The organism is Streptomyces sp. NPDC025651, from assembly GCF_055558735.1.
Genome location: NZ_JBVHLZ010000008.1, coordinates 1 through 115,343, shown reverse-complemented (window position 1 = coordinate 115,343; position 115,343 = coordinate 1). Strand labels below are relative to the sequence as shown.

The window sequence follows — 115,343 nt, the reverse complement described above, 5'->3', positions numbered from 1 at the left end:
TCTGCTGCGCGGCACGGACGACGTGCTGCGCGAGCGGCTGCCGCGGCTGCGGGCCCAGCGGGACGCGCTCGCGGCCTCGCTCGCCCGCCATCTGCCCGAGTGGCGCTGGCAGTTGCCGCCGGGCGGGCTCTCGCTCTGGGTGGACCTGGGGCGCCCGATCGCGTCTGCGCTGGCGGGGGCCGCGCTGGGGCACGGGGTGCGGATCGAAGGGGGTTCGCGGTTCGGGGCGGATCCCGGGACGCATGAGCACCGGCTACGGATTCCCTACGTCCTGCCTGCGGCGCTCCTGGAGGAGGCGGTGGTGCGGCTCGCGGCGGCGCTGGCAGGGGATTTGCGGGGCGGCGGGGACGAGGCGGGGCGGCGGCACTGGGTGGCGTAGAGGGCTTTCGGGTCCGCGGGAGTCCGGGGGCCGGGAGCGGCTTGTCGCGCCCACGCGACGGAGCCGCGCATGTCACAGCCCCGCGCCCCCCGACGGGGGCTTGACCGCCCCGAGCCGATCAGCGCCCCGCCTCCCCGAACATCTCGACCGCGCCCCTCACCCCCGCCAGGCCGGGGGCCAGCGCACTCACCGACCCGATCGCGCCCGCCACGAGCAGCAGGGACCTGCGCATCCTGGGGATCTCGGGAGCGCCTCCGTACGCCATCTCGGCCAGCGCGGCCAGTTCGTCCTCGGCGATGCCGCGGTCCGTGAACTCGACAGGATGCGCGGCGAGTTCACGGCGCAGCCGGGACACCGCGGTGCGCAGTTCCGCCACCCGTGGATCCTCGTCGCCGCCGGTCACTGGCCTCTGCCCCACACTCCGCAACATGGTTCTCCCCCTCGCACGCCGTCGTGCGCACGTTCTCGTACATGTTCGTTGTTCTTGTGCGTGTTCGTTCCGGGGACCCGTGAGGTGCTGGTCAGGCACCGGGGTCGCGGGCAAGTAAACCGTTTCTGCCGAGCGATGCGCCACTTTCCGGCCGTGATCGCGGCCGGAACACGGTGCCCCAGTTGGGTGTATCCAGGAGTCATGACGACAGAACCGATGAACGCGCAGGCCGGCGGGGCGGGCGAGGCGGCGGGGCTGCTGCTCGCCGCGGGGGGCGGGCGGCGGCTCGGCGGGCGGCCGAAGGCGCTCCTGGAGCACCGGGGCAGGCCGCTGGTGGAGCACGCGGTACGGGTGCTGCGCGAGGCCGGGTGCACGCGGGTGCACGTGGTGCTCGGCGCGTCCGCGGAGGCGGTGCGCGCACGGGCGTCGCTGCCCGGCTGCGTCCTGGTCGACAACCCGGACTGGGCGGACGGCATGGGTTCGTCGCTGCGGGTGGGCCTCGCCTCGCTGCGGGACACGGGGGCGGGCGCCGCGCTGGTCTCGCTGGTCGACCAGCCGGGGATCGGGGCGGCGGCGACGGCGCGGGTGCGGGCGGCCTACCGCACGCCCTCCACGCTCGCCGCGGCGGCGTACGAAGGGCTGCGGGGCCACCCGGTCCTGTTCGGCCGCGACCACTGGGCGGGGATCGAGGCGAGTGCGGTCGGGGACCGGGGGGCACGCGCCTACTTGAAGGAGCACGCGGACGCGATCACGCTCGTCGAGTGCGGGGACGTCGCGGAGCCGTACGACATCGACACGGTGGAGGACCTGGGCCGCCTGACGCCCGGAACCCCCGCCTCCGGAACACCCGGCGGTCCGGCGCACATGGAGTGACCGGGATGGCACTCAGCGCCATGTTCTGTCGACGAAGAGAATCTCGACGTCAACAAACCATTGAACTTCCACCATGAGGAAACTAGTATCCACTGACCAGAAGGCCCGTTACCTCGGACGGGGCCTCGCGGCCGTACCTCGGCTCCAGTGGCACCGAGTGCCACCGCGTCTGCCCGGCGGCTCGCCCGGCACCGTCCGCGCAGTCCTGAAGGAAGTGACAGCTCATGTCCGCACTAGCGCCGTCGCCGCTGGCCATCGTCGACGCAGAGCCCCTGCCCCGGCAGGAAGAGGTGCTCACCGACGCGGCCCTGGCCTTCGTGGCCGAGCTGCACCGGCTGTTCACGCCGCGGCGTGACGAGCTCCTCGCCCGGCGCACCGAGCGCCGTGCCGAGATCGCCCGCACCTCCACGCTGGACTTCCTGCCGGAGACCGCCGCGGTCCGCGAGGACGACTCCTGGAAGGTCGCGCCGGCCCCGGCCGCGCTGAACGACCGCCGCGTGGAGATCACGGGCCCGACCGACCGCAAGATGACCATCAACGCCCTCAACTCGGGCGCCAAGGTCTGGCTCGCGGACTTCGAGGACGCCTCGGCTCCCACCTGGGAGAACGTGATCCTGGGCCAGCTCAACCTCACCGACGCCTACGAGCGCCGCATCGACTTCACCGACGAGCGCACCGGCAAGTCGTACGCCCTCAAGGGCGCCGACGAGCTCGCGACCGTCGTCATGCGGCCGCGCGGCTGGCACCTGGACGAGCGCCACCTCCAGGTCGAGGGGCGCCCGGTCCCCGGCGCGCTCGTCGACTTCGGCCTGTACTTCTTCCACAACGCCAAGCGCCTGATCGAGCTCGGCAAGGGCCCGTACTTCTACCTCCCGAAGACGGAGTCGTACCTGGAGGCGCGCCTGTGGAACGACATCTTCGTCTTCGCGCAGGACTACCTCGGCATCCCGCAGGGCACGGTCCGCGCGACCGTCCTGATCGAGACGATCACCGCCGCGTACCAGATGGAGGAGATCCTCTACGAGCTGCGCGACCACGCCTCCGGCCTGAACGCGGGCCGCTGGGACTACCTCTTCTCCATCGTCAAGAACTTCCGTGACGGCGGCTCGAAGTTCGTCCTGCCGGACCGCAACCTGGTCACGATGACCGCCCCGTTCATGCGGGCGTACACCGAACTCCTCGTCCGCACCTGCCACAAGCGCGGCGCGCACGCGATCGGCGGCATGGCGGCGTTCATCCCGTCCCGCAAGGACGCGGAGGTCAACAAGGTCGCGTTCGAGAAGGTCAAGAACGACAAGGACCGCGAGGCCGGCGACGGCTTCGACGGGTCGTGGGTGGCGCACCCGGACCTGGTCCCGATCGCCATGAAGTCCTTCGACGCGGTCCTCGGCGACAAGCCCAACCAGAAGGACCGCCTGCGCGAGGACGTGAACGTCGCCGCGGCGGACCTGATCGCCATCGACTCCCTCGACGCGAAGCCCACGTACGACGGCCTGGTCAACGCCGTCCAGGTCGGCATCCGTTACATCGAGGCGTGGCTGCGGGGCCTGGGCGCCGTCGCCATCTTCAACCTCATGGAGGACGCGGCCACCGCGGAGATCTCCCGCTCCCAGATCTGGCAGTGGATCAACGCGGGTGTCGAATTCGAGCACGCCGGAAATACGGTGACGGCCACGGCCGACCTGGCCCGCAAGGTCGCCGCCGAGGAACTGGCCGCGATCCGCGCCGAGATCGGCGACGAGGCGTTCACGGCGGGCAAGTGGCAGCAGGCTCACGACCTCCTCCTCCAGGTCTCCCTGGACGCGGATTACGCGGACTTCCTGACGCTCCCGGCGTACGAACAGCTCCGCTGACGCTCGCCCGCCCTCTCCCCGACCGAGCCCCCGGCACCGCACAGCGCCGGGGGCTCGGTCATGTCCGGGAGTGACCAAACTGCGCAATAAGCGGCCTTGTTGGAGAAATCGCCCGATACGCGAACGATATCCAGACGATGCGACGACAGGCACAACCGTGCGTCACGTCACAAGTGGGGTACCTCTTTCAGACCCTCTGTCGTGACAAGTCCGTTTGTTGCGAGTGGAAGCCGGAGGTGGGTCTGTCCTACTCCTCCGGGGCGATCGACGGACGGACCGGCACCACGAACAACCAGGCTTGCCCGACCCTTCATCACGCCCTTGACAATCCCATCCCGACAGCACCAGGAGGGTGCTCAGCCGAGGTGCGCCGACCAGTCCTGTTCCGCCGACGGCTTTCCGTGCAGGTCGGGTACCCGCTTCAGCCAGGACGGGCGGCCCTTCTCCGTGGCTGCCGCGCGCTTCGCGTCCGCTGCCGCCAGTTCGCCTCTCGTCGGGAAGTCCGTCGGGAGCCACGTCGCCGAGCAGCGGGCGCGGGCCAGGAGGTAGGTGACGTAGGCCTCGCGGACCTCCGCAGGGGACGTGAAGCCGGGCTCGTCGGCCAGCCAGGGGTCCGGGACCAAGTCGACGATCTCGCGGAGGACCGACTCCGTGACGCGCGGGGCCAGTTCGGCGTCGGCCGCCCTCGTGTCCGGGCCGTAGCCGCCCAGGGCGTGGTGGCGGAAGTCGTACGCCTTGTCGGGCTCCGACGTGCCCCAGCGGTGGTGGAAAACCAGGGCCGCGCCGTGGTCGATCAGCCACAGCTTCGGCGGGCGGGTGCCGAAGGTGGGCCAGATCATCAGGTTCGAGCTGTGCACCGTGCGGTCGACGTTCGCCGTGAGGGCGTCGAGCCAGACGACCTTGCCTGCCTCCAGCGGGTCCACGTCGATGGCGTCCGGCGTGAAGTCCTTCGCGCCCGGCAGCAGGTCCATGCCGAGGTTGAGGCCCGCGCTCGCGTGCAGCAGGTCCTGGACCTCCTGGTGCGGCTCGTCGACGGCGACCGCCGGGTCGAAGTGGACCAGGACCAGTTCGGGGAAGCGCAGGCCGAGGTGGCGGGCGAGTTCGCCGACGATGATCTCGGCCACCAGCGCCTTGCGGCCCTGGGCGGAACCGGTGAACTTGACCACGTACGTACCCAGGTCGTCGGCCTCGACGACCCCGGGGACCGAGCCACCGGTCCGCAGAGGTTCGACGTAGCGGCTCGCGGTGACCTCTCTCAGCTTTCTCATGAGGTGAACACTCTAGATCAACGCCCGTGGATACCCGCTGGGCGCCGTGGCGCGCAGGTCAGGCACCGGGCTTGCGGGTCATGCACCAGGTTCGCGGACCGTCAGGCACCTCGACGTCGGCGGTGACGGTGAAGCCGAGGCGCTCGTAGAAGGGGAGGTTGCGCGGGTCGGAGGTCTCCAGGAAAGCCTGCACCCCGGCGCGCTCGGCCGCCTCGACCCCGGGGCGCACGACGGCGCTGCCCAGGCCCTTGCCCTGGTGGTCGGGCGAGACGCCGACGGTGGCGAGGAACCACGCGGGCTCCGTGGGGCGGTGCGGCGCGAGGAGGCCCTCCATCTGCTGCTGCGCGGCCAGCCGGGAACCGCTCAACTCGGCCACGCGCGGGCCGATTTCAGCGAAGACCGCGCCCGCGTCGACGCTCTCCGGCGTGGTCCAGACGGCCACCGCGGCGCCGTCGTCCGCGACCCAGACCTTGCCGGTGCCGAGGCCGATCCGCGTGAGGAACAGCTCCTGGAGCTCGGTGACCCGCTCGATGTGGCGGTCCGGGTCGACCGTGTGGCGGGTGGCGGGGTAGTCGGCGAACGCGGCGGCGAGGGTGCGTACGGCCCGGGGGACGTCGTCACGGGTGGCGGGACGCACGGACGGCTTGCGCTCAGTCATGGAAGGTCGTCTCCTCGTGGTGTCGCGGTCGCGCCGGAGGCGCGCAGCAGTCGGGCGGGGCCGACGACGGGCAGCTGCACATCAGGAGTTCAGTTCGCTCCAACGATCAGCACATTACCTCGCCTTTACCCGCCGTGGCGCTGCAGGCCCCCCCTCACGTCGCCAGCAGCGCCTTCGCCAGAACCCCCTCGCCCGCAAGGTCGATCCGGCCCGAGCGAACCCCTTCGCCCACCGTCAACTCCCCCTTGCTCACCGCCACACACGTCTCCGCGTCCAGCGCGAGACGCACCTCGGGGGCCTCCGGGGCCGGGCCCTCGCCGTAGGACTCCCCCTCTCCCCCCACGCGTACGTGGAACTCCCCCTCGGCCAGGCGGACCTGGACCACCCCCTCGGCTCCGGCCCCCGCCAGCGAACGCAGCAGCGGCAGCGCGAACCAGTGCGCGCGGACCGCGTCCGTGGGCCTGCGCTCGTCGAGGGCGGGGGCACCCCAGGCGGCGAGCGCCTTGAGGACGGGCAGCAAGTCCCGTCCCCTGTCGGTGAGTTCATAGACGTACGCGGCCGAGGGCGGGGGCAGGCGGCGGCGCGTGGACAGGCCCTGCTGCTCCATGTCCTTCAGACGCGAGGCCAGGACGTCCGTGCTGACGCCCGGCAGGTCCGCGTGCAGGTCGGTGTAGCGGCGGGGCCCCGCGAGCAGCTCCCGGACGATCAGGAGGGTCCAGCGGTCACCCACGGCGTCGAGGCCTCGGGCGGCGGCGCAGTACTGGTCGTAGCTTCGGCGGGACCGGGCGTTCGGCCGGGGCTGCTGAGGTGGCATGCGGCATAGTCTATGCAAGTTGTTGGACTTTCCAAGCGGGTGCTTGGTAAAACCAAGTCACACACGTCACGGGAGGCGCACCGCATGGAGTTCCGGCAGTCGAGCAAGCTCAGCGAGGTCTGTTACGAGATCCGGGGCCCCGTCATCGAGCACGCCAACGCCCTGGAGGAGGCGGGCCACAGCGTCCTGCGCCTCAACACCGGCAACCCCGCGCTCTTCGGCTTCGAGGCGCCCGAGGAGATCGTCCAGGACATGATCCGGATGCTCCCCACCGCGCACGGCTACACGGACTCGCGCGGCGTCCTCTCCGCCCGGCGCGCGGTCGCCCAGCGCTATCAGGCGCTCGGCCTGGACGACGTCTTCGTGGACGACGTCTTCCTCGGCAACGGCGTCTCCGAACTGGTCACCATGGCGGTGCAGGCCCTCCTGGAGGACGGGGACGAAGTCCTCGTCCCCGCGCCCGACTTCCCGCTGTGGACCGCCGTGACGACCCTCTCCGGAGGCAAGGCCGTCCACTACGTGTGCGACGAGTCGGCGGACTGGTACCCCGACCTCGACGACATGGCCTCGAAGATCACTGACCGGACCAAGGCCGTCGTGATCATCAACCCCAACAACCCCACGGGCGCGGTCTATCCGAAGGAGATCCTGGAGGGCATCCTCGACCTCGCCCGGCGGCACGGCCTGATGGTCTTCGCCGACGAGATCTACGACCAGATCCTGTACGACGACGCCGTGCACCACAGCGTCGCCGCCCTCGCGCCCGACCTCGTCGTCCTCACCTTCTGCGGTCTGTCGAAGACGTATCGGGTGGCCGGGTTCCGGTCCGGCTGGATGGTCGTCACCGGCCCGCGGCAGCACGCGAAGAACTACCTGGAGGGGCTCACCATGCTCGCCTCCATGCGCCTGTGCCCCAACGCCCCCGCGCAGTACGCCATCCAGGCCGCGCTCGGCGGACGCCAGTCCATCCGTGAACTCACCGCGCCCGGCGGGCGGTTGCACGAACAGCGCGACAAGGCCTGGGAGAAGCTCAACGAGATCCCCGGCGTCAGCTGCGTGAAGCCGAAGGGCGCGCTGTACGCGTTCCCGCGGCTCGACCCGAAGGTCCATCCGATCCACGACGACGAGAAGTTCGTGCTCGACCTCCTCCTCCAGGAGAAGATCCAGGTCGTCCAGGGAACCGGCTTCAACTGGGCCCGCCCCGACCACTTCCGCATCCTCACACTCCCCCACGCCGACGACCTGGACGCGGCCATCAGCCGCATCGGCCGCTTCCTGAGCGGCTACCGTCAGTGACGCCCACCCCCGTCACACCGACCCCCAGGAGCACCGTGCCGCACTGCACCACCTGCGCCGCGCCCGTCCACACGCAGTTCGCCTCACCCGAACTCGTCGGGCCCATCGTGTACGAGGACTTCGACCGGGCCGCCGACCCCGCCTGGCGCACCTCGGGCGCGGCGACGCTCGAGGACTACGCGCGCTGGTGCGGGCACCTGTGCGGCCTGACCTGCTTCCGCATGGCGCTCGGCCCGTCCTCGCCCTCCCTGTTCCACCTGCGCGACGGCGCGCTGAAGTACGGCGCGTACACGGAGGAGGGCGGGGTCATCCGGGGAATGATTTACGCCCCCTTCGCCGCCTACGCCCGCGAGGAGCACGGCGTCGACGCCACCGTCCACCGGCACCTCTCCGTCGAGGAGATCGGCGCGCTCCTCGACGAGGGACGGCAGGTCATCGCCTCCGTGCACTTCGAGATCCGCCGCCCGCACCGCCCTTCCCCGGGCCGCGGCGGCCACTTGGTCCTGCTCACCGCGCGCACCGCGGACGGGCGTCTGCACTTCCACAACCCGTCGGGCATCGACACGGCGACCAGGACCGCGGCGCTGACCACCGACGAGTTCGAGCCGTTCTTCGCCGGGCGCGGAGTGTCACTGCGCTGACAGAGGGTCACCCTTGGTGCCAGGATGGCCCGATGATGCGTGGAGGCAAGGTCGCCGTCGTGGGCGGCAGCATCGCCGGGTGTGCCGCGGCACTGGCCGCGCACCGCGGGGGTGCGGACGAGATCACCGTGTACGAGCGCGCCGCGGGCGACCTGGCGGACCGCGGCGTGGGGCTCGCCGTGCACAACTCCCGTTACGCGGAGCTGGAGTCGGCCGGGTACATGGACGCGGGCATGCCGTGGGTGCAGATAGTGCGCCGGCGGTGGTACGTGCGGGACGACGCCGCGGCCTCGCCCGTCGGGCGGGAGATCGGCACGACGCCGTTCCCCTTCCGTACGTACAACTGGGGTCCCCTGTGGCGGGAGTTGAGGAGCCGCGTCCCCGGGACCGTCGCCTTCCGCTCCGGTACACCCGTGGAGGCGCTGCGACCGGGCCCCGGCGGCGTGCGGGTCGAAACGGCGGGCGGCAGCGAGCACGTCGACCTCGTCATCGGCGCGGACGGCTACCGGTCGGTGGCCCGGTCGGCGGCGTTCGGCGACGTCCGGCCCGCCTACGCCGGATACCTCGCCTGGCGCGGCGCGTTCCCCGAGGCCCGGCTGAGCGATCCGCAGCTGTGGGCCGAGGAGGACTGCGTGTACGTCGTCTTCCCCGGCGGCCACGTCATCGTCTACCGCATCCCCGACGGCGCGGGCGGCCACCGCGTCAACTGGGTCCTCTACACCGCGCCGCCCGCCGACCTCGACCTCGGGCTCGGTCTCGACCTGCGGCTCACCGGGCCCACCAGCCTGCCGCCCGGCGGGCTCACCCGGACGCTCTCCGCCCACCTCGCGTACGTCGCCGACGACCTCCTGCCGCCCTACTGGGGCGCCCTGCTCCGCGAGACGGCGCCGGCCGAGCTCTTCCTGCAGCCCATGTACGACTTCACCGCGCCCCGCTGCACCGCGGAGCGCGTCCTGCTCGTCGGCGACGCGGCGGCGGTGGCGCGGCCGCACACCGGCGCGGGCGCGGTCAAGGCGCTGCAGGACGCCACGGTCCTGGAGTCCGCGCTCGCCACGGCCGACACCTGGGCGGACGCCCTGGACACGTACGACACCGACCGCACCCTCTCCGGCCGCTCGATGGTGGATCTGGGGCGGCGGCTCGGCAGCGCGCTCGTTCAGGCGACGCCCGACTGGGGGGCCATGGACCAGGAGGCGCTGGAGGCGTGGTGGAAGAGGGCGGACGGCAGCGGGGCGTTCGGGGGGCGGGAGCTGAGGAGGGGCTGACGCGACGCCCACGCGCGGGGCGTGATGCGTAGTCAAACGGTGTCCCTGTGTGCCGTTCTGACCTCGTTTTGGGGATGTACGCGAAGATCAATAGGATCCGGCGATGATCACAAGACAACGGCCGGCGGCCTGGGTCATCGCCCTGCTCGCCGCCCTGACCGCCGGGCTCGTCACGGCAGGCCCCGCCGCGGCCGCCGATGACGACGACGAACCGGCACAGCCCTCCCCCAAGGTCGAGCTGGTCCTCGACGTCAGCGGTTCCATGCGGGCCCGCGACATCGACGGCAAGTCCCGTATGGCCGCGGCGAAGCAGGCCTTCAACGAGGTCCTCGACGCGACCCCGGACGAGGTCGCGCTCGGCATACGCACCCTCGGCGCCAACTACCGCGGCGACGACCGCAGGACGGGCTGCAAGGACACCGAGCTGCTCTACCCCGTGGAGAAGCTCGACCAGGCGGCCCGCACCGACGCGAAGACCGCCGTGGCGACCCTCGCGCCGACCGGCTGGACCCCGATCGGCCCGACGCTGCTCAAGGCCGCCGACGACCTCACCGACGACACCGCCGAGCGCAGCCGCCGCATCGTGCTGATCTCGGACGGCGAGGACACCTGCCAGCCGCTCGACCCGTGCGTGGTCGCCCGCGACATCTCCGCCAAGGGCATCCACCTCACCATCGACACGCTCGGCCTGGTGCCCGACGCCAAGACCCGCGACCAGCTCAGCTGCATCGCGGAGGCCACCGGCGGCACGTACACCTCGATCCGGCACACCGACGAACTGTCCGGCCGTGTCAAGCAGTTGGTGGACCGCGCGGCCGACCCGGTCGTCACGCCCGTCGAGGCGAAGGGCGCCGCGCAGTGCAGCGCCGCGCCGAAGCTGGAGTCCGGCCTCTACACCGACCGCGAGAAGTTCGGCGAGCACCGCTGGTACCGCGTGGACGTCCCCGCGGGCAAGGAGCTGCGCGCCTCGGTGAGCGTGTCCGCGGACCGGGCGGTGAACCAGGACTACGGCGTGCTGCTGCGCGCCGAGACGCCGAACGGCCGGGAGATCGTGCGCGGCCAGGAGTCCGGCGACGGGCGCACCGACGTGATCTCGACGGGCCTGCGCCACCCGACTCCGGAGGCGGACGACGAGGAGGACGAGGACACCGCGGAGACGGTCTGTCTGCGCGTCAGCAACTCCTTCTCCGCGCCCGCTTCGGTGAAGACGACGCCCGGTCTGCCGGTCGAGCTGACCGTGGATCTGGTGGACTCCGCCGACCAGGCGTCCGACGTCGCCTCCTTCGGGCTCGGCCACGGCTGGTGGCTCCTTGGCCTGCTCGTGCTCGTCGGCTTCCTCGCCGGTCTGGTCTGGGGCTGGCTGTCGCGCTGGCGCCTCGCGGTCTGGAGGACCAACTGATGGCTATGACACGCATGTTGAGGCGGGCAGCCGTGCTGGCCGGTACGGCTCTGCTGGCCTTCTCCGGCGCCGCTTCCGGTGTCGCGTCCGCCGATGACGACAAGAGCGCCGAGGCGACGGAGGCGGGCACGTCGTTCCGTACCGCCACGCCGATCCGCATCGACCAGGAGGCCACGGCGGAGGCGTCCACGGGTGACTACCTGTACTGGGCGTTCCCGGTGGACGCCGGGCAGCGGGCCACCGTGCACGCCACGGTGAAGCTGCCGGAGGCCGCGGCCCGGCACGCCGCGTCCACCTGGCAGGTCGACGTGTACGACGGGCTGCGGCGCCGCCAGGCCTGCCGCCTCGGGACGCCGACGAAGACGGCCGCTCAGGACGACGCGTCGGTCTCGCTGTCCTGCTCGCTGCGCACGGTGCGGGGCTGGTCGGAGCAGTGGGCGAACGACCCGCTGCCGGGCACGTACTACCTGCGGCTCACGGTCACCGACCTCAAGAAGGACGACCTGGGCCTTCCGGTGCGGGCCGAGGCGAAGGTCACCGCGACCGACGCGGGCGGCGCGCAGGCGGTGGACGGGGCGCTCGCGGAGCCGCTGGTGCCGGGCATCGGCTCGGACAAGCAGCGGCCCGCCACCGTCACCGAGCCGGAGGACGGCTGGACGTCCGGCTGGTGGTCCTCGCGCTGGCTGTGGACCGGGGCCGGCGGCGTCCTCGCGGCGCTCGCGGGCGTCGGCGGATACGCCCTGACGCGCGGCTCGGGCCGTCCGGCGCGCGTGCCGCAGGGCATGTAGCGGCACACGGCTCGGGGCGTGGCAGTCTCGGGGGCGGCGGGCGAGGGTGCCCGCCGCCCCCGAACCGCATCACCCCGAGCTGCAACACCCCGAACCGCTTCCCCCCGAACCGCTTCAAGAAGGGCGCGACCATGGGCGATCTGCTTCTCGTCCGGCACGGCGAGACCGAGTGGGCCCTGAACGGGCGGCACACCAGCTGGACGGACGTCCCGCTCACGGACCACGGCAGGGAGCAGGCACGCGCGCTCGCGCCGCTCGTCGGCGGCTTCAGGATCGGCGCGGCGTTCACCAGCCCGCGGCGGCGGGCTCGGGAGACGGCGGAGCTCGCCGGGTTCGGGCACGCGCGGGTCGACCCGGATCTGAGCGAGTGGGACTACGGCGCGTACGAGGGCGTCACGACCGTCGAGATCCACCGCGCCCGCCCCGGCTGGTACCTCTTCACGGACGGCGTGGCCCCCGGCCCGCCGGAGCACCCCGGGGAGACCCCGGACCAGGTGGGCGAGCGGGCGGACCGGATGCTGGCCAAGGTGGACGCCGCCCTCGCGGACAACGAGGGCAGCGTGGTCCTCTTCGCCCACAGCCACTTCCTCCGCGTCCTGACGGCCCGCCGCCTGGGCCTGCCGACGTCGGGCGGATCCCTGTTCCTGCTGGCCATGGGGACGGTGAGCCGTCTGAGCACGGAACACGGCCGTCCGGTGGTGGCGAGCTGGAACCTGCGGCCGTAGGCCTTCGGCCAGGGCTTCAACCGGCTTTGCGGGAACCCCCGTTCGACAGCCGCGCTCTTGATCATCAAGACTGGCCGCATGCGATACGGCGTCAATCTCCTCAACTTCGGTTCCGGCACCACCCCCGACTCCCTCGTGCGGCAGGCCACCGACGCGCGTGACCTCGGCTTCGAGTTCGCGATGATCTCCGATCACATCGCGGTGACCCCCGACGTCCACGAGGTCTATCCGGCGCCGTTCTACGACCAGTTTGTGCTCGCCGCCCACCTCGCGGGGCGCGTGCCGGGACTGCGGCTCGGCACCACGATCACCGTCATCCCCTACCGGCACCCCCTGCAGACCGCGCGCCTTGCCGCCAACATCGACCAGTTGAACCCCGAGGGCTTCATCCTCGGCGCGGGCGTCGGCTGGTCCGCCGCCGAGTACGAGGTGCTGGGCGTGCCCTTCCGCGAGCGCGGGGCGATCACCGACGAGTACCTCACCGCGATCCGCGCCGCGTGGCGCGAGGACCCGGCCTCCTTCCAGGGCGCGTACGTCTCGTACGAAGGCGTCCGCACCGCACCGGCCCCCGCGAGCAGCCCGCTGCCCGTCTGGGTCGGCGGCAACTCCCCCGCCGCGCAGCGCCGCGCGGCCCGTCTCGGCGAGGGCTGGCACCCGTTCATGCCGAGCCGGGCCCTGCTGGGCGAGGCGCTCCCCCGCATCGCCGCCGAGGCCGAGACCGCGGGCCGCCCCGCGCCCGGCCTCGTGCCGCGCCTGCAGATCCGCGTCGGGCAGCAGCAGGACGCACCGGAGCGCCCGCTCGGGCACGGCAGCGTCGACCAGATCCGCGGCGACCTGGAGACGCTCGCCGAACTGGGCGCCACGGACGTGCTCCTGGACACCTACCCCGGCAGCCCCGAGGAGCGGGAGGGCGCGGACGACGACCGGCGTGTGCTCGAACTCCTGATGTCAGTGGCGCAGGGCACCATCGGAACCAGCAGCTGAGTCCGGCCGGACGCGGCTGAGGGGACCGACCGGGGAAGGGGTGTGTGCGCGGTGAAGCCTCCCACTGCCGCCCAGCGACGGATCATCGAGGCCGCGGACCCGGAGACCGGGCGCCTGACCGGCACCGAGGCCCAGCTCACGGCCCTGGTGCGGGCCCGCCTCGCCTTCCGCCACCCGCGCCCTCCGCACGCGTATTTCTTGACGCCGGCCGGTCATCGCGTACGGGACGAGGGTGCCGTACGAGAGAAAGGTGCTGTACGGGACGAGGGTGCCGCACGAGACGAAGACGCTGTACGGGATGGGGGTGCCGCACAGGAAGAACCCGCGGCACCCGGCGTCTTCGCCGCGCGCACCGGCACCGAGAAGGCCGTCGCGAGCGACGGCCCCTCCCGCGCGCGGGAGGTCCGCAGCGCATGGGAGGGCCTGGTCGAGCTGCGCCGCATGACGAACACGGACGGCGCCCGCGACCGCCCCTGCGCCTGGGAGCGCACGCACCTGGTGCAGGCGGCGGCGCTGGCCCTGGAGGCCGCGGGCTGCCGACCCGCCCACCCCGACCACCCCGGCTACCAGGTCACCGGCACCCCGCAGCCGGAGGCCGTCGCCGTGCGCGAGCCGTCCCCGGAGGGCCTGCGCGCCTGCGCGGCGGCGCTGGAGCGGGCGGGCTGGCAGGTCAGCGAGCACGGCGAACGGCGGGGCGGCGCCCGCTATGTGCTGGCGTCACCGAGACGAACCTGAACCGACCACCAAGCCACAACTGAAGGGAACACCGTGACCGAGCCGTTCTCCGTGAACGTCGTCGTCCGTGGGTACGAGACGGACTCCCAAGGCCACCTCAACCAAGCCGTCTACCTGCAGTACGCCGAGCACGCCCGCTGGTCCATGCTCCGCGCGGCCGGCATCGCGCAGACCGACCTCCTGGACAAGGGCGTCGGCCCGGTGGTCCTGGAGAACACCATCCGCTACCTCCGCGAGCTGCGCGCGGGCGACGAGACGGAGGTGAGCTGCGCGTTCGTGTGGGGCGAGCGCAAGACCTTCACCATCGAGCAGACGGTCACGAAGGCGGACGGCACGGCGGCCGCGACGATCACTTCTCTGGGAGGGCTGCTCGACCTCAAGGAGCGGCGCCTGGTGGCGGATCCGCGCGAGTACTTCCGCGCGCTGGCGACCGCCCCCGAGGTGCTCGGCCTGTAGTCCGTCTCCTCACCCCCTCCATTCAGCCGTGTACATGACATCGTTACCCAACCGACCCACGACGTTCACACGGTCATCCGTACATCCGTGCCACTCTCCCGGTGGTTGATTGCTCAACCCGCGTAGACCGCACGCTCCTTGGCGGGCGCGCGGCGCGTGAAGCCTCCGGGAAAGGACACACCCCACATGCCCGTCCCGCGCGTACGCCGCTGGAAACCCCTGGCCCTGACCGCCGCCGCGGTCCTCGTCGGCATCACCGTGCCGGCCACCGCCACGGCCACCACCTCCCCCACACCCGCCCCGGCCCCCACGGCCGTCGGCGCCTACGACGACACGTACTACAAGGACGCGCTCGGCAAGACAGGCCCCGAGCTGAAGTCCGCGCTGCACACGATCATCAGCGACCAGACCAAGCTCTCGTACGACCAGGTCTGGGACGCCCTCAAGACCACCGACGAGGACCCGGCCAACAGCTCGAACGTGATCCTGCTGTACTCCGGCACCTCGCGGGCCAAGAGCAGCAGCGGCGGCGACCAGGGCGACTGGAACCGCGAGCACGTCTGGGCCAAGTCCCACGGCGACTTCGGCACGGCGACGGGCCCCGGCACCGACATCCACCACCTGCGCCCCGAGGACGTCACGGTCAACAGCATCCGTGGCAACAAGGACTTCGACAACGGCGGCGGCGCGGTCGAGGGAGCCCCCGGCAACCTCACCGACGGCGACTCCTTCGAGCCCCGCGACGAGGTCAAGGGCGATGTGGCCCGCATGATCCTCTACATGGGCGTGCGCTACGACGGCGAGAGCGGCTTCCCCGACCTGGAGCCCAACGACCAGGTCGACAACGGCAGCGCCCCCGCCATCGGCCGCCTCTCGGTCCTGAAGCAGTGGAGCGACGAGGACCCGCCGGACACCTTCGAGAAAAACCGCAACCAGGTCATATTCGACAAGTTCCAGCACAACAGGAACCCGTTCATCGACCACCCGGAGTGGGTGGAAGAGGTCTACTGACGTCCGGCGATGCGTGCAGGAGCCACGCCCGTGCGATCTGCGCGGGCGTGGCTTCGTGGCGGTCCGCGACCCGGCCGGGTGCCGTGAGGTCGTGGGCGGCGCTCGGCGCGGCGTGGTGTTTCCAAGCCGGTCCGCGGGGGCGCGAGTTGGATATCGGGTGCTGGGGTGGGGCAGGCAACTGACGTCGGCGAGGGACCGTCTAGATTGATGCCCGATCTGATTGATCATCGAACTACCCGCGTTGCCCACCGAACCACCCGCGCCGCACACGCGTGCTCAGTACGTTTCAGGAGGCCCTCGTGTCAGATCTCCACCCGCAGCCCGACGCGCAACTCGAAGCCCAGCTCGGCCCCATCGACGCCGAGGAGGCGGCCGAGGCCGCGGCGATACGGGCGCGGATCGACACCAGTACGCCGCACTCGGCGCGCTTCTGGAACTACTTCGTGGGCGGCAAGGACAACTACGAGAAGGACCGCGAACTCGGGGACCACATCAAGGAGATCTTCCCGGGCCTGGTCGACGTGGCGCGCACCAGCCGCCACTTCCTGGGCCGCGCGGTGCGCCACCTGGTCACCGAGCAGGGCGTGCGGCAGTTCCTCGACATCGGCACGGGCCTGCCGACGGCGGACAACACCCACGAGGTCGCCCAGCGCGCGGCCGCGGACTCCCGCATCGTCTACGTGGACAACGACCCGCTGGTCCTCGCCCACGCCCGCGCCCTGCTGACCAGCACGGCCGAGGGCGAGACGGCGTACATCGACGCCGACCTCTACGAGCCGGAGGCGATCCTCGCCGAGGCCGGCAAGACGCTGGACCTGACGCGCCCCGTCGCCCTGATGATCCTGAACACGCTCGGCCACGTCGCCGACTACGCCCGGGCCAGGGACCTCGTCTCGCGCCTCATGGCCGGTCTGCCGTCCGGCAGTTACCTCGTCATCAGCGACTCGACGTCCACGAGCGAGGGCATGATCGCGGCGTCGAACGAGTACAACAAGAGCGGCGCGATCCCCTACTACGTACGCAGTGTCGAGGAGATCGGCGGCTTCTTCGACGGCCTCGACCTGGTGGAACCGGGCGTCGCGCAGGTCACGCAGTGGCGCGCGGAGACGGCGGACCCGACGCCGGTGGACGCGTACGGGGCGGTGGGCCGCAAGGCGTGACCTGACGCACCCCGATTCGGCAGGGTCCGGCGTCTCCGGGGCCTGCCGAATCTCCGGCGACGCAGCCATGCGAGTGCCGAGCTCACGCAGCGACAGGAGGCGGTGGGCGTCCTGCAGGAGAACGCGGTCCGTCCATGTCTCCCCTCCGGTACGAGCGCAAGGGCAGCCGCCGACCACTGCGGCCACCGACTGCCCGACCATGACGCTCCAGCATGAGGGCGCCGTTCGGGACAGATGTCCGTAAGTATCAGGGCTTGGTCACCGGCGCCTGCAGTTCCGTCACCCACTCGTCCCGGTTCGGCGGACACTCCAGGCTGACCTCCCGCGGGTATCCGGTCGACCGGTAGCCGTTGCCATCGATCCAGCGGGCCAGGGCCTGGGCCTGAGGCAGCACCGTGTCCATCGAGCCGTGGTGCACGATCGTCGCCGCCTGGTCGACGGGCGGCAGGTCGAGCACCTGGAAGGCGCCGTCCTGGAGGGAGGCCGCGACCTCGACCGCAGCGTGGACGCTGATCCGGCCGCCGCCCTCCGGGGCGTCCTCGTAGTAGGCGACCCCAGGGCCCACAGGCGTGACGCCCGCCACCTCCAAGCGCCGGAACAGCTCCTCGTAAAGCGAACCGATGACCGGGCCGATGTCCTCGGGTTCAAAGCTCGCGGCGACCGCGGTCAGCTCCGCCACGCGGATCGCCGGAAGGCTCTTGATGACGACGTCGTTCGTGGGCATGTGCCCCTCGCTCTCGATCGACCGGAGCCTCGCCTCGACCTGGACCAGGCGCGCGGCGGCCGCCACCATGTCGGCCTCCAGCTCGGCCCGCCGAAGCCGCAGCATGGCGCGCAGTTCCTCGGTGCTGACCTCCTCGTCCAGGATCTGCCGGACCTGCTGGAGGGTGAGACCGAGATCCTTGAGCGCGATGACCCGGTTCAGACGGGTGAGCTGGGCGGCCGTGTAGGAGCGGTAGCCGGTGGCGGGGTCGACATGGGCGGGACGCAGAAGGCCGGTTGCGTCGTAGTGACGCAGCATCCGGACCGAAACGCGGCCGTGCCGGGCGAAGTCTCCGATGGTGAACATGATGTCTCCGAGTTCAGCGCCTGACACGGTGTGAGGGTCAACGAACAACTCGCCCGGCACACAGCAACCACGCCGACGGTAGCTCAGGCACCGGTCAGCCGCCCTTGCGCCTGCCGAAGTACCCCATCGCCGTCCTGCGCGGGAACCACCGCCCCGGTAGTCGTCGGCCACACGATCGTGGGCAGGACCGGTGCAACGGACGGACAGGGCCAGGCCCGCCATCTCCACCTCAGCGCAACCAGCGCGCCCAGCGCCCGACTTGCGCACGCCCGGGGACGGGGTTGAAGTCGGGGCCGGTGTTGCGCACGATGGTTGATCGACGTCGTGATCGTCTGCTTCACAATGGGGAGTCAGAAGTGACCACAACATCTCTATGGGCACAGTCCTCCGACGTGACCTACATGAGCGAGAGAGGGCGCGCCCAGCACCCTTCGCACGCGACGGTGACGGATCGCCTCGCCGCCCAGTACGGCTCCACCCCCTTCGAGCTGCTCGACTGCGGGGTGATATCCGGGGTCACCTACACCAACCTGAAGCAGGCCGGCCTCCGGGCCGACTACACCGGAATCGACATCGGCGAGGCCGCCGTCACCCACTGCCGCGAACTCCACCCGGAGGCGCGGTGGCAGCAGATGAACGTCACCGACCTCGCCTTCCCCGACGGCTCGTTCGACGTGGTGAACTGCCGCCACCTCCTGGAGCACCTGCCGTACTACGAGACGGCGGTACGCGAACTCTTCCGCGTCACCCGCCGCCACGTGGCGATCTCCCTGTTCCAGGCGCCGAGGGAGCCCGAGGTGCTGCTGCGCCGCGAGACGGCCAACGGCTACATCTGGCTCAACCGCTACGCCCCCGGCCCGTTCGAGGCACTCCTCGACGCCCTGTCGGAGTCGGTCGACGCCGTCGACGTCACCAGCACCCACACATCGGACCGCATCTACTTCTGCACCAAACGCTCCACGTAGCGGCGGTCGCCCCCGACGTCCACGTGGGCCCACACCGTCTTGCCGACCTCCCTCCCCTCACCCCCCCACTCGGCCGCCAGGGCCGCCACGATCACGAGCCCCCGGCACGCGGCCGTGGGTGACGGCGTTGATGGCGAGTTCGGCGACGATCGTCTCCGCGGCGTCCGAGAGTTCGGTGTCGTACGCGATGCCCCAGCCGTCCAGGTGATACCTGGCCAGCCTCCTCACCAGGCGGGCGCCTCGGGGTGTGGCGCCGAGTCGTTCGGTGATTTCCCGCACGGGGGTGGCGGGTTGGGCTTGGGTCGGCATACGGCAACCGTGGCCGTGCGCGGAGCGGTTCACCAGCCTCGAAACTCGTACGCTCCGTAAGCGTACGAGTGCGAGCGGTGGACAGTACGGGTAACCCAACGTGACCATGGGCGAGTTGGCGGGGAACGGTAGGCGAGCGTCAGGGGATACCCGTGATGTCGTCGAGTACGCAGGGCAATAACGAGCCCGAACCGACCGATGGGCTCAAGGCTTTCGGCGCGGCTCTGAAGAGCTTCCGCAAACGCGCCGGGTACACGCAGGAGTCCCTGGCCCCCAAGATCGGCTGCTCCACCCACTTCCTCGCCTCGATCGAGCAGGGCAGACGCTTCCCGCCGACGCGGTTCGTCGACCAGTGCGAGGCGGCGCTGGACGCGTTCGGGACGTTGCGGCTTGCGGTCAATCAGCTGTCGCGGCAGCGGGGGTTGGCGTCGTGGTTCCGACGGTGGGCTCAGCTTGAACAGGAGGCGGAAGATCGAGGCACAGTTGGAGGCGCGCGTCGAGCGCCGGAACATCGAGTTGCAGATCATGCCGGTGGCGCGAGCGAATCATGCGGGGATGGACGGCCCTATGCGGCTGCTGGAAACGCCTGAACACAAGTGGTTCGCCTACTCCGAGGGACGAGAGAGCGGGCAGCTGATCGCCGATCCGAAAGTCGTCAGCACCATCCGGACGCGGCATGCCAGGATGCGCACGCGGGCTCTACCCATGGAAGACTCCATGAGTCTGTTGGAGCGGAGGCGAGGAGCGTGCTGAGCACCCCCGAACTGTCCTGGTTCAAGAGCAGCTACAGCGGCGGCTCCGGCGACGACTGCGGAGAAGTCGCCCCCTGCCCCACCACCATCCACATCCGCGACTCCAAGAACCCCCAAGGCCCCCGGCTCGCCCTCGCGCCCCGCGCCTGGGCGGAGTTCATCACGTACGCCGTGCGAGGCTAGGCGCAACCCACCGGCTACCCCTCCGGATCGAAGGTGTCGGGCGGCAGGCGTCGGGCGAGGACGTCGCGGGCGAGGTCGGGCAGGGCGTGGCCGTGGGTGGCGGCGTGGGCGCGCAGGCGGAGGAGCGCCTGGCCCATGGGGATGCCGAGTGCGTTGGCGAGGAACCCGGTGGCCTGGTGGACCTCGGCGCGGTGCAGCCGCAGGGCGCTGGCCGGTCCGGTGTGGTCGGCCGGGCTGGTCAGTTCGGTGTACAGCAGGCACACGAGAGCACGGCCCAGGCGGTTCAGGTCGTGGAGTTGAGCGGGGGTGAGAGGGCCGGGGGTGGTGCGGTAGCCGGTGAGGACGCCGATGACGGCGGCGCCCAGGCTCAGGGGCGCGGCGACGAGGGCGCGGACCGGGGTGCGCGTGGCGGCGGGCAGGAAGAGGGGCCAGCGGGCCGGGGCGGCGGCGGGCAGGTCCGGTTCGGTCAGGGTGTGGCCGTGCCGTACGGCTTCGAGGGCGGGACCGTCGCCCAGGGTGTACTGCAGGGTGTCCAGTTCGGGGCCCAGTCCCGTGGCCGGGTCGCACCACAGCAGTTCGAGCTGACCGCCGAAGGCGAGCACGTTCAGGGTGAGGGCGTCGAGACCGAGCAGGCGGGCGACGCCCGGCGGCACAGCGGTGTCCGGGCCGGGACCGCCGTTGCGGGTGGCCAGGAGCGCACGGGCCAGGAACGCGCCCAGGACGTCCGTGGGTGGCGGGGCGTCGCCCGAAGCGGCGTCCCGTTCCTCGCGTGGCATGTCACACCACCGTGTCGAACTCGGCCGGGACGGATCCTTGTGCGATCTGGGCGGCCAGCTCGGTGAGCTTCTGCCGCCGGGAGCGGGCGGTGGCGCGCAGCCGGGCGAACGCCTCTTCCACGTCGACTCCCAGGCGGGAGGCGAGGACACCCTTGGCCTGTTCGATCACGATGCGGGACTCCAAGGCGGTCTCCAGCTGGCCGATGATCTCGTCCTTGGCAAGCAGGGTCTGCCGGTGCTGCAGACAGACACCGGCAGCATCCGCGAGGATCTGGGCCAGGCACAAGTCCTCACGCGTGGGCACACGGTGGGCGCTGAACAGGTTCAGGGCACCGACCGGGTACTGGAAGGCGCACATGGGCACGGCGGCGACGCTGGTGATGCCGGCGGCCAGCGCGCGTGGGGTGAAGCGCGGCCAGCGTCGGCAGCTGATGCGGTCGGCGCACAGCAGGACAGGGAGCAGGACGTTGCCGGTGCGGACGCTGTCCACACAAGGGCCTTCGTCCAGTTCGAGCTGGTCTTCTTCGAGGCGCCGGCACGCCTCGTCGGAGGCGGTGACGTAGTCGACCCGTCCGGACTCGTCGAGGACGGTGACCCCGGCCGAGCGCACACCCAGCAGCTTGACCGCGTATGTCGTCAGATCGTGCAGCAGTTCAAGGACGTCGAAACCGTTCGTGCGCGAGGCCAGGTCGAGCACGGCCTCGGCGGCGAGGACGTCATGTCGCATGGCAGACATCGGAAGTCCGTTCCGTCGCCTCCCGGCTGCGCGGCAGCGAGCGAGGACCGGGCTCGCGGGAGAACGCGCTGGAAGGCGCGCCGAAGTAGGGCCGACTGCAGAGAGCCGTGTGGTGCCCGCTGACGGAACGTTCCGGTCGTCGCCTCGATTCGTGCCTGCCCGCCCAAGTCGCCGCTGTGGCCAGCTCCACCCCGCCTGGACGACTCACGGTACGTACCCAAGCCTAGCCCCGGGACGGCAGGATTCCTGCCCCGGAGCCGGAAGTTCAGCCATTCCCGCACACGGCACGGGAAGGGCACTCAGCGCTGCCGCTCCACCAGTTCCGCCGCCTCCTCGTCCGTCGCGACGGACGGCGGAGAACCCTCCAGCGGCTGCCGCGCCGTCTCCTTCATCGCGGCCACGGCGATGATGCCGACCAGACCGGCGAGCATCGTGTAGAAGGCGGGCATCAGGTCGTTGCCGGTGGCGCCGATCAGCGCGGCCACGACCAGCGGCGTCGTACCGCCGAAGAGCGAGACCGAGATGTTGAAGCCGATGGAGAGCGAGCCGTAGCGGACGTCCGTGGGGAAGAGCGCGGGAAGGGACGAGGACATGACGCCGAGGTAGCAGACCAGGGCGAGGCCGAGGATCAGCAGGCCCGTGAAGACCGCCACCGTGCCGCCCTGCTTGATCAGGAGGAAGGCGGGCAGGGCCAGGACGAAGAAGGCGACCGAGCCCGCCATCAGGACCGGCTTGCGGCCGATGCGGTCGGAGAGGCGGCCGACGGAGTTGATGAGCGCCATCAGGATCAGCATGACGATCACGATGGACATCAGGCCGCCGGTCTCGCCGAAGCCGAGCTGGGTGAGGTACGTCGGCATGTACGAAAGCAGCATGTAGTCGGTGATGTTGAAGGCCGCCACCAGGGCGATGCAGAGCAGCATCGCGCGCCACTGGCCGAAGAAGGACTCCCGGAAGGACTTCTTGTCGCGCTCGGCGGCCGGGCCGCCACCCGCTTCCTCCATCTTCTGGAAGGCGGGCGACTCGTCGAGCTTCATGCGGAGGTAGAGGCCGATGAGGCCGAGGGGCGCCGCCACCAGGAACGGGACGCGCCAGCCCCAGGACCGCATCGCGTCGTCGCTGAGCCAGACCGTCAGGGTGGTGACAAGGACCGCGGCGACCGTGTAGCCGATCAGGGTGCCGAACTCCAGGAAGGAGCCCCAGAAACCGCGGCGCTTGTCCGGCGCGTACTCGGCGATGAAGGTCGCCGCGCCGCCGTACTCGCCGCCGGTGGAGAAGCCCTGCACCATGCGGCAGAGGACGAGCAGGACCGGCGCCCAGAAGCCGATCGAGGCGTAGCTCGGGATGAGGCCGATCGCCAGCGTCGCCGTCGACATCATGATCATGGTGAGCGCGAGGATCTTCTTGCGGCCGACCTTGTCGCCGAGCGGGCCGAAGAACATGCCGCCGATGGGGCGGACCAGGAAGGCGGCGGCGAAGGTGGCCAGCGAGGAGAGGGTCTGCGCGGTGTCGTTGCCCGACGGGAAGAACTCCTTGCCGATGATCACGGCGAGGTAGGCGTAGACACCGAAGTCGTACCACTCCATGGCGTTGCCCAGGGCGGTCGCCTTCACCGCCCGCTTGACCTGTGCCTCCTCGGTGACCGTGATGTCCGAGCGGCGCAGGCGCGGGTTCTTGCGGCGGTGGATCGCGCGGAACAGCGCGCGGTGCCTGGCCACGGCCTCCGGCGCGGGCGGTGCCGGTGTTTCGGGGGCTTCGGGCGCGCTCACGGGGCAGTCACTCTCTCTGTCGTACTCCTGGCCGGACGTCGATCAACATTGCCAACCCGGAGGACGGGAAAGTGCCCGCCATTGGTCCTCACGCCGGTGGCCCCAAGTCCCCTGTGACGGGGGACTTGGGGCCCGATTCGCTACAAAAACCGATGGTCAGCGGGCGTACAGCTGGCCCTTCGGCACGATCTGCTGTTCCTGTCCCGGGCTCGACCACAGCAGCTTCAGGTGGGCCTCGCCCGTCTGCTCCGCGTACTCCACCTTGATCGAGTGCCGCTTGCCGGCGGTGAGCGCGACCTGCGCCTTGTCGGTCTTCGGCTCGTGCGGGGTCCAGGAGTCGATCACGAGCTTGCCGTCGATCCAGACGCGGGCCATGTCGTCGGAGACGGTCGTCAGCGTGTACGTCTCCGAGCGGCGCGCCTCGACGGAGCCGGTCCAGCGGACGCCGAAGTCGTCGGACGGGATCGAGGCGGCCGGGGAGCCGGTGAACTTCCAGGCGTGGTTGAGGGTGGGGTCGGTGCGGGTGACCTTCGGGGCGCCTTCGAGCTTCGCGTTGTCGAAGATCTCCTGCTTGAGGCCCTTGCCGCGGCCGGGGCGCGCGGTGGGGCCCGGGTCGACCCGCAGCTCGACGACCGTGGCCGTGTCGTTCGTGGCGGCGCCGGACGGCTTGATGTCGTAGCCGTCGCCCGCCTTGGTGACGGTCAGCTTCTGGTCGCTGCCGAGGACGCGGGCCGCGGTGACCTCGAAGTCGGTGCGGGCCTTGAGGTGCAGGGAGCCGCCCGCGGCGGGCCACCGCGTGACGGCCGCGTACAGCTTGTCGCCCTTGCGGCTCACGTGGCCCCAGGCCGGCTCCTCGACGAGGCCGCCGTAGCGGGCACCGAAGACGGCTTCGCCCTGGCCCGCCGTGCGCAGCCAGTCGCCCATCTGCTTGAGGCGGTCGAGGGAGGGCTGCGGGATACGGCCGCGGGCGTCGGGGCCGACGTTCAGGAGGTAGTTGCCGCTGCGGGACGTGGTGGCGAGGAGGTTGCGGGTCAGGGTCTGGGCCGACTTCCAGTCATGGTCGTGACGGGCGTACCCCCAGTGGTCGTTGAGGGTCATGCAGGATTCCCAGAGCTGGCCGTCGACGGGGGCGTTTGGGATCTCCTGCTCGGGGGTGCCGTAGTCGCCGTCGACGACGCGGCGCTTGCCGACGCGGTTGTTGATGACCAGGTCGGGGTTCAGGCCGCGGAGGTAGGACTCCAGGCGCTCGCCGTCCTCGGCCGTCCACGGGTTGTGCGGGTTGTCGGTGTCCCACTCGCCGTCGAACCAGAGGAGCGCCGGGTCGTAGGTGTCGACCAGCTCCTTGAGCTGGGCGTACATCCGCTTCTCGTACCGGGGGAAGGTGGCCGGGTCCGGGAAGTCCTTGTCGTGCCAGTCCCAGATCGAGTAGTAGAAGCCGAGCTTGATGCCCGCGTCGTCGGCCGCCTTCCTCAGCTCGGCCATGATGTCGCGGTTCTTGTCGAAGGACGAATGGTCGCGCAGGTTCCAGTCGTTGACCTTCGTCGGCCACATCGCGTAGCCCTCGTGGTGCTTGGACGTGATGACGATGTAGCGCATCCCGGCGTCCTCGGCCGCCTTGACGACGGCCTCGGCGTCGAAGTCCGCGGGGTCGAAGGACTGGGCCTGCTTCTCGTACGCGTCCATGGGGATGTCGCACTGCCGCTTGATCCACTCGGCGTCGCGGCAGACGGTGCCGTCGGGGCGCTGGTACTCGCCCTCCAGGTTCGTGTACGCGCCGAAGTGGATGAACATCCCGAAGCGGTCCTGGCGGAACCAGTTGGTGCGGTCGGCGGTGAAGGGGTCGTCCGCGGCGTGGTCGGTGCCGGGGCCCGCCTTCTGCCGCCGCGGGGACTGCGCGGCCTCGTCGGGGGCGGCCGTGGCGTTCGGCATGGCGGTGCCCGCGAGGGTCGCGGCGAGGAGCAGGGCGATTCCAGTGGCTCTGTGGCGCATGGGGCGGCTCCCGGGGTTCCCTGGTTTGGGGGGTCGCTCGGGAACGTAGGGATGAATACATCGGATGTCAATGGGGTGAGTTGTTACCTGACCTCCCCTCAACTGCCGTTCATTGGGGCCCAATTACAAGCGGTGGCAGCAATCGACCCGATGACTGAGGTGACTCGCCCCGTCAGGGGCGCGGGGAACTGCGCGACAAGCCACATCCAACCCGCACCCGTGTTAGAGACGGCCCGCCCCCAGGGCAAGACACACCTCGGCACCCGCACCCCCTCCCGACCGACGGAGCCCGCATGCCACTCCCCCGCAGAACCCTCCTCACCGGCTTCGCCGCCACGGCAGGCGTCGCCGCCGTGGCCTGTTCCGGCACCCCTGCCGACGGCACCCCCGCCTCTCCCCACACCCCCGCCCCTCGCCGCACCGCCGCCGCGGACGCGGCCCGCCGCCTCCTCCCCCGCCACTGGGACCAGATCACCTTCCGCACCACCCCGAAGGGACATCACGCCGAGGACTCCTTCCGCGTCACCGGCCGGCGCGGCCGCATCACCGTCGCCGCGACGAACCCCGCCACCCAACTCACCGGCCTGCGCCACTACTTGAAGCACGTCACGCACGCCAACATCACCTGGGCGGGCAGCCGCACCGACCACCTCCCCGACCGCCTCCCCGCCCCCGCAGCGCCCCTCACCGGTGAGGCCAACACCCCGCACCGCTTCGCCCTCAACGACACGAACGACGGCTACACCGGGGCCTATGCCGACTGGGACCACTGGGAGCGCGAGATCGACGTACTCGCGCTGCACGGCTACAACGAAGTCCTCGTCTACGCGGGCGCGGACGCCGTCTACCACCGCGCCTTCCAGGAGTTCGGGTACACCGACGAGGAGCTGCGGGCCTGGATCCCCGCCCCCGCCCACCAGCCGTGGTGGCTCCTGCAGAACATGTCGGCCTTCCCGCACCCCGTCTCCCGGCAGCTGCTCGACGCCCGCGCCCGCCTCGGCCGCCGCATCTGCGACCGGCTGCGCGAGCTCGGCATGACGCCGGTCCTGCCGGGCTACTTCGGGACCGTGCCACCCGAGTTCGAGAAGAGGAACCCGGGCGCCGCAACCGTCCGGCAGGGCGACTGGGTCGGCTTCGCGCGACCGGACTGGCTGGATCCGCGCACCGACCGATTCGCGCGCGTGGCCGCCGCGTTCTACCGCGCGCAGGACGAGCTGTACGGCCCGTCCACGATGTACAAGATGGACCTCCTGCACGAGGGCGGAAAGCCCGGCGACGTGCCTGTCGGTGACGCCGCCAAGGGCGTCGAGAAGGCCCTGCGGACCGCGCACCCGGACGCCACCTGGGTGATCCTCGGCTGGCAGCACAATCCGCCGAAGGCCATCACCGACGCCGTCGACAAGCGGCGGATGCTCGTCGTCGACGGCCTCTCCGACCGCTTCCCGAACGTCACCGACCGCGAGGCCGACTGGGGCTCGACGCCCTACACCTTCGGCTCGATCTGGAACTTCGGCGGCCACACCACGCTCGGCGCCAACACTCCTGACTGGGCAGCCCTGTTCGAGAAGTGGCGCACCAGAGAAGGCAGCACGCTCAGCGGGATATCCCTCATGCCCGAAGCCGCCGACAACAACCCGGCCGCCTTCGAGCTGTTCTCCGAACTGGCGTGGCGCACAGGTGACGTGGACCTCGCATCATGGTTCCGGGAGTGGTCCACGTCCCGGTACGGGGCCGCCGACCCGCACGCCGGGGCCGCCTGGGACATCCTGCGCCGCACCGCGTACGGCACGACCCGCGCCGACGAGTGGGCCGAGGGCGCCGACGGCCTGTTCGGCGCGCGGCCCGATCTCGCGGCGAAGTCGGCGGCGGCCTGGTCCCCGGAGAAGATGCGGTACGAGCCCGCCGAGTTCGAGCCGGCGCTGGGCGAACTCCTGGCGGTGCGGCGGGACATGCGGAACTCCTCCGCGTACCGCCGCGACCTGCTCGACGTCGCCCGCCAGGCCCTGTCCAACCGCAGCCGCGTCCTGCTGCCGCGCATCAAGGAGGCGTACGACGCCAAGGACGCCGCCCGCTTCGACCGGCTCACCCGCGACTGGCTGGAGCTGACGGACCTGCTCGACCGCCTGGTCGCCACCGACTCCCGCCATCTGCTGGGGCGTTGGGTCGCCGACGCGCGGGCGTGGGGCGCGGACCCGGAGGAACGGGACCGGCTCGCGTACGACCAGCTGTCGTTGCTGACGGTGTGGGGCACGCGGTCCGGCGCGGACGCGGGCCTGCGAGATTACGCGAACCGGGAGTGGGCGGGGCTGGTCGGAGGCCTCTACCGGTTGCGGTGGTCCCGGTATTTCGAGGAGCTCCGCGCCGCACTCGCGGAGGGCCGAACCCCCGGGAAGATCGACTGGTTCGCGCTGGAGGACGAGTGGATCCGCGACCCGGGCCGCCTTGCGGTACGCCCGTCGGGGGACGTGTACAGGCTGGCCGCACAAGTGCGGGACCGTCTTTCAACTCCGTGAGCAGGAAGCCCCGTCAAGGGGCTCGGGGCTGTGACATTTGCGGCTCCGCCGCGCGGGCGCGGCAAGCCACCTCCAATCCGCAGCCCCGGAACAGAGCTGCGCCCCCGACCCGAAAGGTCGGGCCAGGGGGCGCGGCCCCTCAGCTCACCGCCGCGGGCACTTCTTCCACGCCAAGTGGTAGACCGTGCTGATGTCGCCGTCCGTGGAGTCCATCGTCATGAAGCTGGACTTCGCGGGGTCCGAGGTCCCCGCGTCCACCCGCAGCTCCGTGTTGATGTTGAAGTTCCGCTTCACCCCACACGGCGCCCACACCAGCTGGGCCCAGTCCGTCGTGTCGGTGGCCTGCCAGTTGTCGTTGTAGGCGCCCTTGAACTCGTGGCTGATCGCGGCGGTCTGGGGCGAGCCCTGGAAGTAGTACGACGCCTTCTCCGTGCCCTTGGCGCCCGGCTGGAGCGAGGCGTAGCCGCGGTAGTCCGCGCTGGCGATGGCGTAGGTGAAGCCCTGCGGGACGTGCACGACGAGGTTGAGCTGACAGTTCCTGCGGAACGCGGTGGGGTCCGCGCCGCCGCCCGTCCTGGCGAGGTAGTCGCTGTAGGTGACCGTGAAGGCGGTGTTGTCCCCGGAGACGGCGACGGCCGCGGTACCGAGGGGGCAGCCCGAGCCGTTCACCGTGGCGACCTCGATCACGATCTTGTCCGGGGGAGGTTCGAGGATCCCGGTGGTGTTCTGAGCGGGGATGGTCGATCCGAACAGCGCCGCGACGGCGCCGCTCAGCAGCAGTGCACCAGCCATGATTCTCCGTTCCATTTCTGAGGAGGGGGGTTGGAGAAGTGCCTGTGGTGCGTGGAGCACAGTGCGGGTGCCTGGAGCGGATTGCGTGAGCGAGGGGGATCGTATGGACCAATGGGCCCCCGGGCCAGAGCGATGTCCGGCCATTCGGCGCGACCGGACGCCTCCGAATCACCGCGTCTTGACGGGTATACGTCACACCCAATCTCTGGTAGGAAACCTTCCTAACAGTACGCGGAACCATGAACTCCCCCTTCTGGAGGCCCTCGTGGAGACCCCCCACATACGCCCGCGCACCACACTCACCTCCCGCCGCACCCTCCTCGCCTTCATCGGCGCGGCGGCCGCTGCGGGCCCACTGCTCGCCACGCGGACGGCCACCGCGTCCCCGACCTCGCCCGGGGTGACGGCCGGTGGACTCGACGACCCCGCGAAGAAGGAGATCGCCATGCAGATCGTCTGCAGCGCGGAGAACTCCTCGCTGGAGTGGAAGAAGCAGTATCGATACTGCGAGGACATCGGCGACGGCCGCGGCTACACCGCGGGCATCATCGGCTTCTGCTCCGGCACCGGCGACATGCTCGACCTGGTCGAGCTGTACACCCGGCGCAAGCCGAACAACATTCTCGCCAAGTACCTCCCCGCGCTGCGCGAGGTCGACGGCACCGACTCGCACGACGGCCTCGACCCGACGTTCAAGCCCGACTGGGAACGGGCCGCCGAGGACCGGGAGTTCCAGAAGGCGCAGAACGACGAGCGCGACCGCGTCTACTTCAACCCCTCGGTCAAGCAGGGCAAGGCGGACGGCCTCGGCGTCCTCGGCCAGTTCTGTTACTACGACGCGATCGTCATGCACGGCGACGGGAGCGACGCGACCAGCTTCCGCAACATCCGGGGGCGCGCGCTGCGTTCGGCCAGGCCGCCGGCGCAGGGCGGTGACGAGGTGACGTACCTGAACGCCTTCCTCGACGCGCGCGTCTGGGCGATGAAGCAGGAGGAGGCGCACGAGGACACCAGCCGGGTCGACACCGCGCAGCGGGTCTTCCTGAAGAAGCGGAACCTCAACCTGGACCCGCCGCTGGACTGGAAGGTGTACGGGGACCCGTACCACATCGGGTGACCACAGACCGGGCAGCGCGCGGGGCACCTCGGTGCCCCGCGCGCTCGCGTGACCTCTTGCCACTCACAGGTTGAAACGGATACGGTCCCGGCCAACTCCCTTCTACGCGCGTCAACCTGCGTCAACCGGCACCGAGGTGAGAGACCGATGTTCCTCCGCATGACCGTCCTGACCGCCGTCACCGCCACACTCGTCACCGCGGGCGCGGCCACGGCTCCCGCCGCGGGCGGCGGCTGGCAGCAGGCGGGTGAGGACATGACCACCGGCATCAGCGGTCTCGCTCTCACCGGCCGCGCGGGTGGCGCCGCCCACGCCCTCGTCGTACGCGACAACAAGAAGCCGGGCCAGAACCGCGTCGCCGACCTCACCTACCGGCCGGGCCGTTCCGCGGTCGTCGAGCCGCTCGCCTGGTCCGGCGGCGGCGAACCGATCGACCTGGAGGCCGTCGAGGCGGTGCCGGGCACCTCCGACGAGTACGTGGCGCTCGCCAGCCGCGGCCTCGTCTACCGCCTCAAGGTGACGGGCTCCGAGGCCCAGGTCCTCGACACCTCGCCGCTGCCCGGCATCGCGGACGGCGACGACTACGAGAGCCTCGCGCTGACCTCGCGGCACGGCCGGATGGCGGCGGTCTGGGCGGACCGGGGCGCGGGCGAGGACCGCCCGGCGACGCTGCGCGCGGCGCCGTTCTCCTTCAACAAGTACGGCGAGGCCGACTTCGGCCCGGTCCGGACGGCCCGCTTCCGTACGCCCTACCCGACCGGCGCCGTCCGGCACGCCTCCGACATATCGGTCACGGACTCGGGCCGCCTGCTGATCGGCGCGGCATCGGACGCGGGCGACGACGGGCCCTTCGACTCGGCGGTCGTGGACGCGGGCAGGCTGTCGGTGGCGCGCTCGGGCGAGGTGCGGCTCTCGGTCGCCAAGTCCCCCGCGGTCCTGCGGAAGTTCAAGGGGCACAAGATAGAGGCGGTCGAGTGCGTGCCGGGCACGCGCACGGCCCTGCTCGGCACGGACGACGAGAACGCGGGCGGGTCCGTCAACTCCGCGGCGGTGTGCGGGAAGTAGCGCCGTTGCCCGACCGCCGCCCCGGTGCGCACTTCGATGCCGGTGCTACCGTCTCGCCATGTCCAAGGCCGAGATCGACGCACTGACCGCCGAGTTCCTCGGCTCCCTCGACAACCGGGGCGGCGGGGCCGCCGACGTGGGCCGCATCCGCCGCCTCATGGTGCCGGGCGGCATTCTCGTCGTCACGGGCCCGAAGTACACGGCGTACACGGTGGAGGAGTTCATCGGGCCCCGCGAAGAACTGCTCTCCGGCGGGCAGGTCGTCGAGTTCCACGAGTGGGAGATCTCCGAACGGACCGAGATCGTGGGCGACATCGCGACGCGGTTCGGCGAGTACGGCAAGTCGGGCATCGCGAACGGCGAGCCCTTCGAGGCCCGCGGCGTCCACACCTTCCAGTTCGTCCGCACCCCCGAGGGCTGGCGGATCGCGGCGTTCTCCTGGTACGACCACCCCTGACCGCACCGCCGGTGAGGTACGCACTTTTTAGTGCGTACTTGTGGCCCGTCACTCACTGATCAAGGCTGAGGAGGCCTCCCCCTCCCCCTTGAACAGGAGTATCCGTGAGCACCCCTGCCCCCGTCCCTGCCACCACCCCTGCCCCCGTCACCGTCATCGGCCTCGGCGACATGGGCCACGCGCTGGCCGCGGCGCTCCTCGACGCCGGGCACCCCACGACCGTCTGGAACCGCAGCGCGGGAAAGGCCGACGACCTGGTGGAGCGAGGTGCCGTGCAGGCCGTGAGCGTCGAAGAGGCGGTTCTCGCGAGCCCGTTGACCGTGGTCTGCCTGCTCGACTACGACGTCGTGCGCACCCTCATGGCGCCCGCCGCCGACGCGGTGCGGGGCCGCACGCTGGTCAACCTCACCAACGGCACGCCGGCCCAGGCCCGCGAGGCGGAGGCCTGGGCCGTCGGCCTCGGCGCCGACTATCTGGACGGCGGGATCATGGCCATCCCCTCGACCGTCGCGACCCCGCAGGCGTTCGTCCTCTACAGCGGCGAGGAACGGCACTTCGCGGCACACCGGGAGGCGCTCGAGGCGCTGGGTGCGGCCACGTATCTGGGCAGGGACGCGGGGATCGCCTCGCTGTACGACCTCGCGCTGCTGAGCGCGATGGACATGATGTTCGCCGGCTTCTTCCACTCGGTCGCCATGGCCACCTCGCACAAGGAGGGCAGCGCGACCGGGTTCACCGAGCTGCTCGTGCCCTGGCTGACGAACATGGCTCAGGTGATGCCCGCGTTCGCCGCCGACGTGGACGCGGAGCGCGTTTCGGGCGCCGAACCGGCCCTGGCTCAGGGCCTGGACGTCGTGCTGGCCGCGTCACGCAACATGCTCGGCGCCGCACGGGACGCGGGCGTGCGAGCCGATTTCTTCGAGCGGTCGGTGGCGGAGCTGGAGGGGCGGATCGCCGAGGGTCAGACGGCCTATACGGGTCCGGCCGCGGTGCGCGCCCTGCGGGTCGCCCCGTCCTGAGCCACGTTCAGTCCCTGCCCTGGTCAGGCGAGATGTCCGCGATTCCTCCCGGAATTGTCCGTGATCGGTAACAGAGGGATCCCCCGCCCCTCCTGTCCCGTCCTGTCAGGTGGCCGCACGGCGGCCGGAGTTCGGCGAGGCACTGAGGGAATGGGGCGGACATGGCACGGCACGGTGGCGGGCGGGGCTGGTACGGCAAGATGCTCGGGGCGGCGCTCGGCGTGACGATGTTCGCCACCGGTGCCTCGGTGTGGACGGCGCAGGCCGGTACCGAGGACGAGGCGGCACCGGCGGCGAAGGCGCCGACCAGTGCCGTCAAGCCGGTCTCGAAGACCATCGCGCACGCCTCGGACGCCGGAGAGCGCGGCATCAACATCACCATCGACGACGGCCCCGACCCCAAGTGGACGCCTCAGGTGCTGGACCTGCTGCGGCAGTACGAGGTGAAGGCCACGTTCTGCATGGTGGGGACGCAGGCGCAGGCCCACCCGGACCTCGTGAGGAAGGTCGTCGCGGCCGGGCACCGCCTGTGCGACCACTCGGTGTCGCACAACACCGCGATGGACAAGGACACCCAGGCCTACCAGTCGAAGCAGATACTCGACGCCGAGCGCATGATCACCAAGGCGTCCGGGGGCGTGCGGCCGATGTACTACCGGGCGCCCGGCGGCGCCTTCACCCCGTACAGCCGGGGGCTCGCCGCGGACCGGGGCATGCGCCCGCTGGGCTGGAACGTGGACAGCAAGGACTTCGAGCGCCCCGGCACGGAGGCGATGGTCGCCACCGTCAAGCGGGAACTGTCCAACGGCCCGACCATCCTCTTCCACGACGCGGGCGGCGACCGCACCCAGACGGTCGAGGCCCTGCGCCAACTCCTGCCCTGGTTCAAGGAGCAGGGCTACACCTTCGGGTTCCCGGTGCGCTGACTCACTGCTCCACCCCTACGTACGTGAGGTTGCAGCTGCCGATCTCGCCCATGGCACCGAGGTACGGGTAGGTGAACCCCAGCGTCTTCACGCCCGCGGACGTGTAGTTGAGCTCGATGGTCTGGGTGGAGTGCGACGGCATGTCCGCGACGCGCCAGGTCGGGGTCTGGCCGTTGTCCTCGATGGAGAACTCGCCGCGGGTGAACCCGTGCAGGAAGTCCGTGTTGTTGATGAACGTGACGCGGTCGACGTGGGCCCGCGGCCCGTCCCAGTTCCCCTCGAAGGTCGCCTGGAGCGCGTCGTTCGGGATGTCGATGGCCAGTTCTTCGTTGTCACAGCTGTCGCCCCAGTGGACGTTCACCATGTGCTGGTTGTACGCCTTCGCGATGAAGGCGCCCTCGGCGTGCGCGGTGCCGCTGGTGAGCACCAGCAGGGCCGCGGCCGCCGCGGCACTCAGGGTGAGCGTCTTCTTGCGGGTCATGTCGGTCTCGCCTTCTGCTGCGGGGGCTTGAGTGGGGGGCTCGGACTTCTGCGAACTACACGGAGAACAGCTGGAAGTTGCGGATGTCGAAGTAACCGGTGGACCACGCCGTCGAGTACTCGCCGTAGGGCACGATGTTGGTCCCCTGCCGGGTGCAGCTCCCCGGCCCGCAGACGACCACGCTCGCGTAGAAGCCGCTGCCCGGACCGCGGTAGCAGCGGATCGTGAACCGGTGCCCGTCCTCGGTCACCGTCGGCGGGTTGCACTGGATGGAGTCCCTCGCGGGCGGCGCCCCGCTCGCGGCCCCCGAAGTCCCCAGTACGGCACAGACGGCCAGCGCCGCAGCACCCGCCGCCCGTTGTGCCCTGATGAACGTCACCTGTGGGTCCTCCCGTCGTCAGGGCGGCATCTGGTCCGCCCGCCACCCGATGAACACTCTCCGTGACAGAGTAATTACGTCTTGTGCTCGCGTGAGGGGAGTGAAGAGCGCGCATGACGGGCGCGAAGGGGCGGGGCCTCGGTCGTCGATCGCCTGGTACGCCGTCGGCCAGAAGTCCCGGTGCAGGCGCGACGGGCCCCGGGGGTCAGTGCGTGGTGGCCGGCTCCGGCTCCGCCGAGGGCTCCCCCGGGGCCGAACCCGCCGTGGCGCCCAGGTGGTTGAAGACCAGGTTCAGGGCCACCGCGAGGATGCAGCCCGTGGAGATGCCGGAGCCGAGGACGATCTGTGCCCAGTCGGGAAACGCGTCGTAGAAGCCGTCCGAGAGGGCGGGGGCCAGGCCCGCGCCGAGGGTGACGACCACGATGAGGGCGTTGTCGCCGCGGTGCAGGTCGGCCTGGAGCAGGGTCTGGATGCCGCTGACCGCGATGGAGCCGAAGAGGAAGAGGCTGACGGCGGCGAGCACCGGCATGGGGACCACGGAGATCAGCGCCGCCGCTGCCGGGCTGAGGCCGATCAGGACGAGGATCGCGCCGCTGAGCGCGACGACGAAGCGGCTGCGCACCTTGGAGATCACGACCAGGCCGATGTTCTGCGCGAACGCGCTGGCGTGGAAGGCGTTGAAGAGGGGGCTGAGCGCGGAGCCGAGGGCGTCGGCGCGCAGTCCGCGGGCGATGGTCCTCTCGTCGACGTCCTTCTCGACGATCTTCCCGAGGGCGATCATGTCGGCGGTCGACTCGGTGAGGATCACCAGCATCACGACGCACATCGAGATGATGGCCGGGAGGTTGAACTCCGGTGCGCCGAAGTGGAGCGGGGAGGGGATGCCGACCGGGTCCGCGCCGTCCAGCTTCGAGAAGTCGGCGAGGCCCATGGGTATCGCCAGCAGCGTGCCGAAGATCATCGCGAAGAGCATGCTGATCTGCTTGAGGAAGCCGCGGGTGAACCGCTGGAGCAGCAGCATGACCAGGACGGTGGCGCCCGCGAGGCCGATGCTCCTCGGCTCGGGCGTGCCGGTCGTGGAGTCGTCGACGATCCAGTCGTACGCGACGGGGATGAGCGAGACGCCGATCAGGGTGATGACCGATCCGGTGACGACCGGCGGGAAGAAGCGGACCAGACGCGAGAAGTACGAACTGACCAGGAATCCGAAGAGACTTGAGACGATGATCGCGCCGAAGACGATCGGCATGCCCGCCTCGACGCCGCCCTGCGTCGCGATGATCGTCAGCATCACGCCGACGCCCGCGAACGAGACGCCGTTGACGAAGGGGAGGCGGGAACCGATGAAGTTGCCGATGCCCAGGGTCTGGAGCAGGGTCGCGATGCCCGCCATCAGGAGGCTGCCGCCCATGAGTACGGCGGTGTCGCCCGGCGACATCTTCGCCGCGACGGCCACCACGAGCGGGACGGAGACCGCTCCCGCGTACATGGAGGCGACGTGCTGGAGACTCGCGACGAGCATGCGGCCGGGCGGCAGGACCTCGTCGACGGGGTGGACCTCGGGGGCGCCCGCTCCGTCGCCGGAGGGCTTCACTTCAGAACTCATGGGTGGCGCTTCTTCCGTTGCGTGACGCCGGAAGTCGGCCTCGTCCGGTGGGAGTTCACGAGACACGGGAGGAGGCCGACAGTGAACCGACTGGAAAGTAACTTCCGCCATACGGTTGGCGGCGCCACGACGTTACGTCAGTGCACCCCGGCTGCGGAAGACCCCGCATGGGGAGAGCTGGTGCGCTGTTCGGCGATGGCCGTACCGCCCTCCATCGGCGCCGTGACGTCGTCGTCCTCGCGCCCCTTGCCGATGTGGTTGAAGACCAGGTTCAGGAGCACGGCCGCCACGCAGCCCGTCGAGATGCCCGAGTCGAGGATGATCTTCGCGGTCTCCGGGAAGGCGTGGTAAAACTCCGGCGCCGCGATCGGGATCAGGCCGACGGCCAGCGAAACGGCCACGATCAGAACGTTGTTGTCGCGCTCCAGGTTCGCCTTCACCAGCGTCTGGATGCCACTGGCCGCGACCGAACCGAAGAGCACCACGCCCGCGCCGCCGAGCACCGGACGCGGCACGACGGCGATCAGCGAGGCGGCCATCGGGCACAGGCCCATCAGGACCAGGAAGCCGCCGCCCGCCGCGACGACGTACCGGCTGCGGATCTTCGTCATCGCGACCAGGCCGATGTTCTGCGCGAAGGCGCTGCACATGAAGCCGTTGAAGAGCGGGCTGACCGCCGAGCCGAGGCAGTCGGCGCGCAGGCCCGCGGCGATGGTCTTCTCGTCGGCGGGACGGTCCACGATCTCGCCGAGGGCGAGCATGTCGGCCGTCGACTCCGTCATCGAGACGACCATGACGACGCAGAGCGAGACGATCGCGGCGGCCGCGAACTGCGGGGCGCCGAAGTGGAACGGCGTCGGGAAGCCGACGACGTCCGCCTCGCCGACCGGGCTGAAGTCCGTGACGCCGAACGGGATCGCGACGAGCGTGCCGATGACCAGGCCGAGCAGGACCGCGATCTGCTTCACGAAGCCGGTGGTGAACCGGCGGAGCAGCAGCACGATGACGAGGGTGATGCCCGCAAGGGCGAGGTTCTTCGTCGAGCCGTAGTCGTCGGCGTCGGGGGCGGGACCCTGGGCCCAGCCGAAGGCGACCGGCATCAGCGAGATGCCGATGAGGGTGATGACGGTGCCGGTGACCACCGGCGGGAAGAACCGCACCATCTTCGAGAAGAACGGGGCGGCGACGAAGCCGAGGATGCCCGCGACGATCACCGCGCCGAAGATGATCGGCAGCGCGTCGTCCTTGTCCTTGGTCGAGTCGACGACCGCGAGCATGGGCGCGACACCGGCGAAGGTCACGCCGTTGACGAAGGGCAGGCGGGCGCCGATCTTCCAGATGCCGAGGGTCTGGAGGAAGGTCGCGAGACCCGCGGTGAACAGACAGGCGCCGGTCAGGAACGTGAGCTCCTTGGCGGACAGGCCGACGGCCGCGCCGACGATCAGGGGCGGGGCGACGACACCCGCGTACATGGCGGCCACGTGCTGCAGGCCGGTGGTCGCCATCTTCAGGGGTGGGAGTTTCTCGTCGACCGGGTGTACGGCCCGTATGGAGCCCTCTTCGGCGTCGGGTTCCGGGGTGTTGCCTTGCTTGGTGAACCTGGGCTTGGTGGCCACTGTGGCTCCTCCGGTTGTTTTCCAGTGCCGGCCCGCGGCGGGCACTTTTCGCTTCTGGGAGGTGGTGCGTGGTGCAAGGGCTTGCTCGATGTGAAGTTGTGGGTACTGCGCCCAGGTAGTACTGACCGCCCCGGGAACGCGAGGCTTTGGGCCGCGTTCCGGGGCGGCACTTGAGCAGCCCGCTCGGCTGCTCAAGTCCGGTCGAGGGCCGTCCCCCCCGACCGGAGTTCTTGGGGTCAGCTCTCGGCGGCGATCCGCGCGAGACGCTGCGCCTGATCCCGCGTGGAGCGGGCGATGGCGTCCTCGTCGGCGTGCAGCAGACGGCCGTTCTCGACGACCGGCCTGCCGTTGACGAGGGAGAGGGTGACCGGGGCCGCCGCGCCGAAGACGATCGCGGTCACCGGGTCGGCGATCGAGGCGTGCCCGATGCCGTCGATCTTCCACAGGACCAGGTCGGCGAGCTTGCCCGCCTCCAGGGAGCCGATCTGTGTGGCGCGGCCCAGGACCTGGGCTCCGCCGTACGTCCCCAGGCGCAGCGCCTGACGGGCGTTCAGGGCGGCCTCGCGGTGCGCACCGAGGCGGTTGATCAGCAGGGCGTTGCGCAGCTCGGTGTGGAGCTCGCCGGACTCGTTCGACGCGGTGCCGTCGACGCCGAGGCCGACGGGGACGCCCGCCCTGAGCATGTCGGGGACGCGGGCGATGCCGGCCGCGAGACGCGCGTTGGAGGACGGGCAGTGGGCGACTCCCGTACCGGTACGGGCGAACGCGGCGATGTCGGAGTCGTTCATGTGGACGCAGTGCGCCATCCACACGTCCTCGCCGAGCCAGCCGGTCGACTCGAAGTACTCGGTCGGGCCCTTGCCGAAGAGCTCGTGGCAGAACTTCTCCTCCTCGACCGTCTCGCTGCCGTGGGTGTGCAGACGCACTCCCAGGCGGCGGGCCAACTCGGCGCCCTGCCGCATGAGTTCGGTGGAGACGGAGAACGGCGAGCAGGGTGCCACGGCGACCTGCGTCATCGCGTCGAAGGAGGCGTCGTGGTGCTTCTTGACGGTCTCCTCGGTCGCGGCGAGCGCGCCCTCCAGGGTCTCCACGGCGAAGTCCGGCGGCAGGCCGCCGTCCTTCTCGCTGCGGTCCATGGAGCCGCGGGCCAGGGTGAAGCGGACGCCCATCTCGGAGGCGGCGCGGATGATCGACCCGGAGAGGTCGCCCGAGCCCTTCGGGAAGACGTAGTGGTGGTCCATGGCGGTGGTGACACCGCCGCGGGCCATCATCCCCAAGGAGCCCTGCGCCGCCGCGTACGTCATCTGCTCGTCGATGCGCGCCCACGTCGGGTACAGCGCCACCAGCCAGTTGAACAGGTTGTGGTCGGTGGCGAGGCCCCTGGTGATCCACTGGTAGAAGTGGTGGTGCGTGTTGACCAGGCCCGGTGTGGCGAGGTGGCCGGTGCCGTCGACGCGGCGCACCACGTTCTCCAGACCCTCGGGCGCCTTGCCCGCGCCGATGGACTCGATCCTGTTGCCCGCGACGACGATGTACCCCGATGCGTACTCGGTGTCGTCGGCGTCGACCGTCGCGACGGCGACGTTCTCGATGACGATGCGGTCTGCCGAAGAAGGTGCCATGGTGCTTCCTTCATTTCGTGAGTGGCGATTGGGCACGGCAGGACCCTAGGAGGATTTGAGTGCCGCAGCCGCGTCGACGCTGCTGCGGGTGCCGAGATGGTGGAAGAAGAGGTTGAGCAGGACCGCGACGAGCGCGCCGGCGCTGATGCCGGAGCCGAGCACGGTCTGTGCCCACGCGGGAAACTCCGCGTAGAAGGTGGGCGCGGCGAGCGGGATGATGCCCGCCCCGAGCGACACGGCCACCAGGATGATGTTGGAGCTGTCGTCCAGGCCCGCCTCGGAGAGCGTGCGGATGCCGCTGACGGCGATGGAGCCGAAGAGGACGATGCCCGCGCCGCCGAGCACCGGCATGGGGACCACGTTGACGACCGCGCCGAGCACCGGGAAGGCGCCGAGCACGAGGAGCGCTCCGCCCGCGACGGCGACGACGTAGCGGCTGCGTACGCGGGTCAGCGAGACCACGCCGACGTTCTGCGCGAAGGCCGAGGTCGGGAAGCCGCCGAAGACGGGTCCGACGAGGGTGGCGATGCCGTCCGTACGCAGACCGCGGGTGATGGTCTTTCCGTCCGTCTTGCGCTCGCAGATCTCGCCGAGGGCGAGCATGCCGGCCGCCGACTCGGTCATCAGGACCAGCATCACGATGCAGAGCGAGAGGATCGCGGCGGGCTGGAAGGTGGGCGCGCCGGAGGCGAACGGGGTGGGCAGCGCGGCGAGCGGCGCGGACTGCACCGAGGTGAAGTCGGCCATCCCGAACGGGATCGCGGCGAGCGTGCCGATGAACATGCCTGCCAGCAGGGCGACTTGCTTGAGGAAGCCGCGGCCGAAGCGCTGGAAGAGCAGGATCACCACGAGCGTGAAGGCGGCGAGCGCGAGGTACTTCATGTCGCCGAACGTGGGGTCGGTGTCGTCGCCGCCCTGCGCCCACTTCACGGGCACGGGCATCAGCGTGACGCCGATGAGCGTGATGACGACCCCGGTGACCAGCGGCGGGAAGAAGCGGAGCAGCTTGCCGAAGAAGGGGCCGATGACGAGACAGAAGACACCCGCGACCATCACCGCGCCGTAGATGGCGGGGAGTTGCTCACCCTTGGCGTTGGTCTCGGCGATGGCGAGGATGGGCGCGATGCCCGCCGAGGAGGCGGCGTTCACGAACGGCAGGCGGTTGCCGACGAAACCCTTGACGCCGAGGGTCTGCAGGATGGTGGCGAGACCGGCGATGAGCAGCCCGGCGGCGATGAGCCGGGTCTGGGCCACGGTGTCGAGACCGCAGGCCTGGCCGATGATGAGCGGAGGGGTGACCACACCCGCGTACATGGCGGCGATGTGCTGGAGCGCGGCGGGGACGAGCCGCGAGGGGTGGAGCTTCTCATCCACCGGGTGGCAGACGGGAGTTGACTCACCGTCGGCTGTGTCCGATGGGGTGGAACATGGACCTTCTGCAGGGTCCTTAGCAGGCTGTGCCATTGCGGATGTTCCCTCCGGTGTGGCGCGCCCCCGCCCACTGCGGCGAGGCGGGGGCGCGCATCCCGCGTCAGAGGTTGGTCATGTCGACCGGGATCTTCGGCTCGACGCCGTCCCGCAGGATGGTGGCCTCGATGAGGCCGTAGGGGCGGTCGGCGGCGTAGTAGACGGCTCCGTCCTTGGCCTCGTTCTCGAGACCGAAGGCGGAGAGGTCCTGACGGAAGTGGTGCTTGTTGGGCGCGGAGAAGCGGATCTCGTCGATCTCGCTGCGGTTGTTGATGACCCGCGAACCCATCTGGTACAGCGTCTGCTGGAGCGACAGCGAGTAGGTCTCCACGAAGGCGTGCAGGATGTGCTTCTTGGCCTGCTCGTACGAGCGCTCCCAACTCGGCATGCGCTGCTCGTCGTTGGTCCAGTTGTGCCGCCACCAGGTGGACAGGGAGGTGGCGAGGATGCGGTCGTAGTCCTCCTGCAGGGTCGTGTACTTGTCCTTGATGTAGCCCCAGAACTCGGAGTTCGTGGAGTTCATCACGGTCAAGTCCTTGAGCCCGGACAGGACTTCGAAGTTCTCGCCGTCGTAGGTGATCTGGGCGAGCCGCGTCTCCTGGCCCTTGCGGACGAAGGAGTGCTTGACCTCGTCGGCGCCGATGAACTTGGAGTTGCTGTCGGAGCCGCCGATGCGCTCCCAGGCGTACTCCTCGATGCGGATGCGCGCGCGGTGGATCGAGGGCTGGCTGTCCACGAAGTGCCGGGCGAGGTGGATGCCGTACTGCTCGGCGGACTCGATGCCGTACTCCTTGGCGAACGCGAAGCAGGTGTTCTTCGTCGTGTCCGTCGGAAGGCAGTTGGCGTTCGAGCCGTTGTAGTGGACGTCGTCCAGGTCGCCGGAGAGGGCGACCGAGACGTTCAGGTCCTTGATGTGGTGGGTGTCGCCGTCCCGCGTGATCTTTACGACCCGGTTCTCAGCCTTGCCGTACTGGTTCTGTCCCAGAATGGTGGGCATGTCTGCTAGCTCCCTCGGTAAACGGAGTAGCCGAACGGGTTGAGCAGCAGCGGTACGTGGTAGTGCTCGCCCGGCGTGACGGCGAACGTGATCGCCACCTCCGGGAAGAACGCTCCGGCCGGACCACTGTCCCGATTCGCGGGGGCGTCCTGCTGCGCCTCGGCTTGCTTGTTCTGCTGGTTCTGCTTGGCCAGGAAGTACGCCTCGGTCTCGAAGTCGAGACGTACGTGCGTGGTCCCCTCCGGCAGGGCCGGGAGGTCCTTGCAGCGCCCGTCCGCGTCGGTCGCGCTGCCGCCGAGCGCCTTCCACTCCTCGCCCGAGCCGCTGCGGGCGGACAGGGAGATGGCGACGCCCTCGGCGGGGCGTCCGACGCTGGTGTCCAGGATGTGGGTGGACACCGATGCCGTGGTGGCGGTGCTCATGCGTCGTCTCCTTCTTCCACGAGGCGGGTCAGCCGGATGCGGTTGATCTTGCCCAGTTCGGTACGGACGATCTCCCGCTCCTCCTCCGCCCCGTTCTCGATCCGGACCTTGAGCTGCCCGAGCATGAACTCGGCGGTGGCACCGGTCGCGCAGATCAGGAAGACGTGTCCGAACTTCTCCTGGTAGGCCAGGTTCAGTTCGAGCAGTTCGGCCTTGAGCTCCTCGGAGGCGCCGGCCATCCCGCGCTGTTCGCGGGCGGACGTCGGGTCTCCCGGCTTCGGGCGGCCGATCGGCGGGTGCCCCGCCATCGCTTCGGCGAGGTCCTGTGCGGTGAGCTCGGCCATGGCGGCGTCGCTCGCGGCGAAGAGGGCTTCGGCGGTGGCGTACGGGCGCTGGGAGAGCAGCTTGCTCCCCCAGACCGAAGAGGCACAGACCTCGTGGAGGGCGGCGGTGGCCGCGGCCTCCTCCAAGGCGTTGAACCGGGTCAGACCCGGTGTCGTACTCGAAGTCACGGGAGCCTCCGTGGCCTTGTGCTGGACGGGCTGCGGAACAGCTAAGACCTTCAACAACACCGCGTCAACAGTTTGTTGAAATAACTTGAACAAAGAAGCCGCCACCCGGCAATACGGGTGACGGCTCGGCTGCACAGAGTGATTCGGGACCGGCTTCGAGGCGCGGACCTAGTCCCCCTTCGCGGCATTCTCCCTGTTCAGGTAGTTGTACACGGTGAAGCGGCTGACGCCCAGGGCGGTCGCCACCGTCTCGACGCCGTGCCGCACGGAGAAGGCGCCGCGCGCCTCCAGTATCCGCACGACCTCCTGTTTCGCCCTGCGGTCGAGCTCCGAGAGCGGGCACCCCCGCTTGCGCTCCAGGGCGAGCAGGATGTGGTCCAGCGAGTCGGCGAGCTGCGGCAGGCGCACGGCCACCACGTCCTGGCCCTCCCAGGCCAGGACCACGTCGTCGGCCCCCGCCTGGTCCGGCGGCATCATCTCGCCGCCCATGGCGTCCACCAGCGGCTTGACCGCGGTGACGAACGGGTCGTCCCCGAAACTGGTCATCTATCCCCCTCCCCCGGCTCCCCCGACTTCCCCGGTTCGCGCGCTTCCCCCGGTTCGCCGATCACGTTGACCTGAAGCGAGACGCGGGTGGCCCCGGCGCCCAGGGACCGGCGCAGCATCGCGTCGACCGCGGTCAGCACCGCGTCGACATCACCCTCCGCCGTATTGCCGAACGGCCCTACGTCCACCGCGTCCAGCGGGGCCCCCTCGATGACCTCACGGGCCGCGAGCGCATGCGCCGGGGCCTCGTCGAGGTCGAAGGGTTCGGTCGTGAACTCCACTCTCAATCGCACGCGGCCAACCTAGCGCCGCCGGTCGAAATTTCGGCAGTCCCCTCTTGACAGCTTCCGCAGATCGGAGGCAGTCTTCCACCAGACAGAAATGAACTTCCGCAATACGGAAGGAGCGCGGAAGCCCCATGGGATACTCCGACCAGCGCTTCAATGTGAACCTGTCGATCCTCTTCACCGAGCTCCCGCTCCTGGAGCGCCCCGCGGCCGCCGCGAAGGCCGGCTTCACCGCGGTCGAGCTGTGGTGGCCCTGGGTCGACGCCCCCACCCCCGAGCAGTCCGAGCTCGACGCCCTGAAGAAGGCGATCGAGGACGCGGGCGTCCAGCTCGTGGGCCTGAACTTCTACGCCGGACAGCTGCCGGGCCCCGACCGCGGCGCCCTGTCGGTCCCCGGCGAGGAGAGCGAGAAGTTCCGCGCGAACCTCTCGGTGGCGGCGGACTTCGCGCAGTCGCTCGGCTGCAAGGCGCTGAACGCCCTGTACGGCAACCGGGTCGAGGGTGTGGACCCGGCGGTCCAGGACGAACTCGCCCTGGAGAACCTGGTGCTGGCCGCCCGCGAGGCCGACCGCGTCGGCGCGATCCTGCTGATCGAGGCGCTGAACAAGCCGGAGTCGCCGCTCTGCCCGATCGTGAGCGCGCCCAAGGCGATCGAGATCGTGGACAAGGTGAACGCGGCCACCGGACTCGGCAACGCCACGTTCCTCATGGACCTGTACCACCTGTCCATGAACGGTGAGGACCTGCCGTCGGTCATCGAGCAGTACGCCGCCAGGACCGGCCACGTGCAGATCGCGGACAACCCCGGCCGCGGCGCCCCCGGGACGGGGTCGCTCCCGCTGGAGGCCCTGCTCGACCAGCTCAAGAAGGCCGGCTACGAGGGGTGGGTCGGCCTGGAGTACAAGGCCGCCGACGCCGCGGCCTCCTTCGACTGGCTGCCCGCCGGGGCCCGCGCCGCGCGCTGAGCGCCAACTCATCGACGTACCACACGCTTCAGAGCCGTAAGAGAGGCACCCTCATGAGCAACCTTCCCAAGATCGCGTGGATCGGACTCGGCATCATGGGCTCCCCCATGTCCGAGAACCTGATCAAGGCGGGTTACTCCGTCACCGGCTTCACCCTGGAGCAGGACAAGCTGGACCGGCTCTCCGCCGCCGGCGGCACCGCGGCGAAGTCCATCGCCGAGGCCGTCGCGGACGCCGACGTCGTCGTCACGATGGTGCCCGCCTCGCCGCAGGTCGAGGCCATCGCGTACGGTGCCGACGGCATCCTGGAGAACGCGAAGTCCGGCGCCCTGCTCATCGACATGTCGTCGATCACCCCGCAGACCTCGGTGGACCTGGCCAAGGCCGCCAAGGACAAGGGGATCCGCGTCCTGGACGCCCCGGTGTCCGGCGGCGAGGCCGGTGCCATCGAGGCCGTGCTCTCCATCATGGTCGGCGGCGAGCAGGCCGACTTCGACGAGGCCAAGCCGCTCTTCGACGCTCTGGGCAAGACCATCGTGCTGTGCGGTCCGCACGGCTCGGGCCAGACGGTGAAGGCCGCCAACCAGCTGATCGTCGCCGTCAACATCCAGGCGTGCGCCGAGGCCGTGGTCTTCCTGGAGAAGTCCGGTGTGGACCTGCAGGCCGCGCTCGACGTCCTGAACGGTGGACTCGCGGGCTCGACCGTGCTGACCCGCAAGAAGGACAACTTCCTGAACCGGGACTTCAAGCCCGGCTTCCGGATCGACCTGCACCACAAGGACATGGGCATCGTCACCGACGCCGCCCGCAACGTCGGCGCCGCGCTGCCCGTCGGTGCCGTGATCGCCCAGCTGGTCGCCTCGCTGCGCGCCCAGGGCGACGGCGGCCTCGACCACTCGGCGCTGCTCCGTGCCGTCGAGCGCCTCTCCGGCGCCCAGCTCTAAGGCCTCTTCAGCCCTCGGAGCACCCAGACTTCCGGGCCGTGGCGGCGCTGACACCTGTCCTGTCGCGCCCAGGCGCCGCCGCGGCCCGGAACCACATCATCAACTTCAACAAACTGTTGACGTAGCTGTTCGGGGCTCCTTAGTCTCCGAACACCTCAGCAGTCACAGCACGGAAGGTCACGATGTCGAAGCGCGTGCTTACGACCGAGTCCGGCGCCCCCGTCGCCGACAACCAGAACTCCGCCACCGCCGGCGTCGGTGGCCCGCTCCTGCTCCAGGACCAGCACCTCCTGGAGAAGCTCGCCCGCTTCAACCGTGAGCGCATCCCGGAGCGTGTGGTGCACGCCCGCGGTTCCGGTGCGTACGGCTACTTCGAGGTGACCGACGACGTCACCGGCTTCACCCACGCCGACTTCCTCAGCGAGATCGGCAAGCGCACCGAGGTCTTCCTGCGCTTCTCGACCGTGGCGGACAACCTCGGCGGCGCGGACGCGGTCCGCGACCCGCGCGGTTTCGCCCTGAAGTTCTACACCGAAGAGGGCAACTACGACCTCGTCGGCAACAACACCCCGGTCTTCTTCATCAAGGACCCGCTGAAGTTCCCCGACTTCATCCACTCCCAGAAGCGCGACCCCTTCACGGGCAAGCAGGAGCCGGACAACGTCTGGGACTTCTGGGCGCACGCCCCCGAGGCGACGCACCAGATCACCTGGCTGATGGGCGACCGCGGCATCCCCGCGTCGTACCGCCACATGAACGGCTACGGCTCGCACACCTACCAGTGGACGAACGCGCAGGGCGAGGCCTTCTTCGTCAAGTACCACTTCAAGACGAACCAGGGCATCCGCTCCCTCTCCGCCGAGCAGGGCGCCGAGCTCGCGGGCAAGGACCCCAACTCGCACCAGACGGACCTGCTGCAGGCCATCGAGCGCGGCGTGAACCCGTCCTGGACGCTGCACGTGCAGATCATGCCTGCGGCCGAGGCGGCGGACTACCGCTTCAACCCCTTCGACCTCACCAAGGTGTGGCCGCACAAGGACTACCCGCTGCAGCGCGTGGGCCGCCTGGTCCTGGACCGCAACCCCGACAACGTGTTCGCGGAGGTGGAGCAGGCCGCCTTCTCCCCGAACAACTTCGTCCCCGGCATCGGTCCGTCCCCCGACAAGATGCTCCAGGGCCGCCTGTTCGCCTACGCGGACGCGCACCGCTACCGCCTGGGCGTCAACCACACCCAGCTCGCGGTGAACGCCCCGAAGGCGACGAAGGCCGACAACTACGGCCGCGACGGCTTCATGGCGTCCAACGCGTACGGCCGGGACCGCAAGAACTACGAGCCCAACTCGTACGACGGCCCCGCCGAGACCGGCAACCCGCTGTCGGCCCCGCTCGCCATCAACGGCCACACGGGTACGCACGCGGCTCCCGCCCACACCAAGGACGACGACTTCTTCCAGGCGGGCGAGCTGTACCGCCTGATGTCGGAGGACGAGAAGTCGCGTCTGGTGGCGAACATCGCCGGCGGCCTGTCCCAGGTCTCCCGCGACGACGTCATCGAGAAGAACCTCGCCCACTTCCACGCCGCCGACGCCGACTACGGCAAGCGCGTCGAGGAGGCCGTCCGCGCCCTGCGCGAGGACTGAGCGAGTCGTAACTCCCAGGCTGCGCCGGTGAGTTGACGGGAGGTCGACTCACCGGTGCTGAGCCCGCACCGCCACGGACCCGGATGAGGGGTGGTCCCGTGGAAACGCGGGCAGTCCGCCGAGGCGGACAGGCACGGGTCCGCGGCGGTTCCGCGAGCCAGTGCGGTGGTCAAGGTCCGATCCGGCTCTCCTCTCGACCTGAGGGAGGAAGGCCGGCGGTTCCATCGCGACCGCCGCGGTCCCAGCCGAACCCCCTCCCCTCGCCACGGAGGGCCCACGGACTCCGTCCGGCCGCGCGTATGCATGTTCCGCCAGTCGCGCGCAGTCGGGCGGCAACAACTCCACAGGCCCCAGGGCCGGTTGAGCCAGAGCGGCGAGTACGGAACGGTCTCCGTGCTCGCCGCTCTCTTGTGCGTGGCGGCCCGCTTGTGTACGGAAGTCGTCCATGAACCAGCACCGCCCAGGCGACCTGTACCGACGCTGGCCCGCCCGTGACGTCCCGAACATCGTCATACTGCGGCTGGCCGGACTGCGCATGTCCCCTCCGGGGGCCGCCGTTGGGTCCGCCGCCGCACCCTCGCCTTCGCCCTCGCCTGCCTCGGCCCGGCCCTGCTCGCCGCGGTGGCGATCGCCACGGGCCTCACCCACAAGCGTGACGTCCTCTCGCACTTCGGCTGGACCGCGTTCTTCGTCGGCCTCGACGTCATCGCCGTCGCCGTGCACTGGTGGGTGTGCCGCCTCTTCCTCGGCGTGGCCGAGGACCTGGACGCCATGCTGACTCCCGCCGGGCGAACGGCCGTTCACTCCTGGATCGACGCCAAGACGTCCCGGGGGCGGCAGGTGCGGGCCATGGTGATCGGCGGGGTGCTGATCGCGGGCGGCCTGCTCGCCGCCGACACGCTCGCCGCCGACGGCGCCAGGGGCGGCGACGCCGACTCCTTCTTCGTGGCGGTCACGTCGTACGCCACGGTCGCCTGGAGCGGCGTCCTGTACGGCTCCAGCGGCTACTGGCTGCTCACCGGGGGCCGCCTGGCCACCGTCGTGTCCCGCCGGGGCAACGTGAAGCTGCTGTGGTCCGCGCCCGCCAGGACGCCCGGCATGGAGAAGATGTCCGCGGCGTACCGCCTGGCCTCGCTGATGGTCTCCCTGGGCACGGCCGCCGGACTCGTCCCGGTGCTCAGCTGGGCCTATTCGGGGCCGCAGGCCGCCAGCGTCTCGGTGGTCAAGTGGTCCGTCATCGCCTCGACCCTCGTCATGGCGGCCGTGTTCTCGCTGCAGCCCCAGTTGCATCTGTCCATGGCGATCAGCGAGGCCAAGTCCGAGAGCCTGCGCAAGATCTCGGCGCTGCTCCCCGACGACGTACCGACGCGCCAGGCGCCGGTCGACGAACAGACCGCCCGCAACATCGAGTTGCTCTCCATGGTGGCGGGCAGCCCCAACTCCACGATCACGGGCCAGACGGTGGCCGCGGTGATCCTGGCCCTGATGGGCGCGACCGTGCCGACGCTGGTGCAGGTGATCTTCTAGCGCGCGGGCGACGGCGTCCGTACGCACGCCGAAGGGGCGGTCCACCCCCCTCGGGTGGACCGCCCCTTCGGTGTTCGCTCGTGCGTCAGACCTTCAGCGGGCGGATCGCCGTCGGCGCGTGACCCGGCTCCGTGGCGATCTCCTCGAACTCCTTGACCGCGCTGATGTCGGCCGTGGGGCTCATCGAGATGTTCGTGACGCGCTCCAGGATCGCCTCGACGACCACCGGGACGCGGTGCTCGGCGGCGAGCTTCCTGGCCTGCTCGAAGGCGGGCAGGAGGTCGTCGGGCTCGGTGACGCGGATCGCCTTGCAGCCGAGGCCCTCGGCGACCTTGACGTGGTCGACGCCGTAGACGCCCAGCTCCGGGGAGTTCTGGTTCTCGAACTCCAGGTTGACCTGGAAGTTGATGTCCAGGCCGATCTGCGCCTGGCGGATCAGGCCCAGGTAGGCGTTGTTCACCAGGACGTGGACGTACGGGATGCGGTGCTGCGCGCCGACCGCCAGCTCCTCGATCATGAACTGGAAGTCGTAGTCGCCGGAGAGGGCGACGACCGGGGTCTCCGGGTCGGCCTTGGAGACGCCGAGCGCGGCCGGGATGGTCCAGCCGAGCGGGCCCGCCTGGCCGCAGTTGATCCAGTGCCGCGGCTTGTAGACGTGCAGCATCTGGGCGCCCGCGATCTGCGAGAGGCCGATCGTGGTGACGTAGCGCGTCTCGGGGCCGAAGGCCTTGTTCATCTCCTCGTACACGCGCTGCGGCTTCATCGGGACGTTGTCGAAGTGCGTGCGGCGCTGGAGGGTCTCCTTGCGCACCAGGTGCGACGCGACCCACTCGGAGCGGTCGGGCAGCCTGCCCGCGGCCTTCAGCTCCTTCGCCACCTCGACGAAGAGTTCGAGGGCGGCCTTGGCGTCCGAGGCGATGCCGTAGTCCGGCGCGAAGATCTTGCCGATCTGCGTCGGCTCGATGTCGACGTGCACGAACGTGCGGCCCTTGGTGTACACGTCCAGGTTGTAGCCGGTGTGGCGGTTGGCCCAGCGGTTGCCGATGCCGAGGACGAAGTCCGACTCCAGGAACGTGGCGTTGCCGTAGCGGTGGCCGGTCTGCTGGCCGACCATGCCGGCGTTCAGGTCGTGGTCGTCGGGGATGGTGCCCCAGCCCATCAGGGTCGGCACGACCGGGGTGTTGGTGATCTCCGCGAACTCGACCAGGAGGTCGCAGGCGTCGGCGTTGATGATGCCGCCGCCCGCGATGATCAGCGGCCGCTCGGACTCCAGGAGGAAGCCGATCGCCTTCTCGATCTGGGCGCGGGTCGCGGCCGGCTTGTAGACCGGCAGCGGCTCGTAGGTCTCCGGGTCGAACTCGATCTCCGTCTGCTGGACGTCGATCGGCAGGTCGATGAGGACGGGGCCCGGGCGGCCCGAGCGCATCAGGTGGAAGGCCTGCTGGAAGATGCCGGGGACCTGCGCGGCCTCCAGGACCGTGACCGCCATCTTCGTGACCGGCTTGGCGATCGTCGCGATGTCGACGGCCTGGAAGTCCTCCTTGTGGAGCAGGTGCGTCGGCGCCTGGCCCGTGATGCAGAGGATCGGGATCGAGTCGCCGGTCGCCGAGTACAGACCCGTGATCATGTCGGTGCCCGCCGGACCCGACGTACCGATGCAGACACCGATGTTGCCCGGGTTGGCCCGGGTGTAGCCCTCGGCCATGTGCGAGGCGCCCTCGACATGGCGGGCGAGGGTGTGGTCGATGCCACCGCCCTCCTTGAGCGCCTTGTAGAAGGGGTTGATCGCGGCGCCCGGAACTCCGAACGCGTTGACGACGCCTTCGCGCTTGAGGATCTCAACTGCCGCGCGGGCAGCGGTCATACGAGCCATGGGGTTCTCCTGCTTCGACAACGGCTTCGACAGCTTCGGCGGCCCTGCGGCCGACGAGTACGGCTGGCGGTTTCGGCTCCCGTCGCGCCCCGCGGTGAGCTTCAGTTTCCGCATTGTGGAAATCATGTTCTGCTATATGGAAGCAATGTAGAGGCGCCCCGCGGAGACCGTCAAGAGACATCCGGGATCCGGGCGAGGTGGGGGCGCTCGTCGGCCCTTTACGGCAACTTGCCGCCACCGGGCACACCTTGGGTGGAGGATGGGAGCGGACGGCGCGAGGGGGCGACGGCACCCCGGCGAGCGAGGCGCGACGACGGTACGGCGTACGGCAGGCGGTGGTGACGGTGGCGGACAGGGACGTGCCGATTCGGTGCCCGGACTGCCGACGCGAGCATCGGTACGCTCCCGCGCCCACCCCCTGCTCCTGCGGCGCGCAGGTGGCCCCGCCGGTGGCCCGGGGCGCACCCCCGGTCCCGATCACCGACCAGACCTGGACGGACCAGTGGGTCACCCTCCGCTGCTGGTCCTGCGGCCACCAGGGGCAGTGGCCCCGCCCCGAGCTGGACTGCCCGTGCGGGGCGGTCCTGCGGATACCGGTGGCGGGAGCGCCCGAAGAGCCCCGAGGCCCCGGCCCCGACACCCCGCCCGACGCCTCGTCCGCGGGCCCCTCCCACATATCCCTCCCCCGCACCGCCCCGCGCCCCCGGCCCGCCTTCCGGCCGGTGACCATCCGGGACGCCCGGGACGCCGTGACCGTCGCCGCGCTCTATCTGCGGTGGCTCGGCTATCTGAATACGCGGAGTGCGGCGGGGCGGCCGCCTTCGGGGACGCGCATCGCCGCGCGCGGCCTGCTCGCCCAGGTCGAGCCCGCGCTGCGGCCCACCACGCTGCGCGACGTCGAGTGCCTGTGGCTGACCGCCATGACCGAGGCCGGCGACACCCCCGTCACCTGCGCCTTCTTCTCCCTCTCCGGCTACACCGCCGAGGCCCGCGCCTGCGCGGACACGCTGGACATGCCGCTGTTCACCATGGACCTCACGGGCACGCCCCAGCCGGTCAACAGCGCGGCCGACGAACTGGTCGCCACCGGGGCGTGACGCCTCGCGGACACCGCGGTTCCAGGGCCCCGCACACCAGGTTCCGGCCCAGGCATACTCACCCCATGCAGCCGACCCCGCAGCCCGCGCCCCCACCCCGCATCCGCCCCGCCACCGCGTCCGAACTCCCCGCGCTCCAGGACATCGAGCGCGCCGCGGGCGAGGCCTTCCGCGCCCTCGGCATGGCCGCGATCGCGGACGACGAGCCGCCCGCGGTCGACGAACTGGAACGGTTCCGCCGGGCGGGCCGGGCATGGGTCGCCGTGGACGCGGACGACGCGCCCCTCGCGTACCTCATCAGCGAGCCCGTCGAGGACGCCGACGCCGAACACATCGAGCAGGTCACCGTGGGTCCCCGCGCCGCCCGCCGCGGCGTCGGCCGCGCCCTGATCGAACACCTCGCCGCGTTTGCCCGCGCCGAGGGCAGGACCGCGCTCACCCTGACCACGTTCGCCGAGGTTCCCTGGAACGCGCCCTACTACGCCCGCATCGGCTTCCGTCCGCTGGCCGAGGACGAACTCACCCCGGAGCTCGCGAAGATCCGCGCGCACGAGGCGGAGCTCGGCCTCGACCGGTGGCCCCGCCTCTGCATGCGCCGCCCCCTCACGGCGGACGCCACCCCTCTCGCCGCGGGCGTCACACGCTGAACCGCTCCCTGAGCTCGATCTTGCGCACCTTCCCCGAGACCGTCATGGGGAAGGACTCCAGGATCCGCAGGGCGGCCGGCACCTTGTAGTGGGCCAACCGCCCTTTGCAGTAGGCCTGGAGCTCCTCCAGCGTCAGGGCGTCACCGGGCTCCCGCAGGATCACGCAGGCGAGCGGCACCTCTCCGTACCGCTCGTGGGGGACGCCCACCACCTGGACGTCCGCGATCCTGGGGTGGCCGTAGAGGAACTCCTCGATCTCCCGGGGGTAGATGTTCTCGCCGCCGCGGATGATCATGTCCTTGATGCGGCCGACGATCTGGACGTAGCCGTCCTCGCGCATGACCGCCAGGTCGCCCGTGTGCATCCAGCGCCCGGCGTCGATGACCTCGGAGGTGCGCTCGGGCTCGTCCCAGTAGCCGAGCATCACGCCGTAGCCGCGGGTGCACAGCTCGCCGGAGGAGCCGCGCGGCAGCGTCACGCCGCTCACCGGGTCGACGACCTTCACCTCGACGTGCGGCAGGACCCGGCCGACCGTCCCGGTGCGGCGCTCCAGGTCGTCCTCGCGGCGCGTCTGCGTGGAGACGGGCGAGGTCTCGGTCATGCCGTAGCAGATGGAGACCTCCCCCATGTTCATCTCGGCGACGACCCGCTTCATGACCTCGACCGGGCAGGGCGAGCCCGCCATGATGCCGGTGCGCAGCGAACTGAGGTCGTACGTCGCGAAGTCGGCGAGGCTCAGCTCCGCGATGAACATCGTCGGTACGCCGTAGAGCGAGGTGCAGCGCTCGTGCTCGACGGCGTACAGCGTGGCGGCGGGGTCGAAGGACGGCGCGGGGATGACGATGCACGCGCCGTGCGAGGTGGCCCCGAGGTTGCCCATCACCATGCCGAAGCAGTGGTAAAAGGGCACGGGCAGGCAGATCCTGTCCTGCTCGGTGTAGCCGACCGTGCGCCCCACCCAGTAGCCGTTGTTGAGGATGTTGTGGTGGGAGAGCGTGGCGCCCTTGGGGAATCCCGTGGTGCCCGAGGTGTACTGGATGTTCACCGGGTCGTCGCAGCTCAACCGCGCCTCGCGGGCGGCGAGTTCGGCGTCGGTCACGGAGGCCGCGGCGTCCAGGAGCGCGTCCCAGGAGCCGTCCTCGATGTAGTGGACGGCGCGCAGCTCGGGGCAGCGGGGCCGCACCTCGTCGACGAGCGCGCGGTAGTCGCTGCTCTTGTGGGACTGCGAGGCGACGAGCACGGAGATGCCCGCCTGGTTCAGGACGAACTCCAACTCGTGCGCGCGGTAGGCCGGGTTGATGTTCACCATGATCGCGCCGATGCGGGCGGTGGCGTACTGCACGAGCACCCACTCGGCGCAGTTGACCGCCCAGATGCCGACGCGGTCCCCCTTGGCGACGCCCGACCCCAGGAAGCCGCGCGCCAACCGGGCGACGGCGGCGCCGAATTCGGCGTACGTCCAGCGGGTTCCCGCGGCGACGTCCACCAGCGCGTCCCGGTCGGGCCAGGCCGCCACGGCGCGGTCGAGGTTCCGACCGATGGTGTCGCCCAGCAGGGGCGTACCACTGGTCCCGTGCGCATAGGACAGTTCACTCACCGGAAGCCTCCTCGCGGTCCTTCGCGTACGCCTGCGGCCCTGCGCGTACGCCGTGGGCGCGGCGGGCCGCACCGGGGGAGATCAAGTGTGGCCCGCGGATCCTGCCGCGTCGACCCTTGTGATCAGCCGTTGTGATCACTCTCCGGGACGAACCCGCGTGCGAGCCGACCGACCAATATCGTGCGCTTTGCCCCATTTACGAACTATGCCGTGCGGTAAACTTCTTTACCAAGCGCTTACGTTCGTCCCAGCGGCGAGGCGCTCAATTCTTGGGAGTGGTGGGCCGACTGACCGGCCGCCACGACAACGGGGGGTGACATGGTTCGGATGGTCCACGTCCTGAGCCTGCCCTCCAGCGGTGCGATCCACAACACCGCTCGCGACAGCGTGCCCGATATCAGCGGCACCGCCAGCCTGTCCTGACTTCCCCACTGCCCTCACGCCCGGCAGGGGCACCACCATGCCGTCGCAGGCCGTACCGCCGCGCCGCCATGCCGTCGCGCGCCCCGCCGCAGCCGCCCGAGAAGGCACTGACGCCGTCACCTACCCGGAGGACCGACGCCCGTGCACGACACGACCGCCCTGCTCATCGAACTCGGAGCCATCATCCTCGCCCTGGGCCTGCTCGGGCGCGTCGCCGGACGCGTCGGCTTCTCGCCCATACCCCTCTATCTGCTCGCTGGACTCGCCTTCGGCCACGGCGGCCTCCTCCCCCTTCAGGCCAGCGAGGAGTTCGTCGCCACCGGCGCCGAGATCGGCGTCATCCTGCTGCTCCTGCTGCTCGGCCTGGAGTACAGCGCCTCCGAGCTCGTCACCAACCTCAAGGCCCAATACCCCTCCGGCGCCGTCGACTTCGTCCTCAACGCCGCCCCCGGCGCCGCCGCGGCGCTGCTCCTGGGCTGGGGCCCCGTCGCCGCGGTCGCCCTCGCCGGCGTCACCTGGATCTCGTCGTCCGGTGTCATCGCCAAGGTCCTCGGCGACCTCGGCCGCCTCGGCAACCGCGAGACGCCCGTCGTCCTCGGCGTCCTGGTCATCGAGGACCTCGCCATGGCCGTCTACCTGCCCATCCTCACCGCCCTGCTCGCCGGGGTGAGCCTGGCGGGCGGCGCCCTCACGCTGGTGATCGCGCTCGGCACCGTGGGCGCCGTCCTGTTCGTGGCGCTGCGTCACGGGCGTCTGATCAGCCGGGCCGTCTCCTGCGACAGCGCCGAGATGCTGCTGCTCGTCGTCCTCGGCCTCGCCCTCCTCGTCGCGGGCGTCGCGCAGGAGCTTCAAGTCTCCGCCGCCGTCGGCGCGTTCCTCGTCGGCATCGCCCTGTCGGGGGAGACCGCCGAGGGCGCGACCACCCTGCTCTCCCCGCTCCGCGACCTCTTCGCCGCCGTCTTCTTCGTCTTCTTCGGCCTGTCCACCGACCCCGCCGCCATCCCGCCCGTCCTCGTCCCCGCCCTGCTCCTGGCCGTCGTCACGGCGCTCACCAAGGTCGCCACCGGCTGGTACGCCGCGCGCCGCGCGGGGATCCACGGCGGCGGCCGCTGGCGGGCCGGGGGCACCCTCGTCGCCCGCGGCGAGTTCTCCATCGTCATCGCGGGGCTCGCCGTCGGCGTCGAACCCCGCATCGGCCCGCTGGCCACCGCGTACGTCCTGATCCTGGTCGTCGCCGGACCGCTGACCGCCCGCTTCGCCGAGCCGCTGGCCCGGCTGCTCACCCGCCGCCGCGAGGCCCCGGAGCCGCCGGTTCCCGCACCCGCCGCCGCACCGGCCGAGCGGATCGGAGCCGAGCGGACCGAGACCGTCACCGTGGACGCCTGAGCGCCTGCGCCTCCCTCCCAGAAAAGGGGTACGTGATCGTGCACGACGCACCCGCCACGTTCGTCGACGGCTACCCGCAGATCCTGGCCGAGGCGACCGCCACCGGCCGCCGCCTCAGCCGCGACGAGCTCCTCTCCCGCCGCACCCTCGGCGCCCAGGCCGCCGCCAAGGGACACGGATGGCGTGTCCTGGTCCGGGAACACATCACCGCCACCCGGGCGGGCTGGCCCCGCGCGGCCGAGCCCGACAGCGTCCTCACCGTCTTCGAGCAGGCCATGGACGCCTTCGCGGACGGCTACGAACGGGCTCAGCGACTCGTCGTACGCCAAGAGGAGGCCGCCCGGCGGGAGTTCATCGACGACCTCCTGCACGGGGGCGGCGACCCGGGCCGTCTCTCGGCCCGCGCCGAGCGCTTCGGTCTGCGCCTCTCCCGCGCCCACGCGGTCGCCGTGGCGGAGGGCCCGGCCACGTACGACGAGACCGACCCGGTCCCCTGCCAGGTGGAAGCCGCCCTGTTCGGCCGCTTCGAGAACCGCCGCATCCTGTTCACCACCAAGGACGGGCGGATGGTGTGCATCGCCCCGGGCGACCAGGACGAGGTGCTGACCTTCTTCGCCAAGCAGGCCTACGCGGCGACCGACGGCGGGCAGGTCGCCGTCGGCCGCCCCCGCACCGGCGCCGTCGGCATCGGCCACAGCTACGAAGAGGCCCTCAACGCTCTTGACGTCGGCCGGCGCATGGGCTTCGACGACCCCGTGCTGCGCGCCGCCGACCTGCTGGTCTTCCCCGTCCTCGCCCGTGACCGGCAGGCCCTGGTCGACCTCGTGCGCGACACGCTCAGCCCTCTGGAGCAGGCGCGCGGCGGGGCGCGGCCGCTGCTCGACACCCTCGCCGCGTACTTCGACTCCGGCTGCGTGGCCTCGGAGGCGGCCCGCCGACTCTCCCTGAGCGTCCGGGCGCTGACGTACCGTCTGGCACGCGTCCACACGCTGACCGGCACCGATCCCACCAACCCGGCGCACCGCTACACCCTGCAGACCGCGGTGATCGGGGCGCGGCTGCTCGACTGGCCCGGCAGGCCCCTGTGACGCCCGGCGGTCCAGGGCTCAGAACTGCCGGTCCGGCCAGTCCAGCAGGCGGGCGCCGATCACCGCGGTCTGGAGCGTGTAACGGTGCACGGGGTCGGCCGGGTTGGCGCCCGTGAGCTTGTGGATGCGCTCCAGGCGGTAGGTGAGGGCGCGCACGCTCAGCGACAGGCGGCGGGCGGCTTCCGCCGCGACGCAGCCCGCGTCGAAGAAGGCGGCGAGTGTCTCGATGAGTGGCTGCGCGCCGCCGCGTGCGCGCTCCAGAGGGCCGAGGGTGCCCCGCACCAGATCGGCCATGGCCTGCCGGTCACGGGTCAGCACGGGGTAGACGAGCAGGTCCGCGGCGCGCAGCACCGGGTCGTCGAGCTCCAGGCGCTCCGCGAGGTCCAGGGTGTTCAGGGCCTCTTCGTAGGACTGCACGACGCCGCCGGGGCCCGGCTGCGGGCGGCCGATGGCGACCCGGCCGCCGTCGGTCGCCGCGTACGCGTACTTCGCGAAGAAGGCCAGGACCTCGTCCTGGTCGCCGGGGGCCACACAGACCAGACGGCCGTCCTTGGTGGTCAGCAGAGTGCTCCGGTCGCCGAACCGCCCGACCAGGGCCCGCTCGACCTCGCGCGGCACGGCGTCGCCCTCGTCGTACCTGTCGGGCCCCTCGGCCACGGAGACCGCGTGCGCGTGGGAGAGGCGCAGCCCGAAGCGTTCCGCCCGCTGGGCGAGCAGGCCCAGGTCGCTGCGGCCGTACAACAGGTCGTCGATGAACTCCCGCCGGGCGGCGACCTCTTGGCGCACGGCGACACGCTGCGCCCGCTCGTACCCCTCGGCGAAGGCGTCCACGGCCTGCTCCGCGACGGCGAGGACGCTGTCCGCGGGGGCGTTCCCGCACGGCCACGCGGCGCGGGTCGCCGCCAGGTGTGCGGCGACCAGCTGCCGCAGGCCGAACCCCTCCTCCGCGGCGCGCTCGCCCAGCGCGCGCCGCGCGTCCAGCTCGTCGCGGGTCAGCCGGCGCCCGGTGGCGGAGGCGGCGGCCAGCAGGTCGGTGTACCCGTCGAGGTGGTCCCCGGGGACGCCGTGGTCTCCCCTGTCGGTCGCGCCGTGCCGACCGGGCCCCGCGGTCACGGGCGTCGACTGGCGTGCCGCGCCGACGGGTTGGCGAAGGCGTGGCGCGGGTCGGTGGCGCGGGTGATGGCGGTCTCGACCGAGGCCACGCGGTCGGCGAGGAGGCCGAGGGCGGCGACGGCGCGGTCCATGGGGTCTCCCCTGTTCGAGCGGAGTCGGGAGCTCGGGGAGAGGTCCTCTTCGGGGCCGCCGAGCGTGCGGGACCTGACGTGGGCCGCCTTGATCCCGGCCCAGCGGTCGGCCTGTTCGGGGGTGAGCGTGCCGCGCAGCTCCGCGAGTTTCAGGAGGTTGGCCTCGGCTCCGTCGGTGAGGGTCTGGGCCTCGCCGGTGTAGTGGTCCTCGATCACGGCGGCGAGCTCGGCGTCGTTCATGACGGGGTCGATCCGCGCGACGATCTTGTTCATGTCGCGGTACGAGCCCTGGAGCCGGAAGGCCGGTTCGGTGCGGGTCTCCCGCGACCGGCCCGCGGAGGCGATGTAGGCGGAGTTGACCGCGAGGACCGTGGCGCGCGCGGTGAGCAGATGGCCCAACACGGCGACGACGCGCTCCAGTTCGGCCGGGGCGTAGGGGTGGACGAGCCCGTCGGGACGCGCGGTGGGGTCGTTCTGCGCGAGGCGGATCAGCAGGTCCAGGTCGGCGCGGTCGCGCCCGGCGAGCGGGGCGAGGACCGGGTGCGCGGTCAGCGCGTTCTCGACGAAGCTGACGGCGAAGGCGTCCTCCTTGCCGGTCAGGACGTCGCCGAGGTTCCACACGTCGGCGCGGTTGGCGAGCATGTCGGGGACGCGGAAGCGGGCGCCGGACTCGGTGTAGGGGTTGCCCGCCATGCAGACCGCGAAGCGCTTGCCCCGCAGGTCGTAGGTGCGGGACGTGCCGTTCCAGACCCCCTCCATGCGGCGCTGGGCGTCGCACAGGGAGATGAACTTCTGCAGCAGCTCGGGCGAGGTGTGCTGGATGTCGTCCAGGTGGAGGAGGACGTTGTTGCCCGCCTCCAGCGCGAAGTTGACCTTGTCGATCTCCTGGCGGGCCGTGGCGTTCGGGGCCTCGGCCGGGTCGAGCGAGGTGACGCCGTGGCCGAGGGCGGGGCCGTTGACCTTGACGAGGACCAGGCCGAGGCGGTCCGCGACGTACTCCATGAGGGTCGTCTTGCCGTAGCCGGGCGGGGAGACGAGCAGCAGGAGGCCGCCCGCCGTGCCGAGTTGCCGGTCGAGGCTGTCGCCGATGAGGGGCAGGTAGACCTCGTCGATGAGGCGGTTGCGGACGAAGGAGGACATGACTCTCGGCCGGTACTCGTCCAGGCGCAGGCGGGACCGCTCGGCGGCGACGAGTTCGGCGCGGCGGGCCTGGTAGGCGCGGAAGCCCGGGACGGCCGTCGCCCTGAAGTCGCGTGTGCGGGCGAGGAGTTCGTCCAGGCGGACCGTGAGGCGGCGGCCCTCGACGCGCGGGTGGGTGCCGAGGAGCCCGTCGACGGTCTCGGTGAGCGCGGCCGCGCTGTCGTAGCGCTCCAGGCCGGGGCAGAGCTCGACGGCGACCGCCTCGGCCAGGAGGCCGTCGGCGCCCTCGCCGGTCGCGGCCGCGTACGAGGAAAGCCACCCCTCGACCAGCTGGCGCCGCGCGGCGAGGTCCGTGATCCCTGCGAGGTCCTCCTCGTACGCCGAAGCGCCCGCGGCACGGCGGAACGCGGCGAGGAACGTACGGGCGGACTCCGAGGTGACGAATCCGGCGGGCCCGGTGGTGAGTTCGTCGAAGAGGTACGCGGCGGCCGACTCGCCCGTCCGCGCGGCGAGTTCGGCGCAGAGGTCGTCGATGGCGGGCGCGGGGCCGAAGGTGTCGCGGGCGCGGGCCAGCGACACCGCGCGCCGCGTCCACAGCTCGCGCTCGTGCGGGTCGGTGGCGTGGGCCCAGAACAGCTGGGCGGCCGCGCGCGCCTCGGGGGTGTGCCGCAGCAGGCCCGCGCCGGTGTGCAGGCGCAGGAGCGCGCCGAGGACGAGCGTCGCGTCGTGGTCGTGGACGCCGCGTTCGTACCCTTCGTCGTACGCCGCCTCGGCCGCCGCGCGCACGAGCGCGGGCACGTCGGCGGCGTCCAGGAGCGTTCGGGGCCCGTGCTCGGCGAGCAGGCGGGCGGCGAGGTGTTCGGCGCGGTAGACGTCCGCGGTCTCGGAGGGCAGGAGCTGGTTCCAGTAGGGGCGCAGCTCGGCGAAGGCCGGGTCGGTGACCGGCGCGCGGTAGTCGGTGCCGGTCAGCGCGAAGACCATGCCCTCGCCGTCCGCGGCCGGGACGAGCGTGAGGTCCAGAGGCCGGGTGTTGACCGCGAAGCGGTGGCGGCCCAGGCGGATGGTGTCGCCGCCGTCCGCGTACAGCTCGGTGCGGTCGCGCAGCGAGCGTGCGGCCTCCTGCCGGGCGGCGTCGAGGCGGCCCTCCAGCTCCTCCGCCCTCACCTGGTCGTCGAGTCCGCGCAGTTCGTCGATGGTGCGGCGGATCTTGCCGACCATCGGGTCGGAGGCGACGTACGTGCTGATCTCGTCGGCGGAGGAGAGCGCGGCGAGGCGGCGTGCCACGGTGTCCAGGACGCGGCCGGCGGACGTGGCGAGGCGTTCGGCGTGCCGGGCGCGGGTGTCGGCGAGGGTCTGCTTGCGGGAGGAGAAGGCCTCGTACACCTCGGCACGTCTGGTGTCGAGCTCGGCGAGGAACTCGTCCGACTGCGCGAACCGCCCTTCCAGCTCCTCCAGTTGGAGGAGGAGACGGGCGAGCTGGTCGTCGCAGGCCTCGGGGGTCGTGGCGGCGGCGAGCGCGCCGGTGACGGCCTGGCCGAGCAGGGAGAACTCGGCGGCGAACTCGGCCCGCCCCTCGTGCGCGGTCAGCTCGCGGCGGCGGGCGTCCAGCGTGGCGCGGGCCCGGTTGACGCCCGCGAGGACCTCCGCGACGCGCTCCAGGACGGCGGTGCGGACGGTGGCGTCGCCGACGTCGAGGCCCGCGACGACCTCGGTGACGGTCCGCAGCTGTTCGGTCAGCTCCTGGAGCCGGTCGTCGAGGGGCCCTGCCTCGGCGGCCGTGGTGAGCGCGTCGGCCTCCGCGGTCAGCCGCTCGATGTCGGCGTGGTGCGCGGCGAAGGCGTCGGGCCGCCCCAGGAAGGCCACGGCGCGCTGTCCGGCCGACGCGATGTCGCCCGCCAGGTCGTCGGCGAGCGCGTCGACGCGTTCGACGTCGGCGTACCGCAGGTCCTTCAGGGTCAGCACATGGCCCTGGGCGCGCCGCAGTTCGGTGATCCGCTCGACCCATTCGGGCGCGGTGCGCGGGACCTCGCCGCGGACGCGGCGTACGAGCGCGGCGCTGTGCGCGGCCGCTTCGTCGAGCGCGTCGCCGGCCTGCCGGGTCAGCGTCCGCACCGTCGCGAACTCGCCGAGGACCTGCTCGGCGGTGGCGCGCACGGCGTCCAGCGGTGTGCGCAGGTCCCCCGCCTCGGCCTCGCCCAGCCAGTGGTAGGAGTCGGCGGCCCGCACACAGGACGCGGCGAGCGTCTCGTAGACCTCGGCGGTGGGCGTGGTCCCGGTGACGGCGCGGGCTATGGAGAGGCAGTCGGAGATGCCCCGGACGAGGTCCGCGTTGCCGATGCGGGCCAGGGGCCCCTCCCCCGTGGGGCGGTTCGCGGCGTAGGTGTCGGACACGTACGGGGAGCGCCACAGCTGCAGCGGGTGCACGCGGGCGGGCTCGTCGGAGCCCGCCCGCAGCACGGCGAGGAGTCCGTCGTCGAAGAGCGCGTGCCCCTGGCAGGAGATCGGGGTGGCGATCTCCTTGCGGATCATGTTGTACGGCAGGAGCAGGCTGTGGCCCGCCACGCGCGCGTGGAAGACGAAGAGGACGTCCTCGCCGTTGGGCGAGCGCACCGCGCGCTCGAACTCCAGGCCGTCGGTGTCCAGGGCGTCGAAGGTCTTGTACGCGCCCGTGGCCAGGCAGTAGCCGCCGGGGAAGACGATGCCCTGGTCCTCGGGCAGCCGTCGGCAGGCCTGCCCGATGCCGTCGAGCCGTACGACGGTGCGGGTGAGGGTGTTGAAGACGAGGTGGCGCCAGGCGTCCTCCTTGTAGGGGCGCACGCGAAGGAGGATCAGCGCGCCCACGCGCGCGTGGGCCACGTCCGCGTCGGCGAGGGACTGCAGCGGCTCGTCGACCGGCTCCTCGTACACGCCCCGGCCGGTCCCGGTGTCGTTCTCCGTCTTGACGGTGAGGGTGCCGCCGACGGTCGCCACGAAGATCTCGCCGTCGATGGAGAGGTGCGGGTGGCGGCCGAGGACATGGTCCTCGCGGGTCGCCTCGGTCCACGCGAAGTCGTGCGCGGGCGGCAGGACGTGGTCGCGCTCGCCGCGCGCGTCGAGGAACTCGGCCCGCCCTTCGGGCGACAGCGACCAGCGCAGGACACGGATGTCGTCGGCCTTCTCGCCGGTGCGGAAGACGGCGAGCACCTTGCCGTCGACGTGCCGGAGCCGAAGGAGGCGCGCGTCGCGGAAGTAGCGGAAGAGGGCGGCGAGTTCGCGGACGAAGGCCGGGTCGTCGAGGAGTCCTGGCACCGCGTCGTCGGGCAGCCGGTTCAGGTCGCGGTCGCAGAGACGGAGGACGTCGCCGACCGCGGCCTCGGTCCCGGCGCCGAGGGAGTCGTCGAAGCCGAGGAGCAGGGCGTCGCCGACGGCGATGACGTCGCGCGGTACGCACGGCCGCTCGGTGCGGATGCTGTCGGTGCCGGTGAGCGTGAGCCCGGTGGAGCCGAAGGCGGCGACGCGGCGGTCGTTGAGGGCGGTGGCGCGGTCGGCCAACTCCCTTGCCAAGGCGGTGAGACGATCGCGCAGCACGTCGTACGTCCCCGCGTCCAGACCGGTCCCGCTGTCCATGTCCGGCTCTCCCTCTTCCGAATCCCGTACGTTTCTGCCTCACGTACGCCGTACGTGTCGTGCGGAGGGGCCGGAGCCGCTCACCCCCGTGGAGCGGTCCCGGCCGGTCTGTGTCAGCTCTTGAGCGAGCCGTTCTTGGGTGAACCGTCCCCCAGGGAGCCGTCGAGCTCGGCGAGGGGCATGTCGGCGATGCCCAACTGGCCTGCCTTGTCCAGCAGTTCCCGCAGCTGCGCGGACTGCTCGCCGCCGCCCTTCATGAGCTTCGCCAGGAGGGCGGAGACGGTCAGGTTCCGTACGTCGGAGGTGGAGACGGAGCCGAGCAGCCGGGTGAGGTCGTCGGTGAAGCTCGCGGTGCCGTCCAGCCACGGTCCGGCCAGGGCCTGTGCGGTCTCGGAGTTCCGCACGAACCCGTCGACGCCCTTGCCGAGCGAGATCGACGACACGAGGCGGTCGAAGAAGACCGACTCGCCGCCGACGATGCTGATGTCGGCGTTCTCCAGACCGGTGGCGAGGACGGTGGCCTGCGCCTCGGCGACCTGGCGCTGCACCTCGATGCCGGCCAGGCGGACGTCCTTCTCCGCCTCCAGGCGCAGCCGGTACTCCTCGTGGGCGCGGGACGCCTCGTCGAGGGCGGCCATCGCGGCGGCCTTCTCGGTCAGGCCCGCGGCCTCGGCCTTCAGCCTGGCCTCGACGCCCTCGGCCTCCGCGCGCATCCGGGCCTCGGTGGCCCCGGCCTCGGCGCGGCCCGCCTTCTCGACGGCGTCGGCCTCCTTCTCGCGGACCTGCACGGCGGCCAGGCCTTCGGCGGCGCGCTCGGCCTGTACGCCCTCGGCCAGGCGCAGCTTGGCGCGCGCCTCCAGATCGGAGGCCTTCAACCGGGCCTCGGCGAGGGTGAGTTCCTCGGCGGCGCGGTGCGTGGCGGCCTGCTCGGCGGCCTCCGCCGCCTTGATGCTCTTGACCAGGCCCTCCTGGGCCTCGGCCTCCGCTGCGATGACGACGGCCTGGCGCTCGCGCTCCGCCTCCGCCACGGCGCGCAGCTTCTTGATGGACTCCTCCTGCTCGGCCACCGTGCGGTCCACGGCGACGCGCTCGCGGACGACCTCGGCGATCTCCCGCTTCTCCGCCTCGACCTCCTTCTCGGCGGCGATCCGCGTCAGCTCGGTCTCCCGGTCGCGGGCGATGACTTCGAGGAGGCGGTCCTTCTCGATGCGCTCGTTCTCGACGGCGATGACCCGCTCGCGGTTCTTCTGCGCGACGGCGACCTCGCGGGCCTGGTTCTCGCGCTGCACGCCGAGCTTCTCCTCGGTGACGAGGAAGGCGCTCTGCGCACGCAGCCGCTCCTCCTCCACCACCCGCGCCGTCTCGGCCTCCTCACGGGCGCGGACGGTGTCGACCTCGCGCCGCTGCTTGATCTCGGCGTCGGCCTGACGGCGCTCCAGCTCCAGGATGGCCTCGCGCGCGTCGACGTTCTGCCGGGTGATCTCCTTCTCCTCGCTGCGCGTGTACTCGTTCGTCCGTACGTGCTCGACGGCCGTCAGCTCGGTGATCTTCCGGATGCCCTGGGCGTCCAGGATGTTGGACGGGTCCAGCTGGTTCAGGGGCGTCTGCTCCAGGTGGTCGATGGCCGCGTCCTCCAGGCTGTAGCCGTTCAGATCGGTGCCGATGACCTGGATGATGCGGTCCCGCAGCTCGTCGCGCTTGGTGTAGAGGTCGGCGAAGTCCATCTGCTTGCCGACGGTCTTGAGGGCCTCGGAGAACTTCGCGTTGAAGAGTTCCTGCAGCGTGTTCTGGTCGCTGGCCCGCGCCGTCCCTATGGCCTGCGCGACCCGGATCACGTCCTCGACGGTCTTGTTGACGCGGACGAAGAACGAGATCCGGATGTCCGCGCGGATGTTGTCGCGGCAGATCAGACCGTCGCGGCCGGTCCTCGTGATGTCGATGGTCTTCACCGAGATGTCCATGACCTCGGCCTGGTGGAGCACCGGCAGCACGACCTGCCCGGTGAACGTCACGTCGACCTTCCGCATCTTCGAGACGATCAGCGCCTTGCCCTGCTCGACCTTGCGGAAGAGACGGCTGACGACGAGCAGCAGGGCGACGACGACGATCAGGACAGCGGCGACGGACACGCCGATGCCCAGGGTGATGGCATCCATGGTGAGGTCCTCAGGGTTGAGCGGGCGGGGCGGGCGGCCCCGAAGTGGGCCGTTCGGCCGGGAGTTACGCGGCGCGAGGGCGGCCGGGGTCGAGCGACGCCTCGTAGGGCGCGACCCAGAAGAACTCGCCCGCGTCGTCGTACGCGTACAACAGCGCACTGCTGCCTGCGGTCAGGGCGCTCTCGCGGGCCTGTGGGTCCTGCCGGACCTGGACGACGGCGACGGCACCGTCCTGGGCCGCGACCTCCGCCTGGCCGAAGCGCGCGTCCACGCGCCCGGTGCGGATGGTGCAGACCGAGCCGACGAAGTCCTGCCGGGACGGCCCGGGTTCGTCGGGGAAGAGCCCGGCAAGGGGCCGTACGAGAGTACGCGCCGCCCACCAGGCGGCGGGCAAGGAGACGAGCAGCAGAACGAGTTCGGCGGCGAGCCGGGCGAACCCGGCGAGCTCCGCCCTGCCGATGAGCACGGCTCCGGTGAGGGTGCTCAGCCAGGCGGCCACGACCGCCATGGACACGGCCACGGCGACCGGTACGCCGCCGAGCCCCACCGCGTCCAGGTCCACGTCCGCGTCGAAGCCGTCCGCTTCGGCCCCACCGGCCACGACGAGCAGCCAGAAGCCGAGGACGACCACCAGGGCCGAGGTGAAGACGACGGTCGGAAAACTCGCGGCGGCCTCGATGAACTCCCGCACCCGCCAACCCCCTTCACGCGCCCGCAGCTCCGGCCCCGACACCGGATCGCGCTGCCGCAACCCGGCACCGGGGCCAGGCCCCCGTTTCTGCCGCGTCCATCCTGACCCGGGGGGCGGCCGTGGGGCATTGCCGACTTCCGGCAGTCTTTACGCGTTGTTGATGCCGGGCGCGGACGCCGCCCGCGGAAGGGCCGCGGGCCGCAACGGGACGCGGAGCCCGCCGTTCCGCCTCACCCGCGCCCCGGCTCCTGCCCGTCCTGGGCCATGGCCACGAGCGCGGCCCGGTCGACCTTGCCGTTGACGGTGAAGGGCAGGCGCTCCACGTGCCGTACGGAATCCGGGACGGCGTAACGGGGAAGCTTCTCCAGGAATGCCTCGTGGATGTCCGCCGCCTCCTGAGCCGGCGTGCTCGGGCCCTCCGGCGCGGCCGGGCCCTGCGATGCGGGAGAGGTGTAGAAGAAGGCGAGCGACTCGTAGGAGCCGAGCTCTCCGGGGACGGGGACCGCGGCGCACTGCGCCACCTCGGGCAGGAGGGCGCCGAAGGCTTCGATCTCCTCCGGTTCGATCCGGTGGCCACGGATCTTCACCTGCCGGTCGCCCCGCCCGGTGAAGTGCAGCAGCCCCGTGCTGTCGACGAACCCGAGGTCGCCGGTGCGATAGACGCGCGTCTTCCTGCCGTCGATGACGAGGGCCGGGAACTTCTCCTCGGTGAGCTCTTCGTCTCCGAGGTATCCCCGCGCGAGGCCGTCGCCCCCGATGCACAGTTCCCCGATCTCCCCGGGCGCCGCCGGTTCGTCGCCGTTCAGGACGTGCATGCTCGTGGCGGCCACGGCGACTCCGATGGGGATGCCGGTGGGCACGGCGCAGTCCTCGGGCCTGATGCGACGGGCCGTGGCCGTCGCACAACTCTCCGCCGGTCCGTAGCAGTTGAAGAGCGCCGTCGCGGGGTGGTGGCGGGCGAGGAAATCGGCGACGTGGGGAGGGGAGATCCGCTCCCCGCCGAGGTAGATCCGCTCGATGCCCGTGAAGCAGTCGACGTCCTCCTCCACGAAGAGGTTGAACAGCGAAGCCGTGAGCCACATCGTGTTGACGCCCGCGTCCGCGATCAGCTCCGCGAGCGACTCCGGAAGGAGGTACTCCTCTTCCGCGAGGACCAGCACACCGCCCGTGGCCAGGGCACCCCACACCTCGAAGGAGAACATGTCCCAGGGCGAGGGCGCCGTTTGCGGCAGCACCGTGCCCGGGCCGAACGGGAAGTCTCCGTCCGGCGCGAACAGGCGCATGACCGCCCGGTGCGGAGAGACAACTCCCTTGGGAACGCCCGTCGTTCCCGAGGTGAAGAAGATGCTGGCCGCGGACGCGCCGTCGACCTCGACCCCAGCGGGCGGCCGCCGTCCGGAGGACTTCGCGGGGAACCGCACGCGAGAGACCCCGGCGGGCAGCGGAACATCCGCGGGGTCACCGATCAGTACGGGCGTGTCCAGGCGTCCGAGAAGCGAGGCCACGCGGTCCGACGGCCACCGGGGATCGAGGGCGGCATAGGCCGCTCCGCATTTCAGAACGGCCAGGAGGGACACGAAGAGCTCGCACGAACGGGGCATGAGCAGGGGAACGATCTTCCCGGGGCGCACGCCCTGCTCCCACAGAAGTGCCGCCCGGTCGTCCGACAGGGCGTCCAGCTCGCCGTAGGTCATGCTGCCGCCGGGGTGGATGACGGCCACTGCCTCGGGACGCACGACGGCGTGCGATGCCACGGCTCGGTGAATGACTTGTTCTGTCATGGGAGGCGGGTTCCGTTCGTGGTCGTCGGCACGACCGAATAGGGCGGCCGGACTGTCACAAGGTGCGGGAACGCCGCCGCGACAGGGGCGGCGCCGACCGTCCGATGTCCGCTGCCGTCAAGGTCAAGTGCCCTACGGCGCAGAGAAGTCGCCACAGTGTTCAACGGCCTCATCCGGTACGTCAAGCAACTTGGGGATCCGGCCGCCCGGCGGGACGAGGCGGTGCGGAGTCCGCTCGGAGCGCCCGAAGATCAGAGCCTTGACAAGCCCGGAACGCCCTAAGAATATGACTTCGAAGTTGCAGGAGTCTGTCCGGCGCGACCCGGCGGCCCGTCGGCACTGTCGACGCCGGGCCGTCGAACCCGACACCGGGCCCTTCACCGCCGGGCATCGACCGACGCGGTGTTCCCGGTCGGCCCCGGCCTCCGCCCGCCCCCCTTTTTCCCTGTCTCCCGGCGCGCAGCCGTGCCGTCGCACACGCGCGCCCGGAAAATTCCGGGCGGATCTCCTGCTGCCCACGGTTCCCCCACGTCGTGGCATTCCCTGTCCGAGAAGTGCGAGAAGGAGGAACCGGTGGCACCGAACTTCGGAGCTCGCTCCAGAACGAACTGCGAGACCGCCCGATGAACATGTTCGTCAGACCGCTCGCCGACCGGCCCGACGCGGAGACGAAACTGTTCTGTTTCCCGTACGCGGGCGGCGGCATTTCCACGTTCCGCGACTGGAGTGCCGGACTGCCCGGGACCGTCGAGCCGTGGGCCGTCCAGCTGCCGGGCCGTGAGGACCGGGTCGGCACGCCGCCCCTCGACAGCATGGGCGACGTGATCAACGCCCTGGTGCCGGCGATCATCCCGCAGCTGGACCGTCCGTTCGCGTTCTTCGGGCACAGCATGATGGGCGCCATGGTGGCGTGGGAACTGGCCCGCGCGCTGCAGCAGCTGGAGGTGGGCTCCCCGGTCGAGCTGTTCGTGTCGGGGTGCGTGCCGCCCCAGGTCAGGCTGGCAGCCGAGCCTCCGCTGCACTCCCGCGAGACCGCGGACCTCGTCAGGACGCTGCGCTCGTGGCGTGCCACGCCCGAAGCCGTCCTCGACGACCCGGAGCTCCTGGAGCTCGTCCTGCCGGTGATGCGCGCCGATCTGGCCGTCGTCGAGACCTACCGGTTCACCGAGCAGCCCCGGCTCCGCTGTCCCGTCACGGCCTTCGGCGGCACCGAGGACGAGCCGGTCGGCAGCGCGCCGCTGGAGCGCTGGGGCGAGCTGACGCTCGGGGAATTCGACCTGAAGATGTTCCCCGGCGACCACTTCTTCCTGCATTCCGCGCGCCAGGCCGTACTGGACGAAATCACCACCCGGCTCGATTCCAGAGCTGTTTTCCGCGCGCGTTCCCAGTAGACGGATCAGTCTGCTCACTCGTCGTGAGCCTCGTACAGGAGTGAGAATTGCCGGACATGAATCTTCGTTCCCCTGCCGACCCGGCACCCGACTACCGCTTGTGCTGCGTCGATTGCGACTGGCAGAGCGAGCCGGAATTCAGGCTGCGATGTCCCCGGTGTTCCGGCGCACTCGACCCCGTACTCGACCTGGAAGGCGCCACGACCCGGGACGGCGACCGGCCCGAACTCACGTACCTGGACTTCCTTCCGGTCGCCTCACGGCACTTCGTCGACGCGGACATCAGCGTGCGCACGCCCTGCCGTCCGGCCCCGCGCCTCGGCGAGGCCGTCGGTCTCCCGCGGCTCTGGGTGAAGGACGAGTCCCAGCAGCCGACGGGGACCACCAAGGACCGGCTCGCGGCGGTGGTCCTCGCGGCGTTCCGGCAGTTCGGGATCAAGGAGTTCGTGGCGTCCAGCACCGGGAACAGCTCGACGGCCCTCGCCCGGGCCGTCCAGCACGACCCGTCGATGCGGGCCCACTTCTTCTGCGGCCGGGACTTCGTCACGGACCACGACATCGAGACCGGCGACCGGGTGTCGCTGACCGTCGTCGACGGCAGCTACGCGGAAGCGACGCAGGCCGCCCAGGAGTTCGCCGCCCGGCACGGCCTCGCCTGGGAGGGCGGCTTCTTCAACTGGGCCCGCCGCGAAGGCCTGAAGCTCACCTACCTGGAAGCCTTCGACGCCATGGACGCCAAGCCCGACGTGGTCGTCCAGGCCATCAGCAGCGGCATGGGCATGATGGCCGCGCGCAAGGGCGCCGAGGAGTACCTCCGGTGCAGCCGCCTCGACAAGATGCCCCGCTTCCTCATGGTGCAGCAGGACACCTGCGCCCCCATGGCCGCGGCCTGGCGCGAGGGCCGCGCGGAGCTGACCGACCAGGACGTCGTCGCCCGCCCCCAGGGCCTGGCACGGGCGATCCTGCTCGGTGACGGCCGCGGCACCTACCCGTACATGCGCGGCATCGCCCTCGACACCGGGGGCGGCATCGTGTCGGTCACCCAGGAGGAGCTGGTCCTGGCCCGCGGCATGCTCCGTGAGCTGGAGGACCTGGACGTCTGCCACTCCTCGGCCGCGACCGTCGCGGCACTGCGCAACGAGGCGGCGGCCGGGCGGATCTCCCCGCACGAGGTCGTCCTCGTCAACCTGACGGGCCGCGAGCGGACCGGCACCTCGGCCGGCTCCGGACCGGCCCTCGCCGAGGCCAACGCCGGATAGCCCCGGAAACGGGGAGCGGCGCCGACCACCGGCCACCACGGGGTGGTGCGACACGACCCTCTCCTCAAGCACCCACAGCAGCCGCGAGCCAAGCGAGGTCACCATGAGTGCGCAGTCCCACGAGACGGACCCCGAACTGCCCGACGTGGACAGGGAGTTCGACGGACCGGGCGACTACGCCGCCGAGTACGAGGACAGCCTGGACATCGCGGTCGTCGGCATGGCCGGCCGTTTCCCCGGCGCCCGCACGGTGGCGGAGTACTGGGACAACCTCAAGGCGGGCGTCTGCTCCGTCACCCGCTTCGACGACGAGGAGCTCGGCGCACGCGGTGTGAGCGCCGCCACCCTCGCCGACCCGGACTTCGTGCGCGCGGGCTACCCGCTGGCGGACAGCGAGAAGTTCGACGCGGCGTTCTTCGGCTACTCCCCGCGCGAGGCCGAACTCATGGACCCGCAGCACCGCGTGCTGCTCGAATGCGCCTGGGCCGCCCTGGAGAGCTCCGGACACGACGCCGAGGGCTACGACGGGCTCGTCGGCGTGTACGCGGGGGCGGGCAACAACACGTACCTGCTCTTCAACGTCGCCTCCCAGCCCGGGGCCGCGGAGCTCCTGGGCGACAAGCAGACGGTGATCGGCAACCGGTCCGACTTCCTCAGCAGTCGCGTCGCGTACAAGCTCGGCCTGGAGGGCCCTGCCCTCAACATCCAGTCCGCCTGCTCCACTTCGCTGGTCGCCGTGGTCGAGGCCTGCCAGGCGCTGCTCGCGTACCAGTGCGACACGGCGCTGGCCGGCGGTGTCGCGGTCGACGCGACGCGGGGCAAGGGCTACACCTACCGGCCCGACGGGATCTTCTCGCCCGACGGCCTGTGCCGCACCTTCGACGCCCGCGCCCAGGGCACGGTGGGCGGCGACGGCGTCGGCATGGTCGTGCTCAAGCGCCTCAAGGACGCGATCACCGACCGCGACCACATCCACGCCGTCATCAAGGGCGGCGCGCTGAACAACGACGGCTCCCAGCGCGCCGGGTTCAGCGCGCCCAGCGCCGCCACCCAGGCCGGCGCCATCTCCACCGCGCTGGCCAACGCGGACGTCGCGGCACAGAGCGTCCGGTACGTCGAACTGCACGGCACCGCCACCATTCTCGGCGACCCCATCGAGTTCTCCGCCCTCACCTCGGCCTACGCCGGGGTCGACGCCGGCAACTGCGCCGTCGGCTCGGTCAAGACGAACATCGGGCACCTCGACTCCGCCGCCGGCGTGGCCGGGCTGATCAAGACGGTCCTCGCGGTCGAGCACGGCCTGCTGCCGCCCACGCTCCACTTCGAACGGCCCAACCCCCGCATCGTGCTGGACGGGAGCCCGTTCTACGTCAACACCGAGCTGCTGCCCTGGCCCGAGGACGACGGCCCGCGCCGCGCCGGCGTCAGCTCCTTCGGGCTCGGCGGCACCAACGCCCACGTCATCCTGGAGCAGGCGCCCCCGCTCGTACGCGAAAAGGCCCCTGCGGACGGCGGCGAGCAGCTGCTCGTGCTCTCCGCCAAGACCCCCGAGGCGCTGGAGACGGCCACCGACCAGCTCCAGGACCATCTGCGCGCGCACCCCGATCTCCCGCTCGCCGACGTCGCGTTCACCCTCCAGCAGGGCCGGCGGGCCTTCCCCTACCGGCGGACGCTGGTCTGCGCGAGCACCGAAGAGGCGCTGGAGGCACTCGACGCCCGGGACGACGGACGGCTGCAGACCGCGAGCGCCCCCGAGGCGCCGCACCGCCCCGTGGCGTTCCTGTTCACCGGATTCGGCGCGCAGTTCCCCGGCGTGGCACGTCAACTCCACGCCCGGGAGCCTGTGTTCGCCGCGGCCCTGGACGAGTGCGCCGAACTGCTGCGGCCGCTGCTCGGCGAGGACATCCGTGAACTGCTCTTCACCGTCGACGAGTCGGCCGGATCCCCCGCCCAGCAGCCCTTCGACTTCCGGCAGCTGCTCCTTCAGCCCGAGCGCAGCGAGCACCCGCTGGACCAGCCGCGGCTCGGCTACCCGGCGGTGTTCGCCCTGGAGTACGCGCTGGTCGCCCTCTGGGACTCCTGGGGCGTCCGGCCCGAGGCCATGATCGGGCACAGCCTCGGCGAGTACGTCGCGGCCTGCGTCGCGGGGGTCTTCTCGCTGCCGGACGCGCTGCGTCTGGTGGCGGAGCGGGCCCGTCTGATCGAGGAGCAGGGCGAGGGCGCGATGCTCGCGGTGCCGCTGTCCGAGGAGGCCGTCGCCCGCTACACGGACGACGAGGTGTGCCTGGCCGCGGTCAACGGCGCCCAGAGCTGTGTGCTGTCCGGCTCCGTCGAGGGCATCGAGCGCGTCGCCCGCGAGCTGCTGGCGGACGAGGTCGTCTCCCGCACGATGACCAGCCGCTTCGCCTTCCACTCCCCGATGATGGACCCCGTGGTCGAGCGCTACACCGAGCTGGTCCGCTCGGTACGGCTGAGCCCGCCGTCCACGCCGTTCGTCTCCAACCTCACCGGCACCTGGATCACCGACGAGGAGGCCACGAGTCCCGAGTACTGGGGCCGTCACGTCCGGCACACCGTGCGCTTCGCGGACGGCATGGGCACCCTGTGGTCGCTGCCCGACGTCGCCATGGTCGAGATCGGCCCCGCGCCGACCCTGACCTCGGTGGCCCTCCAGCACCCGGCGGCGGCCGCCACCGACCGGGTCGTCGTCCCCTCCCTTCCCGGCGCCTTCCACGGACAGAGCGACCGCGCCGCGCTGCTCAGGGCCGCGGGGCGGCTGTGGCTCGCCGGCCGGGCGCGCCCCTTCCCCGGGTCGGGCTCCGCCCGGCGGGTTCCCCTTCCCACGTACCCCTTCGAGCGGCGCGCCTACTGGCTGGAGCCCGGTGCGGGCCCGCAGGACGGCGGCTCCGTCCAGCAGCGGCGCGGCACCCTGCCGCAGTGGTTCTACTCGCCGTCCTGGCGCCGGCTCCCCGCGGCGGCCGCACCCGACGCGGCCGAACTCGCCGCTCAGCGCTGGCTGGTGTTCGCCGACGAGACGGGCGTCGGGCGTCGGCTCGCCGACCGCCTCGAAGCGGCCGGTGCCACCGTGCGCACGGTGGCACCGGGGTCCGGGTTCAGCCGCAAGAGCGAGCGTGAGTACGTCCTCGATCCGGCCCGGGCCGCCCACTTCACCGAGCTGGCCGAGGCGCTGCGTGCCGAGGGCGCCCTGCCCCGGCGGGTGGTGCACTGCTGGAGCGTGGGGGACGACGCCGACCGCGCCGACGCGCCCGAGGACGTACGGGCCCTGGTGCGGCGCTCGTTCGAGAGCCTGGTCCACTGGGCCCAGGCCTGCGAGGCCGAGCTGATGACCGAGCCCCAGCGCTGGGACGTGGTGTCCACCGAGGTCTACTCCGTGCTCGGCCACGAACCGCTCTGCCCGCCCAAGGCCACCGTCCAGGGGCTGTGCAAGGTGCTCGCGCAGGAGTACCCCTCCCTCAGCTGTGTGCACCTCGACCTGAGCCTCGACGGCCGGCGGCCAAAGTCCGATCCGGCCGAGCAGGTGCTCGCCGACCTCGCCGCCCCGCCCGGCGAGCGGACGATCGCGTTGCGCGGACGGCACCGCTGGGCGCCCACGTACGTGCAGGCCCCGCTGCCCGAGCGGGCGGCCTCCGCGCTGAAGGCGGACGGGGTGTACCTGATCACCGGCGGCCTCGGCAAGATCGGCCTGCTGATGGCCGGGGCCCTGGCCGAGCAGGAGCGCGTACGCCTGGTGCTGTTCGGGCGGACGGGGCTGCCGCCCCGCGAGGACTGGGACGACGCCGGGCTCCCCGAGGGCACCCGGTCCGCGATCCGGGCCGTCCGGGCGATCGAGGCGCGCGGTTCCCGGGTGATGGTGGCCGCCGCCGACCTCTCCGACCTGTCGGCCATGCGCTCCCTGAAGGCGCGCGTCCTCGACGAGTTCGGCCCGATCGACGGCGTGCTGCACTGCGCGGGGACCACCGGACCCGCCGCCCACCGCGAGGTGTCCGCGCTGAGCGGGGAGGAGGCCTCCTGGCACTTCGACCCCAAGCTCTACGGCACCCGGGTGCTGCACGAGGTCCTGGCCGACCAGCGGCTGGACTTCGCGATCATCGCGTCCTCGATCGCCGCTCTCCTGGGCGGCCTCGGTTTCGGCGCGTACGCCGCGGCGAACGCCGCCCTCGACGCCTTCGCCCAACGCCACCACAGCGCCGACGTGCCGTGGACCAGCGTCAACTGGGAGGCCTGGTACTTCGCGGCCGAGGAGCAGCGCGACGCCGATCTGGGCGCGGCGGTACGGGAGTTGGCGCTGACGCCCGACGAGGGCCGTCAGGTGGTCGACGCGCTGCTCCGTGCCGTGCCGCAGCCGCAGGTCGTCATCTCCACCGGCGATCTGGCCCTCCGTCAGGAGACATGGGCCGACCCGGTGGCCGACGCGCCGACGCCGGTCCGCAAGCACGAACGCCCCCATCTGCGCAACCCCTTCGTCGCGCCGAGCGGGGAGACGGAGCGCCGGGTCGCGGAGATCTGGCAGGAGCTACTCGGAGTGGAGAGCGTGGGCGTGCACGACAACTTCTTCGAACTGGGCGGCAGTTCGCTGCTCGGCCTCCAGGTCGTCCACCGGCTGCGGCAGGAGCTGGCCGTTTCGGTGCCGCTGACCATCGTCTACGAGGGCCCCACCGTGCACACCCTGGGCGGGCTCATCGACGGACTGCGGGCCGCCCGGTGAAGGCCCCCGGCGACGGCATCGCGATCGTCGGCATGGCCGGACGCTTCCCCGGGGCCGGGAACCTGGACGAGTTCTGGTCGAACCTGCGCGACGGCGTCGAGTCGATCGTGCCCCTGAGCGACGAGGAACTGACGGCGGCCGGCGTCTCCCCCGAGCTCTTCGGACAGCCGAACTACGTCAAGGCCGCGCCCCTGTTCGCCGGGAGCGACCTGTTCGACGCGGAGTTCTTCGGATACACGGCCCGCGAGGCCGAGTTGATGGACCCTCAGCACCGGCTGTTCCTGGAGACCGCCTGGGAGGCGCTGGAGATCTCCGGCCACGACGCCGCCCGGTACCCCGGCAGCATCGGCGTCTTCGGCGGGGCCGGCACCAACCGCTACGTCCGGCACGTCTACTCGCACACGCAGCTGGTGGACACGGTCGGCCTGACCCAGGTCCTGGTCGGCAACGAACTCCCCTTCCTGTCCTCCCGGGTGTCGTACAAGCTGGATCTGACGGGTCCGGCCATCTCCCTGCGGGCGGCCTGCGCGACCGCGCTGGTCGCCATCCACACGGCCTGCCGGAGCCTGCGCGAGCGGGAGTGCGACATGGCGCTGTCCGGCGGCGTCCACGTCGACCCGGCCCCGGGCACCGGCTACCTGTACCAGGAGGGGTCCTTCGTCTCCCCGGACGGGCACGTCCGCCCGTTCGACGCGGATGCCAGGGGCACCGTCTTCGGCAGCGGTGTGGGCGTGGTGGTGCTCAAGCGGCTCGCGGACGCGCTCGCCGACGGCGACACCGTCCACGCGGTGATCAGGGGATCCGCCGTGAACAACGACGGCGCGGTCAAGGTCGGCTTCACGGCTCCCAGCGTGGCGGGCCAGACCGCGGTCATCACCGCGGCGCTCGCCGACGCGGGTCTCACGCCCTCGGACATCGACTACGTCGAGGCGCACGGCACGGGCACCTCGCTGGGCGACCCGATCGAAGTGCAGGCCCTGTCACGGGCCTTCGCCGGCGCCGACTCGTGCGCGCTCGGCTCGATCAAGGGCAACATCGGACACCTCGACGCGGCCTCCGGCATCGCCGGGCTGCTCAAGGTCACGTCCGCGCTCGCCCACGAGACGCTGCCGCCGTCGCTCAACTACGCGCGCGCCAACCCGGACATCGACTTCGCCGGCAGCCCCTTCCACGTCCAGGCCGAGCCCGGCCCCTGGCCGCGCACCGACCGCGTGCGCCGCGCCGGGATCAGCGCCTTCGGCTTCGGCGGCTCCAACGCCCACGTCGTGCTCGAAGAGGCACCCCTCGCCCCGCCCTCCCCCGCGAGCCCGCGCCCGACCGAGACGCTGCTGCTCTCGGCCCGCAGCGCCGAGGCGCTCGAAGAGGCCACGGACCGGCTCGCCGAGTCCCTGCGCCGCGACAGGCCGCACCTCGCCGACGCGGCCTACACCCTGGCCACCGGCCGTCGCGCCTTCCCGTACCGCCGCACGGTCACCGGTGCCGACGCCGCGGCCGTGGCGGCGGCCCTGGAAACACGCGACCCCGCCCACGTCACCACCGCTTCGGCCGCGCGCGAGGGCGCGCCCCTGGTCTTCCTGTTCACCGGCCAGGGATCCCAGCACGCGGGGATGGCCAAGGACCTGTACGAGCAGGAACCGTGCTTCCGCGCCGCCGTCGACGAGTGCGCCGAGCTGCTGGGGCCCGAGCTCGACACCGACCTGCGCGACGTCCTCTTCGGACAGGACGCCCGACTCGACCTGACCGCATGGGCCCAACCCGCCCTCTTCGTCGTCGAGTACGCGCTCGTCCGGCTCTGGCGTTCCTGGGGCGTCTCGCCCACCGCCATGCTCGGACACAGCCTCGGCGAGTGGGTGGCCGCCTGCGTGGCGGGGGTCTTCACGCTCCCCGACGCGCTCCGGCTCGTCGCCCTGCGCGGCCGTCTCATGCAGGCCCAGGCCCCGGGCGCCATGCTGAACGTCATGGCCGACCGCGCCGCGGTCGAGGCCGCCCTGCCCCCCGGTCTCTCGCTGGCCGCGCACAACGGCCCCCGCGACTGTGTCGTCGCCGGTCCCGACGAGGCCGTCGCGGCCTTCGACGCGCTGGCGAAGGCCAACGGGTGGGCCACCCAGCGCGTCGCCACCACCCGCGCCTTCCACTCGGCCCTGATGCGCCCGATGGTCGAGGAGTTCACCGAGGCCGTCGCCGCCACCGAACGCCGGTCGCCGCGGCTCCCGTTCGTCTCGAACCTCACCGGCCGGTGGATCAGCGACGACCAGGCCCGCGACGCGGGCTACTGGGGCGACCACATCCTGTCCACGGTCGAGTACGTCACGGGGATACGGACCGCCGCGGAGCCCGGCGGCGTACTGCTCGAGGTCGGCCCGGGGCAGACGCTCACCAGCCTCGCCCGCCGCGTCCTCACCGACGCGGGCGTCAAGGCCGCGACCTTCGCCTCGCTCCCCCACCGGCGCGACCGCCGCACCGCGGCCGAGACCGTCCAGCGCACCCTCGGCAGCCTCTGGCTGACCGGCACCGTCCCCGACTGGTCCGCCTACTACGCGGGCCAGCGACGCCGCCGCGTCCCGCTGCCCGCGTACCCCTTCCAGCGCAAGCGCTACTGGCTCGAACCCCGCACACCGGCGGCGGCGAACAGCGCGCCCGCGCGCCGCGACGACGTCGCGGACTGGTTCTACGCGCCCTCCTGGCAGCGCGGTGCGCTGCCCGCCGACGGGCAGCCGGACGCCACCGCGCACTGGCTGGTGTTCGTCGACGGCCTGGGCGTGGGCGAAGCGCTGGCCGGGCGGCTGCGCGCGGCGGGCGCCACCGTCTCCCTGGTGGCGGCGGGGGACGCCTGGGCCGAGGCCCCCGGAGGCCGGTACACCGTCGACCCGTCGGGCGCCGCCGACCACGACCGTCTGATCGCCGCGCTGCGGGACAGCCCGCACGGCGTACCCACCCGGATCGTGCACGCCTGGAACGTCACCCCCGGCGGGGTGGAGGCCGGGCTGCCGCTCGGCTTCGAGAGCCTCGTCAGGCTGGCCCAGGCCCTCGTCAGCCGGGCGGAGCCCGCGCCGCGCCGCATCTGGACGCTGAGCAACGGTCTGCACGACGTGACGGGCGCCGAGCCGCTCGCCCCGCTCAAGGCCACCCTGCTCGGCCCGACCCGGGTCCTGCCCCGCGAGCTGCCCGGCACCACCTGCCGCAGCGTCGACCTCGACTGCTTCGACACCGCGACCGAGCGGCAACTCGACGCGCTGTGGGCCGAGTTGTCCGCGGAGCCCGGGGACGAGACGGAGACGGTGGCCCACCGGGGCGGCCACCGCTGGTCCCAGCACTTCCTGCCCCGGCGGCTCCCCTCGCGCGAGGGGACCCCCGCGCTGCGCGCGGGCGGCACCTATCTCGTCACCGGGACGGGCGGCCTGGCGCTCGCCCTGACCGGGCATCTCGCCGCCGCCGGCGCACGGATCGCGCTCACGTCCCGCGGCCCGCTGCCGCCCGCCGAGGAATGGGACGCCTGGCTCGCCGCGCATCCGGCGGAAGGGCGCGTGCGGCAGGTGGTGGCCGAGCTGGCGCGGCTGCGTGACGCCGGGGCGGAACTGCTCGTGCTCCAGGCCGACGTGAGCGACCCGGAGGCCATGCGTGAGGCGGTCCGCCGGACCACCGGGCGCTGGGGTCCGCTGCACGGCGCCTTCCACACCGCGGGCGTGGTGGGCGGCGGCCTGATCCAGCTCAAGGACCTGGCGGCGGCCGCCGACGTGATGCTCCCGAAGGTGCGGGGCACGCTGGTGCTCGAGGAGGCGCTGGCCGGCCAACCCCTGGACTTCCTGGTGCTGTTCGGCTCCAACGGCGCGAACGTCGGCAGCCTCGGCCAGGTGGACTACTGCGCGGCGAACTGCTTCCTCGACGCCTTCGCCCACGACCGCGGCCGGCACCGGCGCGTGATCACCGTCGACTGGGGCCCGTGGAAGGAGACCGGCATGGCGGTCGACACCTCCCGGGGGGCGGACGTCGAGCACGCGCGACAGCACGGCATGTCGACGGCGGACGGGCTGCGGGCGCTCGACACGATCCTGTCCAGCGCCTCGGAGCCGCAGGTCGTCGTCTCCCCCACCGAGCTCTCCGCGCTGTTCGCGGGCGCCTTCTCCCTCACCGACGAGGCGCCCGCGGGAACGCGTGCCGAGACGCGTTCCGAGGCACACGAACGGCCGGACATCCTGACCGAGTTCGTCACCCCGCGCAGCGAGGCCGAGCGCACGGTCTGCGCGGTGTGGCAGGACCTCCTCGGGATCGAGAAGGTCGGCATCCAGGACAGCTTCTTCGACCTGGGCGGCAACTCCCTGATCGCCATCCAGCTGGTGAACGCCGTCAACACCCGCCTGGGCACGAAGATCACCCTGGGCGATCTGTACGAAGGCCTCACCGTCGCGCACCTGGCCGGCCTGACCGAGGCGCAGCCCCAGCAGCCGACGACCCAGCAGCGCAAGGCACTTGAAGAGCGCCGGGCGAACATGCAGCAGCGGCGCCAGCACCAGCAGCGCCGCCGGACGGCCAGAGGCAGGCCATGACCACCGCCGCGCGCCCCGAGACCGGTGTCCTCGCCGGTCAGGACCGACGGCTTCCCCTCTCCCGCAACCTCAAAGGTGGTATCGCGTGACTATCCGTACCGTAGGCGTGATCGGCGCAGGCACGATCGGCCGAGGCGTCGCCCAGGCCTTCGCGGAGGCCGAGTTCGACGTGGTCCTCGTGGACATCTCGCAGGACCAACTCGACAGCGCACGGGCCCAGATCGGACGTGACGTGCTGGTCCACGCCATGCTGCTCGGGCACCGGCCGAAGGAGAGCTCCGAGACCGTCCTGTCCCGGATACGCACCGGCACCGACCTCTCCGCGCTGGCCGACGCCGACTTCGTCGTCGAGAACGTCACCGAGAACTGGGACGTCAAGCGTGCGGTGTACGAGGAGATCGACGGCATCTGCCGCCCCGGCGTGATCTTCGGGGTCAACACCTCCGCGGTGCCGATCACGCGGGTCGGCTCGGTCACCGGGCGCCCGGGCGAGATCCTCGGCCTGCACTTCATGAACCCCGTCCCGATGATGGACACGGTGGAGGTCGTCAGCGGGCACTTCACGACCGACGAGACGCTCAAAACCACGCTGGGCCTGCTCGAGACGCTCGGCAAGGAAGGCATCGTCGTCCAGGACGCCCCCGGCTTCATCACCAACCGGGTCCTCATGGTCACCATCAACGAGGCGATCTTCTGCGTACAGGACCAGACCGCGTCGGCCGAGGACATCGACAAGATGTTCCGCGGCTGCTTCGGCCACAAGATGGGCCCGCTGGAGACCGGCGACCTGATCGGCCTCGACACGATCCTGAACTCCATCACCGTCATGTACGAGAGCTACAAGGACAGCAAGTACCGCCCCGCGCCCCTGCTCCAGCGGATGGTCGACGCCGGGCTCCTGGGCCGCAAGACCGGCCAGGGCTTCTACACGTACTGACCCCCGCCGTCCCACCGTCCCGACCTCACCACCGAAGGAAGCACCCCACCATGACGCACGACGACGTCCGCGCCCGGATCCACGAGTTCCTCGCCCCGCACCTGGGCGGTCAGTCCCTGGCCGACAGCGACGACTTCTTCGCCCTCGGATACGTCAACTCCCTGTTCGCCATGCAGCTCGCGCTCTTCGTGGAGAAGGAGTTCTCCCTGTCCCTCGGGCCTGCCGACATGGACTTCGACAACTTCCGCACCGTGGACGGCCTGGTCCGTCTGGTGACGTCCAGGGCGGCGGTCTAGGGCCCGCCCGGCCGACAGGACCCGAGGCCCCTTCCGGCGCGTGCCGCACCTCGGTGCCGCACGCGCCGGCCCCGTTGTCATCACCGGCGAGGAAGACTCCACCATGACAGTCCCGAACGACACCCTGACCCGCATCGACCTGCATGCCCCGGTCCCCGGGGCACTGGGCCCCGAGATCGAGCGCCGCCTCTTCTTCGTCTCGCCCGAGATCACCGGCTACGAACTGATCCTCAAGGACGGTGAGGTGTTCGGCGTCACCCTGTCCTCGGCGGAGCCGCTCGCCCACGACGCCCTGACCGCCAAGGTCAACGCGATGGTGGACAACGACGTCCGCCCGCAGCGCGTGACCCCGGCCAAGGCGGTCTGGACCTCGCCGCACCGGCGCACGCCGCGCACCGACGTCTTCGAGCTGCTCTCCGAGGACGGCACGCTGAGCGAGGCCGGGGAGGGGCAGGTGGCCATCGGGGAGCCGCTGATCTCCCTCTTCACCTACTTCGACCGGGCCATATGCGACCTGCTCGCCGAGGACTTCGACGCGCGCGAGTACCGGTATCCGACGCTGATCCGCACGAAGGCCCTGGAGACGGCCGGGTACTTCAAGGCCTTCCCGCAGCATCTGATGTTCGTCACGCGCCTGCGCAACGATCTCGACGTCTACCAGTCGTTCCAGGAGTCGTACGCGGCGGGCGGCATCGACTCCGGCACGCTCGACTCCTGCGGCAACATGGACTACTGCCTGCCGCCGACCATGTGCTACCACACCTTTCACCAGCACAGCGGGCGCACGCTGGAGGCGGACCGGCTGCACGTGGTCACCTCCCGGGGCAAGTCGTTCCGCTTCGAGGCCGCGTACTCCACCACGCTGGAACGCCTCTGGGACTTCACCATCCGCGAGATCGTCTTCATGGGCACCAGGGAGGACGTGCTGAACTCGCGCGAGCGCTTCATGCGGAAGGTCTTCTCCTTCGTCGAGGAGCTCGGCATGAGCGGCTTCTGCGAGGTGGGCAACGACCCGTTCTTCTGCGCCGCGGACACCTCCGAGCGGATCTGGTCGCAGCGCCTGATGGGGCTCAAGTACGAGCTGAGGCTGCACGTCGCGCCGGACCGGACGATCGCCGTGGGGTCCTTCAACTTCCACGACGACCTGTTCGGCAAGGCCTTCGGCATCGACCACGGCACGAACGGCGCCGCCCGCAGCGGTTGCGTCGGTTTCGGCCTGGAGCGGCTCGTCTACGCGTTCCTCTGCCAGTACGGCCCGGACGCCGACGGCTGGCCCGCGCGGGTGCGCTCGGCCGTCGCCGGGGGACGCCCGTGAGCGAGCAGGAGGGCCGGGCCCCCCGCACCCCGCAGGAGGAGGTCCTGTGCGCGGTGTTCGCCCAGGTCCTCAAGGTGGACCGGGTCGGCATCGACGACTCCTTCTTCGACCTCGGCGGCCACTCCCTCCTGGCCACCCGGCTGACCGCCCGCATCCGGGAGGCCCTGGGCGTCGACGTGCCGATGCACACCGTCTTCGACGCCCCGACCGTCGCCCGGCTCGCCGAACAGCTGGCCCGGGGCTCCGCCGGCCGGCGGCCCGCCCTGCGCCGGCGCGAGCGCCCGGACGAGATCCCGCTGTCGCAGACCCAGCGGCGGCTGTGGTTCCTGAACCGCCTGCACGGCGCGGCCGGGCACTACAACATGCCCATGGCGTACCGCCTGCGCGGCGAGCTCGACGTCCCCGCGCTGGAACGCGCCCTGAACGACCTGGTCGCCCGGCACGAGAGCCTGCGCACCGCGTATCCGGACTGGGACGGCAGGCCCCAGCAGATCGTGCTGGACGCGGACGAGGCGCCCGTCGAGCTGCCGGTCTCCGCCGTGGCCGACGCGGACCTGCCCGAGGCCCTGAGCGAGGAAGCCGGCTACCTCTTCGACCTGACCGCCGAGACCCCTGTGCGGGCCCGGCTGTTCGCGTCGGCCCCCGACGAGCACGTCCTGATGCTGACGGTGCATCACATCGCGTGCGACGGCTGGTCCCTGCTGCCGCTGACCCGGGACCTGGAGCGCGCGTACGCGGCGCGCCGCGCCGGCCGGGAGCCCGGCTGGCCCGAACTGCCCGTCCAGTACGTCGACTACACGCTCTGGCAGAACGAACTGCTCGGCGAGACCGACGACCCCAACAGCCTGCTCAACCGCGAAACGGCCTTCTGGCGCGGGGAGTTGGCGGGCATGCGGGACCGGCTGCGCACCGACGTGGCGGCCCCGCACCCGGCCACCCCCTCGCACCGGGGCGGGCGGGTGGCCGCCCAGGTGCCGCAGTCCACCCACCGGGCGCTCACGGAGCTGGCGCGGGAGACCGGCACCAGCGTGTTCATGGTCGTGCAGGCGGCCCTCGCGGCCCTGCTCACCCGGCGCGGGGCGGGCACGGACATCGCCATCGGCATCCCCACCGCGGGACGCGCGGACCAGGGCCTCGACGATCTCGTCGGGTTCTTCGTCAACACCCTCGTGCTGCGGACCAGGACCGACGGCGACCCGACCTTCCGCGAGCTGCTGTCCCGGGTGCGCACCACGGACCTGGCGGCCTTCGCCCACCAGGACGTGCCGTTCGACCACCTGGTCCAGGCGCTCAACCCGCCCAGGTCGCCCGCCTGGCATCCCCTGATCCAGGTGATGCTCGCGTTCCAGAACAACGAGAGCGCCGAGCTGCGGCTGCCGGGCCTCACCGTGCGTACCGAGCCCGTGGAGGAGCGGATCACCCGCTTCGACCTGCGCTTCGAGCTGTTCGAGCGCTTCACCGACGGCCGCGCGCCGAACGGCATCGACGCCGGTCTCACCTACGCGCTCGACCTGTACACCCCCGAGGAGGCCGGGCGCCTGGCACAGGACTTCACCGATCTGCTCGACGTCGTGGCCGCCGCGCCTGGCCTGCGGCTGAGCGGACTCGACGAGGCGCCCGCCGCCGAGCCGGCCGGCGTCCTGCCGGCGGAGCCCGTGCGCGCCGAGGGCGGGGCCCCGCGGGCCGCCTTCGTGTGCTCCCCCTACGGCCAGCAGTGGGTCGGCATGGGGCGCACGCTGTTCCGCACCGAGCCGGCCTTCCGCTCCGTCCTGGAGGAGTGCGACAGGGAACTGGCCCCGCACACGGGCTGGTCGCTGATCGACGAACTCTTCCTCGACGAGCCGGAGGCAAGGACGGACGACGTCGGCGTCATGCAGCCCGTCGTCTTCGCCCTCCAAGTGGGCATCGCCCGCTGGCTGGAGGCGTCGGGCGTCCCGCCGACGGCCGTCGCGGGCCACAGCATCGGCGAGGTCGCCGCCTGCGTCATCGCGGGCATCCTCGACCTGCCGGACGCCGCCCGTCTCGTCCACCACTACAGCGACCAGCAGCGCCGCGTGACCGGACCGGACCACGGCATGGCCGCGTTCGGACTCTCGGCGGAGGATCTCGCCCCCCATCTGACGGACAACGTCTGCGTCGCGGGCCGAAACGGCCCCACCACCACCGTCCTCGCCGGGGACCGCGGCGAACTCGCGGCGATCGTGGCCGACCTCCAGGCCCGCGACGTCCTGTGCGCCATGGTCCGGGTCGACCTCGCCGCCCACAGCCCGGCCATCGATCCGATCATGGACGATCTGGAGCGGGCCGTCGGCACCCTCACCCCGCGCCCCGGCCGCATCCCGATGATCTCGTCGGTGACGGGCGAGGAGCTGGACTGGCGGGAGGCCACGGCCTCCTACTTCGCGCAGAACCTCCGCAGGCCCGTCCTGCTCGCCGACGCCACGAGCCGTCTGCTGCGCGACCACGACGTCCTCGTCGAGATCAGCGCCCACCCCGTCCTGGCCCCCGCTCTCCAGCAGAGCGTGGACGCGTCGGGCGCCGACGCCACCGTCGTCACCACCATGCGACGGGGCGAGGACGACCGCACCGGTCTCCTCGACGCCCTGCGCACCCTTGAGGGCCTCGGCCACCGGCCGCTGACCAGCCTCGGAAAAGCCGAGTGAGGAGCACAATCATGGAGGACACGTCGGACGGGCGTGACGGTGTGGCCGGGGACACCCTGCCGGGCCTCTTCGCGGCCCAGGCGGCCCGGACCCCCGACGCGGTGGCGCTCGTCGCCGACGGGGTCGAACTGACCTACGCGGAGCTGGACGCCCGCGCCCACCGGCTGGCGCTGGCGCTCGCCGCAAGGGGCGCGGGGCCCGAGACGATCGTCGCGGTGTCGGTGCCCCGTTCGGCCGAACTCGTCGTCGCCCTCTACGCGGTGCACAAGACAGGCGCGGCCTATCTGCCGCTCGACCCGGACCAGCCTGCGGAGCGCGTCGCTCTCGTGCTGGACGACGCGGAGCCGCTGCTGACGCTGACGGCCGACGGCGTCAGGCGGCTGACGGCAGCCGGCGAAGCGCCCCGCACCGAGCCGGTCCTGCCGCGCCCGGACCCCTCGAACACCGCGTACGTGATCTACACGTCGGGGTCGACGGGGCGGCCCAAGGGCGTCGCGGTGCCCCACCGCGCCATCGTCAACCGGCTGCGCTGGATGCAGGCGGAGTACCCCCTGGCGGCCGACGACCGGGTGCTGCAGAAGACACCGGCCGGATTCGACGTGTCGGTGTGGGAGTTCTTCTGGCCGCTGTGCGTCGGGGCGCGCCTCGTCGTGGCCGAGCCCGACGGGCACCGGGACCCGCGGTACCTCGTCGACGTCATCCGGGCCCAGCGGATCACCACCGTGCACTTCGTGCCGTCGATGCTGCGGCTCTTCCTCGCCGAGCCCGCCGCCGCGACGTGCACCGGCCTGCGCCGGGTCTTCGCCAGCGGTGAGGCCCTCGGCGGCGAGCTGCGGGAGCGGTTCTTCGACGTCCTCGACACGGAGTTGCACAACCTCTACGGCCCCACCGAAGCCGCGGTGGACGTGTCCTACTGGCGGTGCGGGCCGGACGACGAGCCGGGGCCCGTGCCGATCGGCGGGCCGGTCTGGAACACCCGGCTGTACATCCTGGACCCGGACCTCCGCCATGTTCCGGCCGGCGAGACCGGTGAACTGTACATCGCAGGGGTCCAGTTGGCCCGCGGGTACCTCAACAGGCCCGGACTGACGGCCGCGAGCTTCGTCCCCGACCCGTACGGGCCGCCCGGCAGCCGCATGTACCGCACGGGGGACCTCGCCCGGCTGCGGCGGGAGGGCGTCATCGACTACGTGGGCCGGGCCGACCACCAGGTCAAGGTCAACGGCGTACGGATGGAACTCGGCGAGATCGAGAGCGCGCTGGTGCGCCACCCCGGGGTCGCCGACGCGGTGGTGGTGGCCCGGCCCGTGGCTGCGGGCGGGACGCAGCTGGTCGGTTACCTCGTCCCGGACGACGCCGAGGCGTCCGCGCTGCGCACGGTGTGCCGTCTGCGGGAGAGCGGGGAGGTCTCGGCCGAAGAGCTGCACACACTGCCGAACGGCATGGTGGTGGCGTCGGCCAACCGCGCCGAGACGGACTTCCTCCACCGCGAGATCTTCGAGGGGCGCGAGTACCTGCGCAACGGCATCGTGCTGCCCCAGGGGGCCCGCATCTTCGACGTCGGGGCCCACATCGGCCTGTCCACGCTCGCGCTCGCCCGGTCCTGCCCCGGCAGCACCGTCTACGCGTTCGAGCCGATACCGGACATGTTCCGGCTCCTCGAACTCAACACACGGATCCACGGCGTCGACGCCCGGCTGTTCCCGTGCGGCATCGCCGAGAAGCCCGGCACCGCGACCTTCACCTACTACCCGAAGCTCTCCATCATGTCGGGCCGCTTCGGCGACTCCGCCGAGGAACGCGGCGTGGTGGAGGCCTTCGTCCGCAACGGGCCCGAGGCGGCCGCGTTCTCGGCGCCCGGCTCCGCGTCCGACCTGGACGATCTGCTCGCCGAACGGCTGCACCACGTCGACGTCACCTGTGAACTGCGCACGCTCTCCGACGTGATCCGCGAGACCGGGGTCGACCGCATCGACCTGCTGAAGATCGACGCGGAGAAGAGCGAGGTGGAGGTCCTCCTCGGCATCGCCGACGCCCACTGGCCCATGATCCGCCAACTGGCCGTCGAGGCCCACGACCTGGACGGCCGGGTCCAGTGGATCAGGGGTCACCTCGCCGACCGCGGCTTCTCCGTGGTGGTCGACGGGCAGACCACGCTCGCGGACACCGGCCTGGTCACGGTCTACGCCACCCGCGGCGACGCGCCGGACCCGGTGGCGGGCGACGCGGCGCCGCTGTCCGTCGGGTCCCGCTGGTCGGACCCGGACCTGTTCGCGGCGGACGTCCGCAGGCAGGCGCTGGAGCAGCTCCCCGCGTCCATGGTGCCGTCGTCCTTCGCCGTGCTCGACGCGTTCCCGCTGACGCCCAACGGCAAGCTCGACCGGAAGGCGCTGCCGGCCCCCGGGCCACGGGCGGCACGCACCCGCGAGGCGCCGAGGAACGCCCGCGAGAAGGTGCTCTGCGCGCTGTTCGCCGAGGTCCTCGGCGTCCCCGAGGTGGGGATCAGGGACGACTTCTTCCAGCTGGGCGGGCACTCGCTGCTCGCGATCCCGCTGATCGGCCGGATCCGCTCGGCGTTCGGTGCCGAACTGAACATCCGCAGCCTCCTGGAGGCGCCGACCGTCGCCGCGTTCGCCGCCCTGCTCGACCACGGCCCGCGAGCCGCGGCCGACGCGCTGGACGTGCTGCTGCCGCTGCGCGCGACGGGTTCCCGCGCGCCGTTGTTCTGCGTCCATCCGGCCGCGGGGACGGGCTGGGTCTACTCGGAGCTGCTGCGGCACGTCGGCGAGGACCACCCCGTCTACGCGCTCCAGGACGGCGGCCTGACCGGCGGCGAACCGGTCACCGGCATCGAGGACATGGCGGAGCACTACGTACGCCGGATCCGGCAGGTCCAGCCGGCCGGCCCCTACCACCTGCTCGGCTGGTCCTTCGGCGGTCTCGTCGCTCACGCGATCGCCACCCGGCTCCAGGAGGCCGGGGAGCGGGTCGCCCTGCTGGCCCTGCTCGACGCGTATCCGCTGCACGACCGGCCGGAGCCCAGGGCCCCGCGGCCCGGCCCGCACGAGGGGCTCGCCGAGCTCCTCGCGTCCCTGGGGTGCGCGGTGCCGGACGAGCCCGGAGAGCCGCTGGGACAGGCCGCGTTGAGGAAGGCCGTCGGTGCGGCCGACAGCCCGCTGGCGGGGCTCGACGAGAGTCAGGTGCTCGCCATGGCCAGGGTGTTCCGGACCAATGTCGGGCTCGCCCACGCGTTCAAACCCTCGGTCTTCACCGGCGACCTGCTGCTCTTCACGGCCGCGCTCGACAGGGCCGCGCCCGACGACGCCGGGCAGCCGCAGGACCACGAGGACTGGGCGCCCTACGTGGCGGGACGGCACTACGTACGCCCCGTGGCGTGCACGCACGGGGAGATGGCCGGCCGGGCGGCGATGGCGGAGATCGGTCCGGTGATCGCGGCCCGCCTGTCCTGACCGCCCGGCGGACGGCTCAGGCCTGGACGGCGGGCTCGCGCTCGTCGTCGGCGTCCGTCTCCGGGTCCCTGTCCACGTCCATGTCCGCGTCCGCGTCCGTCTCGTCGAGGATCGACGTCAGACGGTCCCGGTCGGCCCGCGTCAGGGCCTCGTCCACCCGCTCCGCGAGCGCGGCCACGGTGGGGTTCTCGAACAGGGTGCGCACCGAAACCCTGGGGCCGAGCAGCTCCTCGATGGTGAGCACCATGCGCGAGCCCAGCAGTGAATGGCCGCCCAGCAGGAAGAAGTTGTCGTGCGGGCCGACCTCGTCCACCGCGAGCACCTCGCACCAGATGGCGGTGAGGACCTCCTCCAGCGGGGAGAGCCGGGTGCCGGCCGCGGCATCCTGCCCGGGTCTGTTTCCCTCGGGCCCGGCGCTCTCGTCGTGATGAAGCATGCGCATTCCTCTTCTGTCTACCGATACGTACGGATGGGTGCGGACCGCCGGGTCAGGATTGCTCGGCGGCGAGTTCCCCGGCCAGGACCTGTCCGATCTCCGCGGCCGCCTGCCCGCGCAGCATTCCGTGGTGGTCGGCGGGGACCCGGTGGGCGTCGAGCGGCCCGTCCACGTAGCTCTCCCAGACCGCCGCGGACAGCCCTTCGGGGTTGCCCACGGAAGCCCCGAAGAACACGGCGCGCCCGTCGAACCTGCCCGGCACATGGGTGGCCGCGAGGCGGAAGCCGTGCAGGGCCGCATCGATCAGGGCGATGCCGTCGCTCTCCTTCAGGTCCAGCGCCTCTCGCATGCGTTCGACCACGTGGGAGCGTTCCAGCGCGACGTCCCGGTCGTCGGCGGTGAGGCCGCCGAAGCCGGCCAGAAGGGATTCCAGGACGAACTGTTCATCGTCGTGGTCGTCGTGGCCGTTCTCCGGGACGCCCGCGTGGATCCGCTGGTCCGGGAACGGATAGGCGTCGATCAGCGCGAGCAGCGAGACGTCCTCGTGCTGTTCCCGCAGCACGACGGCGACGGCATGGGCGAGGATGCCGCCCAGGGACCAGCCGATCAGCCGGTAGGGGCCCTCGGGCTGAATCCCGCGGATGCGCGCGACGTACCCGGCGACCATGTCCGCCATGGACGGGGCCAGTGCCGTGGGCTCGGTGATGCCGCTCGCCTGCAGTCCGTGGACGGGGTGCGCGAAGCCGAGCTTCGGGAGCAGCGCCGCGTAGCTCCAGCTGAGGCCGGTGATCGGGTGGAAGCAGAACAACGGCCGGTCGTTGGTCCCGGTGTTGATGGGGACCACCGGGTCCAACAGGCCCGAATCGGAGGCGGATTCGGAGCCCTCCTCGAGGAACCGCAGCAGGCTCCGCACGGTCGGGGCCTCGAACACGTCGCGCACGGACAGCCGTACCTTCAGCATGGACCGGATCCGGCTCACCAGCTTCGTCGCCAGCAGCGAATGGCCGCCCCGCTTGAAGAAGTCGTCGTCCATCCCGACCTCGGGCACCTTGAGCACGGTGGCGAACAGCTCGCACAGGAGCTGGGCCCGCGGCGAGTTGGGAAGAGCCGTCGAGTGGTCGTGCGTCTGGTCACGCGTCTGGTCACGCATCAGGGGTCTCGGCTTTCGTGAGGCGTCCGGGCCGGGCGAGCAGCTCCGTCAGATCCGCGTCCGTACGGCGCAGCACCCTTTCCAGTACGTGGATGAAGTCGTCGGCGAGTCGCTCCATCCGGCCCTTGTCGAACAGGTCCGTCCGGTAGCGGATGTCCCCGGACAGCTCCTGCCCCGCCATGGAGACGGAGAGCGCGAGGTCGAACATGCTCGTCGTCGCGGGCGATGCCAGCATGTCGACGGTCAGTCCCTGCCAGGCGGCCTGTTCCCAGGACTCGTCCTGCAGGACGAACATGGCCTGGAAGAGCGGGGAGCGGGACGGGTCGCGCTCGGGTTCGAGCTGGGCGACGAGCCGGGAGAAGGGATAGCTCTGGTTCTCGTGGGCCCCGAGCGTCACGTCCCGCACCCGACGGAGCACGTCGCGGAAGTCCATGTCGCCGCTCAGGTCGGTGCGCAGCACCACGCTGTTCACGAAATAGCCCACGAGCTCCTGGGTGCCGGGCAGTTGCCGGTTGGCCATGGGGCTGCCGACCGCGATGTCCCGCTGTCCGCTCGCCCGGGCCAGCACGATCTGGAAGACGGCGAGGAGCAGCATGAACGGAGTGACCCGCTCCTCGGCGCACCTGCGCACGACGGCGTCGCCCAGTTCCCCGGGCACCCGGAGCCGCACCGCGTCGCCGTCCGTCGAGGGCGACGCCGGACGCGGCCGGTCGGTGGGCAGCTCCAGGGTGGTCAGACCGTCGAGGACGCGGCACCAGTGGTCGTACTGGGCCCGGCACTCCTCGCCGCGCAGCCACTCGTGTTCCCACCGCGCGTAGTCCACGTACGCGAAGGGCGGGGGCGCCGAAGGCGTCGCGTCGCCCCGCACGGCGTCGCCGTACGTCTCGCCGAGCTCGCGGACCACGATCCCCAGCGACCAGCCGTCGAAGACGATGTGATGGACGTTCAGGATCAGTACGTGCTCGTCGTCGGCCAGCTTGAGCAGCGAGGCGAAGAACAGCGGCCCCTCGGCCAGGTCGAAGGGGCGCCGGTCCTCCTCGTCCAGGCGTCGCCGCAGGGCCGCCTCCCTGTCCTCCTCCGGCAGGTCGGACAGGTCCTCGACGGCCAGCGGCACCGGCAGGGCAGGCGCGATCCGCTGCTGGGGTTCGCCGTCGTCGTCGACGAAGGTGGTCCGCAGCGAGGCCTGCCGCGCCACGAGGCCGTCCAGGGCCCGGCGCAGGGCCGGCAGCACGAGGGGGCCGCGCAGCCGGAACGCGAGCGGCAGCGCGTACGGCGCCTGCTCCGGGTCGAACTGGTCGAGGAACCACAGCCCTTGCTGCCCGCAGGACGCGGGCGCGGGGAGGTCCTCCCCGCGCCCCGGATCCTCGTGCGGGCCCCCGGCTCCGGTGCCGGGCGCCGGGGCCCCGCGCCCGGCGGCCAGCTTGCGCAGCAGGGCGCGGCGGTCCCGCGGCGCTTTCGACGGACGGCTGTGCTGTTCCATGGTTCTCCCTCTCGGACCTGCTGCTCTCACGCGTCGAGCCGACGGCCGACGTCCGCGAGCAGCTCGGCCTCCCGCTCGGCCAGGTAGAAGTGCCCGCCGGGCAGCACCCGCAGGTCGAAGCCCTGGGGGGCGAGGGGCTCCCAGGCGCGTACGGAGGCCACGTCGACCACCGGGTCCTCCTCGCCCACGTAGGCGACGAGCGGGCACTGCAACGGGATGCCCGGCCGGGCCGGATAGCGGGAGACGATCTCGAAGTCGGCACGGATCGCCGGGAGGACGAGCGCGCGCAGACCGGGGTCGTCCAGGACCGCGCCGTCGGTGCCGCCGAGCCTGCGCACCGCGGCGACGAGCGCGTCGTCGTCGCGCGGATCGACGGCGGGCGGGGTGAGCAGGTGCGGCGCCTTGCGGCCGGAGACCATGAGCAGGTCCGGCGGTGCGCCGTACCACTCCTGGAGGCGCAGGGCGATCTCGTAGCCGAGGGAGGCCCCCATGCTGTGCCCGAAGAGCGCCAGCGGGGTGCCGAGGAAGGGAAGCAGCTCCTTGGTGAGGGCGTCGGCCAGCTCGCCCATGTCGGTGACCGGCGGGTCCAGGATGCGTTCCTGACGGCCCGGATAGCGGGCGGCCATCACCTCGACGCCGTCGCCGAAGGCATGGCCCCAGCGGTGGAAGAAGGTGGCGGAGCCGCCCGCGTGGGGCAGGCACAGCAGCCGCGTCCGGGGCGGCGCCGGGGTCGGGTACCTGCGCAGCCAGGGGCTGTCGGCGGCGGGGGTCATGGTGGAGCGGCCTCCGGTCGCGGGAAGGGTCTCGGGGTCGGGGGCAGGGCTGAGGGCAGGGTCGGGGGCGATCATGCGGGGCGGCCCCGCTTGGCCCGCAACTGCTGCTGGCGCCGCTTCATGAGCGCGTTCTGCTGGGCTCCCCTGGCCTTCGGCGCGGTGGGGGCGGTCGTCGGCCCGCCCAGCGCGGCGAGGTACGCCGCCTGGTCCCGTACCGAGGTGTGCCGGAACAGGTCGAGCAGTTCGATGTCCCGGCCCGCCACCTCCTGCAGCTTGTGCTGGAGCGCGACGAGCAGCAGGGAGTGCCCGCCGATGTCGAAGAAGTTCTCCTCCACTCCCACCGAGGGCGCCTCGGGCAGCAGTTCCTTCCACGCGGCGGCGACGAGCCGCTCCAGTTCGTTGCGGGGCGGCAGCCCCGGTGTGGCCGGCGTCCCGGCGGCCGGAGCGGGCAGCGCGCCGCGGTCGACCTTCCCGTGCGGGGAGAGCGGCAGCGCGTCGAGGACCACCACGGCCTGCGGGACCATGTGCGGGGAGAGGCGCTCCCGCAGATGCCGGTCCAGGGCCTCGGTGGCGAACGTCCGTGGTGCGTGCGGTTCGACGTACGCGACGACCCGCCGGTCCCCCGGGGTGTCCTCGCGGACGACGACGACCGCGTCGCGCACGTCGTCGTGGCCGGTCAGCGCCGCCTCGATCTCGCCGAGGGCCACCCGGAAGCCACGGATCTTGATCTGGTCGTCACGGCGGCCGAGGAAGGCGATCGAGCCGTCGGCGAGGCGGCGCACGATGTCGCCCGTGCGGTACAGCCGGGCGCCGGGGCGGCCGCCGAGATGGTCCTGGACGAAGGACGTCGCGGTGAGTTCGTCCCTGCGGTGGTAGCCACGGGCCAGGTTGTCGCCGCCGATGAGCAGTTCGCCCGATACGCCGACGGGCACCGGCCGGCCCTCGCCGTCGACGACATGGGCCTGGGTGCCGGGCAGCGGGATGCCGATGGGCGCGGTGCTCCACGTCGCGTCCGGGTGGTCGGCGACGCGGAGGGTGAGCACGCCCACCGTCGTCTCGGTGGGGCCGTAGTGGTTGAACACCCGGCAGTGCGGCGCCAGTTGCTGCAGGTCGCGCAGCCACTGCCAGTCGGACGCCTCGCCGCCGACGACGAGGTACCTGCGGGGCAGCAGCTCGGTGAAGCGGGCGGACGTCTGCAGGGCGCGGAGGTGGGAGGGCGCGATCTTCAGGAGGTCGACGCCGTGCTCCTGGACCCAGTCGGCCAGCTTCCCGGCGTCCAGCGCGCATGCGCGGGATATCAGGTGCACTTCACCGCCGGTGCACAGCGGCGGCACCAGTGCCGTCACGCTGGAGTCCACGGTCAGCGGCTGCACCATGGCGTAGGTGAGCGGAGCGTCGATGCCGAGCCGGTCGAGGATCGCGTAGGTGTAGCTGACCAGTTGCCGGTTCTCCACGACCACGCCCTTGGGCCTGCCCGTGGATCCGGAGGTGTAGAGCAGGTACGCGGCGTCCGTCGCGGCCGTCGCGGGGGCGGGCACGTCGTGCGTGGGCCTGCCCCGCAGCGCCGTCCAGTCCGCGTCGAGCTCGACCGCCGGGTGGCCGGAGACCGCTGTGGGGTCCGCGGTCACGACGGCCCTGACCTCGGCGTCGCGCAGGATGCCCGACCTGCGTTCGGCGGGGTCCCGGGGGTCGACGGGCACGTAGGCGCCGCCGGCCTTGAGGACGCCGAGTACCGCCACCGCCATCCGCACGTCGCGGTCCAGGCAGATGCCCGCGGTCGTCCCCGGCCCGATGCCGGTCTCCCGCAGGAGGTCGGCCAGTTGGTTGGCCAGGCCGTTCAGTTCGCCGTAGGTGAGCGCGGTGCGCTCGTCGCGGACCGCGATCGCGTCCGGTGTCCTCGCGGCCTGCTCCTCGAAGAGCTGGTGGAAGGTCCTGTCCGGGACGTCGGCCACCACGCCGTTCAGTTCGGCGACCGCGCGCTCCTCCGCCTGCGTGAGGAGCGGCAGCTCGCCCAGCGGGGAGTCGGGGTCCGTCGTCACGCCGTCGATCAGCGTCCGGTAGTGGCCCAGCGCCCGGTGCGCCGTCGCGGCGTCGAGGACGTCGGTGGCGAACACGAACTGCCCGGTGAGCCGGTCGCCGTCCCGGGTGAACCGCAGGGACAGGTCGCCGTACGCTGCGCCGTTGTGGAGGGGCAGGGCCGTCGCGTCGCATCCGGCCAGGCCGTCGATCCGTACCGCCTCGCGGAAGGAGAAGTCCGGCATGCCGAGGAGAGCCGTGGCGGGGACCGGTGTGCCCGCCGCGGCCGCGCCGTCCTGAACTCCCCTCGCGCCGCGCAGCAGTTCGCGGAACGTCCGCTCGCCGGAGATCTCCATCCGCACGGCGGCGACGGTCTCGGCGGGACCCGGTGCGGGGACGCCTGCCGCCCGCCCCGGGGCGGGCACGGCCAGGGCGATGTCCGTCTGGCCGCTGTAGCGGTGCAGGAGGACCCCGTAGAGGGCGGACAGCACGGTGGGCAGGCCCACGCCGCACGTGTCGCCCAGGGTCCGCAGCGCGGCGACGGTGTCGGCGGCCACCTCGAAGGTCACCGCGTCCGCTGCGAGCGTGCGGCGGTCCGGGCGCGGCCGGTCCAGCGGGAGTTCGGGGGCGGGCGGCAGTCCGGCCGTCCCGCCTGCCGGGGCGGCACCGCCCGGTTCCGCCGTCGCCCCGGGGGCGGCGGTCACGGCCTCCGCCTGCCCGAGGTCCGCCCCGCCGTACGCCGCAGCCGCGTTCCGCAGCAGCGTGCCGACGGACGCGTGGTCGCCGGCCATCCGGTGGACGACGACCACCAGGGTGTGGTCCTGGGCGCCGGCACGGATCAGGCAGGCGCGGACCAGTGGACCGCGGGCCAGGTCGAACGGCGCGCGCACCGTCTCGTCCACCAGCTGCTCCGCGCGCCGGGCGCGCTCCTTCGGGCCGAGGTCGCTCACGTCGTGCACGAGCAGCGGCGGACCGGCCTGCGCGCTCGTGGCGGGCGCCGGCGCGCCGTCGACGACGGGGAAGCACTCGCCGAGCGCGGAGTCGGCGGCGGCAGCGGTCCGCAGGGCCTCCCCCAGCGCGGAGGCGTCCGGCTCGCCGCCGACCAGCCGGACCGCCACGGGGACGTGCGGCAGGGGGCTCTCGGGCACCAGGCTGCTGAGCAGCCAGGTCTGTTGCCGCGCGGCGGACAGCGGGGCCGGGCCCGGTCGGGAAGAGGGGTGGGGTGCCATGGAGACTGCCTCGGTGTCGTGGGAGGGGCATGACGGCCGCGACGGCGGGCCATGCCCTGGGGGGCGGGATTCCGTACCGGCTCGGGGAGTTCGGGGGTCGTACCGCTCGGGACGGTCGGGGCTCCGAACCACGCAAGGCGGTCAGGAACCCGAACCACACAGGAAGTTCGGAGCTCCGAACCACGCAAGGCAGCCAGAACCCCGAACCACACAGGAAGTTCAGGACCCCGAACCACGCAAGGCAGCCAGAACCCCGAACCGCTCGGGGAGTTCGGAGCTCCGGACCGTGCAGGGCGGTCAGGGCTCCGTGGCGCTCAGGCGGTGTGCGCGCCGTCGGCCGCGGGGTGGGGCGCCCGGCCGCTCCAGGTGCCGAGCATCGACTGGTGCAGCTGACTGGTGCCCTCGATGATCTCCATCACCTTGGCGTCCCGGAACAGCCGTCCGACCGGGGTGTCGGTGCCGATGCCGTGCGCCCCGAGGACCTGGACGGCGTCCGCCGCCGCCCGGTTCGCCGTGGTCGAGGCGAAGTACTTCGCCATGAGGGTCGGGTTCACGGTGTCCGTCGCGCCCCGGTCCTTGACGGCGCCGGCCTCCAGGCACATCAGCCGGGCCGCGGCCGCGCCGGTCAGCATGTCGGCGAGCATCCGCTGCACCAGCTGGTGGTCGATGATCGCCGAGCCGGACTGGACGCGTTCCTGCGCGTACCGGGACGCCGTGTCGAGGCAGGCCTGCGTGAGTCCCACGCAGCCCCAGGCCGTGCTGTAGCGGCCGATGTCGAGCGCGCTGGACGCGACGAACACGAGCCCGGTGCCGGGCCGGCCCACCATGGAGCTCGCCGGGACGCGGCAGCCGTCGAGGGTGATCTCGGCGAGCGCCGAACCGCGCAGCCCCAGCAGCCCCCGCAACGCCTCGACGCGGAGCCCCGGGGTGTCGCGCTCCACGAGGAAGGCGGTGTGCTTCCCCTCGTACTGGGCGAAGACCAGGAACACGTCGGCGATCTCACCGAAGCTGATCCACTTCTTGACGCCCGTGAGGACGACGTCGGAGCCGTCGGCCACGGCCACGGTCTCCACGCTCTTGGCGTCGCTGCCGACCTTCGGCTCGGTCAGCGCGAAGGACGCGACGACCTCGCCCGACGCGATGCCCTTCAGCCACCGCTCCTTCTGCTCCTCGGTCCCCCACTTCCAGATGGAGTGGGCCACCATGTCCGCGCAGGCCACGAAGTTGCGGACGTTCTGACAGGTCCGGCCCATCTCCTCGGCCATGAGGCCGTAGTCGACCATGTCCAGGGAGGAGCCGCCCGCCTCCTCGGGGAGGAGCGAGGATATCCAGCCCGCGCTGCCGAGTTCCTTGATCAGGCCGCGTGACATGGCCTGCTGCACGTCCGCGGCCTCCGCTTCGGGGGCGATGAACTCGTCGGCGAACTGACGGAAGGATGCCCAGCGCCGGCGCTGCTGGGTCGTGAGCTGAGTGACCATCTGGGCGATTCCTAACTGTCGGGTGGATTACTTCTCTTCGGCCGGCCCGGACGCTTCCGCCGGTTCAGCCGATTCCGCCGGTTCGACCCCGAGGTGGAGGCACAGCTTTGCCAGGAACTCTTCCTCGGAGTCGTTCAGGAAGAAGTGGTCACCGGAAATGCCCTCGATGGCCACCGGCTCGTCGCTGTACTTGCCCCACTCGTCCATCGACTCCCGGCCCGCGTCCTCGTCGTCGACGCCGTAGAAGACGGAGACCGGGCACTCCAAGGGGGCGATGGCGGGCGCCTCGTAGAGGTCCAGGATCGTGTAGTCCGCGCGAATGGTGGGGATGTAAAGCTCCATGAGCTCTTCGTTCTGCAGGAGTTCTTCCGGCGTGCCCCGCACCTTGCGGAGGCTCTCGATGAACTCGGCGTCCGAGAGGTCGTAGTTGGTCTCGGTCGGTGTGGCCTCGTGCGGGGCCAGGCACGCGGAGACGAGCAGGCGCTCGGGCGCCGGCAGGCCCCGGGCCGTCACGTGCCGGACGAGTTCGAAGGCCAGCACCCCTCCGAAGCTGTGGCCGAACACGGCGTACGGCGTGTGCCGCGCCTCTTCCATGGCGCCCGCCATGTCGTCCAGGAGCGGGGCGAGTTCGGTCAGCGCGGGCTCGGACCACCGCGATCCCCGGCCAGGGAGTTCGAGCGGCACCACCTTCACCGAGGCGGGCAGCGTGTCCTTCCAGTGGTCGTACATCCTGGCCGACGCCCCGGCGTACGGAAGGCAGTACAGCGTCAGGCCGGGGGCCGGGGCGGCGGCCTCCGGCTGCGGGGACGACCGCAGCGACGTGGAGAGCCCGAGCAGTCCGCCGAGCGTCGGGTTCTCGTGGATCCGGCGCAGCGGGACGCGGTGGCCGAGCCCTTCGGAGAGCCGTCGCTGCAGGGCGACGACCAGGATGGAGTTTCCGCCCGCCTCGAAGAAGTCCTGGTCGTCCGAATCGGGTTCGGATTCGAGGGTCTCCCGCCAGGCGCGCACGACCGTGTCGCGGAGCGATTCCGTCTCAGGATTCATCACGTGTGCTTTCGCTACAGGTCGGCGTGGGCCAGACCGGCGCGGTCGACCTTCCCCGAGGTGTTGCGGGGAAGGGACCGCACGAAACTGATTCTGCTCGGGCAGTGGCTGACCGGCAGCCGGGTACGGATCCAGGAGTTCACGTCGTCGGCGGTCAGGTCCTCGTCGGCGACGACGAACGCGGCCATGAACGCGCGCTCGGCGCGATCCGCGTCCCGTACGAGTACCACCGCCTCCGTCACCGCGGGGTGTTCCTCGATCACGGACTCCACTTCACCCAGTTCGATCCGGTGACCGCGCAGTTTGATCTGTCCGTCGACGCGCCCCAGGTACTCCAGCGATCCGTCGGGGGCCCGGCGGCCCCGGTCACCGGTGCGGTAGGCGAGCGCCGGTCCCCGCGGGGTGTTCCGTACGGAGAACCGCTCGGCCGTGACGTCCTCCTGGCCCAGGTATCCGGTGGCGAGGCCCTCGCCGTAGAGGAAGATCTCCTCGTCCTCCAGGAAGAGCCCGCTGCCCGGCAGCGGCTCGCCCAGCGAGATGGCGTCCGGGCGCTCGATGTGCGCCGCGGTGGCCCAGATCGTCGCCTCGGTGGGCCCGTAGAGGTTCCAGAGTTCGCAGCCGCGGGCGAGCAGGTCGGCGGCGAGGCTGGGGGTGAGGGCCTCTCCGCCGCACCAGATGCGGCACCGGTAGGCGGCGTCGTCCTCACCGGCGGCGAGCAGCAGCCGCCAGAAGCTCGGGGTCGCCTGGATGACGTCCGGCTCGTGCCGTGCCAGGAAGTCCGCGAAGACGTCGGGGTCCCTGCGCGCCTCGCCCGGCACCGCGACGAACGTGGCCCCGACGACCAGCGGTACCAGCATCTCGGCCAGGGAGATGTCGAAGGACAGCGCCGTCATCGCGAGGATGGTCTCGCCCGCCCGCATCCCGGGCACCTCCCCCAGCGCGCGGATGCGCGACGCGAGGGAGTCGTGCGGGACCATGACGCCCTTGGGCCTGCCGGTGGAGCCCGAGGTGTACATCACGTAGGCCACGTCGCCGAGTTCGCGGCCGCCGCCCTCCTCCGGCGCCGCCCCGGTGGCGCCGACCGTGAACACGGCCTCCCGCCCGGCGCGGATCACCGCGGCCGGGCGGGCGTCCTCCAGGATGCGTTCGCGGTGCGCCGGCGGCGCATCGAGGTTGACCGGAAGGATCGCGCATCCGGCCCGGGCGCCCGCCAGCAGCGCGATCGCCCCGCTGACCGGGCTCGACGTCTCCAGGGCCAGCAGGGACCCCGGTGCGGCCGACCGCCCGATCAGGGCCGCGAGGGTGTCGGCGCGCTGGACGATGTCCCGGTAGGAGTACTCGTGTTCGCCCACGGCGGCGCGGGCGTCGGGGGTCCGCGTCGCCTGTTCGAGGACCAGGTCCCAGATCGTTTCCATGGTCAGGCTCCCTTGGTCCGGATCTGCTCGCGGACCTGCTCCACGAAGTCCTCGAAGACCGGGCTGCGGAACATCACTTCGAACGGCAGCGGGATGTCGAAGGCCTTGCGGGTCAGGCCGAGGATGCGAGCGGCCTTCAGCGAATGGCCGCCGATCTCGAAGAAGTTGTCCGTGGCGGCCGGCACGCGCCCCAGCACTTCGCTCCAGATCTCCGACGCCTTCTCCCACACGGCGTCCCCGGAGTTCCCCGTGTCCTCCGTGTCTCCCGTACTGCCTGTATCGCCTGTATCGCCCGCACTGCCTGTATCACCCGTGTCCGGTGTGCCGACGGATGCGGCGGGTCCGGCGGGCGGTGCGGACAGCGCGAGCAGGGCGGGGCGGTCGATCTTGCCGTTGGCGTTCAGGGGGACCGCCGGCACCCGGTGCAGCGTGGCGGGCACCATGTATCCGGGCAGGACGGCCGCGAGTTCGGCGCGCACGACGTCCGGTGCCGCCTCGCCGGAGTAGAAGCCCGCCAGCTCTCCGCCGTCCGCGTCGGGGCGCACCGCGACCGCGGCCTGGTCGACCCCGGGCACGCGCAGGGCGGCCTGCTCCACCTCGACGAGCTCGACCCGGTGTCCGCGCAGGCTGACCTGCGCGTCCCGGCGCCCGACGAATTCCAGTTCGCCGTCCGGGGTCCAGCGGCAGATGTCCCCGGAGGAGTACCACCTGCGGCCGTCCTCGCCCTGCCTGAACTGCTGCCGGTCGAGCGCGGCGTCGCCGCGGTAGCCGAGGGCGAGGATGCTGCCGCCGATGAGCAGCTCTCCCGCCTCGCCGGGCCCGGTGACGGTCGCCCCGTCCTCGTCCACCAGCCGGACCTCGGCCCCGGTGATGGGGCGTCCGATGACGGGCGCCTCGTGGTCCGTCGGCTTGCGCAGGTCGCCGCTGGCCGTCGTCACCACGGTCGCCTCGGTGGGGCCGTAGTGGTTGTGCACCGCGGCCGGGAATCCGGCGGGCGGGGTGACGCGGAGCTTGTCCCCACCGGTGGTGAGGAGCTTGAGCGACCGGGGCGGGTCGCTCACCGCGAACATCTGCTCGGCCAACGGCGTGCTCAGGAAGCACTGTTCGACCGCCCAGTCGTCCATGAAGGCGCGCACGGCGTCGATGTCCATGGTGAGGATGCCGTCGGGTAGCACCAGCGTCGCGCCGCTCGCGAGCGTCGACCACACCTCCCAGACCGACGCGTCGAACCCCAGCCCCGCGAAGGCCGCGACGCGGACACCGGGCCCGGTCAGATAGGTGTCCCGGTGCCAGCGCGCGAGGTTGCCCAGGCTCGCGTGGCCCACCTCGATCCCCTTGGGGGTGCCGGTCGAACCCGAGGTGTAGATGACGTACGCGACGTCGGCGGCGCCCTCGTCGCCGCCCCCCGGCTCCGCCGCGGCGGCCTCGACCGCCACACCGGTCGGACCCGTGCCCGGCGACAGCACCGCGAAGGGGCGGGCATCGTCGAGGATCGCGTTCCTGCGGGCTTCGGGCAGCGCTCCGTCCAGCGGCAGATAGGCGGCCCCCGCGCGCCACGCGCCGAGTTGGCAGACCACCCCCTGGATGCCGCGCGGGAACAGGGTGGCGACGAGCGCGCCGGGGCGGAATCCCGGCAGCGGGGCCAGCTGGTCCGCGACCGCGCCGGCCGCGTCCCACAGTTCGCGGTAGGTGAGCCGGACGGGCTCGGCGGCCGCGCCCCCGAGGACGACGGCGACCGTGTCGGGACTGAGGCGCGCCCTCTCCTCCAGCATCTCCGGCACAGTGCCCCGTGCTGTCTTCGTACTCACAACCACTCCTATCCGACGGCTCTGCGAGGTGGTCAAAACGGGTTCCGGTCAGGTGTGGACGGTCAGCCTCAGGTGTTCGAGAACGGCCACGCCGTGGTGCGGTCGCACCACCGGGGGCTCGGCCAGTTCCGCGTGGCTCCACCGCTTCACGAGCCCGTTCAGCGCCGCGCCGACCTCCATCCGGGCCAGCCCCGCGCCCAGGCAGTAGTGCGCTCCGTAGCCGAAGGCCAGGTGTCTGCCGGTCTGCCGGCCGGGGTCCAGCACGTCCGGGTCCGCGAAGGTGCCGGTGTCGCGGTTGGCCACGCCCAGCATCAGCAGCACCAGATCGCCGCGTTCGATCCGCTGCCCCTCGATCTCGACGGGCTCGACCGCGACGCGGGCCACCTGCTGCACCGAGGTGTCGAAGCGCAGCAGCTCCTCGACGAGCGAGGAGATCCGTTCCGGTGTCGCGGCGGCCCACTGCCCGGTGTGCATGAGCGCGCGGACGGCCTTGCCGATGAACGTGGAGGTGGTGTCGAACCCGGCGAAGATCAGCAGGCTCGCCGTGGCGGCGATGTCCTGCTCCTCGATCAGACCGTCCCCGTAGGCGTGCGACAGGACGTCGAGCGCCGTGCCCTCGGGCGCGGTCTCCTTCCTGACCCCGGCCACCGCCTGCTCGATCTCGCCCAGCGCGCGGGTGCCCCGCTCGACGACCCCGGGCAGGTAGTCGGCCACCAGCAGGGCGTCGATGTCCGACGCCCAGGCCCGGATGCGCGGGGCCACCTCGGGCGGCAGCCCGATCAGCCGGCAGACGACGCGGCTCGCCAGCGGCACCGCGAGGTCGGGCATGACGTCGATGCTCCCGGTGACGTCGGCGAGCAGCAGGTCCACGGACTCCTCGACGAACGGCCGCAGCGCGGCGAGCCTGGCCGTGGCGAACAGCGGGGCGATGAGGCCGCGCAGCCGCTGGTGCCTCGGGGCGTCGTTGAACATGAACCAGCGCCGGACGATGTCGGCGGTGCGCTGGGCGCCGTCCGTGCCCGTCGGCTCGTCGTGGAGCCGGGTCGTGCCCCGCTCCGGCCACGCGGAGGAGAGTGCGGAATTCCGCAGCAGCCGTGTCACCTGGTCGAACCCCGTGACGACCCAGACACCGAGGTCGTCGTCGCGCCGGACGGCCGCGGCGTCCCGGAGCGCGAGGTAGTCCATGCACGGGTCGACCGGCACCAGCCCGTCGTCCTGCCGGTACGGACAGGTGAGTTCCATGTCTGTGGTCGCCTCTTCGTCGGTGGTGAGGGCAGGCCGCGGCCCGCGGTCAGAGCCGGGCGGCCAGTGCCCCGGCAACGGTTTCCGCGGCCTCGGCGCGGGAGAACAGGGCCACCGGGTCGACGGGGAACCGGTGCACCTCGCCTGGTCCCGCGTCGTCCCATTCGCCCTCGTCGCTGAGCAGGACGTGGGCCGGCTTCCAGGGCAGCGCGCCGTCGTGGGCGCCCGCCGCCAGCGTGTAGCTCATCCAGCCGCGCTGATGCCCGGTCAGCGCCTCCGCGATCTCCTCGTCGAGGTCGGGAGCGCACCGCTGCATCGTGTCGTTCAGGAAGTCACCGATCACCGTCATGGAGTCCGCCACGTCCGCCCGGAGGATGTCCGGCACGTCCTGCGGCGAGAGGTCCTCGTCCATGGTCTGCGCCAGCTCGACCAGCAGCTCCTGTGCCTCGTCGGCCGCAGGGACGCCGGGGTCCACGAGGACGAGAACGGGGTCGCCGCCGATCCTCGCCGCGAGTTCGGAGGCGAAGCCTGACCCGGAGCAGTAGCCGAGGACCACGGTCGGCACATCGGGTTCCCGCCCGAGTTCGGCCGCCCAGTGGTCCGCCTGCTCCTCGATCGTGCAATAGGCCTCGCGGATGCGGGGGTTGTCCAGCGGGTCGACGCGGTGATAGCTCTCGCGCAGCTCGGGCGGCAGGAGGGTGGCGAACGAGCGGGGAACGGCTTCCCTGCCGAACTCCACCCCTATGATCCGCGGCGGTCGGTCACTGCTCACAGCTCCCCCTCCTCGTGCTCTTCGCCGGTGTCGGCGGCCGTCCGCCGGGAGTCGCGCGCTGCGCTCAGCCGGTCGATCCGGGCGGCCAGGGCCGCGATGGTGGGCGTGTCGACCACGGACCGCACCGGAATGTCGAGGCCCAGCTGCTCGCGCAGTCGGTGGACCACCGCGAGCAGCGAGAGCGAATCCCCGCCGATCTCGAAGAAGTTGGCCGTCACGTCGACGACTTCGAGGCCCAGCGCACCGGCCCAGGCAGCCGCGACGACGTGCTCGGTCGCGCTGCTCGGCGGCACCGCTTCGGTCGCGGCGACGGGTTCCGCGCTGGGCTTGGGCAGCCGCTGGCGGTCGACCTTGCCCGTGGGCGACAGCGGGATGGCGTCGAGCCAGACGAAGACGGCGGGCCGCATGACGGCGGGCAGCTTCGGCGCGAGGTGGGCCCGCAGGGCGGCGGTGTCGATCCCGCTGCCCTGTGCCGCCACGACGTAGGCGACGAGTCGCTGTCCGGACTCGAGCACCACCACGGCGTTGGTCACGTCCGGGTGGCCGCGCAGCACCGACTCGATCTCCTCCAGCTCGACCCGCTCCCCGCGGATCTTGACCTGGCTGTCGACGCGGCCCAGGAACTCCATCTCGCCGTTGGGCAGCCGGCGCACCAAATCCCCGGTGCGGTAGAGGCGGCGGCCCGGGTTGTGGGGGTCGGGGGCGAAACGGTCGGCCGTCAGTCCCGGCCGGTTGCGGTAGCCGCGGGCGACACCGTCGCCGCCGATCCACAGCTCACCGGGAACCCCGATGGGCTGCGCGTTGCCCCAGCGGTCGACGACGGCGCAGGAGGCGTTGGCGATCGGCTCGCCCAGCGGCATGGAGCTGCGCTCCACCGGCTCGTCGCCCATCCGGCCGACCAGTGCCGCGCCCGCGGTCTCCGTGGGTCCGTACTCGTTCCAGATCTCGCATTCGGCGGAGACGAGCTTGCGCGTCCGTGCCACCAGGTCGGCGTCGAGGTTCTCGCCGCCCATGGACACGTGGCGCAGCGTCGGCATGGCGAGGTCCGCGTCCGCGATGCCCCGCATCTGTGTGGGCGTCAGATAGAGCAGGTGGATCGACCGCTCGTCGATGAACCGCGCGGTGGCCCGCGCGTCGGCCCTGACCTCCCGGGGGAGCATGACCAGGCAGGCGCCGCTGGTCAGCGCGTGGAACATCTGCTCGACGGACCAGTCGAAGTGGTACGAGAGGTTGTGCAGGACCCGGGTGCCCGCACCGAGCGGCCTGAGGTCCTGCGCCCACTGGATCCACGGGGTGATGGCGGTGTGCGGGAGCCCCACGCCCTTGGGCCTGCCGGTGGTGCCGGACGTGTACATCAGGTACACGAGCTGCGACGGGTGGAGCGTGGCCGCCCTGACGCCGTCCACCACCTCGGCCGGCAGCGGGCGGTCGTGGCCGGCGCGTACGAGGTCGGCGCTCACCACGTCCACGCCTGCGAGCGCTTCGGCCGGCAGCTGCGCCTGCAGGTCCGGGGTGGTGACCAGGATCCTCATCCCGCTGTCGGAGATGACGTACGCCATCCGGTCGGCGGGTGCGATGGGGTCGATCGGCACATAGGCGGCCCCCGCCTTGAGGATGCCGAGGATGCCGAGGATGAGGTCCACCGACGGCTCCGTGCACAGGCCGACCATGTCGTCCGTCGTGACACCGCGCGCCGCCAGCTCCGCCGCGAGCAGGTCCGCCCGCCGGTCGAGTTCCCGGTAGGTGATCCGGACGTCACCGCTCTCGACCGCGTCGGCGTCGGGGGTCCTGAGCGCCTGCTCCTCGAACAGCCGGTGCAGGAAGAGATCCGTGGAGTAGGGACCCCAGGACGACGTCGACCACTTCTCGATCTGCCGGCGCTCGACCTCCGGCAGGATCACGAGCTCCGAGGCGCGCTTCGTCGGGTGGGCCACCGCGTCGGCGGCCAGCGTGCTCAGGTGGTCGAGGATGCGCCAGGCCTTGTCCTCGACGAACAGGTCGGTGTTGTACTCCAGCACCACCCGGTGGGTGAACTCGGACTCGATGACGGAGAACACCAGGTCGAACTTGACGGACTTCACGTCCAGGCCCAGTTCCACGTCGGTCATCGTCAGCCCGGGCAGCCCCAGGGCCGGGATCTCGTGCTGGAACGCCAGCATGACCCGGAACGGCCCCTGTCCGGAGGAGCGGTCGGCCGAGATCGCGTTGACCACCCGCTCGTAGGGCACGTCCTGGTGCGCGAAGGCGCCCCGCGTGGCGGCCTCGACGTCGCCGAGCAGCCCGGCCAGCGAGGGGTCTCCGGACAGGTCGGTGCGCAGCGCGAGGGTGTTCAGGAAGACCCCGAGCATGTTCTCCAGCTCCGGGAGGTCCCGGTTGGCGCTGGGGATGCCGACCACGATGTCCGTCTGACCGCTGTACCGGTGCAGCAGCAGGTTGAGCAGGGTGAGCATGGTGACGAACGGAGTGGAGTTGTGCTCCTTGGACAGCTCGCGTATCCGCCGCGACACCGCCCGGGGAAGCTCGACGGCCACCGACGCCCCACGGCTCGGCGCCGCGCCCCTGCCCGGCAGGTCCGTCGGCAGGTCCAGGACGGGCAGCGGGCCGCGCAGCCGCTCCTTCCAGTACTCCAGCTGCCGGTCGATCTCCTCGCTGCCGAGGGTGCCCCGCTGCCACGCCGCGTAGTCGGCGTAGTGCACCGCGGGCCGCTCCCCCGGCGGCTGCGTCCCGTCGACCGCCGCCGCGTAGCACCCCATCAGCTCGGACATGGCGAGTTCGTAGGAGTGCACGTCGGTGATGATGTGGTGCAGGTTGACGAGCAGGATGTGCCAGTTCTCGTCCAGCCGGTACAGCTCCACCCGGAACAGCGGGCCCCGCTCCAGGTCGAACGGCTGCTGGGCGGAGGCGAGCAGGAGGTCGGACACGACCTGCTCCTGCTTGTCCGCGGGTTCGTCCCTGAGGTCGATCACCGTCATCGGTACGTCGATCTTCGCGCGCACCACCTGCTGGGGCACGCCGAAGACGGCCGCGACGGTGGTGCGGAACACCTCGTGTCGGTCGACCAGCGTCTCGACCGCCACCCGCAGCGCGTCGGCGTCGAACGGTCCCTCGATCTCCGTCGCCACGGGGACGTTGTAGCGGGGGCTCGGCCCCTGGATGTGCTCGTCCACCCAGATCCGCTGCTGCGCGAACGACGCCGGGGCCTGGAAGTCGCCGTCCCCGCGCTCCTCGAAGGGCTTGACGGTCAGCGCGGCCACGGGAGTGCCGGCGCGCAACTCCGCCACCTTCTCGGCCAGTTGGGCCGGGGTCGGGCAGTCGAACAGCACGCCGAGCGGAATCCGTACGCCCAGCTCCTCACGGAGCCGGCTGATCACCCGGGCGCCCTTCAGTGAATTCCCGCCCAGCGCGAAGAAGTTGTCCTCCGGGGCCGGTGCTTCGGTCCGCAGCACCGCGGCCCACACAGCCGAGACGACGTCCAGTACGGGCCGCTGACTCATGTCGTTTCACCAATTCCGTCGTTCGGGAGCACAGGGAGATTCACTGCGAAAATCAGGTGGTTCCTCGCTCGACCGGCGTCGTCGTCCGACCGGCGTCATCGTCCGACCGGCGTCATCGCTGGTCCGCGTCGCCCGCCGACGCGCGACGCAGGCTCAACGGACGCATGTCGGTCCAGACTTCGTCGATGTGCTCCAGGCACTCTTCCTTCGTGCCGCGCTTTCCCGATTCCCGCCAGCCGGCGGGCAGCTCGCGGCCCACCGGCCAGATCGAGTACTGCTCCTCGGGGTTCGTCACCACGACGTACTGGCCGTCTTCGCGGCGCTCTTCCATGAATTCTTCCTGTTCGAATGAGGCCTTGGAGTTGCCGTTGGTTCACAGGGAGGCAGAAAGTGCCGAATTCATCGGCTTCCTCAGGCAGTTGCTGTGTGTCGCGAAGACCGACAAACCTCGCCCACGGAATGTCACATGGGGGCCCGAGACGGTTCAGTAGGGGCAGGATCACGCCTGCGGTGATGCCGCTTTGACAATTCAGCGACACACTCCAGCTACTGTGGGCTACATATTCTTAGCCCACCCACCCCTTGTCAAGACCTGCTCAGGGCGCCACCAGGCGGTCGAGTTGGGCCAGCATGCGCGTGCCCAGGAGCCGGGCGCAGTCGGCCGGTACGCGATCGGTGCGGTAGCTGACGACCAGGTGCGGCCCCTCGGCCCGGAACGGCCAGATCTCGGCGACGAGTTCGGAGGGCAGTCCGGAGGGCGACGGGCGGAAGAACTCCGCCCTGGCCCCGTTCAGGTCGAGCGTCACCGCGGGGGTGTTCTGGAAGGCGAACATGTTCTGGAACAGGGGCGGACGCTCGTCACGAGGCGGGTTCACCGCCTGCACCACCTCGCTCAGGGGTACGTCCTGGGCGGCGAAGGCGCGGCGTACGGTGGCGGCCACCTGCTCGACGTCCTCTTCGGGCGCCGCGCCGTCGGCGAGGCGCAGCCGCATGCACACCACGTCGATCAGGCACGCCACCGCGTCGTCCAGCATGCGGTCGGTGCGCAGGGCGACAGGGGTGCCGACACCGAAGTCGCGCTGCCCCGAGACCTCTGCCAGCGCCCTGCCGTAGGCGGTCAGCAGGAGAACGTACGGGGTGACGCGCAGCGCCTCGGCACGCCGTTCCACCCGGTCGAGGCAGCCCGCGGGCAGCGGGAACTCCAGCACCTGGGGGGCGCCCGCGGCCTGCTCCGCCGGCACCTGCGGGTACTCCAGCTGCGGAATACCGGTCAACTCCGCACGCCAGTACTCCCGTTGGGCCTCACGCTCGGCGTCGTCCACGTGGTCGCGGCGTGCCTCGACCACGTCGGCCATGGTCGGTGCGGGCGCGTCGAGCAGGAGCGATCCGGTGAGCACCGCGCCGTACGCCCGGCCGAGGTCCCTGGCGAGAACGGACTCGGACCAGCCGTCGACGGCTATGTGGTGGGCGGCGACACCGAGCAGACGGGTCGTCCGCCCGCCGACCGCGACGGTCACGACCCGCCAGATCTCGCCCTCCTCCAGGCGGAACGGCTCGGCCAGGGCGCCGTGGAGCAGGGCGTCGGCCTCCTCGGGCGTCCGCGCGGAGAGTGCGGTCACCTCGGGCGCGGGCGCGTCCAGGAGTTCGGCCACCGCCCGCTCCTCCAGGCGGTAGGAGGCGCGCAGGCTCTCGTGGCGCTGGTGCACGTAGCGGACGGCTCGGCGCAGCGCGTCGAGGTCGAGTCCGCCTTCGACCGTCCAGCCCAACGCGCAGTGCTCGTTGAGCCCTTCGGGGTCGAAGACGTGCTGGACGAGCATGTCCGCCTGCTGGGGACTGAGCGGCACGGGTCCCTCGCCCGACCAGCCCGGCGCCGCCTGGGGTTCGGGGGCGGCCCCCGCCAGCCATCGCGCGAGCCCCGCGGGGGTGGGCGTGCGGTAGATCTGGGAGAACGGCAGCCTGCGGTAGCGCGGCTCCCGGAAGGCGGCGCGCACCCTGTGCAGCAGCGAGGTGGCGAGCAGCGAGTGGCCGCCGACCTGGAAGAAGTCGTCCTCGGCACCGACCGACTCGCGCTCCAGGACCTCGGCGAAGATCGCGCGCAGGGCCGTCTCCGTCTCCGGCGCGGGCGCGCCGGCCCCCGAGGCACCGGCCGAAGAGTGTGACGCGTCCCCGGATTGCAGCTGTTGCATCTTCCGCCCGACTTCCTTCGTAGAACGATCGACCCGCAGGTGTGGAACCGACACCGAACCGTCAGACCTCGACCGTCGGGCCCCATCCGACGGACGCGAGGATGTCGGCCTCGAAGTAGTAGACGCGACGCCCGTTCGTCCGGCGCCGCCAGCGGTTCTCCGACGCGAGCCGGTAGACGTTGCTGGCGGACAGCCGCCAGAACCGCGAGACCTCCTTCACGGTGAACCACCGGGCCCCTGAGTTCTTGCGGCCGGTCACCCGGGAGTCGAGCTCCCGCCACTGGTGGGCGGGCCAGATGTGCAGCGGGTTCGTGTCGCAGCGCACTTCGCTCGGCGTCTGCCGCTCGTCGGCCTGGATGACGGCGACCAGGGATCCGCCGCAGTCCTGCTCGACGCAGGGGCCGACCTGGAACCTCCGGGTCCGGACCGGATCGGCGACACGTCCGGCCGCGACCTTCGCCTCGGCCAGTTCCGCCACCACGTCGCCCGCCGCGGGATGGGCGCAGAGCCAGCGCGCGTGCCGGTGCAGGAAGGAGGCCATCGCCTCGACGGAGTGGTCGGGCACCGTGCACCCGTGCTCCGCGGCGACCAGGTCGCACCAGGCCGCCAGCCGGGCCCGCAGGGAGTCACGGGCGTCGACGGCACTGGCGTTCAGCGAAATCCCGACGGGCCGCGTGCCGGACACCTTCTCCCCGTACCAGGGCGAAGCCGCCAGCATTTCCTCGCACAAACGGTAGAGCTCGGGAAGGGAGGTCAGATCCTTCTCGAAATATTCCAGACAGCCGGTACAGACGAGCAGTTCGCCCGTCTGCGGCATCACATCCTCCTGTGAACCCTCTTCGCGATAACGACAGTTCACGTTCTGACACGCACTCACCGAAATACCCCCGTTACAAATCTTCTTGCAGTTTTTCTCTTACCGGTTGCCCGTCAGGCGTAAGATTGTTTTCCGTTTCCACGGTTGCGCGCGCCCGGATCGAAATCGGCGCGATTCCCGCATCAGGCAGAGGCGCGGATGCCCTGAAGTGCGGGGGCGGGGGTGAAGTCGGCAGGCCCCGGTCGGCTGCGCCGCGACCCTTGAGTCCCGCCCACCCGAAATACCTCCACCCCAAAAGAAGGAATGAATGAGAAAGCCCTTGAGCCGCATTATCACGCAAAAGCGATCTTCACCCCGGGGCCGGAAACCCGTCAACATGACAAACGTCACGCATCCGCGCAGTTGTCACGGGGTAGCGAGGCGGACTCACTCGGCGTATGTACCGAATATTTTCAGCCATGCGGTGTCCGTCGCGGGGGCGTCCCCGAAGTAAGGCGTTAGGGCGTCGACTTCCGCCTCGGATGCCCGGAATCCGCATGAATTATCCGTTATTCAATGACCCATCGGCCTGAATGGCCGCTCACAGCGGAGAGGGCGGGCCCAGGGGGCCCGCCCTCTCCACGTTCACCGGTCCGTGCCCGGCCGTCAGTCCGCGGCCATCGCCTCCCGCAGACTTCTGGGACGCATGTCGGTCCAGTTCTCCTCCACGTACGCGAGGCACTTCTCGCGACTCTCCTCGCCGAACACGACCCGCCAGCCGTCCGGCACCGGGGAGAACGTCGGCCACAGGGAGTGCTGGCCCTCGTCGTTGACCAGGACGTGGAACCGGCCGCTCTCGTCGTCGAACGGGTTGCCGCTCATACCCAGACCCCTTTCTACCGCGCGTGTGATGCGATGTGGTTGTCCCGCAGGGAACGTGCGATCTCGCCACTGCGCACCGCCAGGTTCGACAGGAGCGACGAGGACAGGCCGTGCGTGTGCTCGGTGCCGCCCTGGAGGTAGATCCCGCAGCGCACGGCGTCCGTCGTCACCAGGCGGTAGTCCCGCGTGACCCGGTAGCGGCCGTCGGCGTCCTGGAGGCAGTGGGCGGCGACGTCGCCGAGGACCTCCGTCGGGTCCATCGGGTCGTAGCCGGTGGCGCAGATCAGTACGTCCACGTCGAGGTCGTACGACTCCTCGCTCGCCATGGAGTGCACGGTGACCCGGGTGTCGTTCGCACCGTGCTTGACGTCGACGACCCTGGCCAGGTTCACGAAGTCGAGCCGCCCCGCCTTGCTGAGCTCGTCGTCGTACGCGCGCTGGTACAGGGCCCTGATCACTTCGTCGTCGACCACGGAGTAGTTGGTGTTCTTGTGGTACTGCCAGATCGCGTCCTTGGAACGTTCGGAGCCCCGGTAGAAGGCGTCCGCCGCACTCGGGTCGAAGACCTGGTTGGCGAAGGGGGTGTCGTCCGCGATGGAGTAGCCGTACGACGGCATGATCGCGGAGATCCCGGCGTGCGGCAGGGTGTCGTAGAGGAACCGGACGATCTCCGCGGCGCTCTGGCCCGCGCCGACCACCGCCACCCGCTTGAGGGTGTCGGGGTCGCGCTCGCGGAACCGGTGCAGGAACTCCGAGCTGTGCCAGACGGATTCGTCGCGCTCGATCCCGGTGGGCATCCTCGGCACGAGACCGGTGGACACGACGACGTTCCGTGCGCCGAGCAGGCGGGTGGCGCCGGGGCGCCGCGGGTCGCGGACCTCGATCCGCAGCTGGTCGGCCGGTTCTCCGTCGGTCGACGCGGCGAGCCGGACCGCGGTGACCTCCGAGTTGTAGGAGACGCGGTGCGCGACCTTCGCCCCGGCCCATTCGAGATAGTCGTGGAACTCCTGGCGGGTCGGGAAGAAATCCTGGTTGTTGACGAACCTCGCCAGCCGCCCGGACGCGTGCAGATACGACACGAAGCTGAATTCCGAGACGGGATTGCGGAACGTGGCCAGGTCCTTCAGGAAGGAAACCTGCATCTTGGCGCCCGGCACCAGCATGCCGCGGTGCCAACTGAGCGTGGGCCGGCGCTCGAGGAAGGTGGCGGCCAACGGCCCCGACTGCTCTTCCAGCGCCACGGCCAGCGATAGGTTCGAAGGCCCGAAGCCGATTCCCACGACATCGAACACGTCGGGTTCACGCGTTTCCACAGATTCTTCCCCTCGTTGAGAGCCGTTGAGAGCCGTTGAGAGCCGAGTTGCCTACGGCAGTGAGGCGCCGATGATCCGGCAGATCTCGGCGGCCGGTCCCGGCAGATACATGTCGCCGTGTGCGCTGTCGATGTCGTGCTCGTGCACGGCCCCTTGGACGTACGGCCGCCACAGGCCGGCGAACGAACCTTCCGGCTTCGGCACGGCGTTGAAGAAGAGGACGTCACCGCGGTAGGACGGCGTGCGGAACTCCGGCAGGAGCGAGGTCTGGTTGACGATCACCGACACCGCGTTGTCCAGGAACTCCTCACCGTCGGCAGTGCCGGAGAGACCGGTGAGGTGCTCGGTGAAGTACTCGCGCAGCTCGGCCGCCGTGGGCGGCGCGTGCTCGGCGAGATAGCTGCCGGGCACGCTGTCCAGCAGGGCGAGCAGGGCCACTTCGTGCCCCCGCCGCTGGAGTTCGGCCGCCATCGCGTGGGCGAAGGTGCCGCCGATGGAGAGCCCCATCAGGTGGAAGGGGCCCTTGGGCTGCACGCGGAGCACTTCCGAGACGTAGTCGGCCACCAGCTCGTCGATGGAGGCGGGCAGCGGGGTCACCCCGTCGAATCCCTTCGCCTGGATCCCGTGGAGCGGCCGGCCCTTGGGGAGCAGCCCGGCAAACCCCAGGTAGGGCCAGCAGATGCCGCCGCCGGGGTGGATCCACCACAGGGGTTCCTCCCCCTCCCCCGTTCCCGTGCCCTCCGGCGGCCTGATGGTCAGGACCGCCGCGAACGGGTCCGTGGCCGCGTCCTGTGCGCCGCCGGATTCCAGCTGCGCGGCGAGTTCGGCGACGGTGGGCGCCTGGAACACCGTACGGAGCGGCAGCTCGACGCCGAGCACCACCCGGATCCGGTTGATGAGCCGGGTGGCCAGGAGCGAGTGGCCGCCCAGGGCGAAGAAGCCGTCGTCGATGCCGACCCCGGCCACCCCCAGCACCTCGGCGAAGAGGCCGCACAGGATCTCCTCGCGCGGTGTCCTCGCGGGCCGCCCCTTCGACGCCGCCGCGTACTCGGGGGCCGGGAGCGCCCCGCGGTCCAGCTTGCCGTTGCGGGTGAACGGCAGCTCGTCGACGACCATCAGCGCCGAGGGCACCAGGTACTCCGGCAGCCCGGCCCTGAGCATGCGGCGCAGGTCGTCCGGCAGTTCGAGGGCCGGGGCGGCTGGATCGCCGGTCGGTTCCGCCGTGCCCCGGACCACGTACGCGGCCAGCCGCCGGTCGCCGTCACGGTCGTCCACGACCACCGCCGCCTGGACGACCGCGGGATGCGCGAGCAGAGCCGCCTCGATCTCGCCGGGTTCGACCCTGAAGCCGCGGATCTTCACCTGGTCGTCGGCCCGCCCCTGGAACACCAGTTGGCCGTCGGGGCCGCACACCACGATGTCGCCCGTGCGGTACATCCGCTCGCCGGGCCGGCCGAACGGGCAGGCCAGGAAGCGTCCCGCCGTCAGTCCCGGGCGGCCGACGTAGCCGCGCGCGACGCCCGGGCCCGCGATGTACAGCTCGCCGGCCATCCCCGCGGGCACCGGGCGCAGCGCCCCGTCGAGTACGTACACCCGGGTGTCCGGGATCGGTCCGCCGATCGGGGGCACCGCGGTGTCCCCGGCGAGCGGGGCGCTCATGGTGGCGCAGGCCGTGGTCTCCGTCGGCCCGTAGACGTTCACCATGCGGCGTCCCGGTGCCCAGGCGGCGGTCAGCGCCGACGGGGTCACCTCGCCACCGACGACGAGGGCCTCCACTGTGGCCAGGGCGGAGGCGGGCACCATCGCGAGCATCGCGGGCGGGATCATCGCGTGGGTCACCGCGTGCGCGTCGACCGTGTCGGCCAGCGGGGTTCCCGGGGCGATGCGGGCGGCGTCGGCGGTGACCACGGCCGCTCCGGAGAGCAGGGCCGTGAACATCTCGCAGAGCGACACGTCGAAGCCGGGCGAGGCCAGTTGGAGCATGCGGCTGGTGGCCGTGACGCCGAGCCGCTCCACATGTCCCGCGACCAGGGCCGCTATCCCCCGGTGGGTGACGGCCACGCCCTTGGGGCGCCCGCTCGACCCCGAGGTGTAGATGACGTAGGCGGTGCCGTCGAGGCGCGCCGCGGGTGCCCGGCCGGTGGCGGTGGTCTCCTCCGGCGTGTGCGCGAGCTCGTCCACGCGCAGCGCGGGGAGCGCCGAGAGCTTCGCCTCGGTCGTCGCGTCCACGAGCGCGAGCCGGGCCCCGGAGTCCGCCGTCATGAAGGCGATCCGGTCGTCCGGGAGGGCCGGGTCGACGGGCAGGTACGCGCCGCCCGACCGCATCACGGCGAGCAGGGCCACCACGAGGTCCGGCGAGCGCCGCACCGCCACCGCGACCACGCTCTCGGGTCCCGTGCCGTGCCGGGCCAGCTCGTCGGCCAGCGCGTCGACCCGTGTTTCGAGGTCCCGGTAGGTGAGGTCCCCCGCCTCGTGGATCACCGCGACGGCGTCCGGGGTCGCGGCGGCCTGCGCGGCGAACAGGTCGGGGACCGTCCCCTGCGGGACGTCCTGCGGGGTGGGGCGGTTGCCGTTGGCCACGGCCAGCAGCCGCTCCCGTTCGGCCGGGCCGAGACCGTCGACCGAACCGGCCGGGGTGCGCGGATCGGCCGCGATCCGCCGGAGGACCCGGGCGAACCGGTCGGCGATCCCCTCGGCGGCCCCGGTGTCGAACACGTCGCGCTGGAACTGCAGGACCACCCGCAGGCGGGGGTCCGCGGTGGCCGCCACGCCCAGCGGGTAGTGGGTGCCGTTCGCCGAGCTCGCCCCGGTGATCTCGATGCCCGCGGCCCGGTTCGCCTCGTTGATGCCGTCGCGGTCGACGGGGAACGACTCGAAGACCGTCACGGTGTCGAACAGGGCCGGCAGTCCTGTGGTCCTGTGGATGTCGGTCAGCCCGCAGTGGTGGTGGTCGAGCAGGGCGGCCTGCCGCTCCTGGAGGCCGGTCAGCAGGTCGGCCACGCTCTGCCACGGCGTCAACTGGACGCGTACGGGCAGGGTGTTGATGAACAGACCCACCATCGCGTCGACGCCCGCGACGGCGGCGGGGCGGCCCGAGACCGTGGCGCCGAACACCACGTCCTGGCGGCCGGTGAGGCCCGCGAGGACCAGCGCCCAGGCGCCCTGCACCACCGTGTTGAGCGTGACGCCCAGTTCCACGGCCCGCCGGGAGAGCTCGGCCGCGACGTCCGCCGGGAGGGCCACCTCCAGCTGTCCGGTGTTGCCCAGGTCCGTTTCGGCGGGGGCGGCGGGGGCGATCAGGGTCGGTGCGTCGACACCTTCGAGCTCCTTCGCCCACGCGTCGAGGGAGCGCTGCCGGTCCTGCCCGGAGAGCCAGACCAGGAAGTCCCGGTACGCGGGTGGCCGCGCCGCCTTCGACGCGTCGCCGCCGGTCCCGTACAGCCGCAGCAGGTCCTCGGTGAGCAGGGGCAGGGACCATCCGTCGAAGAGGACGTGGTGCGCGGTGAGGACCAGTTCGGCGCGGTCGGGGCCGAACGTCACCAGCGACATCCGCAGCAGCGGCGGTTCGGCCGGATCGAAGTGGGCGCCCTGGTCCGCCGCGAGGAACCGCTCGAACTCCCGCTCCTTGCCGGCCTCGTCGAATCCGCTCATGTCGGCTTCCTGCCAGGGCAGTTCGACGTCGTCGAGCACCAGCTGCACCGGTTCACCCGACATGTCGCTGACGAAGGCGGTGCGCAAGGTGGGGTGACGGTCCAGGAGGGCCTGTCCCGCGGCCCGCATGCGCAGGGGGTCCACCGTGCCGCTCAGGTGGTGCACCATCTGCACGTGGTACGCGTCGTACGCGGCGTCGGTGAGCCGGGCGTGGAAGAGCAGTCCGGACTGGAGTGCGGTCAGCGGCCAGATGTCCCTCAGGGAGGGGTACGTGCGCTCCCACAGCTCGATCTCGCTCTGCCGCACCTTCACCAACGGCACGTCGGACGGAGTGAGCCCGCCCGCCTCCGGCCGATCGACGTGGGCGGCCAGTGCCTCCAGCGCGGTGCACCACAGGTCGGCGAGCTCCCGCACCTCCTCGCGGGAGAGCACACCGGTGGGGAAGTCGAACCGGGCGTGCAGCTCCGGGCCGTGCTCGGCGTCGGTGACGTACGCGTTGACGTCGAGGGCCGCGAGGGCGGGGAGGTCCGGGTCGAGGGCGGCGGCGGTCCCCGTCGTGTCATGGGCCTCGGTCCAGCCGAGGCCGCGCAGGCTCTCGGGCATGTCCGCCGCCGAGAAACGACCCAGATAGTTGAAGGCGATCTGACCCGTCGAGTACGGAGCCA

85 protein-coding genes and 2 pseudogenes (1 of these 87 running past the window's edge) are annotated in these 115,343 nt (G+C 71.5%); 40 read left to right on the top strand and 47 right to left on the bottom strand.

What is annotated here, in order from left to right:
* A protein-coding gene (gene yczR / locus ACZ4D5_RS26940) for a MocR-like transcription factor YczR (RefSeq protein ID WP_467774990.1) crosses the window boundary here: on the top strand, positions 1-379 show its end. Its footprint begins 1,091 nt before the window's first position; 379 of the gene's 1,470 nt are visible here — the last part of the coding sequence; the start codon falls outside the window, past its left edge; the stop codon is at positions 377-379.
* A gap of 118 nt (positions 380-497) precedes the next feature.
* Here yczR and ACZ4D5_RS26935 read toward each other — a convergent pair whose 3' ends face one another.
* The gene (locus tag ACZ4D5_RS26935; protein ID WP_467774989.1) at positions 498-809 is read right to left on the bottom strand and encodes a DUF5955 family protein; all 312 of its coding nucleotides are present in this window, start codon (positions 807-809) and stop codon (positions 498-500) included.
* A gap of 201 nt (positions 810-1,010) precedes the next feature.
* Between ACZ4D5_RS26935 and ACZ4D5_RS26930 the strand changes: the two genes are divergently transcribed.
* Both ACZ4D5_RS26930 and aceB read left to right on the top strand, forming a co-directional pair.
* Complete coding sequence (locus ACZ4D5_RS26930) at positions 1,011-1,682, top strand: nucleotidyltransferase family protein (RefSeq protein ID WP_467774988.1); 672 nt, start codon at positions 1,011-1,013, stop codon at positions 1,680-1,682.
* 224 nt (positions 1,683-1,906) lie between these two features.
* The gene (gene aceB / locus ACZ4D5_RS26925; protein WP_467774987.1) at positions 1,907-3,535 is read left to right on the top strand and encodes a malate synthase A; all 1,629 of its coding nucleotides are present in this window, start codon (positions 1,907-1,909) and stop codon (positions 3,533-3,535) included.
* 356 nt (positions 3,536-3,891) lie between these two features.
* Here aceB and ACZ4D5_RS26920 read toward each other — a convergent pair whose 3' ends face one another.
* The 3 genes from ACZ4D5_RS26920 to ACZ4D5_RS26910 form a co-directional block, all read right to left on the bottom strand.
* Positions 3,892-4,803 carry a HipA family kinase gene (locus ACZ4D5_RS26920; RefSeq protein ID WP_467774986.1) on the bottom strand — a complete coding sequence of 304 codons (912 nt, stop codon included), beginning with the start codon at positions 4,801-4,803 and terminating at the stop codon, positions 3,892-3,894.
* Positions 4,804-4,861: 58 nt separating this feature from the next.
* Positions 4,862-5,461 carry a GNAT family N-acetyltransferase gene (locus tag ACZ4D5_RS26915; protein WP_467774985.1) on the bottom strand — a complete coding sequence of 200 codons (600 nt, stop codon included), beginning with the start codon at positions 5,459-5,461 and terminating at the stop codon, positions 4,862-4,864.
* Positions 5,462-5,615: 154 nt separating this feature from the next.
* Positions 5,616-6,275 carry a winged helix-turn-helix transcriptional regulator gene (locus tag ACZ4D5_RS26910; RefSeq protein ID WP_467774984.1) on the bottom strand — a complete coding sequence of 220 codons (660 nt, stop codon included), beginning with the start codon at positions 6,273-6,275 and terminating at the stop codon, positions 5,616-5,618.
* An 84-nt stretch (positions 6,276-6,359) separates the two neighbouring features.
* On the opposite strand from ACZ4D5_RS26910, the gene ACZ4D5_RS26905 reads away from it, so the two are divergent.
* The 11 genes from ACZ4D5_RS26905 to ACZ4D5_RS26855 all read left to right on the top strand — a co-directional run bounded on the left by ACZ4D5_RS26905 (position 6,360) and on the right by ACZ4D5_RS26855 (position 16,735).
* Positions 6,360-7,571 (top strand): pyridoxal phosphate-dependent aminotransferase, encoded by a 1,212-nt coding sequence (locus tag ACZ4D5_RS26905; RefSeq protein WP_467774983.1) that lies wholly within the window; start codon positions 6,360-6,362, stop codon positions 7,569-7,571.
* A gap of 35 nt (positions 7,572-7,606) precedes the next feature.
* Positions 7,607-8,212, top strand: a complete 606-nt coding sequence (locus ACZ4D5_RS26900) for a cysteine peptidase family C39 domain-containing protein (protein ID WP_467774982.1) — start codon at positions 7,607-7,609, stop codon at positions 8,210-8,212.
* A gap of 35 nt (positions 8,213-8,247) precedes the next feature.
* The gene (locus ACZ4D5_RS26895; RefSeq protein WP_467775332.1) at positions 8,248-9,477 is read left to right on the top strand and encodes an FAD-dependent monooxygenase; all 1,230 of its coding nucleotides are present in this window, start codon (positions 8,248-8,250) and stop codon (positions 9,475-9,477) included.
* Positions 9,478-9,580: 103 nt separating this feature from the next.
* A complete protein-coding gene (locus ACZ4D5_RS26890) occupies positions 9,581-10,876 on the top strand; it encodes a VWA domain-containing protein (protein ID WP_467774981.1) in 1,296 nt (431 codons plus the stop codon).
* Positions 10,876-11,664 (top strand): hypothetical protein, encoded by a 789-nt coding sequence (locus tag ACZ4D5_RS26885; protein ID WP_467774980.1) that lies wholly within the window; start codon positions 10,876-10,878, stop codon positions 11,662-11,664. Before ACZ4D5_RS26890 ends, ACZ4D5_RS26885 begins: the two co-directional genes overlap by 1 nt.
* 131 nt (positions 11,665-11,795) lie before the next feature.
* Positions 11,796-12,389, top strand: coding sequence for a histidine phosphatase family protein (locus tag ACZ4D5_RS26880; protein WP_467774979.1), 594 nt, complete (start codon positions 11,796-11,798; stop codon positions 12,387-12,389).
* A gap of 78 nt (positions 12,390-12,467) precedes the next feature.
* Positions 12,468-13,373, top strand: a complete 906-nt coding sequence (locus tag ACZ4D5_RS26875; RefSeq protein ID WP_467774978.1) for a TIGR03619 family F420-dependent LLM class oxidoreductase — start codon at positions 12,468-12,470, stop codon at positions 13,371-13,373.
* Between the two features lie 51 nt (positions 13,374-13,424).
* Positions 13,425-14,108 (top strand): hypothetical protein, encoded by a 684-nt coding sequence (locus ACZ4D5_RS26870; protein ID WP_467774977.1) that lies wholly within the window; start codon positions 13,425-13,427, stop codon positions 14,106-14,108.
* A 33-nt stretch (positions 14,109-14,141) separates the two neighbouring features.
* Positions 14,142-14,564 carry an acyl-CoA thioesterase gene (locus ACZ4D5_RS26865; protein WP_467774976.1) on the top strand — a complete coding sequence of 141 codons (423 nt, stop codon included), beginning with the start codon at positions 14,142-14,144 and terminating at the stop codon, positions 14,562-14,564.
* 186 nt (positions 14,565-14,750) lie between these two features.
* A complete protein-coding gene (locus tag ACZ4D5_RS26860; protein ID WP_467774975.1) occupies positions 14,751-15,575 on the top strand; it encodes an endonuclease I family protein in 825 nt (274 codons plus the stop codon).
* Positions 15,576-15,928: 353 nt separating this feature from the next.
* The gene (locus ACZ4D5_RS26855) at positions 15,929-16,735 is read left to right on the top strand and encodes an SAM-dependent methyltransferase (RefSeq protein ID WP_467775331.1); all 807 of its coding nucleotides are present in this window, start codon (positions 15,929-15,931) and stop codon (positions 16,733-16,735) included.
* Between the two features lie 247 nt (positions 16,736-16,982).
* Here ACZ4D5_RS26855 and ACZ4D5_RS26850 read toward each other — a convergent pair whose 3' ends face one another.
* Positions 16,983-17,804 carry a MerR family transcriptional regulator gene (locus tag ACZ4D5_RS26850; RefSeq protein WP_467774974.1) on the bottom strand — a complete coding sequence of 274 codons (822 nt, stop codon included), beginning with the start codon at positions 17,802-17,804 and terminating at the stop codon, positions 16,983-16,985.
* A 401-nt stretch (positions 17,805-18,205) separates the two neighbouring features.
* Between ACZ4D5_RS26850 and ACZ4D5_RS26845 the strand changes: the two genes are divergently transcribed.
* The gene (locus tag ACZ4D5_RS26845) at positions 18,206-18,769 is read left to right on the top strand and encodes a class I SAM-dependent methyltransferase (RefSeq protein ID WP_467774973.1); all 564 of its coding nucleotides are present in this window, start codon (positions 18,206-18,208) and stop codon (positions 18,767-18,769) included.
* A 57-nt stretch (positions 18,770-18,826) separates the two neighbouring features.
* Here ACZ4D5_RS26845 and ACZ4D5_RS26840 read toward each other — a convergent pair whose 3' ends face one another.
* Positions 18,827-19,078 (bottom strand): hypothetical protein, encoded by a 252-nt coding sequence (locus ACZ4D5_RS26840; RefSeq protein WP_467774972.1) that lies wholly within the window; start codon positions 19,076-19,078, stop codon positions 18,827-18,829.
* A 155-nt stretch (positions 19,079-19,233) separates the two neighbouring features.
* Here ACZ4D5_RS26840 and ACZ4D5_RS26835 point away from each other — a divergent pair.
* Both ACZ4D5_RS26835 and ACZ4D5_RS26830 read left to right on the top strand, forming a co-directional pair.
* Positions 19,234-19,831, top strand: a pseudogene (locus ACZ4D5_RS26835) (Scr1 family TA system antitoxin-like transcriptional regulator).
* Positions 19,825-20,013, top strand: a complete 189-nt coding sequence (locus ACZ4D5_RS26830) for a DUF397 domain-containing protein (protein WP_467774971.1) — start codon at positions 19,825-19,827, stop codon at positions 20,011-20,013. Before ACZ4D5_RS26835 ends, ACZ4D5_RS26830 begins: the two are co-directional and overlap by 7 nt.
* A gap of 14 nt (positions 20,014-20,027) precedes the next feature.
* Here ACZ4D5_RS26830 and ACZ4D5_RS26825 read toward each other — a convergent pair whose 3' ends face one another.
* From ACZ4D5_RS26825 to ACZ4D5_RS26810, 4 genes are all read right to left on the bottom strand, one after another.
* A complete protein-coding gene (locus ACZ4D5_RS26825; protein ID WP_467774970.1) occupies positions 20,028-20,789 on the bottom strand; it encodes a GAF and ANTAR domain-containing protein in 762 nt (253 codons plus the stop codon).
* A 1-nt stretch (position 20,790) separates the two neighbouring features.
* Positions 20,791-21,516 (bottom strand): GAF and ANTAR domain-containing protein, encoded by a 726-nt coding sequence (locus ACZ4D5_RS26820; RefSeq protein WP_467774969.1) that lies wholly within the window; start codon positions 21,514-21,516, stop codon positions 20,791-20,793.
* Positions 21,517-21,824: 308 nt separating this feature from the next.
* Positions 21,825-23,294 carry a glycine betaine/L-proline transporter ProP gene (proP, locus tag ACZ4D5_RS26815; protein ID WP_467774968.1) on the bottom strand — a complete coding sequence of 490 codons (1,470 nt, stop codon included), beginning with the start codon at positions 23,292-23,294 and terminating at the stop codon, positions 21,825-21,827.
* 156 nt (positions 23,295-23,450) lie between these two features.
* Positions 23,451-25,283 (bottom strand): alpha-L-fucosidase, encoded by a 1,833-nt coding sequence (locus ACZ4D5_RS26810; RefSeq protein ID WP_467774967.1) that lies wholly within the window; start codon positions 25,281-25,283, stop codon positions 23,451-23,453.
* Between the two features lie 293 nt (positions 25,284-25,576).
* On the opposite strand from ACZ4D5_RS26810, the gene ACZ4D5_RS26805 reads away from it, so the two are divergent.
* On the top strand, positions 25,577-27,796 hold the full coding sequence (locus ACZ4D5_RS26805; RefSeq protein WP_467774966.1) for an alpha-N-acetylglucosaminidase: 2,220 nt from the start codon (positions 25,577-25,579) through the stop codon (positions 27,794-27,796).
* Positions 27,797-27,940: 144 nt separating this feature from the next.
* Here the strand turns inward: ACZ4D5_RS26805 and ACZ4D5_RS26800 are convergent, their stop codons facing one another.
* Complete coding sequence (locus ACZ4D5_RS26800; RefSeq protein WP_467774965.1) at positions 27,941-28,588, bottom strand: DUF4360 domain-containing protein; 648 nt, start codon at positions 28,586-28,588, stop codon at positions 27,941-27,943.
* A 265-nt stretch (positions 28,589-28,853) separates the two neighbouring features.
* Between ACZ4D5_RS26800 and ACZ4D5_RS26795 the strand changes: the two genes are divergently transcribed.
* From ACZ4D5_RS26795 to ACZ4D5_RS26775, 5 genes are all read left to right on the top strand, one after another.
* Positions 28,854-29,705 carry a chitosanase gene (locus ACZ4D5_RS26795; protein WP_467774964.1) on the top strand — a complete coding sequence of 284 codons (852 nt, stop codon included), beginning with the start codon at positions 28,854-28,856 and terminating at the stop codon, positions 29,703-29,705.
* A 159-nt stretch (positions 29,706-29,864) separates the two neighbouring features.
* A complete protein-coding gene (locus ACZ4D5_RS26790) occupies positions 29,865-30,770 on the top strand; it encodes a hypothetical protein (RefSeq protein WP_467774963.1) in 906 nt (301 codons plus the stop codon).
* Between the two features lie 58 nt (positions 30,771-30,828).
* Positions 30,829-31,227 carry a nuclear transport factor 2 family protein gene (locus ACZ4D5_RS26785; RefSeq protein ID WP_467774962.1) on the top strand — a complete coding sequence of 133 codons (399 nt, stop codon included), beginning with the start codon at positions 30,829-30,831 and terminating at the stop codon, positions 31,225-31,227.
* 104 nt (positions 31,228-31,331) lie between these two features.
* Positions 31,332-32,246, top strand: a complete 915-nt coding sequence (locus tag ACZ4D5_RS26780) for an NAD(P)-dependent oxidoreductase (RefSeq protein ID WP_467774961.1) — start codon at positions 31,332-31,334, stop codon at positions 32,244-32,246.
* 161 nt (positions 32,247-32,407) lie between these two features.
* Positions 32,408-33,172, top strand: a complete 765-nt coding sequence (locus tag ACZ4D5_RS26775) for a polysaccharide deacetylase family protein (protein WP_467774960.1) — start codon at positions 32,408-32,410, stop codon at positions 33,170-33,172.
* A 1-nt stretch (position 33,173) separates the two neighbouring features.
* Here ACZ4D5_RS26775 and ACZ4D5_RS26770 read toward each other — a convergent pair whose 3' ends face one another.
* The 11 genes from ACZ4D5_RS26770 to ACZ4D5_RS26720 form a co-directional block, all read right to left on the bottom strand.
* Positions 33,174-33,653 carry a hypothetical protein gene (locus ACZ4D5_RS26770; RefSeq protein WP_467774959.1) on the bottom strand — a complete coding sequence of 160 codons (480 nt, stop codon included), beginning with the start codon at positions 33,651-33,653 and terminating at the stop codon, positions 33,174-33,176.
* 55 nt (positions 33,654-33,708) lie between these two features.
* Entirely contained in the window at positions 33,709-34,032 is a 324-nt protein-coding gene (locus tag ACZ4D5_RS26765; protein WP_467774958.1) for a hypothetical protein, read from the bottom strand.
* Between the two features lie 205 nt (positions 34,033-34,237).
* Entirely contained in the window at positions 34,238-35,638 is a 1,401-nt protein-coding gene (locus ACZ4D5_RS26760) for a nucleobase:cation symporter-2 family protein (protein WP_467774957.1), read from the bottom strand.
* A gap of 137 nt (positions 35,639-35,775) precedes the next feature.
* On the bottom strand, positions 35,776-37,254 hold the full coding sequence (locus ACZ4D5_RS26755) for a nucleobase:cation symporter-2 family protein (protein WP_467774956.1): 1,479 nt from the start codon (positions 37,252-37,254) through the stop codon (positions 35,776-35,778).
* A 236-nt stretch (positions 37,255-37,490) separates the two neighbouring features.
* Positions 37,491-38,876 (bottom strand): 8-oxoguanine deaminase, encoded by a 1,386-nt coding sequence (locus ACZ4D5_RS26750; protein ID WP_467774955.1) that lies wholly within the window; start codon positions 38,874-38,876, stop codon positions 37,491-37,493.
* A 45-nt stretch (positions 38,877-38,921) separates the two neighbouring features.
* Positions 38,922-40,340, bottom strand: a complete 1,419-nt coding sequence (locus ACZ4D5_RS26745) for a nucleobase:cation symporter-2 family protein (RefSeq protein ID WP_467774954.1) — start codon at positions 40,338-40,340, stop codon at positions 38,922-38,924.
* Between the two features lie 67 nt (positions 40,341-40,407).
* Positions 40,408-41,340: a factor-independent urate hydroxylase gene (gene pucL, locus ACZ4D5_RS26740; protein ID WP_467774953.1), complete on the bottom strand. Its 933-nt coding sequence runs from the start codon at positions 41,338-41,340 to the stop codon at positions 40,408-40,410.
* A gap of 5 nt (positions 41,341-41,345) precedes the next feature.
* Positions 41,346-41,762 (bottom strand): hydroxyisourate hydrolase, encoded by a 417-nt coding sequence (uraH, locus tag ACZ4D5_RS26735; protein ID WP_467774952.1) that lies wholly within the window; start codon positions 41,760-41,762, stop codon positions 41,346-41,348.
* Positions 41,759-42,274, bottom strand: coding sequence for a 2-oxo-4-hydroxy-4-carboxy-5-ureidoimidazoline decarboxylase (gene uraD / locus ACZ4D5_RS26730; protein ID WP_467774951.1), 516 nt, complete (start codon positions 42,272-42,274; stop codon positions 41,759-41,761). The genes uraH and uraD overlap by 4 nt, the downstream gene beginning before the upstream one ends.
* Positions 42,275-42,442: 168 nt before the next feature.
* Positions 42,443-42,820, bottom strand: coding sequence for a helix-turn-helix domain-containing protein (locus ACZ4D5_RS26725; RefSeq protein ID WP_467774950.1), 378 nt, complete (start codon positions 42,818-42,820; stop codon positions 42,443-42,445).
* Positions 42,817-43,113, bottom strand: a complete 297-nt coding sequence (locus ACZ4D5_RS26720; RefSeq protein WP_467774949.1) for a YkoF family thiamine-binding protein — start codon at positions 43,111-43,113, stop codon at positions 42,817-42,819. Before ACZ4D5_RS26720 ends, ACZ4D5_RS26725 begins: the two co-directional genes overlap by 4 nt.
* A gap of 125 nt (positions 43,114-43,238) precedes the next feature.
* Between ACZ4D5_RS26720 and ACZ4D5_RS26715 the strand changes: the two genes are divergently transcribed.
* From ACZ4D5_RS26715 to ACZ4D5_RS26700, 4 genes are all read left to right on the top strand, one after another.
* Positions 43,239-44,072: a TIM barrel protein gene (locus ACZ4D5_RS26715; protein WP_467774948.1), complete on the top strand. Its 834-nt coding sequence runs from the start codon at positions 43,239-43,241 to the stop codon at positions 44,070-44,072.
* A gap of 53 nt (positions 44,073-44,125) precedes the next feature.
* Positions 44,126-45,016 carry a 2-hydroxy-3-oxopropionate reductase gene (locus ACZ4D5_RS26710; RefSeq protein ID WP_467774947.1) on the top strand — a complete coding sequence of 297 codons (891 nt, stop codon included), beginning with the start codon at positions 44,126-44,128 and terminating at the stop codon, positions 45,014-45,016.
* A gap of 182 nt (positions 45,017-45,198) precedes the next feature.
* Positions 45,199-46,656 carry a catalase gene (locus ACZ4D5_RS26705; protein ID WP_467774946.1) on the top strand — a complete coding sequence of 486 codons (1,458 nt, stop codon included), beginning with the start codon at positions 45,199-45,201 and terminating at the stop codon, positions 46,654-46,656.
* 621 nt (positions 46,657-47,277) lie between these two features.
* Complete coding sequence (locus ACZ4D5_RS26700) at positions 47,278-48,183, top strand: hypothetical protein (RefSeq protein ID WP_467774945.1); 906 nt, start codon at positions 47,278-47,280, stop codon at positions 48,181-48,183.
* An 85-nt stretch (positions 48,184-48,268) separates the two neighbouring features.
* Here ACZ4D5_RS26700 and gcl read toward each other — a convergent pair whose 3' ends face one another.
* Complete coding sequence (gcl, locus tag ACZ4D5_RS26695; RefSeq protein WP_467775330.1) at positions 48,269-50,047, bottom strand: glyoxylate carboligase; 1,779 nt, start codon at positions 50,045-50,047, stop codon at positions 48,269-48,271.
* Between the two features lie 458 nt (positions 50,048-50,505).
* Here gcl and ACZ4D5_RS26690 point away from each other — a divergent pair, with 458 nt between their 5' ends.
* Together ACZ4D5_RS26690 and ACZ4D5_RS26685 are read left to right on the top strand one after the other, a co-directional pair.
* On the top strand, positions 50,506-51,153 hold the full coding sequence (locus tag ACZ4D5_RS26690) for a hypothetical protein (RefSeq protein WP_467774944.1): 648 nt from the start codon (positions 50,506-50,508) through the stop codon (positions 51,151-51,153).
* Between the two features lie 65 nt (positions 51,154-51,218).
* Positions 51,219-51,800 (top strand): GNAT family N-acetyltransferase, encoded by a 582-nt coding sequence (locus tag ACZ4D5_RS26685; protein ID WP_467774943.1) that lies wholly within the window; start codon positions 51,219-51,221, stop codon positions 51,798-51,800.
* Here the strand turns inward: ACZ4D5_RS26685 and ACZ4D5_RS26680 are convergent.
* Positions 51,790-53,397 carry an AMP-binding protein gene (locus tag ACZ4D5_RS26680; RefSeq protein WP_467774942.1) on the bottom strand — a complete coding sequence of 536 codons (1,608 nt, stop codon included), beginning with the start codon at positions 53,395-53,397 and terminating at the stop codon, positions 51,790-51,792. The two genes, ACZ4D5_RS26685 and ACZ4D5_RS26680, sit on opposite strands and share 11 nt — an antisense overlap.
* Positions 53,398-53,961: 564 nt before the next feature.
* Here ACZ4D5_RS26680 and ACZ4D5_RS26675 point away from each other — a divergent pair.
* Entirely contained in the window at positions 53,962-55,206 is a 1,245-nt protein-coding gene (locus ACZ4D5_RS26675; protein WP_467774941.1) for a cation:proton antiporter, read from the top strand.
* Positions 55,207-55,238: 32 nt separating this feature from the next.
* Positions 55,239-56,294 (top strand): PucR family transcriptional regulator, encoded by a 1,056-nt coding sequence (locus ACZ4D5_RS26670; RefSeq protein ID WP_467774940.1) that lies wholly within the window; start codon positions 55,239-55,241, stop codon positions 56,292-56,294.
* 18 nt (positions 56,295-56,312) lie between these two features.
* Here the strand turns inward: ACZ4D5_RS26670 and ACZ4D5_RS26665 are convergent, their stop codons facing one another.
* From ACZ4D5_RS26665 to ACZ4D5_RS26645, 5 genes are all read right to left on the bottom strand, one after another.
* Complete coding sequence (locus tag ACZ4D5_RS26665) at positions 56,313-57,407, bottom strand: PucR family transcriptional regulator (RefSeq protein WP_467774939.1); 1,095 nt, start codon at positions 57,405-57,407, stop codon at positions 56,313-56,315.
* A complete protein-coding gene (locus ACZ4D5_RS26660; protein WP_467774938.1) occupies positions 57,404-62,284 on the bottom strand; it encodes a DNA repair ATPase in 4,881 nt (1,626 codons plus the stop codon). The genes ACZ4D5_RS26665 and ACZ4D5_RS26660 overlap by 4 nt, the downstream gene beginning before the upstream one ends.
* Positions 62,285-62,397: 113 nt before the next feature.
* Positions 62,398-64,440 carry a flotillin family protein gene (locus tag ACZ4D5_RS26655; protein WP_467774937.1) on the bottom strand — a complete coding sequence of 681 codons (2,043 nt, stop codon included), beginning with the start codon at positions 64,438-64,440 and terminating at the stop codon, positions 62,398-62,400.
* A 64-nt stretch (positions 64,441-64,504) separates the two neighbouring features.
* Positions 64,505-65,131 carry a hypothetical protein gene (locus tag ACZ4D5_RS26650; protein WP_467774936.1) on the bottom strand — a complete coding sequence of 209 codons (627 nt, stop codon included), beginning with the start codon at positions 65,129-65,131 and terminating at the stop codon, positions 64,505-64,507.
* A gap of 230 nt (positions 65,132-65,361) precedes the next feature.
* Entirely contained in the window at positions 65,362-66,885 is a 1,524-nt protein-coding gene (locus tag ACZ4D5_RS26645; RefSeq protein ID WP_467774935.1) for an amino acid adenylation domain-containing protein, read from the bottom strand.
* 650 nt (positions 66,886-67,535) lie between these two features.
* Here ACZ4D5_RS26645 and ACZ4D5_RS26640 point away from each other — a divergent pair.
* The 9 genes and pseudogenes from ACZ4D5_RS26640 to ACZ4D5_RS26600 all read left to right on the top strand — a co-directional run.
* A complete protein-coding gene (locus ACZ4D5_RS26640) occupies positions 67,536-68,303 on the top strand; it encodes a thioesterase II family protein (RefSeq protein WP_467774934.1) in 768 nt (255 codons plus the stop codon).
* A gap of 56 nt (positions 68,304-68,359) precedes the next feature.
* Positions 68,360-69,562 carry a threonine synthase gene (locus ACZ4D5_RS26635; RefSeq protein WP_467774933.1) on the top strand — a complete coding sequence of 401 codons (1,203 nt, stop codon included), beginning with the start codon at positions 68,360-68,362 and terminating at the stop codon, positions 69,560-69,562.
* 103 nt (positions 69,563-69,665) lie between these two features.
* The gene (locus ACZ4D5_RS26630) at positions 69,666-74,288 is read left to right on the top strand and encodes a type I polyketide synthase (protein WP_467774932.1); all 4,623 of its coding nucleotides are present in this window, start codon (positions 69,666-69,668) and stop codon (positions 74,286-74,288) included.
* Positions 74,285-78,832 (top strand): type I polyketide synthase, encoded by a 4,548-nt coding sequence (locus ACZ4D5_RS26625; protein ID WP_467774931.1) that lies wholly within the window; start codon positions 74,285-74,287, stop codon positions 78,830-78,832. Before ACZ4D5_RS26630 ends, ACZ4D5_RS26625 begins: the two co-directional genes overlap by 4 nt.
* Positions 78,833-78,917: 85 nt before the next feature.
* Positions 78,918-79,769 (top strand): 3-hydroxyacyl-CoA dehydrogenase family protein, encoded by an 852-nt coding sequence (locus ACZ4D5_RS26620; RefSeq protein ID WP_467774930.1) that lies wholly within the window; start codon positions 78,918-78,920, stop codon positions 79,767-79,769.
* 50 nt (positions 79,770-79,819) lie between these two features.
* Entirely contained in the window at positions 79,820-80,065 is a 246-nt protein-coding gene (locus ACZ4D5_RS26615; protein ID WP_467774929.1) for an acyl carrier protein, read from the top strand.
* 103 nt (positions 80,066-80,168) lie between these two features.
* Positions 80,169-81,380: a class-II aminoacyl-tRNA synthetase family protein gene (locus ACZ4D5_RS26610; protein WP_467774928.1), complete on the top strand. Its 1,212-nt coding sequence runs from the start codon at positions 80,169-80,171 to the stop codon at positions 81,378-81,380.
* Positions 81,377-84,043: a condensation domain-containing protein gene (locus tag ACZ4D5_RS26605; protein WP_467774927.1), complete on the top strand. Its 2,667-nt coding sequence runs from the start codon at positions 81,377-81,379 to the stop codon at positions 84,041-84,043. Before ACZ4D5_RS26610 ends, ACZ4D5_RS26605 begins: the two co-directional genes overlap by 4 nt.
* 41 nt (positions 84,044-84,084) lie before the next feature.
* Positions 84,085-87,513: pseudogene (locus ACZ4D5_RS26600) on the top strand (amino acid adenylation domain-containing protein); the annotation flags it as partial.
* Positions 87,514-87,529: 16 nt separating this feature from the next.
* Here the strand turns inward: ACZ4D5_RS26600 and ACZ4D5_RS26595 are convergent.
* The 18 genes from ACZ4D5_RS26595 to ACZ4D5_RS26510 form a co-directional block, all read right to left on the bottom strand.
* Positions 87,530-87,949, bottom strand: coding sequence for a phosphopantetheine-binding protein (locus ACZ4D5_RS26595; protein WP_467774926.1), 420 nt, complete (start codon positions 87,947-87,949; stop codon positions 87,530-87,532).
* A 52-nt stretch (positions 87,950-88,001) separates the two neighbouring features.
* Entirely contained in the window at positions 88,002-89,099 is a 1,098-nt protein-coding gene (locus ACZ4D5_RS26590) for a thioesterase domain-containing protein (protein ID WP_467774925.1), read from the bottom strand.
* Positions 89,092-90,579 carry a condensation domain-containing protein gene (locus tag ACZ4D5_RS26585; protein WP_467774924.1) on the bottom strand — a complete coding sequence of 496 codons (1,488 nt, stop codon included), beginning with the start codon at positions 90,577-90,579 and terminating at the stop codon, positions 89,092-89,094. Before ACZ4D5_RS26585 ends, ACZ4D5_RS26590 begins: the two co-directional genes overlap by 8 nt.
* Positions 90,580-90,605: 26 nt before the next feature.
* Positions 90,606-91,427 carry a thioesterase II family protein gene (locus ACZ4D5_RS26580; RefSeq protein ID WP_467774923.1) on the bottom strand — a complete coding sequence of 274 codons (822 nt, stop codon included), beginning with the start codon at positions 91,425-91,427 and terminating at the stop codon, positions 90,606-90,608.
* A complete protein-coding gene (locus ACZ4D5_RS26575; RefSeq protein ID WP_467774922.1) occupies positions 91,424-94,597 on the bottom strand; it encodes a non-ribosomal peptide synthetase in 3,174 nt (1,057 codons plus the stop codon). Before ACZ4D5_RS26575 ends, ACZ4D5_RS26580 begins: the two co-directional genes overlap by 4 nt.
* A gap of 314 nt (positions 94,598-94,911) precedes the next feature.
* Positions 94,912-96,075: an acyl-CoA dehydrogenase family protein gene (locus ACZ4D5_RS26570; protein ID WP_467774921.1), complete on the bottom strand. Its 1,164-nt coding sequence runs from the start codon at positions 96,073-96,075 to the stop codon at positions 94,912-94,914.
* Between the two features lie 27 nt (positions 96,076-96,102).
* On the bottom strand, positions 96,103-97,119 hold the full coding sequence (locus ACZ4D5_RS26565) for an alpha/beta fold hydrolase (RefSeq protein ID WP_467774920.1): 1,017 nt from the start codon (positions 97,117-97,119) through the stop codon (positions 96,103-96,105).
* A 14-nt stretch (positions 97,120-97,133) separates the two neighbouring features.
* Positions 97,134-98,534, bottom strand: a complete 1,401-nt coding sequence (locus tag ACZ4D5_RS26560; protein WP_467774919.1) for an amino acid adenylation domain-containing protein — start codon at positions 98,532-98,534, stop codon at positions 97,134-97,136.
* A 2-nt stretch (positions 98,535-98,536) separates the two neighbouring features.
* A complete protein-coding gene (locus ACZ4D5_RS26555) occupies positions 98,537-100,342 on the bottom strand; it encodes a non-ribosomal peptide synthetase (RefSeq protein WP_467774918.1) in 1,806 nt (601 codons plus the stop codon).
* 48 nt (positions 100,343-100,390) lie between these two features.
* Positions 100,391-101,584: a cytochrome P450 gene (locus ACZ4D5_RS26550; protein WP_467774917.1), complete on the bottom strand. Its 1,194-nt coding sequence runs from the start codon at positions 101,582-101,584 to the stop codon at positions 100,391-100,393.
* A 49-nt stretch (positions 101,585-101,633) separates the two neighbouring features.
* Positions 101,634-102,356 (bottom strand): hypothetical protein, encoded by a 723-nt coding sequence (locus ACZ4D5_RS26545; RefSeq protein WP_467774916.1) that lies wholly within the window; start codon positions 102,354-102,356, stop codon positions 101,634-101,636.
* Positions 102,353-105,850, bottom strand: a complete 3,498-nt coding sequence (locus ACZ4D5_RS26540) for a non-ribosomal peptide synthetase (RefSeq protein ID WP_467774915.1) — start codon at positions 105,848-105,850, stop codon at positions 102,353-102,355. The genes ACZ4D5_RS26545 and ACZ4D5_RS26540 overlap by 4 nt, the downstream gene beginning before the upstream one ends.
* A 112-nt stretch (positions 105,851-105,962) precedes the next feature.
* On the bottom strand, positions 105,963-106,181 hold the full coding sequence (locus tag ACZ4D5_RS26535; protein ID WP_467774914.1) for an MbtH family protein: 219 nt from the start codon (positions 106,179-106,181) through the stop codon (positions 105,963-105,965).
* Between the two features lie 265 nt (positions 106,182-106,446).
* On the bottom strand, positions 106,447-108,036 hold the full coding sequence (locus tag ACZ4D5_RS26530) for a condensation domain-containing protein (protein WP_467774913.1): 1,590 nt from the start codon (positions 108,034-108,036) through the stop codon (positions 106,447-106,449).
* A gap of 61 nt (positions 108,037-108,097) precedes the next feature.
* Positions 108,098-108,853: a hypothetical protein gene (locus tag ACZ4D5_RS26525; protein ID WP_467774912.1), complete on the bottom strand. Its 756-nt coding sequence runs from the start codon at positions 108,851-108,853 to the stop codon at positions 108,098-108,100.
* Positions 108,854-109,498: 645 nt separating this feature from the next.
* Positions 109,499-109,714 carry an MbtH family protein gene (locus tag ACZ4D5_RS26520; RefSeq protein WP_467774911.1) on the bottom strand — a complete coding sequence of 72 codons (216 nt, stop codon included), beginning with the start codon at positions 109,712-109,714 and terminating at the stop codon, positions 109,499-109,501.
* Between the two features lie 14 nt (positions 109,715-109,728).
* Positions 109,729-111,027 carry a lysine N(6)-hydroxylase/L-ornithine N(5)-oxygenase family protein gene (locus ACZ4D5_RS26515; RefSeq protein ID WP_467774910.1) on the bottom strand — a complete coding sequence of 433 codons (1,299 nt, stop codon included), beginning with the start codon at positions 111,025-111,027 and terminating at the stop codon, positions 109,729-109,731.
* A 51-nt stretch (positions 111,028-111,078) separates the two neighbouring features.
* A partial coding sequence (locus ACZ4D5_RS26510; RefSeq protein ID WP_467774909.1) for an amino acid adenylation domain-containing protein occupies positions 111,079-115,343 on the bottom strand: 4,265 nt, incomplete at its 5' end.

Excerpts from the sequence above, each read along its gene's own strand:
- ACZ4D5_RS26750 (WP_467774955.1), bottom strand. The coding sequence starts at position 38,876 with ATGGCACCTTCTTCGGCAGACCGCATCGTCATCGAGAACGTCGCCGTC.
- ACZ4D5_RS26550 (WP_467774917.1), bottom strand. The coding sequence starts at position 101,584 with ATGGAACTCACCTGTCCGTACCGGCAGGACGACGGGCTGGTGCCGGTC.
- ACZ4D5_RS26585 (WP_467774924.1), bottom strand. The coding sequence starts at position 90,579 with ATGGAACAGCACAGCCGTCCGTCGAAAGCGCCGCGGGACCGCCGCGCC.
- ACZ4D5_RS26825 (WP_467774970.1), bottom strand. The coding sequence starts at position 20,789 with ATGCCACGCGAGGAACGGGACGCCGCTTCGGGCGACGCCCCGCCACCC.
- ACZ4D5_RS26520 (WP_467774911.1), bottom strand. The coding sequence starts at position 109,714 with ATGAGCGGCAACCCGTTCGACGACGAGAGCGGCCGGTTCCACGTCCTG.
- ACZ4D5_RS26565 (WP_467774920.1), bottom strand. The coding sequence starts at position 97,119 with ATGAATCCTGAGACGGAATCGCTCCGCGACACGGTCGTGCGCGCCTGG.
- ACZ4D5_RS26770 (WP_467774959.1), bottom strand. The coding sequence starts at position 33,653 with ATGACCCGCAAGAAGACGCTCACCCTGAGTGCCGCGGCGGCCGCGGCC.
- ACZ4D5_RS26790 (WP_467774963.1), top strand. The coding sequence starts at position 29,865 with ATGACCGTCCTGACCGCCGTCACCGCCACACTCGTCACCGCGGGCGCG.
- ACZ4D5_RS26655 (WP_467774937.1), bottom strand. The coding sequence starts at position 64,440 with ATGGATGCCATCACCCTGGGCATCGGCGTGTCCGTCGCCGCTGTCCTG.
- ACZ4D5_RS26715 (WP_467774948.1), top strand. The coding sequence starts at position 43,239 with ATGGGATACTCCGACCAGCGCTTCAATGTGAACCTGTCGATCCTCTTC.
- uraH (WP_467774952.1), bottom strand. The coding sequence starts at position 41,762 with ATGAGCACCGCCACCACGGCATCGGTGTCCACCCACATCCTGGACACC.
- ACZ4D5_RS26560 (WP_467774919.1), bottom strand. The coding sequence starts at position 98,534 with ATGGAAACGATCTGGGACCTGGTCCTCGAACAGGCGACGCGGACCCCC.
- ACZ4D5_RS26820 (WP_467774969.1), bottom strand. The coding sequence starts at position 21,516 with ATGCGACATGACGTCCTCGCCGCCGAGGCCGTGCTCGACCTGGCCTCG.
- ACZ4D5_RS26685 (WP_467774943.1), top strand. The coding sequence starts at position 51,219 with ATGCAGCCGACCCCGCAGCCCGCGCCCCCACCCCGCATCCGCCCCGCC.
- ACZ4D5_RS26890 (WP_467774981.1), top strand. The coding sequence starts at position 9,581 with ATGATCACAAGACAACGGCCGGCGGCCTGGGTCATCGCCCTGCTCGCC.
- ACZ4D5_RS26660 (WP_467774938.1), bottom strand. The coding sequence starts at position 62,284 with ATGGACAGCGGGACCGGTCTGGACGCGGGGACGTACGACGTGCTGCGC.
- ACZ4D5_RS26920 (WP_467774986.1), bottom strand. The coding sequence starts at position 4,803 with ATGAGAAAGCTGAGAGAGGTCACCGCGAGCCGCTACGTCGAACCTCTG.
- ACZ4D5_RS26640 (WP_467774934.1), top strand. The coding sequence starts at position 67,536 with ATGAACATGTTCGTCAGACCGCTCGCCGACCGGCCCGACGCGGAGACG.
- ACZ4D5_RS26895 (WP_467775332.1), top strand. The coding sequence starts at position 8,248 with ATGCGTGGAGGCAAGGTCGCCGTCGTGGGCGGCAGCATCGCCGGGTGT.
- ACZ4D5_RS26540 (WP_467774915.1), bottom strand. The coding sequence starts at position 105,850 with ATGAGTCAGCGGCCCGTACTGGACGTCGTCTCGGCTGTGTGGGCCGCG.
- ACZ4D5_RS26860 (WP_467774975.1), top strand. The coding sequence starts at position 14,751 with ATGCCCGTCCCGCGCGTACGCCGCTGGAAACCCCTGGCCCTGACCGCC.
- gcl (WP_467775330.1), bottom strand. The coding sequence starts at position 50,047 with ATGACCGCTGCCCGCGCGGCAGTTGAGATCCTCAAGCGCGAAGGCGTC.
- ACZ4D5_RS26575 (WP_467774922.1), bottom strand. The coding sequence starts at position 94,597 with ATGGCACCCCACCCCTCTTCCCGACCGGGCCCGGCCCCGCTGTCCGCC.
- pucL (WP_467774953.1), bottom strand. The coding sequence starts at position 41,340 with ATGCCCACCATTCTGGGACAGAACCAGTACGGCAAGGCTGAGAACCGG.
- ACZ4D5_RS26630 (WP_467774932.1), top strand. The coding sequence starts at position 69,666 with ATGAGTGCGCAGTCCCACGAGACGGACCCCGAACTGCCCGACGTGGAC.
- ACZ4D5_RS26710 (WP_467774947.1), top strand. The coding sequence starts at position 44,126 with ATGAGCAACCTTCCCAAGATCGCGTGGATCGGACTCGGCATCATGGGC.
- ACZ4D5_RS26905 (WP_467774983.1), top strand. The coding sequence starts at position 6,360 with ATGGAGTTCCGGCAGTCGAGCAAGCTCAGCGAGGTCTGTTACGAGATC.
- ACZ4D5_RS26850 (WP_467774974.1), bottom strand. The coding sequence starts at position 17,804 with ATGTTCACCATCGGAGACTTCGCCCGGCACGGCCGCGTTTCGGTCCGG.
- ACZ4D5_RS26705 (WP_467774946.1), top strand. The coding sequence starts at position 45,199 with ATGTCGAAGCGCGTGCTTACGACCGAGTCCGGCGCCCCCGTCGCCGAC.
- ACZ4D5_RS26635 (WP_467774933.1), top strand. The coding sequence starts at position 68,360 with ATGAATCTTCGTTCCCCTGCCGACCCGGCACCCGACTACCGCTTGTGC.
- ACZ4D5_RS26745 (WP_467774954.1), bottom strand. The coding sequence starts at position 40,340 with ATGGCACAGCCTGCTAAGGACCCTGCAGAAGGTCCATGTTCCACCCCA.
- ACZ4D5_RS26580 (WP_467774923.1), bottom strand. The coding sequence starts at position 91,427 with ATGATCGCCCCCGACCCTGCCCTCAGCCCTGCCCCCGACCCCGAGACC.
- ACZ4D5_RS26525 (WP_467774912.1), bottom strand. The coding sequence starts at position 108,853 with ATGCCGCAGACGGGCGAACTGCTCGTCTGTACCGGCTGTCTGGAATAT.
- ACZ4D5_RS26590 (WP_467774925.1), bottom strand. The coding sequence starts at position 89,099 with ATGCGTGACCAGACGCGTGACCAGACGCACGACCACTCGACGGCTCTT.
- ACZ4D5_RS26845 (WP_467774973.1), top strand. The coding sequence starts at position 18,206 with ATGAGCGAGAGAGGGCGCGCCCAGCACCCTTCGCACGCGACGGTGACG.
- ACZ4D5_RS26760 (WP_467774957.1), bottom strand. The coding sequence starts at position 35,638 with ATGAGTTCTGAAGTGAAGCCCTCCGGCGACGGAGCGGGCGCCCCCGAG.
- aceB (WP_467774987.1), top strand. The coding sequence starts at position 1,907 with ATGTCCGCACTAGCGCCGTCGCCGCTGGCCATCGTCGACGCAGAGCCC.
- ACZ4D5_RS26535 (WP_467774914.1), bottom strand. The coding sequence starts at position 106,181 with ATGGAAGAGCGCCGCGAAGACGGCCAGTACGTCGTGGTGACGAACCCC.
- ACZ4D5_RS26595 (WP_467774926.1), bottom strand. The coding sequence starts at position 87,949 with ATGCTTCATCACGACGAGAGCGCCGGGCCCGAGGGAAACAGACCCGGG.
- ACZ4D5_RS26880 (WP_467774979.1), top strand. The coding sequence starts at position 11,796 with ATGGGCGATCTGCTTCTCGTCCGGCACGGCGAGACCGAGTGGGCCCTG.
- ACZ4D5_RS26915 (WP_467774985.1), bottom strand. The coding sequence starts at position 5,461 with ATGACTGAGCGCAAGCCGTCCGTGCGTCCCGCCACCCGTGACGACGTC.
- ACZ4D5_RS26775 (WP_467774960.1), top strand. The coding sequence starts at position 32,408 with ATGGCACGGCACGGTGGCGGGCGGGGCTGGTACGGCAAGATGCTCGGG.
- ACZ4D5_RS26910 (WP_467774984.1), bottom strand. The coding sequence starts at position 6,275 with ATGCCACCTCAGCAGCCCCGGCCGAACGCCCGGTCCCGCCGAAGCTAC.
- ACZ4D5_RS26530 (WP_467774913.1), bottom strand. The coding sequence starts at position 108,036 with ATGCAACAGCTGCAATCCGGGGACGCGTCACACTCTTCGGCCGGTGCC.
- ACZ4D5_RS26785 (WP_467774962.1), top strand. The coding sequence starts at position 30,829 with ATGTCCAAGGCCGAGATCGACGCACTGACCGCCGAGTTCCTCGGCTCC.
- ACZ4D5_RS26935 (WP_467774989.1), bottom strand. The coding sequence starts at position 809 with ATGTTGCGGAGTGTGGGGCAGAGGCCAGTGACCGGCGGCGACGAGGAT.
- ACZ4D5_RS26805 (WP_467774966.1), top strand. The coding sequence starts at position 25,577 with ATGCCACTCCCCCGCAGAACCCTCCTCACCGGCTTCGCCGCCACGGCA.
- ACZ4D5_RS26800 (WP_467774965.1), bottom strand. The coding sequence starts at position 28,588 with ATGGCTGGTGCACTGCTGCTGAGCGGCGCCGTCGCGGCGCTGTTCGGA.
- ACZ4D5_RS26875 (WP_467774978.1), top strand. The coding sequence starts at position 12,468 with ATGCGATACGGCGTCAATCTCCTCAACTTCGGTTCCGGCACCACCCCC.
- ACZ4D5_RS26570 (WP_467774921.1), bottom strand. The coding sequence starts at position 96,075 with ATGGTCACTCAGCTCACGACCCAGCAGCGCCGGCGCTGGGCATCCTTC.
- ACZ4D5_RS26615 (WP_467774929.1), top strand. The coding sequence starts at position 79,820 with ATGACGCACGACGACGTCCGCGCCCGGATCCACGAGTTCCTCGCCCCG.
- ACZ4D5_RS26885 (WP_467774980.1), top strand. The coding sequence starts at position 10,876 with ATGGCTATGACACGCATGTTGAGGCGGGCAGCCGTGCTGGCCGGTACG.
- ACZ4D5_RS26725 (WP_467774950.1), bottom strand. The coding sequence starts at position 42,820 with ATGACCAGTTTCGGGGACGACCCGTTCGTCACCGCGGTCAAGCCGCTG.
- ACZ4D5_RS26840 (WP_467774972.1), bottom strand. The coding sequence starts at position 19,078 with ATGCCGACCCAAGCCCAACCCGCCACCCCCGTGCGGGAAATCACCGAA.
- ACZ4D5_RS26610 (WP_467774928.1), top strand. The coding sequence starts at position 80,169 with ATGACAGTCCCGAACGACACCCTGACCCGCATCGACCTGCATGCCCCG.
- ACZ4D5_RS26810 (WP_467774967.1), bottom strand. The coding sequence starts at position 25,283 with ATGCGCCACAGAGCCACTGGAATCGCCCTGCTCCTCGCCGCGACCCTC.
- ACZ4D5_RS26930 (WP_467774988.1), top strand. The coding sequence starts at position 1,011 with ATGACGACAGAACCGATGAACGCGCAGGCCGGCGGGGCGGGCGAGGCG.